99 protein-coding genes and 1 pseudogene (2 of these 100 running past the window's edge) are annotated in these 115343 nt (G+C 73.1%); 59 read left to right on the top strand and 41 right to left on the bottom strand.

Going from position 1 to position 115343, the window contains the following annotated elements; genetic code table 11:
- Together QP090_RS33480 and QP090_RS33475 are read right to left on the bottom strand one after the other, a co-directional pair.
- Positions 1–85: the start of a hypothetical protein gene (locus QP090_RS33480; protein ID WP_285943675.1), read on the bottom strand. It extends 848 nt beyond the left edge of the window; only the first 85 of its 933 coding nucleotides appear in the window; it begins with the start codon at positions 83–85; its stop codon lies beyond the left edge, outside the window.
- Positions 86–128: 43 nt separating this feature from the next.
- Positions 129–1541, bottom strand: a complete 1413-nt coding sequence (locus QP090_RS33475) for a phenylacetate--CoA ligase family protein (RefSeq protein ID WP_285943674.1) — start codon at positions 1539–1541, stop codon at positions 129–131.
- Positions 1542–1854: 313 nt separating this feature from the next.
- Between QP090_RS33475 and QP090_RS33470 the strand changes: the two genes are divergently transcribed.
- A complete protein-coding gene (locus QP090_RS33470) occupies positions 1855–3744 on the top strand; it encodes an AfsR/SARP family transcriptional regulator (RefSeq protein ID WP_285943673.1) in 1890 nt (629 codons plus the stop codon).
- Here QP090_RS33470 and QP090_RS33465 read toward each other — a convergent pair.
- From QP090_RS33465 to QP090_RS33440, 6 genes are all read right to left on the bottom strand, one after another.
- Complete coding sequence (locus QP090_RS33465) at positions 3741–5525, bottom strand: SDR family oxidoreductase (RefSeq protein WP_285943672.1); 1785 nt, start codon at positions 5523–5525, stop codon at positions 3741–3743. The two genes, QP090_RS33470 and QP090_RS33465, sit on opposite strands and share 4 nt — an antisense overlap.
- Positions 5522–6355 (bottom strand): M24 family metallopeptidase, encoded by an 834-nt coding sequence (locus tag QP090_RS33460; protein WP_285943848.1) that lies wholly within the window; start codon positions 6353–6355, stop codon positions 5522–5524. The genes QP090_RS33465 and QP090_RS33460 overlap by 4 nt, the downstream gene beginning before the upstream one ends.
- A 293-nt stretch (positions 6356–6648) precedes the next feature.
- Positions 6649–7584, bottom strand: a complete 936-nt coding sequence (locus QP090_RS33455; protein ID WP_285943671.1) for a metal-dependent hydrolase — start codon at positions 7582–7584, stop codon at positions 6649–6651.
- 155 nt (positions 7585–7739) lie between these two features.
- Entirely contained in the window at positions 7740–8552 is an 813-nt protein-coding gene (gene fdhD, locus QP090_RS33450) for a formate dehydrogenase accessory sulfurtransferase FdhD (RefSeq protein ID WP_285943670.1), read from the bottom strand.
- Positions 8553–8635: 83 nt separating this feature from the next.
- Positions 8636–9262 carry a trimeric intracellular cation channel family protein gene (locus tag QP090_RS33445; RefSeq protein WP_285943669.1) on the bottom strand — a complete coding sequence of 209 codons (627 nt, stop codon included), beginning with the start codon at positions 9260–9262 and terminating at the stop codon, positions 8636–8638.
- Between the two features lie 190 nt (positions 9263–9452).
- Entirely contained in the window at positions 9453–11303 is a 1851-nt protein-coding gene (locus QP090_RS33440) for an AMP-dependent synthetase/ligase (RefSeq protein WP_285943668.1), read from the bottom strand.
- Positions 11304–11509: 206 nt separating this feature from the next.
- Between QP090_RS33440 and selD the strand changes: the two genes are divergently transcribed.
- Together selD and QP090_RS33430 are read left to right on the top strand one after the other, a co-directional pair.
- Positions 11510–12511 (top strand): selenide, water dikinase SelD, encoded by a 1002-nt coding sequence (gene selD / locus QP090_RS33435; protein ID WP_285943667.1) that lies wholly within the window; start codon positions 11510–11512, stop codon positions 12509–12511.
- Positions 12512–12621: 110 nt separating this feature from the next.
- Entirely contained in the window at positions 12622–12891 is a 270-nt protein-coding gene (locus tag QP090_RS33430; RefSeq protein ID WP_285943666.1) for a GlsB/YeaQ/YmgE family stress response membrane protein, read from the top strand.
- 113 nt (positions 12892–13004) lie between these two features.
- On the opposite strand, the gene QP090_RS33425 is transcribed toward QP090_RS33430, so the two are convergent.
- Positions 13005–14891 carry a propionyl-CoA synthetase gene (locus tag QP090_RS33425; RefSeq protein WP_285943665.1) on the bottom strand — a complete coding sequence of 629 codons (1887 nt, stop codon included), beginning with the start codon at positions 14889–14891 and terminating at the stop codon, positions 13005–13007.
- 111 nt (positions 14892–15002) lie between these two features.
- On the bottom strand, positions 15003–16427 hold the full coding sequence (locus QP090_RS33420) for an MFS transporter (protein ID WP_285943664.1): 1425 nt from the start codon (positions 16425–16427) through the stop codon (positions 15003–15005).
- A gap of 106 nt (positions 16428–16533) precedes the next feature.
- Here QP090_RS33420 and QP090_RS33415 point away from each other — a divergent pair, with 106 nt between their 5' ends.
- From QP090_RS33415 to QP090_RS33400, 4 genes are all read left to right on the top strand, one after another.
- The gene (locus tag QP090_RS33415; RefSeq protein ID WP_285943663.1) at positions 16534–17193 is read left to right on the top strand and encodes a MarR family winged helix-turn-helix transcriptional regulator; all 660 of its coding nucleotides are present in this window, start codon (positions 16534–16536) and stop codon (positions 17191–17193) included.
- Between the two features lie 71 nt (positions 17194–17264).
- Positions 17265–18569, top strand: a complete 1305-nt coding sequence (gene selA, locus QP090_RS33410) for an L-seryl-tRNA(Sec) selenium transferase (RefSeq protein ID WP_285943662.1) — start codon at positions 17265–17267, stop codon at positions 18567–18569.
- Positions 18569–20335, top strand: a complete 1767-nt coding sequence (selB, locus tag QP090_RS33405; protein ID WP_285943661.1) for a selenocysteine-specific translation elongation factor — start codon at positions 18569–18571, stop codon at positions 20333–20335. The genes selA and selB overlap by 1 nt, the downstream gene beginning before the upstream one ends.
- Before the next feature lie 105 nt (positions 20336–20440).
- The gene (locus tag QP090_RS33400; protein WP_285943660.1) at positions 20441–21637 is read left to right on the top strand and encodes an RtcB family protein; all 1197 of its coding nucleotides are present in this window, start codon (positions 20441–20443) and stop codon (positions 21635–21637) included.
- A gap of 130 nt (positions 21638–21767) precedes the next feature.
- On the opposite strand, the gene QP090_RS33395 is transcribed toward QP090_RS33400, so the two are convergent.
- On the bottom strand, positions 21768–22574 hold the full coding sequence (locus QP090_RS33395; protein WP_285943659.1) for an alpha/beta hydrolase: 807 nt from the start codon (positions 22572–22574) through the stop codon (positions 21768–21770).
- Positions 22575–22746: 172 nt separating this feature from the next.
- Here QP090_RS33395 and moaA point away from each other — a divergent pair, with 172 nt between their 5' ends.
- Genes moaA through QP090_RS33380 form a run of 3 tightly spaced genes read left to right on the top strand, consistent with a single transcriptional unit; the run spans position 22747 to position 24617 of the window.
- A complete protein-coding gene (moaA, locus tag QP090_RS33390) occupies positions 22747–23736 on the top strand; it encodes a GTP 3',8-cyclase MoaA (protein ID WP_285943658.1) in 990 nt (329 codons plus the stop codon).
- A gap of 29 nt (positions 23737–23765) precedes the next feature.
- On the top strand, positions 23766–24332 hold the full coding sequence (gene mobA / locus QP090_RS33385) for a molybdenum cofactor guanylyltransferase (protein ID WP_285943657.1): 567 nt from the start codon (positions 23766–23768) through the stop codon (positions 24330–24332).
- 45 nt (positions 24333–24377) lie between these two features.
- On the top strand, positions 24378–24617 hold the full coding sequence (locus QP090_RS33380; RefSeq protein WP_285943656.1) for a DUF6457 domain-containing protein: 240 nt from the start codon (positions 24378–24380) through the stop codon (positions 24615–24617).
- A gap of 13 nt (positions 24618–24630) precedes the next feature.
- On the opposite strand, the gene QP090_RS33375 is transcribed toward QP090_RS33380, so the two are convergent.
- The gene (locus QP090_RS33375) at positions 24631–24891 is read right to left on the bottom strand and encodes a hypothetical protein (protein ID WP_329520470.1); all 261 of its coding nucleotides are present in this window, start codon (positions 24889–24891) and stop codon (positions 24631–24633) included.
- A gap of 121 nt (positions 24892–25012) precedes the next feature.
- On the opposite strand from QP090_RS33375, the gene QP090_RS33370 reads away from it, so the two are divergent.
- A complete protein-coding gene (locus QP090_RS33370; RefSeq protein WP_285943655.1) occupies positions 25013–26443 on the top strand; it encodes a DHA2 family efflux MFS transporter permease subunit in 1431 nt (476 codons plus the stop codon).
- Between the two features lie 165 nt (positions 26444–26608).
- Positions 26609–29053, top strand: coding sequence for an FdhF/YdeP family oxidoreductase (locus QP090_RS33365; RefSeq protein ID WP_285943654.1), 2445 nt, complete (start codon positions 26609–26611; stop codon positions 29051–29053).
- Between the two features lie 199 nt (positions 29054–29252).
- Here the strand turns inward: QP090_RS33365 and QP090_RS33360 are convergent.
- From QP090_RS33360 to QP090_RS33340, 5 genes and pseudogenes are all read right to left on the bottom strand, one after another.
- A pseudogene (locus QP090_RS33360) lies at positions 29253–30287 on the bottom strand (FAD-dependent oxidoreductase); the annotation flags it as partial.
- Positions 30277–31143: a tryptophan 2,3-dioxygenase gene (locus tag QP090_RS33355; protein ID WP_285943653.1), complete on the bottom strand. Its 867-nt coding sequence runs from the start codon at positions 31141–31143 to the stop codon at positions 30277–30279. The gene QP090_RS33355 and the pseudogene QP090_RS33360, both read right to left, overlap by 11 nt.
- 69 nt (positions 31144–31212) lie before the next feature.
- Positions 31213–31893, bottom strand: coding sequence for a TetR/AcrR family transcriptional regulator (locus QP090_RS33350; RefSeq protein WP_285943652.1), 681 nt, complete (start codon positions 31891–31893; stop codon positions 31213–31215).
- 14 nt (positions 31894–31907) lie between these two features.
- Positions 31908–33473, bottom strand: coding sequence for a class I adenylate-forming enzyme family protein (locus QP090_RS33345; RefSeq protein WP_285943651.1), 1566 nt, complete (start codon positions 33471–33473; stop codon positions 31908–31910).
- A gap of 4 nt (positions 33474–33477) precedes the next feature.
- A complete protein-coding gene (locus QP090_RS33340; protein WP_285943649.1) occupies positions 33478–34041 on the bottom strand; it encodes a VOC family protein in 564 nt (187 codons plus the stop codon).
- A 102-nt stretch (positions 34042–34143) separates the two neighbouring features.
- Between QP090_RS33340 and QP090_RS33335 the strand changes: the two genes are divergently transcribed.
- Positions 34144–35247: an alpha/beta hydrolase gene (locus tag QP090_RS33335; protein WP_285943648.1), complete on the top strand. Its 1104-nt coding sequence runs from the start codon at positions 34144–34146 to the stop codon at positions 35245–35247.
- 69 nt (positions 35248–35316) lie between these two features.
- On the opposite strand, the gene QP090_RS33330 is transcribed toward QP090_RS33335, so the two are convergent.
- Both QP090_RS33330 and QP090_RS33325 read right to left on the bottom strand, forming a co-directional pair.
- Positions 35317–36189, bottom strand: a complete 873-nt coding sequence (locus tag QP090_RS33330) for a GH25 family lysozyme (protein WP_285943646.1) — start codon at positions 36187–36189, stop codon at positions 35317–35319.
- Between the two features lie 243 nt (positions 36190–36432).
- Positions 36433–37011 (bottom strand): MarR family transcriptional regulator, encoded by a 579-nt coding sequence (locus QP090_RS33325; RefSeq protein WP_285943645.1) that lies wholly within the window; start codon positions 37009–37011, stop codon positions 36433–36435.
- A 54-nt stretch (positions 37012–37065) separates the two neighbouring features.
- Here QP090_RS33325 and icmF point away from each other — a divergent pair, with 54 nt between their 5' ends.
- Positions 37066–40302: a fused isobutyryl-CoA mutase/GTPase IcmF gene (gene icmF, locus QP090_RS33320; protein ID WP_285943644.1), complete on the top strand. Its 3237-nt coding sequence runs from the start codon at positions 37066–37068 to the stop codon at positions 40300–40302.
- Between the two features lie 10 nt (positions 40303–40312).
- Complete coding sequence (locus tag QP090_RS33315; RefSeq protein WP_285943643.1) at positions 40313–41086, top strand: helical backbone metal receptor; 774 nt, start codon at positions 40313–40315, stop codon at positions 41084–41086.
- A gap of 93 nt (positions 41087–41179) precedes the next feature.
- On the opposite strand, the gene QP090_RS33310 is transcribed toward QP090_RS33315, so the two are convergent.
- Together QP090_RS33310 and QP090_RS33305 are read right to left on the bottom strand one after the other, a co-directional pair.
- Positions 41180–42331 (bottom strand): acyl-CoA dehydrogenase family protein, encoded by a 1152-nt coding sequence (locus QP090_RS33310; RefSeq protein ID WP_285943642.1) that lies wholly within the window; start codon positions 42329–42331, stop codon positions 41180–41182.
- 533 nt (positions 42332–42864) lie between these two features.
- Positions 42865–43194 carry a DUF3099 domain-containing protein gene (locus QP090_RS33305; protein WP_285943641.1) on the bottom strand — a complete coding sequence of 110 codons (330 nt, stop codon included), beginning with the start codon at positions 43192–43194 and terminating at the stop codon, positions 42865–42867.
- Between the two features lie 69 nt (positions 43195–43263).
- On the opposite strand from QP090_RS33305, the gene QP090_RS33300 reads away from it, so the two are divergent.
- A complete protein-coding gene (locus QP090_RS33300) occupies positions 43264–43476 on the top strand; it encodes a dodecin (protein ID WP_285943640.1) in 213 nt (70 codons plus the stop codon).
- A 76-nt stretch (positions 43477–43552) separates the two neighbouring features.
- Here the strand turns inward: QP090_RS33300 and QP090_RS33295 are convergent, their stop codons facing one another.
- Together QP090_RS33295 and QP090_RS33290 are read right to left on the bottom strand one after the other, a co-directional pair.
- Positions 43553–44932 (bottom strand): metallopeptidase TldD-related protein, encoded by a 1380-nt coding sequence (locus QP090_RS33295; RefSeq protein ID WP_285943846.1) that lies wholly within the window; start codon positions 44930–44932, stop codon positions 43553–43555.
- A gap of 247 nt (positions 44933–45179) precedes the next feature.
- Positions 45180–46679, bottom strand: coding sequence for a TldD/PmbA family protein (locus tag QP090_RS33290; RefSeq protein WP_285943639.1), 1500 nt, complete (start codon positions 46677–46679; stop codon positions 45180–45182).
- Between the two features lie 188 nt (positions 46680–46867).
- On the opposite strand from QP090_RS33290, the gene QP090_RS33285 reads away from it, so the two are divergent.
- Both QP090_RS33285 and fabI read left to right on the top strand, forming a co-directional pair.
- Positions 46868–47572: a beta-ketoacyl-ACP reductase gene (locus QP090_RS33285; RefSeq protein WP_285943638.1), complete on the top strand. Its 705-nt coding sequence runs from the start codon at positions 46868–46870 to the stop codon at positions 47570–47572.
- Between the two features lie 5 nt (positions 47573–47577).
- Positions 47578–48378, top strand: a complete 801-nt coding sequence (fabI, locus tag QP090_RS33280; RefSeq protein ID WP_285943637.1) for an enoyl-ACP reductase FabI — start codon at positions 47578–47580, stop codon at positions 48376–48378.
- Positions 48379–48475: 97 nt separating this feature from the next.
- Here the strand turns inward: fabI and QP090_RS33275 are convergent, their stop codons facing one another.
- From QP090_RS33275 to QP090_RS33265, 3 genes are all read right to left on the bottom strand, one after another.
- Positions 48476–49135: a hypothetical protein gene (locus QP090_RS33275; protein ID WP_285943636.1), complete on the bottom strand. Its 660-nt coding sequence runs from the start codon at positions 49133–49135 to the stop codon at positions 48476–48478.
- Positions 49136–49274: 139 nt separating this feature from the next.
- Positions 49275–51218, bottom strand: a complete 1944-nt coding sequence (locus tag QP090_RS33270) for a helix-hairpin-helix domain-containing protein (protein WP_285943635.1) — start codon at positions 51216–51218, stop codon at positions 49275–49277.
- A gap of 72 nt (positions 51219–51290) precedes the next feature.
- Positions 51291–52244, bottom strand: coding sequence for an aldo/keto reductase (locus QP090_RS33265; RefSeq protein WP_285943634.1), 954 nt, complete (start codon positions 52242–52244; stop codon positions 51291–51293).
- Positions 52245–52522: 278 nt separating this feature from the next.
- On the opposite strand from QP090_RS33265, the gene QP090_RS33260 reads away from it, so the two are divergent.
- Together QP090_RS33260 and QP090_RS33255 are read left to right on the top strand one after the other, a co-directional pair.
- A complete protein-coding gene (locus tag QP090_RS33260) occupies positions 52523–53338 on the top strand; it encodes an undecaprenyl-diphosphate phosphatase (protein WP_285943633.1) in 816 nt (271 codons plus the stop codon).
- A 111-nt stretch (positions 53339–53449) separates the two neighbouring features.
- On the top strand, positions 53450–54070 hold the full coding sequence (locus QP090_RS33255; protein WP_285943632.1) for a hypothetical protein: 621 nt from the start codon (positions 53450–53452) through the stop codon (positions 54068–54070).
- Positions 54071–54089: 19 nt separating this feature from the next.
- Here QP090_RS33255 and QP090_RS33250 read toward each other — a convergent pair whose 3' ends face one another.
- Positions 54090–55076 carry a magnesium and cobalt transport protein CorA gene (locus QP090_RS33250; protein ID WP_285943631.1) on the bottom strand — a complete coding sequence of 329 codons (987 nt, stop codon included), beginning with the start codon at positions 55074–55076 and terminating at the stop codon, positions 54090–54092.
- A gap of 86 nt (positions 55077–55162) precedes the next feature.
- On the opposite strand from QP090_RS33250, the gene QP090_RS33245 reads away from it, so the two are divergent.
- The 10 genes from QP090_RS33245 to mshC all read left to right on the top strand — a co-directional run bounded on the left by QP090_RS33245 (position 55163) and on the right by mshC (position 65585).
- Entirely contained in the window at positions 55163–55864 is a 702-nt protein-coding gene (locus QP090_RS33245; protein ID WP_285943630.1) for a histidine phosphatase family protein, read from the top strand.
- A 9-nt stretch (positions 55865–55873) separates the two neighbouring features.
- The gene (locus tag QP090_RS33240) at positions 55874–56425 is read left to right on the top strand and encodes a DUF3090 domain-containing protein (protein WP_285943629.1); all 552 of its coding nucleotides are present in this window, start codon (positions 55874–55876) and stop codon (positions 56423–56425) included.
- A gap of 48 nt (positions 56426–56473) precedes the next feature.
- A complete protein-coding gene (locus QP090_RS33235) occupies positions 56474–57271 on the top strand; it encodes an SCO1664 family protein (RefSeq protein ID WP_285943628.1) in 798 nt (265 codons plus the stop codon).
- Between the two features lie 85 nt (positions 57272–57356).
- Complete coding sequence (locus QP090_RS33230; RefSeq protein WP_285943627.1) at positions 57357–58121, top strand: NRDE family protein; 765 nt, start codon at positions 57357–57359, stop codon at positions 58119–58121.
- Between the two features lie 172 nt (positions 58122–58293).
- Complete coding sequence (locus QP090_RS33225) at positions 58294–60072, top strand: ABC transporter substrate-binding protein (protein WP_285943626.1); 1779 nt, start codon at positions 58294–58296, stop codon at positions 60070–60072.
- 104 nt (positions 60073–60176) lie between these two features.
- Positions 60177–61310, top strand: coding sequence for an ABC transporter ATP-binding protein (locus QP090_RS33220; RefSeq protein WP_285943625.1), 1134 nt, complete (start codon positions 60177–60179; stop codon positions 61308–61310).
- A complete protein-coding gene (locus tag QP090_RS33215) occupies positions 61307–62383 on the top strand; it encodes an ABC transporter ATP-binding protein (protein ID WP_285943624.1) in 1077 nt (358 codons plus the stop codon). The genes QP090_RS33220 and QP090_RS33215 overlap by 4 nt, the downstream gene beginning before the upstream one ends.
- Positions 62380–63342: an ABC transporter permease gene (locus QP090_RS33210; RefSeq protein ID WP_285943623.1), complete on the top strand. Its 963-nt coding sequence runs from the start codon at positions 62380–62382 to the stop codon at positions 63340–63342. The genes QP090_RS33215 and QP090_RS33210 overlap by 4 nt, the downstream gene beginning before the upstream one ends.
- Before the next feature lie 6 nt (positions 63343–63348).
- Positions 63349–64293, top strand: a complete 945-nt coding sequence (locus QP090_RS33205) for an ABC transporter permease (RefSeq protein ID WP_285943622.1) — start codon at positions 63349–63351, stop codon at positions 64291–64293.
- Between the two features lie 47 nt (positions 64294–64340).
- Positions 64341–65585 carry a cysteine--1-D-myo-inosityl 2-amino-2-deoxy-alpha-D-glucopyranoside ligase gene (gene mshC / locus QP090_RS33200; RefSeq protein WP_285943621.1) on the top strand — a complete coding sequence of 415 codons (1245 nt, stop codon included), beginning with the start codon at positions 64341–64343 and terminating at the stop codon, positions 65583–65585.
- 25 nt (positions 65586–65610) lie between these two features.
- Here the strand turns inward: mshC and QP090_RS33195 are convergent, their stop codons facing one another.
- The 3 genes from QP090_RS33195 to QP090_RS33185 form a co-directional block, all read right to left on the bottom strand.
- Positions 65611–66432, bottom strand: a complete 822-nt coding sequence (locus tag QP090_RS33195) for an oxygenase MpaB family protein (RefSeq protein WP_285943620.1) — start codon at positions 66430–66432, stop codon at positions 65611–65613.
- A gap of 510 nt (positions 66433–66942) precedes the next feature.
- Complete coding sequence (locus QP090_RS33190; protein WP_285943619.1) at positions 66943–67785, bottom strand: PAC2 family protein; 843 nt, start codon at positions 67783–67785, stop codon at positions 66943–66945.
- 237 nt (positions 67786–68022) lie between these two features.
- Entirely contained in the window at positions 68023–68481 is a 459-nt protein-coding gene (locus QP090_RS33185) for a universal stress protein (RefSeq protein WP_285943618.1), read from the bottom strand.
- Positions 68482–68629: 148 nt separating this feature from the next.
- On the opposite strand from QP090_RS33185, the gene metH reads away from it, so the two are divergent.
- The 8 genes from metH (at position 68630) to QP090_RS33145 (ending at position 80103) form a co-directional block, all read left to right on the top strand.
- Entirely contained in the window at positions 68630–72103 is a 3474-nt protein-coding gene (metH, locus tag QP090_RS33180) for a methionine synthase (RefSeq protein ID WP_285943617.1), read from the top strand.
- A gap of 40 nt (positions 72104–72143) precedes the next feature.
- The gene (locus QP090_RS33175; protein ID WP_285943616.1) at positions 72144–72824 is read left to right on the top strand and encodes an HAD family hydrolase; all 681 of its coding nucleotides are present in this window, start codon (positions 72144–72146) and stop codon (positions 72822–72824) included.
- A 228-nt stretch (positions 72825–73052) separates the two neighbouring features.
- Positions 73053–73478 carry a hypothetical protein gene (locus QP090_RS33170; RefSeq protein ID WP_285943615.1) on the top strand — a complete coding sequence of 142 codons (426 nt, stop codon included), beginning with the start codon at positions 73053–73055 and terminating at the stop codon, positions 73476–73478.
- A gap of 452 nt (positions 73479–73930) precedes the next feature.
- The gene (locus QP090_RS33165; protein WP_285943614.1) at positions 73931–74935 is read left to right on the top strand and encodes an ABC transporter permease; all 1005 of its coding nucleotides are present in this window, start codon (positions 73931–73933) and stop codon (positions 74933–74935) included.
- Between the two features lie 37 nt (positions 74936–74972).
- Positions 74973–76727 (top strand): ABC transporter substrate-binding protein, encoded by a 1755-nt coding sequence (locus tag QP090_RS33160; protein WP_285943613.1) that lies wholly within the window; start codon positions 74973–74975, stop codon positions 76725–76727.
- 117 nt (positions 76728–76844) lie between these two features.
- On the top strand, positions 76845–77816 hold the full coding sequence (locus tag QP090_RS33155) for an ABC transporter permease (RefSeq protein WP_432763104.1): 972 nt from the start codon (positions 76845–76847) through the stop codon (positions 77814–77816).
- Complete coding sequence (locus QP090_RS33150) at positions 77816–78907, top strand: ABC transporter ATP-binding protein (protein ID WP_285943611.1); 1092 nt, start codon at positions 77816–77818, stop codon at positions 78905–78907. Before QP090_RS33155 ends, QP090_RS33150 begins: the two co-directional genes overlap by 1 nt.
- A gap of 98 nt (positions 78908–79005) precedes the next feature.
- Positions 79006–80103: an ABC transporter ATP-binding protein gene (locus QP090_RS33145; protein ID WP_285943845.1), complete on the top strand. Its 1098-nt coding sequence runs from the start codon at positions 79006–79008 to the stop codon at positions 80101–80103.
- Positions 80104–80269: 166 nt separating this feature from the next.
- On the opposite strand, the gene QP090_RS33140 is transcribed toward QP090_RS33145, so the two are convergent.
- A complete protein-coding gene (locus QP090_RS33140; RefSeq protein WP_285943610.1) occupies positions 80270–81256 on the bottom strand; it encodes a DUF5937 family protein in 987 nt (328 codons plus the stop codon).
- 67 nt (positions 81257–81323) lie between these two features.
- On the opposite strand from QP090_RS33140, the gene QP090_RS33135 reads away from it, so the two are divergent.
- Positions 81324–82589: an MFS transporter gene (locus tag QP090_RS33135; protein ID WP_285943609.1), complete on the top strand. Its 1266-nt coding sequence runs from the start codon at positions 81324–81326 to the stop codon at positions 82587–82589.
- Between the two features lie 111 nt (positions 82590–82700).
- Here the strand turns inward: QP090_RS33135 and QP090_RS33130 are convergent, their stop codons facing one another.
- The 5 genes from QP090_RS33130 to QP090_RS33110 all read right to left on the bottom strand — a co-directional run bounded on the left by QP090_RS33130 (position 82701) and on the right by QP090_RS33110 (position 89526).
- Entirely contained in the window at positions 82701–85199 is a 2499-nt protein-coding gene (locus QP090_RS33130) for an ABC transporter permease (RefSeq protein WP_285943608.1), read from the bottom strand.
- Complete coding sequence (locus QP090_RS33125) at positions 85199–85993, bottom strand: ABC transporter ATP-binding protein (RefSeq protein ID WP_285943607.1); 795 nt, start codon at positions 85991–85993, stop codon at positions 85199–85201. Before QP090_RS33125 ends, QP090_RS33130 begins: the two co-directional genes overlap by 1 nt.
- A gap of 514 nt (positions 85994–86507) precedes the next feature.
- Positions 86508–87188 carry a response regulator gene (locus QP090_RS33120; protein ID WP_285943605.1) on the bottom strand — a complete coding sequence of 227 codons (681 nt, stop codon included), beginning with the start codon at positions 87186–87188 and terminating at the stop codon, positions 86508–86510.
- A 101-nt stretch (positions 87189–87289) separates the two neighbouring features.
- Positions 87290–88510 carry a sensor histidine kinase gene (locus QP090_RS33115; RefSeq protein ID WP_285943603.1) on the bottom strand — a complete coding sequence of 407 codons (1221 nt, stop codon included), beginning with the start codon at positions 88508–88510 and terminating at the stop codon, positions 87290–87292.
- A gap of 98 nt (positions 88511–88608) precedes the next feature.
- Positions 88609–89526, bottom strand: coding sequence for a RecB family exonuclease (locus QP090_RS33110; RefSeq protein WP_285943602.1), 918 nt, complete (start codon positions 89524–89526; stop codon positions 88609–88611).
- 231 nt (positions 89527–89757) lie between these two features.
- On the opposite strand from QP090_RS33110, the gene QP090_RS33105 reads away from it, so the two are divergent.
- The 7 genes from QP090_RS33105 to QP090_RS33075 all read left to right on the top strand — a co-directional run bounded on the left by QP090_RS33105 (position 89758) and on the right by QP090_RS33075 (position 98077).
- Complete coding sequence (locus tag QP090_RS33105) at positions 89758–90963, top strand: site-2 protease family protein (protein ID WP_285943601.1); 1206 nt, start codon at positions 89758–89760, stop codon at positions 90961–90963.
- Between the two features lie 31 nt (positions 90964–90994).
- A complete protein-coding gene (locus QP090_RS33100) occupies positions 90995–91957 on the top strand; it encodes a tRNA (adenine-N1)-methyltransferase (protein WP_285943600.1) in 963 nt (320 codons plus the stop codon).
- Positions 91958–92281: 324 nt separating this feature from the next.
- On the top strand, positions 92282–94045 hold the full coding sequence (gene arc, locus QP090_RS33095) for a proteasome ATPase (protein WP_285943599.1): 1764 nt from the start codon (positions 92282–92284) through the stop codon (positions 94043–94045).
- A gap of 153 nt (positions 94046–94198) precedes the next feature.
- Complete coding sequence (locus QP090_RS33090; RefSeq protein WP_285943598.1) at positions 94199–95464, top strand: acyltransferase family protein; 1266 nt, start codon at positions 94199–94201, stop codon at positions 95462–95464.
- A complete protein-coding gene (gene dop, locus QP090_RS33085; protein ID WP_285943597.1) occupies positions 95461–96978 on the top strand; it encodes a depupylase/deamidase Dop in 1518 nt (505 codons plus the stop codon). Before QP090_RS33090 ends, dop begins: the two co-directional genes overlap by 4 nt.
- A 188-nt stretch (positions 96979–97166) precedes the next feature.
- Positions 97167–97376 carry a ubiquitin-like protein Pup gene (locus QP090_RS33080; RefSeq protein WP_285943596.1) on the top strand — a complete coding sequence of 70 codons (210 nt, stop codon included), beginning with the start codon at positions 97167–97169 and terminating at the stop codon, positions 97374–97376.
- A gap of 164 nt (positions 97377–97540) precedes the next feature.
- Positions 97541–98077, top strand: a complete 537-nt coding sequence (locus QP090_RS33075) for an endonuclease VII domain-containing protein (RefSeq protein ID WP_285943595.1) — start codon at positions 97541–97543, stop codon at positions 98075–98077.
- Here QP090_RS33075 and QP090_RS33070 read toward each other — a convergent pair.
- A complete protein-coding gene (locus QP090_RS33070; RefSeq protein WP_285943594.1) occupies positions 98031–98507 on the bottom strand; it encodes a hypothetical protein in 477 nt (158 codons plus the stop codon). The two genes, QP090_RS33075 and QP090_RS33070, sit on opposite strands and share 47 nt — an antisense overlap.
- A 158-nt stretch (positions 98508–98665) precedes the next feature.
- Between QP090_RS33070 and prcB the strand changes: the two genes are divergently transcribed.
- From prcB to QP090_RS33050, 4 genes are all read left to right on the top strand, one after another.
- Positions 98666–99511: a proteasome subunit beta gene (prcB, locus tag QP090_RS33065; RefSeq protein ID WP_285943593.1), complete on the top strand. Its 846-nt coding sequence runs from the start codon at positions 98666–98668 to the stop codon at positions 99509–99511.
- 21 nt (positions 99512–99532) lie between these two features.
- Complete coding sequence (gene prcA / locus QP090_RS33060; RefSeq protein ID WP_285943844.1) at positions 99533–100273, top strand: proteasome subunit alpha; 741 nt, start codon at positions 99533–99535, stop codon at positions 100271–100273.
- A gap of 258 nt (positions 100274–100531) precedes the next feature.
- Positions 100532–101890 carry a Pup--protein ligase gene (gene pafA, locus QP090_RS33055; protein ID WP_285943592.1) on the top strand — a complete coding sequence of 453 codons (1359 nt, stop codon included), beginning with the start codon at positions 100532–100534 and terminating at the stop codon, positions 101888–101890.
- Positions 101891–102087: 197 nt separating this feature from the next.
- Positions 102088–103062: an FKBP-type peptidyl-prolyl cis-trans isomerase gene (locus tag QP090_RS33050; protein WP_285943591.1), complete on the top strand. Its 975-nt coding sequence runs from the start codon at positions 102088–102090 to the stop codon at positions 103060–103062.
- Between the two features lie 48 nt (positions 103063–103110).
- Here the strand turns inward: QP090_RS33050 and QP090_RS33045 are convergent, their stop codons facing one another.
- On the bottom strand, positions 103111–104193 hold the full coding sequence (locus tag QP090_RS33045) for a DUF3866 family protein (RefSeq protein ID WP_285943590.1): 1083 nt from the start codon (positions 104191–104193) through the stop codon (positions 103111–103113).
- A 73-nt stretch (positions 104194–104266) separates the two neighbouring features.
- Here QP090_RS33045 and QP090_RS33040 point away from each other — a divergent pair, with 73 nt between their 5' ends.
- The 9 genes from QP090_RS33040 (at position 104267) to QP090_RS33000 (ending at position 112731) form a co-directional block, all read left to right on the top strand.
- Entirely contained in the window at positions 104267–105358 is a 1092-nt protein-coding gene (locus tag QP090_RS33040) for a helix-turn-helix transcriptional regulator (RefSeq protein ID WP_285943589.1), read from the top strand.
- Positions 105355–106341, top strand: coding sequence for a helix-turn-helix transcriptional regulator (locus QP090_RS33035; RefSeq protein ID WP_285943588.1), 987 nt, complete (start codon positions 105355–105357; stop codon positions 106339–106341). The genes QP090_RS33040 and QP090_RS33035 overlap by 4 nt, the downstream gene beginning before the upstream one ends.
- Positions 106342–106610: 269 nt before the next feature.
- Positions 106611–107000 (top strand): Sec-independent protein translocase subunit TatA, encoded by a 390-nt coding sequence (gene tatA, locus QP090_RS33030; RefSeq protein WP_285943587.1) that lies wholly within the window; start codon positions 106611–106613, stop codon positions 106998–107000.
- Between the two features lie 67 nt (positions 107001–107067).
- Positions 107068–107958 (top strand): twin-arginine translocase subunit TatC, encoded by an 891-nt coding sequence (gene tatC, locus QP090_RS33025; protein WP_285943586.1) that lies wholly within the window; start codon positions 107068–107070, stop codon positions 107956–107958.
- A gap of 85 nt (positions 107959–108043) precedes the next feature.
- The gene (locus QP090_RS33020) at positions 108044–110809 is read left to right on the top strand and encodes a DEAD/DEAH box helicase (protein ID WP_285943585.1); all 2766 of its coding nucleotides are present in this window, start codon (positions 108044–108046) and stop codon (positions 110807–110809) included.
- Between the two features lie 63 nt (positions 110810–110872).
- Positions 110873–111109, top strand: coding sequence for a gamma carbonic anhydrase family protein (locus QP090_RS33015; RefSeq protein WP_285943584.1), 237 nt, complete (start codon positions 110873–110875; stop codon positions 111107–111109).
- Between the two features lie 84 nt (positions 111110–111193).
- Positions 111194–111553: a thioredoxin family protein gene (locus QP090_RS33010; protein WP_285943583.1), complete on the top strand. Its 360-nt coding sequence runs from the start codon at positions 111194–111196 to the stop codon at positions 111551–111553.
- A gap of 64 nt (positions 111554–111617) precedes the next feature.
- A complete protein-coding gene (locus tag QP090_RS33005) occupies positions 111618–111929 on the top strand; it encodes a DUF2470 domain-containing protein (RefSeq protein ID WP_285943582.1) in 312 nt (103 codons plus the stop codon).
- Positions 111930–112071: 142 nt separating this feature from the next.
- A complete protein-coding gene (locus QP090_RS33000) occupies positions 112072–112731 on the top strand; it encodes a biliverdin-producing heme oxygenase (RefSeq protein WP_285943581.1) in 660 nt (219 codons plus the stop codon).
- A 36-nt stretch (positions 112732–112767) separates the two neighbouring features.
- On the opposite strand, the gene QP090_RS32995 is transcribed toward QP090_RS33000, so the two are convergent.
- From QP090_RS32995 to QP090_RS32985, 3 genes are all read right to left on the bottom strand, one after another.
- Entirely contained in the window at positions 112768–113523 is a 756-nt protein-coding gene (locus tag QP090_RS32995; RefSeq protein ID WP_285943580.1) for a Crp/Fnr family transcriptional regulator, read from the bottom strand.
- 212 nt (positions 113524–113735) lie between these two features.
- The gene (locus QP090_RS32990; RefSeq protein WP_285943579.1) at positions 113736–114656 is read right to left on the bottom strand and encodes a 5'-3' exonuclease; all 921 of its coding nucleotides are present in this window, start codon (positions 114654–114656) and stop codon (positions 113736–113738) included.
- Between the two features lie 98 nt (positions 114657–114754).
- Positions 114755–115343, bottom strand: the 3' end of a protein-coding gene (locus QP090_RS32985) for a SpoIIE family protein phosphatase (RefSeq protein ID WP_285943578.1). Its footprint extends 1901 nt past the window's final position; 589 of the gene's 2490 nt are visible here — the last part of the coding sequence; the start codon falls outside the window, past its right edge; it ends in the stop codon at positions 114755–114757.

The raw sequence follows: 115343 nt of genomic DNA, 5'->3' as shown, positions 1-115343 counted from the left end.
GGAAGTACAGCACCGCTCCGGCCGGGACGGCCAGCGCGTAGAACGAGGTGACGCCCACCTGGAACAGGTCCTGCCCGGCGCTCACGTCGCGTCCCCCGCTCGTCTCATCGGGCTCTCCGTCGCCGGCCTCATGCGGCACCTCTCACGAAAGTCTCCTCGCGCAGGTCGCAGCGCAGCGGGCAGAGCCGCCGCGCGTCCTGCTCGTCCAGGTCGGCGATCTCGGCGGTGGCGTCGATGCCGCGTCCGGCGAACCGCTCGACGACGTCGGTGGTCGACAGGCCCGGCGCGACGACGGTGACGTGCAGGCGGCCGGCGTCCACGCGGGCGCGGTGGCGCACGGGCCACTCCACGCCCGGCAGGCCGTCGAGCGCCTCCACGACGTCCCGCTGCGTGACGACGCCGTCGCCGGTGCGCAGCAGCCGGCTCTCCTTGCCGAGGATCTGCGATACGGCGGGCACGGCGGACAGCTCGCAGTCCAGGGGCTCGGGGAGCGCCCGCACGATGTCGCGGGTGTCGTAGCGCAGCACCGGCATGCAGTCGCGGTACGGGTAGTACGGCGTGACGGTGAGCGTGCCGAGCCCACCGGGTTCGGCGGGCTCGCCGGTCTCCAGGTCCAGCACCTCGGCGTACCCCATGTTCGGGTCGAGGTGCACGTGGCCGCCGTTGCAGGTCCGGCCGCCGACGGGCAGCAGCTCGGTCGCCCCGTAGGTGTCGTTGACCTGCTCGATGCCGAACGTGGCGCGGACCGCCTCGGCCAGGTGGGGGGAGAGGACCTCGCCGCCCACGTACAGGGCGCGCAGCCGGAAGTCGGCGGGCCCGAGGCCGCGGCGGCGGGCCGCCGTGACCAGCTGCCCGATGTAGCTGGGGTAGCCGTTGAGGATCGTCGGGGGCGTGACGCCGTCCAGCAGGTGGTCCAGGGACTCGTCCGGCGCCACCTGGCCGACGACGCGGCCGGCGGCGCCGGCGAGCCGCAGCATCGCCAGGTCCTCCTGCATCGCGGCGGTCGCGCGGGAGCTCAGGTTCATCTGCATGCAGTCGCCGGGCCGGATCTCGCCGCGCAGCAGCATCGACAGCGCGATCAGCGCGGGCCACAGCTCGATCTCGTACCGCGACAGCCACACCCGCACCGGGACGCCGGTCGTCCCGGTCGTCTGCGTGGCCAGGTACGGCCGTCCGCAGATGAAGTCCTTCCCGCGGTCCACCAGGTCGCGCTTGACGGTGACCGGGACCGAGCGCAGCGTCTCCAGCGTGAGGCCGCCCGGGTCGATCCCGGCGGCGTCGAGGCGCTCCCGGTAGAACCGGGAGGACCGGTGCAGCCGGCGCGCGGTCCGCTGGAGGGCGCGGGTCTGGAGGTCGCGCCGGTCGGCGGGGTCGGCGAACGGCCCGTCGATGAGCTGCTCGACGTCCTCGCCCGGCGAGCCGAACTCGTCCAGGGTCGCCAGCGCGTCCTCGACCAGCCGCTCGACCAGCCCGACGTTCAGCGGCCGGCCGAACACCATGGCCAGCGCGACCCGTACCTGCCGGACACCGGTCTCCAGCACTTCGCCTCCGTTGACGGCAAGCCCGGGGCGGGGCCCCGGGGCGCGGACGTGTGTGTGGGGAGGCCGCGGCCTCCCCACACGCTCATTCGGTCGTGATCAGGAAGCGTGGCAAAGGCTGAAGAACACCGCGGTCATGGCGCCCATGACGTAGCGGACCTGCTTGGTGCTGCTCTTGATGGCGACCATTGGAGGCCCCTTCCCTTGAAGAGTTGATGACCTCCTCATCATCGGCGGCGCCGTTGAGCGAGACGATAATGGCCCGATAAATGGATCTTGTACGTTCGGCTCGTCCACCCAGGTCGGAGGTGCCGCCGTGTTGGTCTACAGGATTCTCGGTCCGGTCGAGGTGAGTGACGACGGGGTTCCCGTCGCGGTGGACGGCGCCCTGCGCCGGGCCGTGCTCGGCGCGCTGCTGCTGGAGGCCGGCCAGGTGGTGTCCGACCAGGCGCTGGTCTCGGCGCTGTGGGCGGTGCCGCCCGCCACCGCGCTCGTGCAGCTCCGCCAGCACGTGTCGGCGCTGCGCAGGGTGCTCGGGGCGCCGACGATCCTGCGCCGCGGCTCGGGCTACGCGATCCACGTGGAGCCGGGCGGGTTCGACCTGGAGGTGTTCATGGGCCTGGCCGCCCGCGGCCGGGCCGCGATGGCGGGCGGGCGCCCGGAGGAGGCGGAGGCCCTCCTGCGGGAGGCGCTCGGGCTGTGGGGTGGGGCGCCGCTCGACGGCGCCGCCCACGACTTCGTCCGGCAGGCGCGGCCCGCCCTGGAGGAGCGGCGGCTGGCGGTGCTGGAGGACTGGCTCGACGTCGGGCTCGCGCTGTCCCGCCATCCGGAGCTGGTGGGGGAGATCCTCGGGCAGCTGACCCGCAACCCGCTCCGCGAGCGGCTGCGCGGCCAGCTCATGCTCGCGCTGTACCGGTGCGGGCGGCAGTCCGAGGCGCTGCGGGTCTTCCGGGACGGCCGCGCGCTGCTCGGCGAGGAGCTCGGGCTGGAGCCCGGCGCGGGGCTGCGCCGGCTGGAGCGGGCGATCCACGCGTGCGACCCGTCCCTCGATCCGGCCCCGGGCGTGGGGACGCGCCGGGAGCCGCCCCGGCGGCCTCCGCTCCCGGCGGACCTTCCCGACTTCACCGGCCGCGAGGAGCAGCTCGCGGAGGTGTCCCGGCTGCTGGAGACCGCGTCCGGCCGGTCCGCCCCCACGATCTGCGTGATCAGCGGCGGACCGGGGACCGGCAAGTCCGCGCTGGCGCTGCACCTCGCGCACTTATGGGAGGCGGTCTTCCCGGACGGGCGGTTCCACGTGGACCTGCGCCGGGACGGGGGCGACCCGATGCCGGCGCTGGCCCGGCTGCTCAGCCTGCTCGGGGTGGACGGCGCGGACGTCCCCGCGTCCGCCGCGGAGCGCGCCGAGCTGTACCGCTACCGGATGGCGGGCCTCCGGGCGCTGGTCGTGCTGGACGGCGCCACCGGGGAGCACCAGGTGCGGCCCCTGCTCACCGGCGCCCCTGGATGCCCGGTGCTCATCACCTGCCGGGGCCGCCTGCCGGGGATCGGCTTCGCGGACCGGGTCGACCTGGGCGCCTTCGCCCCCGAGGACTCGGTGGAGCTGCTGACCCGGGTGGGCGGCGCCGCGCGGGTCTCCGCCGAGCCGGCCGCCGCCGCCCTGGTCGCCGAGCTGTGCGGGCATCTCCCGCTGGCGCTGCGGATCGCCGGGGGCCGGCTGGCGGCGACGCCCCATTCGAGCGTCGGCCGGCTGGCGGCCCGGCTGGGCGACGAGGACCGGCGGCTGGACGAGCTGCGCGCCGGTGATCTGGAGCTGCGGCCCGTCCTCGCCCGCGCCTGCGCCGGGCTGGCCCCGCCCGCCCGGCGGGCCCTCCGCCTGCTCGGCCGCCGGGGCGCCGGGCGGTTCTGCGCGACCGAGGCCGCGGCGGCCCTGGCGGAGAGCCTGGACGAGGCCGAGGACCTGATCGGCGCGCTCATGAACGCCGGGCTGGTCGAGTACTCCGGAACCGATGACGGCGGGCACGACACCTACCGCCTCCCGACACTGCTGGGGCTGTACGCGCGGGACCTCCCCGACGTCCCTGACGGTCCTGATGTCCCGGGCGGCCCCGGCCTCCCGGGCGGCCCTGACCGCCCGGCGGCCCCGGCCGACCCCGAGGGCATGGCCGAGACCGCCGTCTGCGCCGACCCCGGCGGCCCTCGCCGCTAGCCGGCGTCGACGCGGGCCAGGAGGCGCATGAGGCGCGGTGACAGCCGCGAACCGAGGTGGGCGAGCCGCGCCTCCACCGTGACCGGGACGACCGCGCGGTCGTCCCGGACGGCGGCGACGATCTGCTCGGCGACGCCCTCAGGGCCGAAGCCGCGCAGCGCGTACGCCCGCGCCGCCCGCTCCCGGCTCCGCTCCTGCCCGGCCTCGCCGTGCCCGACGAACCGCGAGGTCCGGGTGATGCCGGTGTCGACGATCCCCGGGCAGATCGCGCTGACCCCGATGCCCTTGCCGCGCAGCTCGGCCCGCAGGCACTGCGACAGCATCAGCACCGCCGCCTTGCTGGTCGCGTACGCGGGCAGGGAGCGCGAGGGCGTGTACGCCGCCGCCGAGGCGGTGTTGACGATGTGCCCGCCCTCCCCCCGCTCGGCCATCTGCGCCGCGAACAGTCGGGAGCCGTGCACGACGCCCCACAGGTTGACGCCGAGGACCTGCTCCCAGTCCCGCGCCGTGTGCTCCAGGAACGGCCCGGCCATGCCGATCCCGGCGTTGTTGACCACCACGTCCGGGACGCCGTGGCCGTGCAGGACCGACTTGGCGAAGTCCTCCATCGCGGCCTGGTCGGACACGTCCACCTGGAACGCGTGCGCGGCCGGGCCGAGCAGCCCGGCCAGCTCGGCGGTGCGCTGCGCGGTGGCCGGGTCCAGGTCGGCCGCGATCACCTCGGCGCCCCGTTCGGCGAAGGCGAGCGCGGTGGCCCGCCCGATGCCGCTGCCGGCGCCGGTGACCACGACCAGCGACCCCTCGAAGGGGCGCCGGCCCGGGACGGCCCGCGCGCGGCGCAGCCCCCGGGACTCGGCGGCGGTGAGCGGCCCGCCGGTGACGCCGGTGATGTGCTCGGCGACCCAACGGGCGACGACGGCCGGATGGCTGCGCGGCACCCAGTGCCCGGCGGCGATCGGACGCAGCGACAGGTTCGGCACCCGTCCGGCGAGCCCGTCCACCAGGTGCGGGGACACGAACAGGTCCCGGGTCGGGACGATCACCTGGGTGGGCACGTCGGTGCGCCGGTCGCGCGGGCCGCGCAGCCGCTCGAGCATGTTGGCGCGGTAGAGCCCGACCCCCGCGGCGCCGTCGCGCGGCAGCGTCCGCGCCGGGTGGCCCGCGCGCGGGGCGACGCCCTCGCCGATCTCCAGCGCCTTGGCGAACGGCCTGGCCATCCCGCTCCGCCAGACCAGCTCGGGCAGCACCGGGGTCTGGAAGAAGTAGATGTACCAGGACCGCAGGACCTGGCCGGCGCCACGCCGGAGGTTGCCCGGGGTCGGCCGGGCGATCATGCGGCGGGTCCAGAGGCCGACGTGGTCGAGGCACGGCCCGGAGATGGAGGTGAAGGAGGCGAACCGGTCCCGCATCGTGCAGACCGCCTCCCATGCCTGGATGGAGCCCCAGTCGTGCCCGACGAGGTGGACCTCGCGGCCGGGCGCGGCGGCGTCCAGCACCGCGCGCAGGTCGGCCATCAGATGGTCGAGGGCGTAGGGCTCGCGCCCGAACGGGCGGGACGAGGCGCCCGAGCCGCGCACGTCGTACCGGACGACGTGGAAGCGGCCCGCCAGGAGCGCGGCGGCCTCGTCCCAGACCGCGTGGGTGTCGGGGTAGCCGTGCATGAGCAGCACGGTCGGGCGGGACGGGTCGCCCTGCTCGTAGACGGCCAGGTCGACGCCGTCGCCGCGGACCCGGCGGGCCGTCGTCGCCGGGGCGGGGCCGCCGCCGGTCGCGGCGGTCACGCCGCCGCCTCGCGCCGCGCCCAGCGGTGCACGTGCGGCAGGTCGTCGTCGAGCCAGAACGCGTCGTCCTCGGTCACCACGAGGATCTCCTCGAACTTCACGCCCACGCCGCGGAACCCGATGTGCGGCTCCACCGCCCACAGGCCGGGCGTCGGCGGATGCTGGGACTGCGCGGCGCCGTTCCAGAGCGGGGAGCGCCCCTCCAGCCGCTCCTTGACCAGCTCGCGGCCGATGGTCTGGAGGAACCGGACCCCGAACGGGAACCCGACCCCCTTGGGCAGGACGCCGCCGATGACGCCGACCTGGTGGCCGATGACGCGGCCGGGGTACTTGGCGTGCCGGTTCTGGTAGCCCTGCCGCTCGATGAGGGCGTCGACCTCGGCGTAGACGTCGGCGAACGTGCGCCGCTCCCGGACGAGCGCGAGGATCAGCGTCCGGTAGGCGGCGAGGTCGGCGTCGACCCGCTCCCAGATCCGGTTCTCGCCGAGCACGCCGCCGTAGCCGATGTCGGCGGAGTAGCCCTTCTTCACCGGCGCCATGTCGAGGATGTAGGGCATGCCCTCCTCCAGGCGCGTCCCGCCGGGGAGGAACTGCGTGGGGACCTTGAAGCCGCGGAAGGCGGAGCGGTCGCCGAACCAGGCGAACGGGGTGTGCAGCCAGTCGTCCACGCCGTGGGCGCGGAGCCACCGGCGCATCCGGCGGCAGGCGTCGCGTTCGGTCACGCCCGGTTCGAGCGTGGCGGCCACCTCGTCGGCGCACTGGTAGCACAGGCGCTGGATCTCCCGGAATCGCTCGAGCTCCGCGGCGTTGTCGGTGCGGGCGAGCCCCATTTTATTGGACACGATGTTAATTAACCGCGCGGGCCGAACCCCGGTCAAGGGCCCCCGCAGTGACGCTCGCCACCCGCACGCGTACACGGGCGGCCCACAGGCCCCCTTCAGAACCGGCCGATGGGTCCAGAGCCCGCCCAAGGCCCTCGGCCGTCACGCGAGGGCGCTACCTGGCCGGTGGGGCGATGCCGGAGGCGAGCCCCACCGGCCAGATCGCGAAGCGATGTCGCGCTCGCCCAAGCACGGTCGGCGCCCCGAGCCGCCAGGCGAGGAAGCCGGGCCGAGCTTGAGAACTAATAAGGGTCGTACCCCGCGGCCTGCGCGGCCGGGGAGGTCTTCAGGTACTCCAGCGCCCGCGGGGTGGAGCAGATCTCGGAGGGGTGGTGGGAGGGCTTGAGGTAGACCGGCGCCTCACCCAGCAGCAGCCGGAAGATGCCCGGCACCGTGCCCTTCCGGACCGACCTGCGGTACGAGCGGTAGGCGCGCGGCAGCGTCACCCGCCCCTTGACCGTCGGGTCCTGCTTCAGCAGGTAGAGCGTGCCGCCGATCAGCGCCCAGTAGAGGAAGAACAGCGACACCGTCCAGGCCAGGACGCGGGTGGGGTACCGGCCGCCCATCGCCCGGTAGACGTCGAAGACCACCGAGCGGTGCTCGACCTCCTCGGCGCCGTGCCAGCGCAGCAGGTCCAGCATCATCGGGTCCACCCCGGCCGCGTCGAGGCGCTCGTTGTCCATGATCCACTGGCCGAGCACCGCGGTGTAGTGCTCGATCGAGGCGACCGCGGCCAGCTCGAACCGCAGCCTGCGCCGCCACGACCGCGGCGACTTCTCCTTCAGGGCCGCCATCCGGGCCGGCCGGTCGGCGTTGCCCTGCCCGGCCGGTCCCGTGATCCTGGACACCTCGATCCCGTTGGCCTCCAGGATCTGGTCGAGAACGCCCTGATGGGAGCGGGCGTGCACCATCTCCTGCCCGATGAAGCCCTTGATCTCCTCCAGCAGCCGCGGGTCCCTGATGTGCGGGCGGGCGTCCTTCACGCACTGGATGAACCACTTCTCACCCTCGGGCAGGACGAGGTGGAAAGAGTTGATCATGTGGGTGGCGACGGGGTCGCCGGGGACCCAGTGCAGCGGCGTTTTCGACCAGTCGAAGGAGATCCGGCGCGCCTTGATCGGCGGGTGCCGCTCGTCGATCGCGGGCGCAGGTGCGCCGTCCGTCAGGGGCCTGGTCATACCCTCTCCCTCAATCCGCGCGCCCGAAGCCGGACGCGCGGAGCCGGCGCGCGTCCTGTGCCGGAGTAGTCAACTCCGGGGGCGGGCGGGTTTCTTGGGGCGTGGCCCACAAGTCGGCGGCGGAATTCCATCGCCCGGTGACAATCGGCCTGGCCTCAGCAGGGGATACGGTCGGCGCCGGTATAGACGTTCATCGTCTCGCCGCGCAGGAATCCGACCAGCGTCATCCCGGCGTCCTCGGCCAGCTCCACCGCCAGCGACGAGGGCGCCGACACCGCGGCCAGCACCGGGATCCCGGCCTGTGCCGCCTTCTGGGTCAGCTCGAACGAGGCGCGCCCGCTGACCATCAGGATCCGCCCGGTGAGCGGCAGCAGGTCCTGGCGCAGCGCCCACCCGACGACCTTGTCGACCGCGTTGTGCCGGCCGACGTCCTCCCGCACCACCAGCAGCCCGCCGTCCGCGTCGAACAGCCCGGCCGCGTGCAGCCCGCCGGTGCGGTCGAAGACCCGCTGCGACTCCCGCAGCCGGTCCGGAAGCGCCGCCAGGACGGCGGTGGTCAGCGCGACGGTGTCGGCGGCCACGTCGTAGGGGCGGTCGGTCCGCAGCGCCTCGATGCTCGATTTGCCGCACACCCCGCAGGCGCTGGTGGTGGTGAACGCGCGGGTCAGCAGCGCGTCCGGCGGCCGGACCCCGGGGGCCAGCACGACGTCGAGGGTGTTCTGCTCGGCGGTGTCGGCGCAGTAGCGCATCGCGGCCAGATCGCCGGCCGCGCCGATGATGCCCTCGGCGGCCAGGAACCCGGCGGCCAGGTCGAAGTCGGCGCCGGGGGTGCGCATCGTGATCGTCAGCGGCCGCCCGTCGATCCGGATCTCCAGCGGCTCCTCCACCGCCAGGGTGTCGGGCCGCCGCCCCCGCGTCCCGGTGGTGCTCAGCCGCAGCACCGGCCTGCGCACCGTGATCCGCCCCATACGCGTGACCGTACTCCCCCTGGCGGGACGGCGCGAAAGCAGGGACGCGCGTCCGCCCCATCTCCGGCCCTCGCCCGCGGCCGTCAGTCGGCGACGCCGCGGGCGCGCGGCGCACGCCAGCCGTACCGCATCGCCAGCACGCGGAGGCCGAACGCCAGGACGGCGGAGCCCGCGGTGACGGCGGCGCCGTGCAGGCCGGCCGTGTACGCGGCCGCGATCACCGAGGCGCCGAGCAGCGCCGGCAGCGCATAGAGCTGCCGGTCGTAGAGCACCGCGGGGATCTGCCCGCTCAGCATGTCGCGCAGGACGCCGCCGCCGACCGCGGTGACGACCCCGAGCAGCACCGAGTGCAGGGGCGACAGGCCGTGGCCGAGGGCCTTCACCGTCCCGGTCACGCAGAACAGCCCGAGCCCGGCCGCGTCGGAGAACATCACCGCGGGCAGCAGCCGGGCGACCTGCGGATGCCAGAAGAACACCAGCGCCGTGGCGGCCAGCGGGACCAGCACGTAGCCGACGCTGGTGAACGCGGCCGGCGGCACCGCGCCGATGATCAGGTCGCGCATGATCCCGCCGCCGAGCGCGGTGATCTCGGCCAGCACCACCATGCCGACCACGTCCAGCCGCTGGCGCACCGCGGCCAGTGCCCCCGACAGCGCGAACACGAAGATGCCCGCCAGGTCCAGCACCTCGGCCGCGTCCGGCCCCGTCATCGAACGTCCTTCCGCCCGGGCGGGTCGGGCCCGCCTGCCGACCCCTCGGTCGGCCGCGACGGCGGCGGGCGGCGGGATGACCGTCGCCGCGATCGACGGCGCGACCGCGCCATGATCTCACCGTACGTTCGGGCCGGCCGCGGGGCCGCGGGCGGGGGAGGGGCCGCGGCGCGGCGGGAGGGCCCGCGGATCAGGCGTCGTACAGGGCGTCCAGGACGTCGGTGTACTTGCCGTGCACGACCCGCCGCTTCAGCTTGAGGGTGGGGGTGAGCTCCTCGCTCTCGGCGGTCCACTCGGCGGGCAGCAGCCGCCACTTCTTGACCTGCTGGACGCGGGCCAGCCGGGCGTTGGCGTCCCCGACGGCCCTGCCGATCTCCTCCAGCACCAGCGGGTGCCCGGCGAGCGCGGCCACGTCCGCGCCCTCCAGCCCGTGCGCGGCGGCCCACACCGGCGCGACCTCGCCGTCCAGGGTGATCAGCGCGACCACGTACGGGCGGCGGTCCCCGAACGCCAGGGCCTGCCCGACCAGCGGGTGCTCCTTGAGGTGGTTCTCGATCAGCGAGGGGGCGACGTTCTCGCCCCCGGCGGTGATGATGATCTCCTTCTTGCGGTCCACCACCCGTAGGAACCCGTCCTCGTCCAGGACGCCGACGTCCCCGGTGTGCACCCACCCGTCGGCGTCGAGGAGCCCGGCGGTCGCCTCGGGCCGGTTCAGGTAGCCGGGCGTGCAGGTCGCGCCGCGCACCAGGATCTCCCCGTCCCCGGCGAGCCGCAGCTCCACCCCGGGGAACGGCCGGCCGACGGTGCCGAGCTTGAACGAGTCCTGGAGGTTGGCGGTCACGGCCCCGGTCGTCTCGGTCATCCCGTACGCGTCGAAGATCTTCAGGCCGAGGCCGGCGAAGAACCGGGCGACCTCCACCGGCAGCGGCGCGGCGGCGCTGGACGCCTGGACGACCCGGTCGAGCCCGAGCAGCGCCCGCATCGGCGCCAGCACGGCGGCGTCGGCGCGCTCGAACACGGCGCGCTCCTCCGGGGTGAGGGCGTTCCCGTGCTCCTGGCCGGCGACGTGGGCGCGCCCCGCCTCCAGCGCCTGCGCGACCGCGGCCTTCCTCTCCTCGTCCGGCTCGGCGGCCAGCACCGCCTGGATGCCCGCCATGATCTTCTCCCAGACCCGCGGGACGCCGAAGAACGAGTGCGGCCTGACCTCCCGCAGCACCGTGGTGAGCTGGGCGGGGTCGGGGCAGAAGTGCACGTGCGCGGCCAGCCCGACCGGCAGGTAGTAGCTCAGCACCCGGTCGGCGATGTGCGCGAACGGCAGGTAGGAGATGCCGGACGGGTGGCCGGGCAGCACCGAGGCGCCCTCCACCATCGCCGCCTCGTGCAGCACCATCGAGTGGGTGATCAGCACGCCCTTGGGGTTCCCGGTGGTCCCGGAGGTGTACAGAAGGGTGGCGGCGTCCTCGGGCCGGACGGCCTTCCAGCGGGCGTCGATCGCAGCGGGGTCGGCGGCCAGCCGCTCCCGGCCGAGCGCGGTCAGGGCGTCCCAGGTCAGGAACCGGTCCCCGGCCGGGCAGGCGGCGGCGTCGATCACGATCACCTTGCGCAGCGCGGGCAGCCGGTCGAGCACCGGCAGCCAGCGGTCGAGCTGGTCCCGCCCGTCCAGTACCGCGTACCGGGCCGAGCAGTCCGCGGCGACGAAGGCCACCTGGTCGGGGGCGAGGGTGGCGTACACCGTCGTCGGGACGCCGCCCGCGTGCAGCGCGCCGAGGTCGGCCAGCACGTGCTCGGACCGGTTGGGCATCATCAGCGCCACCACGTCGCCGGCCGTCAGGCCGAGCGCGGCCAGCCCCGCGGCGGTCTCCAGCGCCCGCCGGCGGGTGTCCTCCCAGGTCAGCGTCCGCCACTTGCCGTCGACGCGGTCGGAGTAGGCGGGCCGGGCGCCGTCCCGCCGGGCGGTGTCGGCCAGCCGGGTGCAGATCGTCCGCCCTCCGGCCGTCCGCTCCAGTTCCGCCCGCGCGTCCCGAACCCCGGCTTCGACCATCTCGCGCCCCTTCCGGCAGTGCACCGATGTCAGTGTTCACTTGCAGAGGGGAATCGCACCATGCCGAACCATGTTCGGGCAAGGGCGCCCCGGGGGCCGTCTCCTGGTCGGGGGGCGCTGGCGGGGGTGGGGCGACCCCTGGGTGACTGGACCCGTACCGCCCGTTTGTTGATCATTTATGGGGATCTGTGGGATAAATTCCCGCTGTGACCCTCCCCGTCGGAAAGCCGCGTCTCACCCAGTACGCCCATGGCGGGGGCTGCGCCTGCAAGATCCCGCCCGGCGAGCTCGAGCGGGTCGTGGCCGGGCTGACCGGCCCGGCGGGCGCCGACGGATCCCTGCTCCTCGGCGGACAGGACGGGGACGACGCGGCCGTCCTGCGGATCGACGGCGGCCGGGCGATCGTGTCCACCGCCGACTTCTTCACCCCCGTGGTCGACGACCCCTACGACTGGGGCCGCATCGCCGCCGCCAACGCCCTCTCCGACGTCTACGCGGTCGGCGGCGAGCCGGTCATGGCGCTCAACCTGCTCGGCTGGCCGCTCGACGCGCTCGCGCCGGAGCTGGCCCGCGAGGTGCTGCGCGGCGGGCGCGACACCGCCTCCGACGCCGGCTGCCCGATCGCCGGCGGGCACAGCATCGACGACCCCGAGCCCAAGTACGGCCTGGCGGTGACCGGCATCGCCGATCCCGCCCGGCTGCTCCGGCTGGACGCCGGGCGGGCCGGGCTGCCGCTCTCGCTCACCAAGCCCCTCGGCACCGGCGTGCTCAACGCCCGGCACAGGGCCACCGGCGAGGTGTTCGCGCACGCCGTCGACACGATGGCGGCCCTCAACGCGACCGCGGGCCGGCAGGCGTTGGAACGCGGCATCTCCTGCGCCACCGACGTGACCGGTTTCGGCCTGCTCGGCCACCTCTACAAGCTGGCGCGGGCGAGCGGCGTCACCGCCGTCGTGGACGCGGCGGCCGTCCCCTACCTGGACGGGGCGCGCGACTCGGCCCGCGACGGCTTCGTCCCCGGCGGCAGCCGCCGCAACCTCGCCTGGGTGTCGCCGGCGGCCGACTTCGGCCGGATCGCCGAGCAGGAGCGGCTGCTGCTCGCCGACGCCCAGACCTCCGGCGGCCTGCTGGTGGCCGGCGAGATCCCCGGTGCCCCCGTCATCGGCGAGCTGGTCGAGCGCGGCCGGCACGTCCTGGTGGTCCGCTGACCGGACACCGAGCGTGATCGTCGGCTCGTGTCCGTGATCGCGGAGTGGGTACATCCCGGGTGACCGGGTCCGCGGACGGCGCGGGGCCGCTCATGATCCAGGGAGCGGGCATGACCATCGGGGGCATCTTCACCGCCATCGTCTTCGGCGGGATCATCGGGGCGCTCGCCCGGCTCGTCGTGCCGGGCAAGCAGGACATGTCCATCTGGCTCACCGTGCTGGTCGGCATCGTGGCGGCGTTCGCGGGCACCGGGCTGAGCCACCTGTTCGGCCTGCGGACCCACGGCTGGAACTTCTGGGAGACCATCTTCCAGGTGGCCTTCGCGGTGATCGGGGTGTACCTGGTGGCCGCCTTCTGGCCGAAGAAGCGGACCCACTGACCCGACCCCGCAGGGAGGGCAGGGCGAGGGTCGCAGAGCCCGCCACAGGGCCGCTGGGCCCCGCCCGCGGCCCACCTCCGAGCAGGGGCGTCCCCCGGGGCAGGGCCGCGCGGTCAGTCGGCCGCGGGGCGCAGCACGGGGCGGAGGCGGTCCAGCACCTCGGGGTCCTCGATGGTGGACGGCACCGTCACCTCGCGGCCGTCGGCGATGCCGCGCATCGTGCCGCGGAGGATCTTGCCCGACCGGGTCTTGGGCAGCGCCGGCACCACCGCGACCTCCTTCAGCGCGGCGACCGGGCCGACCTGCTCGCGCACCATGGCGACCAGTTCGGCGGCCAGCTCGCCGGGCTCGGCGAGGACACCGTTCTTGAGCACCACCAGGCCGCGCGGCACCTGGCCCTTGACCGCGTCGTGCACGCCGATGACGGCGCACTCGGCGACCGCCGGGTGCGCGGCGATGACGTCCTCCATCGTCCCGGTGGACAGCCGGTGCCCGGCCACGTTGATCACGTCGTCGGTGCGGCCCATCACCCACAGGTAGCCGTCGGGGTCGCGGTGACCGCCGTCGCCGGTGAGGTAGTGGCCGGGGTACCTGGTCAGGTAGGACTCGACGAACCGCTCGTCGTCGTGCCAGAGGGTGGGCAGGGAGCCGGGCGGCAGCGGCAGCCGCAGCACGATGTCGCCGTCGGTCCCGTCCTCCACGGGGGCCCCGTCCGGGCCGAGCACCCGCACGTCGAAGCCGGGCACCGGGACCGAGGGCGAGCCCGCCTTGACCGGCATCGGCTCGAGCCCGCGCGGGTTCGCCGCGATCGGCCAGCCGGTCTCGGTCTGCCACCAGTGGTCGATGACGGGCCGGTCCAGCACCCGGGACGCCCAGTGGTAGGTGTCGGGGTCGAGCCGCTCGCCGGCCAGGAACAGGGTGTCGAGCGCCGACAGGTCGTACTGCGCGAGCAGCTCCCCGCCGGGGTCCTCCCTCTTGATCGCCCGGATCGCGGTCGGCGCCGTGAACAGCGCCTTGACCCGGTGCTCGGCCGCGACCCGCCAGAACGCCCCCGCGTCGGGCGTGCCGACCGGCTTGCCCTCGTACAGCACGGTGGTGCAGCCGGTCAGCAGCGGCGCGTACACGATGTAGGAGTGCCCGACGACCCAGCCGACGTCGGACGCGGCCCAGAACACGTCCCCGGGGCCGACGCCGTAGATGTTCTCCATCGACCAGCGCAGCGCGACCGCGTGCCCGCCGTTGTCGCGGACGACGCCCTTGGGGCGGCCGGTGGTGCCCGAGGTGTACAGGATGTAGAGGGGGTCGGTGGCCGCCACCGGCACGCAGCCGGCCGGTTCGGCGCGAGCGACGGCCTCGTCCCACTCCACGTCGCGCGGGCGCACGAGGTCGGCGTGCAGCTGCGAGCGCTGCCGGACGACGCAGTGGTCCACCTTGTGCGAGGCCAGCTCCAGCGCCTCGTCCAGCAGCGGCTTGTAGGCGACGACGCGGCCCGCCTCGATGCCGCAGGACGCCGACACGACCGCCTTGGGCCGCGCGTCGTCGATGCGCGCCGCGAGCTCGCGCGCCGCGAACCCGCCGAAGACCACCGAGTGGACCGCGCCGAGCCGGGCGCAGGCCAGCATCGCCACGATCGCCTCCGGCACCATCGGCAGGTAGACGACCACCCGGTCGCCGCGGTCGACGCCGAGGTCGCGCAGCGCTCCCGCGAACCGCGCCACCAGGTCGGTCAGCTCGGCGTAGGTGTAGGTGCGCACGGTGCCGGTGACCGGGCTGTCGTAGATCAGCGCGGCCTGGTCGCCGCGGCCCTCCTCGACGTGCCGGTCCAGGGCGTTGTCGCAGGTGTTCAGCTCGCCGCCGGTGAACCAGCGGTGGAACGGCGGCGCCCCGTCGTCGAGCACCCGGTCCGGGGGCACGAGCCAGCGGACGTCCCGCGCGGCCAGCCCCCAGAACCGGGTCGGGTCGGCGATGCTGCGCTCGTACGCGGCCTCGTAGGCGCCCATGGTCCTCGTCCTCCGGTGCGGTCCCCTGCCCCGGCCGCCTTGCCGGGGCGCACCCCTATAGGGCCTGCCCAGGGGCTGGTTCGTCAAGTGCCCGCGCCGGGCCGCGTCCGCTCAGCGGTGCCGCAGGCCGTTCCCGAGCGCGACGAGGGAGGCCAGGCCCGCGCCGGCCGCCACGATCCAGAAGCACAGCTCGTAGGCGTCGAGGGACGGGACCGACGTCCCGGCGATGACCCGCCCGGCGAGGATGGAGGCGGTGACCGCGCCCGCGACGCTGCCCCCGGCGGTGCGGACCAGCGAGTTGATGCCGCTGGCGATGCCGCTCTGGTCCATCGGGACGTGCTGCACGGCGAGCGTGCCGAGCGCCGCGTAGGCGATGCCGAACCCGACGCCCTGGATCGTGCTGAACGCGAGCATGTCGTACCCGTGCTCGTTGGAGACCGCGAGCCACACGTAGCTCAGCCCCGCGAACAGCGACCCGATGGCCAGCGTGTGCGCGGCCCCGATCCGGCCCGCGATCCGCCCGGCGAGCGCGGAGAACAGCAGCATGGTGACCGTGCTCGGCAGCATGTAGAGGCCGACGTCCAGGACCGAGCCGCTCAGCCCGTACCCGATCTTGTCCGCGGGCGACTGGACGAAGCTGGAGATCAGCGTGAACGCGGCGAACATCGAGAAGCCGAGCAGCGCCGAGGCGAGGTTGGCCGACAGCGACTTGGCGCCGACCAGCAGGCCGAGCCGCACCAGCGGCTCGCGCACCCGCGTCTCGATCAGCACCCAGGCGGCGCAGAGCACCGCGGCGCCGCCGAACAGCCCGAGCACGCCGCCCGACGTCCAGCCCCACTGGTTGCCCTCGCTGATGGCCAGCAGCAGGCAGACCAGCCATCCGGCCAGCACCGCGGCGCCGAGCAGGTCGGGCCGCCCGCCGGTCCGGACACCCACGTCGGGCGCGCTGACCGCGATGAGCACCAGTCCCGCGGCGGCCAGGCCGGCCGCGATCCAGAACATCGGGTGGTGGCTCTCGGTGCGGTCGGCGATCAGGCCGGTGACGATCATGCCGATGGTGCCGCCGACGCCCATGGTGGCGCTGACGATGCCGATCGCGGTGGTGACCCGCTCGCGTGGGAAGGTGTCCCGGATCATCCCGATGGCCAGCGGGATCAGCGCCGAGGAGGTGCCCTGGAGGGTACGGCCGGCGATCAGCACGCCGAGCGACCCCGAGAGCGCGCAGATCACCGAGCCGAGCACCAGCAGGCCCATGGCCAGCAGGATCATCTTCTTCTTGCCGTACATGTCGCCAAAGCGCGACAGCAGCGGGGTGGCGACCGCGCCGGCCAGCAGCGAGGCGGTGAAGACCCAGGTGACCGAGGTGACCGAGGCGTCGAAGCGCTCCATCAGCCGGGGCAGCAGCGGGATCACCAGGGTCTGCTGCACCGAGACGACCATCCCGGCGGTGGCGAGCGCCAGCAGCGTGAGACCGGTGTGCACGGCCGGCCCGGACGGACCGGGTCTTTCGGGCGTCACGGTGGGTGCGCCGGACATGTGACCTCCAGTGGGGGCCGGGCGGGGCGCCGGCGGGGGGAGTGCCTTCGTGACGGGGGAGATTCTACTTACTTAACTTAAGTAATCAGGCTGTAAGGTGGGTCACATGCCGTCACCGCACCGCCCGGCGGGCACCCCCCGCGACGCCGACGTGCCGCGCGACATCGTGGAGATCGAGCGGGCGATCGCCCGGATCTCGCACATGCTCACCCGGAACAAGCAGCACGACCGGACGGTCGCCGCCGCCGGCGTCCCGGTCGACCGGGCGGCGGTGCCGCTGCTGCGGGCGCTGGCCGACAACGGCGCGCCGATGCGCCCGAGCGAGCTGGCCGTCCGGCTGGCGGTCGAGGCGCCGCACGTCACCCGCTTGGTCCAGCGCCTGGAGAAGATCGGCTACGTCGAGCGCGTGCCCGATCCGCTCGACGGCCGGGCCCAGGGGGTGCGGCTCTGCGACGCCGGCCGCGAGGCGCTGGAGTGCGTCCGCGCGGTCGGGCGGCAGTGGATGGACGAGGCCCTCGCCGGCTGGTCGCCCGAGGAGCGCGGCCTGCTCGCCGGCCTCGTCCACCGGATGGTCGACGACTTTGTCGCGCACTCCGAGTCGCTCGGCGGCGGGTGCGCGGCCCTCCCGGGTCCCGGCGCCGGCACGGGTTCGGGCGCCGGCACGGGTTCGGGCGCCGGCACGGGTTCGGGCGCTGGGACGGGGCCGGGGACGGCCGGATGGGCCGCTGACGGTCCGGACCGCCCGCGGGCCCGCCCGCGGATGTGAGATAGGCGATCTCGGAGTGTGGACCCGTTCGGCTTTCGCGACGGGCCCTGCGCTCCCTAGGCTTACCTGCCGTGGACCTTCGTCTGCGCGACCCCCGGAGAGACGTGCCCCGTACCGATGCCGTCCTCGGCGACCCCCGGCTGGCGGACGCGTCCCGCCGGCTCGGCCGCGAGATCGTCAAGTCCGCGGTCGCGGCGGCCCAGCGCCGCGCCCGCGCGGGCGAGATCCCGCCCGGCGACGTCGCCTCGGCCGCGCTCGCCGCGCTGCCCGAGCACGCCGCGTCGCTGCGGCCGGTGGTGAACGCCACCGGCGTGCTGCTGCACACCAACCTCGGCCGGGCGCCGCTGTCGACCGCCGCCCGCGCCGCGGTCGCGGCGGCCTCCGGCTGCTCCGACGTCGAGTACGACCTGCCCTCCGGCCGCCGCGGCCCGCGCGGCCGGGGCGCGCTCGCCGCCCTGCGTGCGGCCTGCCCGGCGGCCGGCGACGCGCAGGTCGTCAACAACAACGCCGCCGCGCTGGTGCTGGCCGCGACCGCCCTCGCCGCCGGCCGCGAGATCGTCATCGGCCGCGGCGAGCTGGTCGAGATCGGCGACGGATTCCGGCTCCCCGACCTGCTGGCGGCCACCGGCGCGCGGCTCCGCGAGGTCGGCACCACCAACCGCACCACCGCCGCCGACTACGCCGCCGCGGTCGGCCCCGGCACCGGGTTCATCCTGAAGGTCCACCCGTCCAACTTCCGGATCGAGGGCTTCACCGCCGAGGCCGCCGTGCGGGACCTCGCGCCGCTCGGCGTCCCGGTCGTCGCCGACATCGGCTCCGGGCTGCTGGCGCCCGACCCGGCGCTGCCCGGCGAGCCCGACGCCGCGTCCGCGCTCGCGGCCGGCGCCGCGCTGGTCACCGCCAGCGGCGACAAGCTCCTCGGCGGGCCGCAGGCGGGCCTGCTGCTCGGCGACCGCGACATCGTCGCGCGGCTGCGCCGCCACCCCCTGTACCGGGCGCTGCGCGTCGACAAGATGACCCTCGCGGCGCTGGAGGCGACCCTGCGCGGCCCCGAGCCCCCGGTGGCCGCGATGCTGCACGCCGCGGCCCCCGGGCTGCGCGCCCGCGCCGAGGACCTCGCCCGCGCGCTGTCGGCCGCCGGCGCCGACGCCCGCGCGGTCGGCAGCACGGCGGTCGTCGGCGGGGGCGGTGCCCCCGGCGTCGAGCTGCCGAGCGCGGCGGTGTCGCTGCCGGACGGCTGCGCGGCCCCGCTGCGCGCCCGCCAGGTGATCGGCCGGGTCGAGGACGGGCGGCTGCTGCTCGACCTGCGCTCGGTGGACCCGGCCGACGACTCCCGGATCCGCGCCGCGGTCCTCGCCTCCCTGGAAGGGAACTGATGCAGGTCGTCGTCACCGCGGGGCACGTCGACCACGGCAAGTCCGCGCTCGTCCGCGCCCTCACCGGCATGGAGCCCGACCGGCTCGCCGAGGAGCGCCGCCGGGGCCTGACCCTCGACCTCGGATTCGCCTGGACCGACCTGCCGTCGGGGGAGCGGCTCGCCTTCGTGGACGTCCCCGGGCACGAGCGGTTCGTCACCACCATGCTCGCCGGCGCCGGGCCCGTCCCGGCGGTGCTGCTCGCGGTCGCCGCCGACGAGGGCTGGATGCCGCAGTCGGAGGAGCACCTGGCGGCCCTGGACGCCCTCGGCGTCCGGCACGGGGTCCTGGTGGTGACCCGGTCCGACCTCGCCGACCCGAGGCTCGCGCTCCGCCAGGCCCGCGACCGGCTCGCCACGACCGGGCTGAGCGGGGTCGAGGCCGTCGCCGTCAGCACCGTCACCGGCGCCGGGATGGACGAGCTCACCGCCGCCCTCGACCGGCTCGCCGCGCGGCTGCCCGTCCCGGGCCCGGACGGTCCCGTCCGGCTCTGGGTCGACCGCGCGTTCACCGTCGCCGGCAGCGGCACCGTGGTCACCGGCACGCTCGCCGCCGGCACCGTCCGCACGGGCGACGAGCTGGTCCTGCTGCCCGCGGGCGAGCGGGTCACGGTCCGCGCCGTCGAGTCGGCCAGGGAGTCCCGCGACTCGGTGCGCGGGGTGGCGCGGGTCGCGCTCAACCTGCGCGGGGCCCGCCGCGACGACGTCGCGCGCGGCATGGCGCTGGTCACCCCCGACAGCTGGACCCACACCACCAGCGTCGACGTGCGGACCCGGTTCGGCGAGGCGTCCGGGCGGCTGGCCCGCCAGATGATCCTGCACATCGGCTCGGCCGCCGTGCCGGTGCGGCTCCGCCCGCTCGGCCCCGACACCGCCCGCCTCACGCTGAACGCGCGGCTGCCCCTCCATGTCGGCGACACCGCGCTGCTGCGCGACCCGGGGCGGCGTGCCGTCGCGGGGGTGAGCGTCCTTGACGTGCGGCCCCCGACGCTGGTGCGCCGTGGCGCCGGCGCCGCCCGCGCCCGCGAGCTGGCCTCCTGGCCGGACCGTCCGGACGGCTCGGTGGTGCTCCGCCGGCACGGCGTGCTGCGCCGCTCCGACCTCGCCGTGATGGGCTGCGCCCCGCCATCCGGCGCCGTCGCCCTCGGCGACGAGTGGTTCGCCGACCCCGCGCACTGGGAGGCGCTGCACGGCCGCCTCACCGAGGAGACCCGCCGGCACGCCGCCGACCGCCCGCTGGCCCCCGGCGTCCCGCTGGAGGCCGCCCGGCTGCGCCTCGGGCTGCCAGCCCGGCGGTTGGTCACCGCGCTCGTCCGGCCGCCCCTCCGGCTGGAGGCGGGCCGGGTGTACGGGCCCGCGCCCGCGCTGCCCCCGGAGCTGAGCGGCGCGCTCGACCGGCTCCGCGCCGACCTGGCGGCGGCGCCGTTCGGCGCGCCCACGGCCGAGCGCCTCACCGAGCTGGGACTCACCGGCCACGGCCTGGCCGCCGCGGGACGGGCCGGTGCGCTGCTCCGGCTCGGCGACGGCGTCGTCCTGCTGCCCGGCGCCGACCGCGAGGCGCTGCGCGTCCTGTCGGAGCTGCCGCAGCCGTTCACGCCGGGCCAGGCCCGCGCCGCCCTCGGCACCAGCCGCCGCGTCGTGATCGCCCTGCTGGAGCACCTGGACGGCCTGGGCCTGACCGAGCGGGTCGGCGCGGGCCGCAAGGTCCCGGGCGACGCCCCGTCCTGACCGCCCCGTCCCGGCCGGGAGCGGAAAACCGGTTGAACGGGGTAGGGGTCTTCTGGCGTTATAGATCATGGTTCGGGTCCCCCATATCGACGGAGAGAAACAGCTATGCCGCACCAGACGCTCAAGGGCGGTCGCGTTCCGATCCGGATGTGGACCGACCCCGCCGAGGTCGAGGACCTCGCGCTCGACCAGCTCAGGAACGTGTCGGCCCTGCCCTGGATCGAGGGCCTGGCCGTGATGCCCGACGTGCACTACGGCAAGGGCGCGACGGTCGGCTCGGTGATCGCGATGCGCGACGCGGTGTCCCCGGCCGCCGTCGGCGTCGACATCGGCTGCGGGATGACCGCGGCGAAGTCGGCGCTCACGGTCGAGGACCTGCCCGACGACCTCGCGCCGCTGCGCTCCCGCCTGGAGAAGGCGATCCCGGTCGGCCGCGGCTCGCACAAGAACGCGGTCGACCCGTCCGGGCTCCCGGGCCTGAAGGAGCGCGGCTGGTACGACTTCTGGAAGGAGTTCGACGACCTCCACCCCGCCGTGCGGGGGCGGCTCGGCCGCGCCCGCGGCCAGATGGGGACGCTCGGCGGCGGCAACCACTTCCTGGAGGTCTGCGCCGACGGCGAGGGCGCGATCTGGCTGGTGCTGCACTCGGGGTCGCGCAACATCGGCAACGAGCTCGCCTCGCACCACATCGAGGCCGCGCAGAAGCTACCGCACAACCAGGACCTGCCCGACAAGGACCTGGCGGTCTTCCTGGCCGGCACCGCCAAGATGGACGACTACCGCCGCGACCTGTTCTGGGCGCAGGAGTACGCGCGCCGCAACCGCGCCGTCATGATGGCGCTCGCGCAGGGCGTGCTGACCCGGCAGTTCGGCGAGAAGCGCTGCGGCTGGGGCCAGATCATCTCCTGCCACCACAACTACGTGGCCGAGGAGGTCTACGGGGGCGTCGAGCTGCTGGTCACCCGCAAGGGCGCGATCCGCGCGGGCGGCGGCGAGCTCGGCATCATCCCGGGCTCGATGGCGACCGGCACCTACATCGTGCGCGGGCTCGGCAACGAGGAGTCCTACAACTCGGCCTCGCACGGCGCGGGCCGCCGGATGAGCCGCAACAAGGCCCGCAAGTCGTTCACCGTCGACGACCTGATCGCGCAGACAGAGGGCGTGGAGTGCCGCAAGGACGGGGGCGTGCTCGACGAGATCCCCGGCGCCTACAAGGACCTGGAGTCGGTAATGGCGGCGCAGTCCGACCTGGTCGAGGTCGTCGCGCACCTGCGCCAGCTCGTCTGCGTAAAGGGCGGTTGAGGGAGATGGGCAAAGAGCAGCGGCCCGCGACCGCGCGGGCCGCTGCCGACGGCCTGAAGCTGCACCGCCGGACGGTACGGCTGAACGGCCGCGAGCACACCGTCATCGGGCTGCGGCCCGTCACCGCCCGTCAGGCGAGGGCGCGGTCGATGAACGCGGTGACGTCGGCGAGGACCTCGTCGCGGTTGGTCTCGTTGAAGATCTCGTGCCGTGCACCCGGGTAGACCCGCTCGGTGAGGTCGCCGCCGCGCACCGCCTCGATGCCGGTGCGGCTGCCTTCGATGGGGACCACGCCGTCGTCGGAGCCGTGCGCCCACAGGGTGGGCAGCGTGCCGAGCGAGCCGTGCTCGTTGACCCGGGTGATGCACGCGTCCAGCGCCCGGACGGTGGCGCGTTTGAACGGGCCGTGCCAGATGAGCGGGTCCGCGGCGTAGGCGCGGCCGACCGCGGGGTCGCGGGACAGGGCGGCCGGGTCGATCGGCACGTCGGGCATCTCCTCCAGCGCGAGGAGCGTGGTCAGCACGTCCCACCGGCCGATGACCGGGCCCGACAGCACCAGCGCCGCGAGCCCGGCGCCGTGCAGCTGCGCGTAGCGGGCGGCGACCAGCCCGCCCATCGAGTGGCCGATCAGCACCACCGGCAGCTCGGGGTGGTCGGACCGGGCCGCCCCGGCGACCGCGTGCACGTCGGCGACCAGGTCCTCGACGTCGTCGATCAGGACGCGTTCGCCCGCGGAGCGGCCGTGCCCGGCGTGGTCGGGGCCGCAGACGGCGGCGCCGTGCCGCACCAGCGCGTCGGCCACATGCTGGTAGCGGCCGAGGTGCTCACCGTAGCCGTGCACCAGGAGCGCGGTGTAGCGGGGGCTTCCGCCGGTCCAGGCGCGGGCCGTGACGGCTCCCCGTGCTCCCGCGAACTCCCATTCACGTGGCGTGGTCACCCGTACCTCCCGTGTGGCGGGAGGGCCGCCGTCCGGGAGCCCTCCGTGAATCCGCCGATGATCAGGCCGCTACCGTCCCCCGCGCGGGAGCGGATCGTCAACCGCCGCATAGGCTGGGACCTTCCGCGTCAACCGGGCGGGGTCGCCGCCCACCGGTAGGAAAGGGGCGCCCGTGCTGGTCGACACCTTCGGTCGTACCGCCACCGACCTGCGGGTCTCCCTCACCGACCGGTGCAACCTCCGGTGCGCCTACTGCATGCCGCCAGAGGGGCTCGACTGGCTGCCCAAGCCCGAGCTTCTCACCGATGACGAGCTGGTGCGGCTGGTCGCGATCGGCGTCGAGGAGCTCGGCGTCACCGAGGTCCGCTTCACCGGTGGCGAGCCGCTGCTCCGGCGCGGCGTCACCGGCATCGTGGCGCGCACCGCCGCGCTCCGCCCGCGCCCCCGGATCTCGCTGACCACCAACGGCATCGGGCTCGCGCGCCTGGCCGGGCCGCTCGCGGACGCGGGGCTCGACCGGGTGAACGTCTCGCTCGACACCCTCGACCGCGAGGTCTTCAAGCGGCTCGCGCACCGCGACCGGCTGGACGACGTCCTCGAGGGGCTCGCCGCGGCGCGGGACGCCGGGCTGCGGCCCGTCAAGGTCAACGCGGTGCTGATGCGCGGCGTCAACGACCGCGAGGCGGTCCCGCTGCTGCGCTACTGCCTCGACCACGGCTACCTGCTGCGGTTCATCGAGCAGATGCCGCTGGACGCCCAGCACGGCTGGACCCGCGACGGCATGATCACCGCGGACGAGATCCTGGAGCTGCTCGGCGCGGCCTTCGCGCTGACGCCGGACGAGGCCGGCGCGCGCGGCAGCGCCCCGGCCGAGGACTTCCTGATCGGCGCCGGACCCGGCCGGGTCGGCGTGATCGGATCGGTGACCCGCCCGTTCTGCGGCGCGTGCGACCGGGTCCGGCTCACCGCCGACGGGCAGATCCGCAACTGCCTGTTCGCGACCGAGGAGTCCAACCTGCGCGACGCGCTGCGCGGCGGTGCGTCCGACGCCGACCTCGCCGGGCGGTGGCGCGCCGCGGTGCGCGCCAAGCGCGCCGGGCACGGCATCGACGACCCCGCCTTCCTCCAGCCCGCCCGGCCCATGTCGGCGATCGGGGGCTGACCATCACCGCCGGCCCGTTCGACGCCGTCGTGCTCGCGGGCGGGCGCGCCCGGCGGCTCGGCGGCGCCGACAAGCCCGCTGCCCCGGTCGGCGGCCGGCCGCTGATCGCCTGGGTGGCCGGCGCCGCCGCCGGGGCCGCCCGGCTGGTGGTGGTGGGGCCGCCGCGCCCCGGGCTGCCCGGCGTGGTCGTCGTGCGCGAGGACCCGCCCGGCGCGGGTCCCGTCCCGGCCCTGCGCGCCGGGCTGGCCGAGGTGCGGGCGCCCTGGGCGGCGCTGCTCGCCGCCGACCTCCCGTTCCTGCGCCCCCCGCACCTGGCGGCCCTGCTGGCCGAGGCGCACCGCGCGGACGCCCCCGGCGCCGTGCTCGTCGACGACGGCGGCCGTGAGCAGTGGCTGGCCGGATGCTGGCGCACCGCGCCGCTGCGCGCGGCGCTGGACGTCTACGAGGGCGGCTCGCTGCGCGGGTTGCTCGCGCCGCTGGAACCCGTGCGGGTCGCGCTGGAGTGCCGGGACCGTCCGCCCTGGTACGACTGCGACACGCCCGAGGCGCTCGACCACGCCGAGCGTGTGGCGGGGTCCGGCGGGGAACCGGCCTGATCGTGCGAGAGTGACCCGGCGACCACCGCCGGGACGAAGGGGAGGATGCCGGTGCTGGAGGAATGGATCGAGGCGGCCTGCCTCGAACTCGGGCTCGGCCGCGGCGAGGTCGACCGCGATCTGGTGCTCGACCTGGCCCGTGACGTCGCGCACGGGGTGGCCCGGCCGGGCGCGCCGCTGACCGCGTTCCTGCTGGGGCTCGCGGTCGGGCGCGGCGCCGACGCCCGGGAGGCCGCCGCGCGCCTCACCGCGATGGCGGAGGGCTGGGCCGGCACGGACGGCTGATCGCGCGCCGGGGTCAGGCCGGGTCCGAGGCTCCCTGCGAGGCCGCCGGGAGGTCGCGATCGGCGACGGGCACCACGTCGCGCAGGAAGCCGCGGCGGTCGAGGAAGGCCGACAGGCTCGCCCGGTGCCCGCCGCAGGCGAGCCAGACCTTCCGCCGCTCCGGGGTGTGGATCTTGGGATTGTTCCAGCGCAGGGCCCACACGGCGTCGGCGCGGCAGTCCTTGGCGGAGCACTGGAGCTCGTCGGCGCCGGGCTCCGGCGGGATGGCGGTCACCGGCCCACGATGGCACACCGGCGGCGCACCGGGAAATCCGGCCGCCGCCGGGCCGGGCCCGCGGCCCCGGGTTTCCCGATCAGGGCGTTTGACCAGGAAGATTCCCGGACAAGACCAGCTCGTGCGTACCGAGGCCAGCCGTGCGCCCGGCCCGGCGGACGGGAACGCCCGCCGCTGGCAGGCGCTCTCGGTCTGCTTGGTGGCGGCCTTCATGACGCTGCTGGACGTGAGCATCGTCAACGTCGCGCTGCCCTCGATCCGCGACGGGCTGCACGCCTCCGAGGCCGGCCTCCAGTGGATCCTGTCGGGGTACGCGCTGACGTTCGGGCTGGTGCTGGTGCCGTCCGGGCGGCTCGGCGACGCCCGCAGCCGCCGCGCGGTGTTCATGGGCGGGCTGGCGCTGTTCACGGTCTCCAGCGCGTGCGCGGGGATCGCCCCCTCCATGCCGCTGCTGATCCTCGCGCGGCTGGTCCAGGGGGTGGCGGGCGGCGTGCTCAATCCCCAGGTGGCGGGCTTCATCCAGCAGCTCTTCCAGGGCGCCGACCGGGGGAAGGCGTTCGGGGCGCTCGGCGCGACCATCGGCATCGCCACCGCGGTCGGACCGCTGACCGGCGGCGCGCTGATCGCCGTCGCGGGGGTCGACGAGGGCTGGCGGTGGGTGTTCTACGTCAACGTCCCCGTCGGCGCCGTGGCGCTGGTGCTGGCGTGGCGGCTGCTGCCGTCGCCCGTCTACGGCGAGCGGCGCGGCCTGGACCCGCTCGGGCTGGTGCTGCTCGGCGCCGGGGTGCTCGCGCTGATGCTGCCGCTCGCCCAGGAGCAGGAGTGGCACGGCCCCCGCAAGTGGCTGCTGGTCCCGGTCGGGGGCGTGCTGCTGGCCGCGTTCGTGCTCTGGGAGCGGCGGGCCCGGACGCCGATGGTCGATCTGGGCCTGTTCCGGCTGCGCTCGTACGCGCTCGGTGTGGCGATCGCGCTGCTGTACTTCGCCGGCTTCACCGCGATCTTCTTCATCCTCACCCTCTACCTCCAGAACGGGCTGGGCTACAGCGCGCTCGGCGCGGGCCTGGCGATCACGCCGTTCGCGCTCGGGTCGGGCGCCGCCGCCGCGGTCGGCGGACGGCTGGTGTCCCGCTACGGGCGCCCGCTGGTCGCGCTCGGCCTGGTGCTGGTCACGCTGGGGCTGATCGGGGCGTGGGTCGCGGTGGAGCTCAAGCCGGGGCGGGGGGTGGCGTGGGCGACCGCGCTGCCGCTGCTGGCCGCCGGGATCGGCAGCGGCCTGGTCATCTCGCCCAATCAGACCATCACCCTGTCGGAGGTGCCCTTCACCGAGGGCGGCAGCGCGGCCGGGGTGCTCCAGACCGGGCAGCGGCTGGGGACGGCCACCGGCATCGCGGCGGTCGGGGCGGTGTTCTTCGCCTCCGTCGGGACGCGCGGAGACTGGGCGGCGGCGTTCCGGTACGGCCTCATCGTCATCCTGGGGTTCGTCCTCGCCGCCCTCGCCGCCGCGATCGCCGACCTGGCCGCCACCCGCCGCCTCGCGCGCCGCGCCCGCTGACCGCCGCCACGGCGGCCACCCGTACCGCGCCCGCCGAGGGGCGCCACGGCGGACGGCCGGCGCCGTGCCCGCCGGGTTTGCCCAGAGCAGGACGGCGGGTGGGCGTAGCCGGAGCGGCGCCGGGTTAGGCACCGGCAGAGGAACGGGACCGACGAGGGGGAGCCGATGGCCGCCGACGAGCGGGGATCCGACGACATGCTGAGCCGGGGCGCGCCGGGGACGCCCGCGACCGGCCGCGGGCCGGGCACCGGCGGGCCGCCCTCCCACCGGCCCTACGAGCACCCCTCGGCGGGCTGGGGCGCCGCGCGCAGCGTGGGGAGGGTGCTGGCCCGCACCGGGGAGCCGGTGGACGGCCCGCGCGCGATCTTCAAGATGAACCATGAGGACGGCGGGTTCGACTGCCCCGGCTGCGCCTGGCCCGACGACCGCAAGGGCCTGCACCTGGACATCTGCGAGAACGGCATCAAGCACGTCGCCTGGGAGATGACGCCCAAGCGCGTCGGCGCGGAGTTCTTCGCCGCGCACACCGTCGCCGAGCTGTCGGAGTGGACCGACTTCGCGCTGGAGGACCAGGGGCGGCTCACCGAGCCGATGGTGTACGACGCCGAGTCCGACCGGTACGTCCCGATCACCTGGCACGACGCGTTCGAGCTGGTCGGCGGGGAGTTGCGCGGGCTGAACCACCCCGACCGGGCGGCGTTCTACACCTCCGGCCGGCTGAGCAACGAGGCGTCCTTCCTCTACCAGTTGTGGGTGCGCGAGTTCGGCACCAACAACCTGCCGGACTGCTCGAACATGTGCCACGAGGCCAGCGGCCTGGCACTCGCCGCGTCCCTCGGCACCACCAAGGGCACCGTGGACCTGGCCGACTGGGAGAAGGCCGACGCGATCTTCGTGATGGGCATCAACGCGGCCTCAAACGCGCCCCGGATGCTGACCTCGCTGGCGCACGCCCGCCGGCGCGGCGCGCAGATCGTGCACGTCAACCCGATGGCGGAGGCGGCGTCGGGCCGGACGATCGTCCCGCACGAGCCGCTGAACATGGCCACCTTCCACGCCACCCGCACCGGCACGCTCGGCGTGCAGCCGCGGATCGGCGGGGACATGGCGCTGATCCGCGGCGTCGCCAAGGCGGTGCTGGAGGCCGCGGAGAAGGACCGCACGGCGATCGACCGGGAGTTCATCGACCGCTACACCCACGGCTTCGAGGGCTACCGGCGGGCGTGCGAGGAGACGCCGTGGGAGCGGCTGGTGGAGCAGTCGGGCGTCCCGGAGGCCACGATCCGCAAGGTCGCCGCCGTCTACCGGCGGTCCCGGCGGACGATCATCTCCTGGTGCCTCGGCGTCACCCAGCAGGAGCACGGCGTGGACACCGTCCGCGAGATCATCGGCCTGCTGCTGCTGCGCGGCAACATCGGCCGCGAGGGCGCCGGTCCGTGCCCCATCCGCGGCCACAGCAACGTCCAGGGCAACCGGACCTGCGGCATCACCCACCGGCCGCCCGAACAGCTCCTGGACCGGCTGGCCGAGGTGTGCGGCATCGACCCGCCCTCCGCGCCGGGGCTCGACACCGTCCAGACCGCCGAGGCGATGCACCGCGGCGAGGTGCGGGTGTTCGTCGGGATGGGCGGCAACTTCGCGCTCGCCGCGCCCGACACCGCCCGCACCTTCGAGGCGCTGCGCAACTGCGAGCTGACCGTGCACGTCAGCACCAAGCTGAACCGCAGCCACCTGGTGCACGGCGCGAAGGCGCTGATCCTGCCCTGCCTGGCCCGCAGCGAGAGGGACGAGCGGCGCGGCGGCGCCGCGCAGGGCGTCACGGTCGAGGACTCGATGAGCATGGTGCACCTGTCGTACGGGATGAAGCGCCCGGCCTCGCCGCACCTGCGGTCCGAGCCCGCCATCGTCTGCGGGCTGGCGCGCGCGACGCTGCCGGGCGGTCGGACCCCGTGGGAGGAGTACGCCGGCGACTACGACCGGGTCCGGGACACGATGGCCCAGGTGCTGGACGGCTTCGAGGACTTCAACCGCAAGGTCCGGCTGCCGCTCGGCTTCCGGCTCCCGCAGCCCGCCCGCGAGCTGGTGTTCCTGACCGCGTCGGGACGCGCCGAGTTCTCCGCCGCGCCCCTCCCGCAGGTGCTGCCCGCCAAGGGGCGGCTGATCCTGGCGACCGTCCGGTCGCACGACCAGTGGAACACCACGATCTACTCCGACGACGACCGCTACCGGGGGCTGAAGAACCTGCGGACGGTGGTGTTCATGCACCCCGCCGACATGCTGGAACGCGGCCTCTCCCAGTTCCAGCACGTCGACGTCACCAGCATCGCCAAGGACGGGAGCCGCCGCACCGTGCACGGCTACCGCGCGGTCTCCTACGACGTGGCGCGCGGCTGCGCGGTCGGGTACATGCCCGAGCTGAACGCGCTGTGCCCGATGGGCGACGTCAGCCCGCAGAGCGGCCAGCCGCTGGCCAAGCACCTCACCGTCGAGGTCGTCCCCGTCGTCCGGACCGGGGCCGCCCGGCCGCCCGGCCGAGCATTCGCAGGATCAGCGCCAGCAGCAGCGCCCCGCCGGACGCCGCGCCCGCCAGCACCAGATTCTGCCTCCTGATCCGGGCGGGGATCCGCGCGTAGGGGACGGTGGAGAACGACACCAGCTCGTACCGGGAGACGTAGCGCCCCGCCAGCCGCCGCTCCAGGGCGTGCTGCACGGCCCGCGTCATCCGGTAGACGGGCGAGGACACCCTGTCGCGCATCTCGACGAAGTTGTCCAGGGCCATCTCGGCGATGGCGTCGGTGTTGGCCTTGCGCCGCTCCTGGTAGAGCGCCAGCGCGGGCCCCCACCGGCCGCCGGTCTCGTCCAGGCACCGGTCGATCTCGAGGCAGTCCTCGAACGCGCAGTTGGCGCCCTGCCCGAAGAACGGCACGATGGCGTGCGCCGCGTCCCCGAGGAGGGCGATCAGCGCGCCCTCGCCGTCCCGCACCCAGGGCCAGCAGCGGACCGTGACCAGCGACCCGACCGGGTTGCGGGCGAAGTCGGCGGCGAGGGCGGGCATCAGGTCCGCGACGTCGGGATAGTGCGCCGCGAAGAACGCGGTGACGCGCTCGGGCGTGTCCAGCGCCGCGAAGTCGCCCTTCGGCCAGAACAGCGTGCAGGTGAACGACCGGTCCAGGTTCGGCAGCGCGATCATCATCGCGGTGCCGCGCGGCCAGATGTGCAGCGCGTCGGGGTCGAGGGCGAACTCCCCGCCGCGCGGCGGGATCGTCAGCTCCTTGTAGCCGTGCTCCAGGAAGTCGGCGTCGCCGTCGAACCGCAGCGACCGCCGGACGGCGCTGAAGGCCCCGTCCCCGGCGAGCACGACGTCGGCGGGCTCGGTGCTCACCCGCCCGTCCGCGTCCTCCAGCAGCAGCCCGCCCGCGGTCGCGTCCACACCGGTGACGCGCTGCGAGAAGCGGAGCAGCACCCCGGGCGTCGCCTCGGCGGTGTCGAGCAGCGAGCTGTTCAGCTCGGCGCGGCCGATGGAGTTGATGGCGCGCTCGCCGTCCGCGCTGTACCGCTGGAAGTTCTGCGCGCCGCCGAGCGGGTGCACCATCCGCCCGTGCATCGGCAGCGCCCGTTCCAGCGCCTGGTCCTTCAGCCCGACCTGCTCGAGCGCGGCCAGCCCGCGCGCCGAGATCGCCAGGTTGATGGACCGGCCCCGCTCGGCGCCCGCGGCCCGCGGGTCGGGCCGCCGCTCGTACACCGTCACCGGGACGCCGCGGCGGCCGAGCAGCACGGCCAGCAGGCAGCCCGCCAGCCCCGCGCCGACGATCGCGACCCGCTCCCCGCCGTGTTCAGCCGCCATGGGCGCCGGCCTCCTCCCCGGTCCGCGTCGCCTTCGCGGCCTCGTCGCCCGCCGCCGTCTCCTCGGTCTGCGAGCGGACCTCCCACAGGTCGGGGAAGGCCGGGGTGAACAGGGTCGAGCGCAGGTAGTCGGCACCCGCCGAGCCGCCGGTGCCGAGTTTGGCGCCGATGGTGCGCTCGACCATCTTGACGTGCCGGTAGCGCCACTCCTGGATGCCCTCGTCGACGTCGACGAGGGCCTCGCACACTTCGGCGGCGGGCCCGTTCTCGTCGGCGTAGACCTTCAGCAGCACCCGCTGCACGGACGGGTCGGGCCGGTAGGCGGTGCCGGGGTCCCGCTCGAGCGCGGCGGCGGGCACGGCGAAGCCGCGGTCGGCGAGGTAGCGCAGCAGCGAGTCGTACACCGACCGGCGGTCGACCGCGGCGCGCAGCCGCTCGTCGTCGCGCAGGTCCGAGACCGGGAACGAGCGCCGCCCGAGGACGGCCTCGACCTCCCGGAACTGCTCCGACTGGAAGCCGCTGGAGGTGCCGAGCGCGTCGCGGAACGAGGCGAACTGGCGGGGCGTCATGGTCTCCAGGACGTCGAGCTGGCCCACCACGGTCTTGAGGATCTTGGCGATCCGGCGCGCGGTGTGCAGCGCCCCGGCGCTGTTGCCCCCCTCCAGTCGCTCCTGGAGCAGGGCGGTCTCGTGCAGGATCTGCTTGAACCACAGTTCGTAGACCTGGTGGATGACCACGAACAGCATCTCGTCGTGCGCGCCGGTCTGTGGACGCTGGCAGGACAGCAGGTCGTCCAGCCGCAGGTAGCCGCCGTAGGTCAGGGCCGGCCCGACCGGTGTCTCGGGTGAATCCGCCATGACCGCCTCCTTGCGATACAACGGATGTGACTCGCAGCATATTGGATCGTTCCGCCCCGGGGCGGCCCGCTACCCGGGCGCGGCGGCCTCATCGCGCCAGTAGATCGACTTGACCCAGATCGTGGCCAGGGTGTCGACGGCCCGCTCGTCGTCGAACTCGGCCTCGGTGCGCTCGCCGCCCTGCGCCTGCCAGATGTAGGCGAAGTGCTCCAGCATCGCCGACAGCGCCGACGCGGTCAGCACCGGGTCGATGCCCGGGCAGTAGCCCGCCCGCTGGGCGCGCCGGACCTCGCCGGCGATCCGCTCGATCGCACCCGCGCGGATCGTCAGCCACCGGTCGCGGAACTCCTCCTCGAGCATCGACGCCTGGAAGACCCCGATCAGCTCGCCGCGCCGCCGCGAGTAGGTGGTCCAGAACGCCGCCACCGACTCGCGCAGCGCGGCCTCGGGCGACAGGCCGCGCCGGAACGGCAGCACCGCCAGCGCGGTCGCCTCCTCGTCGAACTCCTCGGCCAGGGCGATCAGCAGATCGGCCTTGGTCTCGTAGTAGTTGTAGAAGGAGGCGACCGACTTGCCCGCCTCGGCCGCGATGTCGCTGATCTTGGCGTTGAAGTAGCCCTCGCGGGCGAACACCGCGCGGGCCGCGTCGCGGAAGGCCCGGTCGGTCTCCCGGCCCTTGCGGGTCGCCTTGGCCGGGCGGTCGGCGGCGGCCGGGCTCGGGCCGGACTTGACGATCGTGTGCTTCTTCATGGCGGGGCACAAGGCTACGACACCCGGCGCTCCCGTCCGGCCCAGTGCCGCTCCCGGAGCACCGATTTCACGACCTTGCCGGTGGCGTTGCGCGGCAGCTCCGGCGCGAAGGTCAGCGCGGTCGGGCACTTGAACCCGGCCAGCCGCTCGCGCGCCCACGCGGTCAGCTCGGCCGCGTCCAGCCCGTCCTCGCCCGCCACGACGGCGTGCACGGTCTCGCCCCACCGCTCGTGCGGGACGCCGAACACCGCCGCCTCCCGCACCCCGGGGTGCGCGGCCAGCACCGCCTCCACCTCCGCCGGGTACACGTTCTCCCCACCGGTCACGATCATGTCCTTGAGCCGGTCCACGATGGTCAGGTAGCCGTCGGCGTCGATCGCGCCGATGTCGCCGGTGCGGTGGAAGCCGTCGCCGGTCGTCACCGCGGCGGTGGCGTCCGGGTCGTTCCAGTAGCCGGGGAACGGCGCCGCGCCCCGCACCTGGACCTCGCCGTGCTCGCCGAGCCGCACCTCCCAGCCGAGCGACGGCCGGCCGGCGGACGCGAGCCGGCCGGCCGCCGGGTCGTGGTCGGCGGGCGGGAGCGTGGTGATCGGAAGCGGCCCGGTCTCGGTCGCCGCGTAGTTCTGCCGGAACCGGCAGCCGAGCGTCCGCACCGCGCGCCCGAGCAGCCCGGGGTCGATCGGCGAGGCCCCGTAGACGACCTCCACCAGGTCGGACAGGTCGGGCGGCGCGGCGCGGCGCCCGACCTCCTCGGTCACCGCCCGGATCAGCGTCGGCACGAGCTGGGTGAGCTGGATCCGGCGCGCGGCCAGGTCGTCGACGAACGCGGCCGGGTCGAACCCGTCCAGGACGTGCAGGTGCCCGCCGGTGAACAGGGTGTACACCAGGTTGGCCAGCCCGGCGGTGTGGAACAGCGGCAGCGCGCTGAGATGCCGCGCGCCGGGCACCGCCTCGGGCACCTCCAGCTTCATGAACGTGACCGCGCCGATGAGCTGCTGGTGCGTGACCGGAACCAGCTTGGGCAGCCCGGTGGTTCCGCTGGTGTGCAGCAGGACGCAGGGTTCGGGGCCGCGCAGCCGCTCGGCCGGGCGTTCGGGCATCGGCCCCTCGGGGAGGGGGTCCTCCAGCCGCAGGACGGGCACGCGGGCGCCCGCCCCGCCGGTGGGCGCCGTGCCCGCAGGCCTCGTGCCCGCCGACTCCGTGCCCGCCGGCTCCGTGCCCGCCAGTGCCTCGCCGACCAGCGCCGCGCACGCCTCGTCGGTGACGATCGCGGTGGGCCCGATCAGCTCCAGCAGCCCGCGCAGCTCGGGCGCCGCGAGCCGCCAGTTGACGGCGGCCGGCAGCGCGCCCGCCCGGACCAGCCCGAGGAACGCCACCGCCCACCCGGCCCGGTTGCGTGCGATCACCGGGACGACGTCGCCGGGGCGCACCCCGGCCGCCGCGTACCCGGCGGCGGCGCGGTCCGCCGCACCGGCCAGCGCGCCGAAGGTCAGCCCGGCGCCGCCGCGCCCGTCGGTGAGCGCCGTCCGGTCGCGGGAGACGGCGGCCCGCCACTCCAGGACGTGGATGAGGGAGAGCACCGCCTCACGCCTTCGCCACGCGGTCGGCGGCGGTCTTGGGCTCGCGCCCGAGGTCGCCCGGCCGGGCCAGCTCGCGCCGCCAGCACGCGAACTCCAGCAGGATGCCGTCAGGGTCCTGGAAGTAGAAGGACCGGATGTAGACCTCGTCGTGGAACTCGGGCGTGAACCCCTGGGGGCTGTCGTCGTGGTCGATGACCGGGGCGACCTTGACCCCCTTGGCCTTGAGCTTGGCCCGGTACTCCAGGAACCGCTCCTCCGGGACGCTGATCGCCACGTGGTTCATCGTCCCGACCGCGGTGGCGAAGTCGCCGATGCCGGGGGAGGTCTCGGCGGTGGTGACGCCGGGGATCGGGTCGGGGGCGCCGGGGAACCAGAAGAACGCCAGCAGGTTGCCGCCGCCCATGTCGAGGAAGAAGTGCTGGCCCCCGTCCGGCAGGTCGATGGTCTTGACCAGGCGCATACCGAGGACGCCGGTGTAGAACTCCACGGTGCGCTTCATGTCCGAGCAGACCAGGGCCAGGTGGTTGACCCCGCCGAGGGCGAACTCGGGATTACTCCATGCCGCCATGCCGGTTCCTCCGATCCGAGAGTGCTGGAAGTGAATCTAAACTCAGATTCTGATCTGCGCTAGCCTTCGGGGCGAATCGGGTCCAGCGCACAGGAGGTCGCGATGACCGAGATCGTCAGGGAGTTCGTGGGGCTGCCGTCGCCCCTGGTCGGCCGTGCCGGCGCCGGCGGGCACCCCTGCCAGGGCGTCTACCACCGCCCGGCCGGGACGCCGCCGAAGACGGCGTTCATCGCCACCCATTACAACATCGACTTCGCCGAGCACTACCTGGCCGAGCACCTGGCCGAGCGCGGCTTCGGCTTCCTCGGCTGGAACACCCGCTTCCGCGGCGGCGAGGCGTACTTCCTGCTCGACCACGCCCTCGCCGAGATCGGCGTCGGCGTCCGCTGGCTGAAGGAGCGGGCGGGCGTCGAGCGCGTCGTCCTGCTCGGCAACTCCGGCGGCGGCTCGCTCATGGCCGCCTACCAGTCGCAGGCCGTCGAGTCCAACGTCACACCGGTCGCCGGGATGCGCCCCGTGGACGCCATCGCGGACCTGCCCGCCGCCGACCTGTTCGTCGCGCTCGCCGCGCACTCGGGCCGTCCCGAGGTGCTCACCGCGTGGATGGACGCCTCGGTGACCGACGAGGCCGACGCGCTCTCGGTGGACCCCGCGCTCGACCCGTTCAACCCTGAGAACGGCCCGCCTTACAGCGCCGAGTTCCAGGCCCGCTACCGCGCCGCGCAGCGGGCCCGCAACGAGCGCATCACCGACTGGGCGCTCGCCAAGCTGGACGACCTCAAGGGCACCCGCGCCCGCGACGCGCTGTTCAACCTGCACCGCACCTGGGCCGACCTGCGGATGGTCGATCCGTCGATCGAGCCGTCCGACCGGCGGCCCAACTGGTGCTACCAGGGCGACCCGGCCAGGGCCAACTACGGCGTGTTCGGCCTCGGCTCGCTGTGCACGCTGCGCACCTGGCTGTCGATGTGGAGCCTGCGCACCTCGCAGTGCGTGGCGGCGCCGCACCTGGCCCGGATCACCGTCCCGTCCCTGGTCGTGCACGCCACCGCCGACGAGTGCGTGTACGACAGCGACGCCCAGGCCGTCTTCGGCGCCCTGGCCGCCGAGGACAAGCGGCTGGAGTTCATCAAGGACGGGCACTACATCCCCGAGTCCCGTCCCCAGGCCGCCGACCTCATCGCCGCCTGGGTCCGCGACCGCTGACGGCCGCGCCGGTCCGCCGCCCTTCCGGACCGGAAGGGCGGCCCGCCGGGTGGAGCCCGGAGATCGTGCTCAGCGGTCGGACGCGCGGGGCGCGCCCGTCTTCTTGGTGAAGGCGACCAGGTCCTTCCAGGTGCCCCGGAAGCCGTTCTGGTCGCCGGGGAAGCGGCCGGCGTCGTCGTACTGCCAGACGGCGGCCTTCTTCCAGCCGCCGGGCAGGGGAGCGGGACTCTTGGACCGCCAGCGGGCCATCCAGAGCGGGTTCGCGGCGAGGGACCGGTCGTTCCCGGTGCAGTCCCGCCACCAGTAGGCGTTGGTGTAGATCAGCGGACGCCGGCCGGTGCGGTCGCGGTAGCGGGCGGTGAAGGCGCCGATCCACGCGACCATGGCCTTTTTGGAGAGCCCGTAACAGGCGTCGCGGCCGTACGGGTTGTTCTCGATGTCGAGGGCTCCGGGCAGGGTGCGGCCATTGGTCGACCATCTGCCGCCGTGGGCGAGGAAGTAGTCGGCCTGCGCCCTTCCACCGGACGCCGCTGGAAGGGCGAAATGGTAGGCGCCATGAACCATTCCGGCCTTATATGAGCCGTCGTACTGTTGCTGGAAATATGGGTTTTTGTACCCTTTTCCCTCGGTCGCCTTGGCGATGGCGAACCGGGCGCCGAGCGCGCGGGCGGCCTTCCAGCCGACCTTGCCCTGCCAGCTACTGATGTCCATCCCGCCCAGATGGCCTGCGGGGACCTTGGCGGTCCCGGCGAGCCGGGACCGCTGGGAGCGGGGGGAGCGGGACTGCCCGACCCCGGCGTAGGCCTGGCCGGGACGCAGGTCCCCGCGCGGGCTCGTGCCGGACCCGGGGGCGGCCTCGGCGCCGGGGACGAGGGCCGTCGCGGCGGTCATCACCGTGACGCCGGACAGGGCGAGCGCGACATTTCTCGATCGGATCAACATACCTCCCTGGGTGGCGGAATAGGGATGATCCTTTATCTCTGTATTGTCGTTTTGCGTCCGGCCACACGGTATTTCGCGGAAAAAGTATGGTAAAGAAATCCTGAATCGCCTGCGAGTCGTCGGGGTCTGTGAATGGCGGAACGCCCGTGCCGCGTGCAGGCGGACGGGCGCTCAGCCGGGCAGGGGGTCAGGCGGACGGAAGTGCGTGTGGGGCGCCGGGTGCGCCGCCGGTGACCGGCCGGCTCAGGGGGCGACCTCGCCGACCGAGACGCGGACCGCGTGCAGCGCGGCGGTGATCTCGGCCGCCTGTGCGGCGGTGAGGTCGGGCAGGCCGAACTCGGTTCCGTGCAGCGCCGCGGTCGCCTGCTCGGCCAGCTCGCGTCCCGCCGGGGTGAGGGTGGCGAGGACGACGCGGCGGTCGTCCGGCGAGGGGCGGCGGCCGACCAGCCCGCGCCGCTCCAGCCGGCCGATCACATTGGTCACCGACGCCGGATGGACCATCAGGCGGACGCCCATCTTGCCCATCGGCAGCGTGCCGGTGCGGGCGAAGGCGAGCAGCCGGAGCGCCTCGTAGGCGGCGAAGGTCAGCCCGTACGGCTTGAGCACGGCCTCGATCCGGCTCAGCAGGAGCTGCTGCGCGCGCATCACCGAGGTGACGGCCGCCATGTGGTCGGCGTGCTCGGGCCACCGGGCGCTCCACTGTCGCCGCGCCTCGGCGATCGGGTCGAGGGCGTCGGGGGGCTCGGGGGGCTCGGAGGGGGCGGGGGAGGAGGGGCCGGGCACCGCCCCACCGTACTGGTGGCCCTTGACCGGGTCGCGCATGGGAAAGTATTTTAGCTTCCAAATATTGGAAGTCCAAGAATCTGGAGGTGGCCAGTGACGCGCCAGGACGAGGGGACGCTGCACGCGCCGGTGCACCCGGTCCGGTTCGTGACGGCGGCGGCCCTGTTCGACGGGCATGACGCGGCCATCAACATCATGCGGCGGATCCTCCAGTCGCAGGGCGCCGAGGTGGTCCACCTCGGGCACGACCGCTCCGTCCGCCAGGTCGTCGACGCGGTGCTGGAGGAGGACGCCCAGGGCGTGGCGGTCAGCTCCTACCAGGGCGGGCACGTGGAGTACTTCGAGTACCTCGCGCGCGCCCTCGAGGAGGCCGGGGCCGGGCACGTGCGGGTCTTCGGCGGCGGCGGCGGCGTGATCGTCGACGCGGAGATCGAGCGGCTCGCGGCGGCCGGCGTGCGGATCTTCTCGCCCGAGGACGGCCAGCGGCTCGGCCTGCCCGGCATGATCAACGAGCTGGTCCGCGACTGCGACGTGGACCTGGCCGCCGAGCCCGCCCCGGCCGACGCGGTCGTGGCGGGGGAGCGGCCCGCGCTGGCCCGCGCGATCACCGCGCTCCAGGCCGGCCGGCTGCCGGCCGCCGACCGCCGGGTGCTGGCGCGGGCCGCCGCCGGACGCCGCGTCCCGGTGCTCGGCATCACCGGCACCGGCGGGTCGGGCAAGTCCTCGCTCACCGACGAGCTGGTCCGGCGGCTGCGGGCCGACCAGCAGGACAAGCTGCGCGTCGCGATCCTGGCGGTCGACCCGACCCGGCGGCGCGGCGGCGGCGCCCTGCTCGGCGACCGGATCCGGATGAACGCGCTGGACGGCGACCACGGATTCTTCCGGTCGCTGGCCACCCGGGGCGCCCGCGAGCTGCCCGAGGGCATCGAGGACATCGTGACGGCCTGCAAGGCCGCCGGCTACGACCTGGTGATCCTGGAGACGCCCGGCATCGGGCAGGGCGACGCGGCGATCGTGCCCCTGGTCGACGTCTCGCTGTACGTGATGACGCCCGAGTTCGGCGCCGCGTCGCAGCTGGAGAAGATCGACATGCTGGACTTCGCCGACGTGGTCGCGATCAACAAGTTCGAGCGGCGCGGCGCCGCCGACGCGCTGCGCGACGTGTCCCGGCAGCTCGTCCGCAACCGGGAGGCGTTCGGCTCGGGGCCCGGCGACATGCCCGTCTTCGGCACCAGCGCCGCCACGTTCAACGACGACGGCGTCACCGCGCTCTACCAGCACCTCACCGGCCTGCTCGCCGGGCACGGCCTGCCGCTGGAGCCGGGGACGCTGCCCGAGGCCGGCACCAAGACCTCCACGAGCGTGGCGCAGATCGTCCCGCTCGCCCGGGCCCGGTACCTGTCCGACATCGCCGAGACGGTGCGCGGCTACCACGCCGAGACCGCCGCGCAGGCCGAGGCCGTACGGCGCGTGCAGCGCCTGGACGCGGTGCGCGCCGAGCTGTCGGAGGCGGGCGCCGAGGAGGTCGCGGGACTCCTGGAGAAGGCCCGCCGCGAGGTCGGGCGGGAGAACGCGGCCCTGATCGAGGGCTGGCCCGCCGTCGCCGAGTCGTACTCCGGCGACGAGCAGGTGGTGCGCGTCCGCGACAAGGAGCTGCACACCACGCTCGCGCGCGAGTCGCTGTCGGGGAGCCGCATCCCGCGCGTCGCCCTGCCCCGCTACACCGACCACGGCGAGCTCCTGCGGTTCCTGCGCGCGGAGAACCTGCCCGGACGCTTCCCGTTCACCGGCGGGGTGTTCGCGTTCAAGCGCGACAACGAGGACCCCGCGCGGATGTTCGCCGGGGAGGGCGACCCGTTCCGCACCAACCGGCGCTTCAAGCTCCTGGCGGAGGGCCAGCCCGCGACCCGGCTGTCCACCGCGTTCGACTCGGTCACCCTGTACGGCCGCGACCCGGACGAGCGTCCCGACGTGTACGGCAAGGTCGGCACGTCCGGCGTCTCGATCGCGACGCTCGGCGACATGAAGGCGCTGTACGACGGGTTCGACCTCGCCTCGCCCACCACCTCGGTGTCGATGACGATCAACGGGCCGGCCCCGACGATCCTGGCGTTCTACCTGAACACCGCGATCGACCAGGGCCTGGACGCCTTCCGGGCCGAGCACGGCCGCGAGCCGGACGGCGCGGAGGCCGCCGCCGTCCGGGAACGGGCGCTCACCACGGTGCGCGGCACCGTGCAGGCCGACATCCTCAAGGAGGACCAGGGCCAGAACACCTGCATCTTCTCGACCGAGTTCTCGCTGCGGATGATGGGCGACATCCAGGAGTGGTTCATCGCCGAGGGCGTCCGCAACTTCTACTCGGTGTCGATCTCCGGCTACCACATCGCCGAGGCCGGGGCCAACCCGATCAGCCAGCTCGCCTTCACGCTGGCCAACGGGTTCACCTACGTCGAGTCGTACCTGGCGCGCGGCATGGACGTCGACGACTTCGCGCCCAACCTGTCGTTCTTCTTCTCCAACGGGATGGACCCCGAGTACAACGTGCTCGGCCGCGTCGCCCGCCGCGTCTGGGCGGTGGCGATGCGCGACCGGTACGGCGCCAACGAGCGCAGCCAGAAGCTGAAGTACCACGTGCAGACCTCGGGCCGCTCGCTGCACGCCCAGGAGATGCACTTCAACGACATCCGCACCACGCTCCAGGCGCTCACCGCGATCTACGACAACTGCAACAGCCTGCACACCAACGCCTACGACGAGGCCGTCACCACCCCCTCGGCCGAGTCGGTCCGGCGTGCGCTGGCGATCCAGATGATCATCAACCGGGAGTGGGGCCTGGCGATGAACGAGAACCCGCTCCAGGGCTCGTTCGTCATCGACGAGCTCACCGATCTGGTCGAGGAGGCCGTGCTCGCCGAGTTCGACCGGATCAGCGAGCGCGGCGGGGTGCTCGGCGCGATGGAGACCGGCTACCAGCGCGGCCGGATCCAGGACGAGTCGATGCTGTACGAGCGGCGCAAGCACGACGGGTCGCTGCCGCTCATCGGGGTCAACACCTTCCGCGACCCGGCCGCCGGCCACGGCGAGGCCAAGACCGTCGAGCTCGCCCGCGCCACCGAGGTCGAGAAGCGCTCCCAGCTCGACCGGGTCCGCGCCTTCCAGCAGGAGCACCGCGAGGAGGCCGAGGCCGCGCTCGGGGCGCTCAAGGAGGCGGCCAGGTCCGGCGGGAACGTGTTCGCCGTGCTGATGGACGCCGCGCGGGTGTGCAGCCTCCAGCAGGTCACCGAGGCGTTCTTCGAGGTCGGCGGCCAGTACCGGCGCAACGTGTGAGGGAGCGGGGATGACGGCCGACGACACCGGCGCCCCGGTCCCCGTCCGCGGCCGGGTGCGCCGGGTCGTGTCGCTCGTCCCCTCGCTCACCGAGGCCGTCGCCGTGACCGCGCCGGGCCTGCTCGCCGGGGCGACCGACTGGTGCACCCACCCCGCGGGACTGGACGTCGCCCGGGTCCGCGGCACCAAGAACCCCGACCTCGGCCGCGTCGCCGCCCTCGAACCCGACCTCGTGATCGGCAACACCGAGGAGAACCGCGCGCCCGACATCGAGGCGCTGCGCGCCGCCGGGATCCCGGTGTGGATGACCGAGATCCGCACCGTCGAGGAGGCGCTGGCGTCCCTGCGCCGGATGCTCGTCGAGGGCTGCCGCGTCCCCGCCCCGGCCTGGCTCGCCGACGCCGCCCGCGCCTGGCGGGAGACCGAGCCCTCCGCGCACCGCGCCGCCGTCGTCCCGATCTGGCGGCGCCCCTGGATGGTCGTCGGCCACGGCACCTTCACCGGCGACGTCCTGGCGCGCCTCGGCGTCGGCAACCTCTACGGCGGGCACGCCGAGCGGTACCCCAAGATCCCGCTGGACGAGCTGACGGCGGCGGGCGCCGACCTGGTCGTCCTGCCCGACGAGCCGTACCGCTTCACCGCCGACGACGGCCCCGAGGCGTTCCCCAGCACCGACGCGGCGCTGGTCAGCGGCCGGTACCTCACCTGGTACGGACCGTCCCTGGTGGAGGCGCCCCGCGTGCTCGCCGAGCAGCTCGCCGCCGCCGCACCGCACCGGCCATGACACCGCGGACGGCGCACCAGCCGTGACCCCCGGACCCCGGCGACGACCACCGCGGACGGCAGCGCGGCGCCGCTGAGCGCGCCGCGCCGGGGCTCAGACGCCGAGCTGCTTGGCGATGATGGTCTTGAGGACCTCGCTGGTGCCGCCGTAGATCCGGGTGACGCGGGCGTCGGTGTACAGGCGGGCGATCGGGTACTCCAGGATGTAGCCGTAGCCGCCGTGGAGCTGGAGGCACTTGTCGACGACGCGGGCCTGCACCTCGGTGCAGAACAGCTTGGTCTTGGCCGCGTCGGCGGGCGTCAGCTCGCCGAGGTCGTGCGCCTCCATCGCGCGGTCGGCCATCGAGCGGGCGGCCTCCACCTCGGTGTCGCACTCGGCGAGCACGAACTTGGTGTTCTGGAACGAGGCGACGCTCTTGCCGAAGACCGTGCGGTCCTTGACGTAGGCGGTGGCGAACTCCACCGCGGCGGCGGCCGAGGCGTAGGACTGGACGGCGATCGCGAGCCGCTCCTCGGCCAGGTTGTGCGCCAGGTACTCGAACCCGCGGCCCTCCTCGCCGAGCAGGTCCTCCACCGGCACCCGCACGTCGGTGAACGACAGCTCGGCGGTGTCGGAGGTGCGCAGCCCGATCTTCTGGAGCTTGCGGCCGACCTGGTAGCCCTCGCTCTTGGTGTCGACGCAGAGGATCGACAGCCCGGCACGGCGGTTCTCCGGCGTCGCGGGGGACGTGCGGGCGACCACCAGCACCATGTCGGCGAGCACGCCGCCGGTGATGAAGGTCTTGGCCCCGTTCAGGACGTAGTGGTCGCCGTCCAGCTTCGCGGTGGTCTGCATCCCGGCGAGGTCGGAGCCGGTGCCGGGCTCGGTCATCGCGATCGCGGTCATCATGTCGCCGGACATGAAGGGCGGCAGCCACCGCTTCTTCTGCTCCTCGCTGCCGTACTGGAGCAGGTAGGGCAGGACGAGGTTCACGTGCACGGTGGTGGAGCCGAAGTTCACCGCGGCGCGGGCGGTCTCCTCGGAGATCACCGCGGCGTACTTGAAGCTGTCCTCGCCCGCCCCGCCGTACTCCTCGGGCACGGTGATGCCGAAGACGCCCAGCTCGCCGAGCTTGTTGTAGAAGTCCCGGGGCGGGTGGCCGGCCTCCTCCCAGTCGGGGAAGACGGGCACGACCTCGGCCGCGATGAAGTCGCGGATCGTCGCTCGGAACGCCTCATGGTCCTCGTTGAACACGGTACGGCGCACGGCCTGCCCCTCTCCCACACGATCAGCCGGACGGCTGACGGAACGTCACAGCATCTTCGAATCTGATTCTAGAACCATCGGCGGGCCGGGCGGTGCGGAGGGAGATCGGTGGCGGGGGAGCGGGCCGCCCGCCTGGGCCCACGCGTTCCTCATACCCGAACATGATGATCTGCACCGGGCGGTTCGGGGCGCCCCCCTGCGCGGCGGGTCCGGTTCCCGGCCGGGCCGGGCCTCGCCCGACGGCGGCGACGGCCGTTTTGGTGCCTGGCCGGAGCAGGCCAGAGTTGGGCCTTGCGTTCTATGCCCGGTACGACGATCCGTGCCGCGCGCTTTCAAAAGGGGGCAACGGGGAGTTCGCCGGAAGATCCCGGACATGAAAAGCGGCGCCGGGTGGATACGGGGGCAATCCACCCGGCGCCGCATCATCGGTGTTCCGACGGGGGCCCGGAACACCGGCACGGGCGCTCCGACGGGGGATCAGAGCGCCGGTACAAATCGTACACCGAAACCCCCCGCTGTTAGTCAAGAGAATGTCACGACCCGATTTCCGGCCGCTGTCCGGAAACGGGCTTGTGTTGCGGCCCGCCGGCGTCCTGGAAGCGCGCCCGCGCCTGCGGTTCGCGCCCCCCGTTCGCCACGACCACGGCGATGTAGGGCAGGAACAGCGCGCCCAGCACCAGGACTCCGACCGCCCAGAACGGGGCGCCCGCCATGCCGCTCACAACCGCGCCGACGAAACAGCCCGTGCGGATGGCCATGGACATCAGATAGCGCCGCTGCCGGTGCCCGATGTCCTCGGAGATCGGGCGGGGCGCGTCGGTGACCGTGTAGACCTCGGGCCCCCGATGTGGATTGACCTTCACGTTTCCACGGTAAGCCCATGGAGTCCGGCACGCGACACCAGGTTGGGCAACGACTGGGGAAGGAGTGACATGACCGATCGCACGTACCGGGTGACCGAGATCGTGGGGACCTCTCCCGACTCGATGGAGGAGGCCGTCCGCAACGGGGTCCGGCGCGCCTCGCGCACCCTCAGGCACCTGGACTGGTTCGAGATCACCCAGGTCCGCGGCCAGATCGCCGACGGGGAGGTGGCGCACTTCCAGGTGGGGATGAAGGTCGGCTTCCGCCTGGAGGACGACTGAGCGCCCCGCGGAGCCCAGGACGCGGGCCCGGGGACCCGCGGGCCGCCCGAGGGCGGTCCCGCGGCCCCGGCCCGCCTCAGGACGCCTTCGAGACCGTCGACATGTTGAAGTCGGCCACCCGCAGCGCCGGCATCGCCGCCCGGGTGAAGTAGTCCGACCACTCGCGCGGCAGGGTCGGCCCGGTCGCGCCGACCTCGGTGAGCCGCGACAGCAGGTCCACCGGGCTCTCGTTGAACCGGAAGTTGTTGACCGCCCCCACCACCTCGCCGTCCTCGACGAGGTAGACCCCGTCGCGGGTGAGGCCGGTGAGCAGCAGCCGCTGCGAGTCGACCTCCCGGATGTACCACAGGCAGGTCAGCAGCAGCCCGCGCCCGGTGCGCGCGACCATGTCGTCCAGCGTGGCGCCGCCTCCCGGCCCGGTCATCGAGAGGTTGTCGACCGCCGGGGTGAGCGGCAGCCCGGTGCGCCCCGCCGAATGCCGCGTCTGGGCGAGCGAGGTGAGGGTGCCGCCGGAGATCCAGTCGGTGGCGCCCAGGCCGACGCCGTTGTCGAACACCGACGACTCGCGGCTGGACGAGTGCGCCACCACAAACGGCGCGCACTCCAGCCCCGCCGCGCGCGGGTCGCTGGTCAGCGACACCGGCAGGCTCGCCAGCTTCTCCCCGACCCGGGTGCCGCCGCCCGGCGCGCTGAACACCGTCCGGCCGTCCTGGGCGTCCTGCGCCCCCGCCGACCAGTACAGGTAGATCATCAGGTCGGCGACCGCGCTCGGCGGCAGCAGCGTCTCGTACCGCCCGGCGGGCAGGTCGATCCGGCGCTCGCCCCAGTCGAGCCGCCGCGCCAGGCCCGCGGTGAGCCCCGGCACGTCCACGTCGGTGAAGTCGCGGGTGCCGACCCCCGTCCACGCCGACCCGCCCGACCCCTTGGCGTTCAGCTCCAGCAGCCCGGTCGGCTGGTCGTGGCGCAGCCGCAGCCCCGCCGAGTTGCCCATGAACGTCGAGGTCAGCGTGTGGTTGGCGAACCCGTACAGCCGGTCGCCGCGCGCCTCGGCCGCGCCGAACGCCGCGCCGAGCGCCGGCGCGAGCTCGCCGAACACCCCGATGCCCGTCTCGCCCGGCGGATCGTCCCACCCCCGCTCCCCCGACCCGTCGCCCGCGACCAGCGGCGCCGCGTCCTCGGACGCCCCGTTGCCCGCCGCGTCGGCCTCGGCGGCCCGGACCAGCTCCTCGATCCCGTCCGCGCCCACGGCCGCCCGCGACACCACCCCCGCCGCGACGCCCCCGCCGGTCTCCCGCAGCGCGATCACGGTCAGCCGGTTCGACCGCGTGACCCCGTTGGTGGTCAGCGTGTTCCCTGCCCACCGCAGATTGGCGCCCCCCGACTCCTCGGCGATGACGATGCAGTCGTCCGCCCGCGACAGCCCCAGCGCCCGCTCCACCGCCTCCTGCGGCTTGATCACGCTCACAGTGCTCCCCGCTCACCTGCGGCGCGCTTTTCCGCACGCGCTTCCCTCGTCACGTGCTCGCTCCTTCGTCGCTGCGCGCGTTCGTCGGTCCAGCGCGCGCGGCGCGCCTCAGGCTCGCTCTGTGCTCTCCGCTCACCTGCGGCGCGCTGGTTCGCACGCGCTTCCCTCGTCACGTGCTCGCTCCTTCGTCGCTGCGCGCGTTCCTCGGTCCAGCGCGCGCGGCGCGCCTTGGCCACGCTCACTGGCCGGCCTCCTTCAGGGCGTTGAGGATGTTGACCCCGCGGAACAGCGCGGAGGGGCAGCCGTGGCTGACCGGGGCGACCTGGCCCGGCTGGCCCTTGCCGCAGTTGAACGCGCCGCCCAGGACGTAGGTCTGCGGGCCGCCGACCGCCTCCATGGAGTTCCAGAAGTCGGTGGTGGTCGCCTGGTAGGCGACGTCGCGGAGCTGGCCGGCCAGGCGGCCGTTCTCGATCCGGTAGAAGCGCTGCCCGGTGAACTGGAAGTTGTACCGCTGCATGTCGATCGACCAGCTCTTGTCGCCCACGACGTAGATGCCGCGGTCGATCCCGGCGATCAGCTCATCGGTGCCCGGCCCGTCCGGGTCGGGCCGGAGCGACACGTTCGCCATCCGCTGGATCGGCATGCTCGCCGACGAGTCGGCGAACGCGCAGCCGTTGGAGCGCTCGGCGCCGGTGAGGCGGGCGATGCGGCGGTCGGTCTGGTAGCCGGTGAACAGGCCGCCCGAGACGATGTCGAACGACTGGGCCCGCACGCCCTCGTCGTCGTAGCCGATGGTGGCCAGCCCGTGCTCGGCGGTGCGGTCGCCGGTGATGTTCATGACCGGCGACCCGTACCGGAGGTTCCCGAGCTTGTCGGGGGTGGCGAACGAGGTGCCCGCGTAGGCGGCCTCGTACCCGAGCGCCCGGTCGAGCTCGGTGGCGTGCCCGATCGACTCGTGGATGGTCAGCCACAGGTTGGACGGGTCGACGACCAGGTCGTACACGCCGGCGTCGACCGACGGCGCGGCCAGCTTCTCGGCGAGCAGGCCGGGGATGCGGGCGAGCTCGCCGTCCCAGTCCCAGTGCGCGCCGGTCAGCCACTCGAAGCCCCGCCCGGCCGGCGGGGCGAGGGTCCGCATGGTGTCGACGACGCCGTCGCCGATGCCGACGGCGTTGACCACCGGATGCAGGCGGACCCGCTGCTGGGTGGTGACGTTGCCGGCCAGGTCGGCGAAGAACTTGTTCTCCTTGACCTGGAGCAGGGTGGCGTCGACGTGGTCGACATGGGCGTCGCCGAGCAGCCGGCGGCTCCAGTCGGCCAGCAGCGCGACCTTGTCGGTCGTCGGCACCTCGAACGGGTCGGTCTCGTACGACGAGACCCAGGTCCGCTCGCCGTGCACGGGTTCCGGGGCCAGCTGAATGGGCTCGCGGTTGACGGGGGAGGCGACCGCGGCGACCTCGACGGCCTGCGCGGCCACCCGGGCGGCGCCGTCCGGGGTGAGGTCGATGCCGGCGGCGAAGCCCCAGGTGCCGTCCTTGACGACCCGGACCGACAGGCCCAAGTCGTCGGCGTCCAGGGCGGTCTCCAGGGCGGCGTCCTGTAGTCGGAGGGTCTGGCTCCGGATGCGCTCCAGGCGGAAGTCGGCGTGCTCGGCGCCCAGCTCCCGGGCCCGGCTCAGCGCCGCGTCGGCCAGCGCGCGCAGCGGCAGCGCGGTGAAGGCGGGATCGATGTCATGCACTCTCCGCAACCTACTCCGTCCGCCCCGGAGGCGCTCCGAACAAAGCGAGGAGAGGGGATCTTGTCGGTTCGGTACATCTCCATACCGCCGGGGGACCGATAATCTCGGTCGCTGTTGTGATGGAACGACACACCGCAGCTCAGCTGGGGGAACCCCCGGCGGACACAGCTAATGGAGGGGTACGACACATGAGTCGCTCTGTCCTCGTGACCGGCGGTAACCGGGGCATCGGTCTGGCCATCGCCCGCGAGCTGGCCGCCGCCGGCGACGCGGTGGCCGTGACCTACCGCTCCGGCGAGCCCCCCGCGGGCCTGTTCGGGGTGCGCTGCGACGTGACCAGCATGGAGGACGTCGACGCGGCGTTCGCCAAGGTCGAGGCGGAGCAGGGCCCCGTCGAGGTCGTGGTGGCCAACGCCGGGATCACCAAGGACACGCTCCTGGCGATCATGAGCGAGGACACCTTCACCTCCGTGCTCGACACCAACCTGACCGGCGCGTTCCGCGTCGCCAAGCGCGGCGTGAAGGGCATGATGCGCAAGCGCAGCGGACGCATCGTGCTGGTCTCGTCGGTGGTCGGGCTGCTCGGCTCGCCGGGCCAGGCGAACTACGCCGCGTCCAAGGCGGGCATGGTCGGCCTGGCCCGGTCGCTGGCCCGCGAGCTCGGGTCGCGCAACATCACCGTCAACGTGGTCGCTCCCGGGTTCGTCGACACCGACATGACCCAGGCGCTGACCGAGGAGCAGCAGAAGGGGATCACCGCCGCGATCCCGCTCGGCCGGATGGCGCAGCCGGAGGAGGTCGCCAAGGCGGTGGCCTTCGTGGCGGGAGTGGACGCGGGCTACATTACCGGGGCCGTGATCCCCGTCGACGGCGGACTCGGAATGGGGCACTGAACGACATGGGAATCCTCGAAGGCAAGCGCATCCTGGTCACCGGTGTCCTCACCGACGCCTCCATCGGCTTCCACGTCGCGCGGGTCGCGCAGGAGCAGGGCGCCGAGGTGGTCCTCACCGCGTTCCCGCGGCCGACGCTGACGCAGCGGACCGCCAAGCGGCTGCCGTCCGGCCCCGACTCCCCGCCCCCGGTCGTCGAGCTGGACGTGACCGACGCCGAGCAGCTCGCCGGGCTGGAGGGCGCGCTGCGCGGGCACGGCATCGACCGGCTCGACGGCGTCATGCACGCCATCGCGTTCGCGCCGCAGACCGCGCTCGGCGGCAACTTCCTGGAGACCGAGTGGGAGGACGTGGCGACCGCCGTGCACGCCTCGGCGTTCTCGCTCAAGTCGCTGACCATGGCCTGCCTGCCGCTGATGACGGAGGGCGGGTCGGTGGTCGGGCTCGACTTCGACGCGTCCAAGGCGTGGCCGGTGTACGACTGGATGGGCGTGGCCAAGGCCGGCCTGGAGTCGTGCTCGCGCTACCTGGCCAAGTACCTCGGCCCGAAGGGCATCCGGGTCAACCTGGTCGCCGCGGGCCCGCTCGCCACGATGGCCGCCAAGAGCATCCCCGGGTTCGAGGGGATGACCGAGCTGTGGCCGCAGGTGGCCCCGCTCGGCTGGGACATCAAGGACAGCGAGCCGACCGCGCGGGCGTGCGCGGCGCTGCTGTCGGACTGGTTCCCCGCGACGACGGGCGAGATCGTCCACGTGGACGGCGGGCTGCACGCCGTCGGCGCCGGGTCCGCCGAGACGGCCGGGTAGCGGACGCCAGGCAGGCAGGCGGGCAGCGCGCGGCGCGGCTCACGGCGAGGCCCCTCCCCACAGCTTCCGGGGGAGGGGCCTCGCCGTTGCCGTGCGGTCAGAACACGCGGCGCCGGCGGCGTCCGATCACGCTGAGGTTGAGCGCGCCCACGGCGCCCGCCGCGCCCGCGGCGGCGGCGACCCACACCGTACGGTCGTCGTCGCGCGGGGAGGCCGCCACGGCCGAGATGAGGCGCGCCTGCGGCGCGGTGCCGCCGGCGCCCGTCCCGGCCGGGGGCGGGTAGCCGCGCGGGGCGGCCGCGACCTCGGGCGTCGGCAGGACGCCGGGCAGCCCGGAGCCGGCCTCGGGGGCCGTGCCGGGGGAGTAGGGCCGCAGCCCGCTCGGGGCGCTCTGCGCGCTGGCCCCGCCGCCGGACGGCACGCCCCCGGACGGCGTGGACGGGCGGGACGGCGTGCGCGCCGGGGTGCGCTTCTTGACCTTCTTGCCCACCGAGGTGCTCTTCGGCTTCCCGGCGGGCGACTTCTGTGGGGACTTCTGCGGGGGCTTCGGGGTGAGGCTCTCGCGCATGTTGCCGAGCTGGCACTTCCAGTTCTCGATCGTGCTGGCGGGGTCGGTGCCCTTCTTGCACGGCTTCTGCCCGCTCGTGCCCGCCGTACCCGCGGACGCCGCCGGAGCGCCGAGGAACAGCAGCACCAGGGCGCCCGCCGAGACCGTCGTCGCCGAGCCGAGCCGCCTGAAGCGTCGTCGCTGGGGCATGTCACTCCTCAAATGCCGGATGCAGTTGTCGACATGCCGTCCAGCGATCTTGGGACGGCATGGTCACGGTCACGCTCGCGCCCTCGGCATCGATCGTGCCTCACGCGGCGTCACGGGTAAACATCGGCACCGGGATTTCTCACGGCACCACCAGCCTCGCCAGCCTGGTGCGGCGCGCGGGGGCGCCCGTCTCCCGCACGGCGCGGGCGAGCGCGGGACCGGCCGCCTGCACCACCGACAGGTGCCGGCGCGCCATCCCGAACGCGGCCGAGACGGCCGGCCGCGACAGCGCGGCGCCCGCGCCGTCCTCGGACATGACCGCCACCACCGCGGCCGGCCGGGTGCCCCGCCCCAGCCACACCGGGACGGCCCAGCCGTGCCGCAGCCCGGACGCGTCGGAGGCCGCCACGGTGACCGGCCCGCCGGCGAACTCGATCTCCAGGCCGTCCGGGCCCGCGCCGGTGACGACGCCGATCTCGCCCGCCGCGGCCTGCCGGAGCGGCGCGGCGACGACCACCCGGTCGCCCGGGTCCAGCCCGCCGTACGCGCCGGGGCCCGGGTTCAGCCGCGCCTTGAGCGCGGCGTTGAGCGCCGTGGCGCCCGCCTCGCCGCCGGCCGCCGGGGCCACCACCTGGATCTCCTCCAGGGGGACGCCGAGGGCCCGGGGGATCGAGTCGGTCACCAGCTGCACGGCCCGGTGCACCGCCTCCCCGGCGCTCGCGGCGGGGACGATCACGACCTCCTTGCCCGGAGCCTCGACGGCGACGAGGTCGCCCGCGCGCACCGCGGCCGTCAGTGTGCCGAGGGGGCCGCCGGACGGCGCGGCGTCCAGCTCGATGACCGGGACCGTCTCGGAGTCCTCCAGGTCGCCGAGGGGGCGGCCGGGACCGGCGGGCGGCAGCGCGCCGGGCTCGCCGCCCAGCATCAGGTGGGTGCCGTCGGCGCAGGCCTCCACCAGCACCGCGCACAGCTCCACGTCGAGCCCGGCGGCGTCCGGAAGCACCACCAGGTCGAGCTCGAACGGACGCTGCTCGCCCCGCCCGAACACGATCGTGCCCGGCGCCGCCGAGGGATCGTCCTGCGGCTCCAGCAGCCGGTGCAGCGAGGTCACCACGACGCCCGCGTCCGCGCCCGCGGTGCCTCGGTCCGCTGCGCCCTCATCCGTTGCGCTCGCGTCCGTTGCGCTCGCGTCCGTTGCGCTCGCGTCCGGGGCGCCGTCGCCGTCCCCGCCGCGCCCCGCCGCGCTCACCTGGGCGGCGAGGACGGCGGCGGCACGCTCGGTCGGGGCGACGACGGCGGCGCGGAGCCCCGCGCCGGCCGCGGCCTCCGCGATGTACACGGCGGTGCGCTCCACGTCGCCGGGCGCGCCGCGCAGGACGCTCACCCCGGTGCGCAGCGCGGCCGTCAGGGCCAGCGAGCGGTCCTCGGACAGCCCGGCCCGCAGCTCCTTGACCGCCGCGTCGTCCAGCAGCGGCGCCGCGGTGAACGTCAGCCGCTGGAACCCCTCGGCCGCGGCCTCCTCGGCCAGCGCCCACCGGGCCAGGCCGAGCGTCTCCTCGGGCTCGGGCGGCTCGGCGTCCTCGTCCTCGTCCTCGTCGAAGCCGGCCTCGTCAAAGGAGGGCTCCTCGGTGAGCGCCAGCGCCTCGCCCTCGTTCAGCGCGTCCTCGACGGCCCGGCGCGGGTCGGCCGCCCGGATGCGCTCGAGCGCGGCCACCACGTCGGCGGCCGGCGTCACGGTGTGCCCGTCGCGGGCGGCGCCGGTCAGGACGTGCAGCGCGAGCGCCCTGCCCCGGCGCGGGTCGTCCGGGCGGGCGTCCTCCCCCAGCAGCCGGCGGGCGAAGTGGTCGGCCTGCCGGGGCTGCACCCCGGGCACCTTCAGCAGCCGCCAGGGATCGGCGCGCAGCCGTCCGGCCGCGTCCGGGCCGAGCCGTGCCGCGGTGCGGGCGGTGAAGGACGCGGGCACGCCGGCCGAGGCGAGCAGCTCGCCGAGCCGGGCGGTCGCCGCCCCGGCTCGGGGGGCCGGCGGCGCGGGGGCGTCGGGCGCGTCGGTGGGGTCGGTCTGGGCGTCGTTTGAGTCGGTCACGTGCTTCCCGTACGGCTTGGTCAGGTCTGGCGGTGCGGACCGTCCTGAGCGTGCCATGGACGGCCGGGACGGTCACGGATGGGCGGAGGACATGTCGGAGACGTCGTCGAGCGCGGCCCTGATCTCGTTCGGCAGGGTGAGATCCTCGCTCTCCAGGGCCTGGACGAGCTGCGCCGCCGTCCGCGCGCCGACGATCGGCGCGGCGACGCCGGGACGGTCGCGGACCCAGCCGAGCGCCACGCTGAGCGGGGACACCCCGAGGCCCTCGGCGGCGGTCACCACCGACTCCACGATGCGCCCGCACTCCTCGTCGAGGTAGGGCTGGACGAACTCGGCGAAGTGCGGCGCGGCGGCGCGCGAACCGGCCGGGATGCCGGTGCGGTACTTGCCGGTGAGCACCCCGCGGCCGAGCGGCGACCACGGCAGCAGCCCGGCCCCGGCGTCCAGCACGGCCGGGACCACCTCGCGCTCGATGTCGCGGCGCAGCAGCGAGTACTCCAGCTGCGCGGACACCACCGGTGCGCGGCCCGGCCAGGCACGCTGCCAGGCCGCGGCCTTGGCGACCTGCCAGCCCGCGTAGTTGGACACCCCCACGTACCGGGTCCGGCCGGAGGCGATCGCCTCGTCCAGCGCCGACAGGGTCTCCTCCAGCGGCGTCGCCGGGTCGTAGACGTGGAGCTGCCACAGGTCGACGTGCTCCAGGCCCAGCCGGTCGAGCGAGGCGTCCAGCGCGCCGAGCAGGTGCCGCCGGGAGGCGTCGTAGCGGCCGTTGGGACGGATCGCGGCCTTGGTCGCGACGACGAGGTCGTCCCGGTCCACCAGCTCGCGCAGCAGCGCGCCGAGGATCCGCTCGCTGTCGCCGTCGCTGTAGACGTCGGCGGTGTCGACCAGGGTGCCCCCGGCGTCCACGAACGCGGTCAGCTGCGCGGCGGCCTCGGCGGGCTCGGTGTCCTGTCCCCAGGTCATGGTGCCGAGGCCCAGCCGGGACACCATGAGCCCGCTCCGCCCGAGGTGACGCTCCTTCATGAGGGCTCACAGTAGCGTTCCGCGAGAGCGGACCCACCCGGCCCTCACGCCCCGCCCGCGTCCGAGGGCCGGACGCGGGCTCCGAAGGTGGCCGGGGGGTGAGCGACGGATGACGGTCGGCCGACACCCTCATGGAGCCCCGTGACGTCGCCGCAGGTCAAAGGGGTGCGCCTGCGGCCTCACCGGCACGCGGCCCGGACCGGAGCGTCCCGCCGGAGTTACTCTTCGTAGATCGCCGTGCGACGCCGCCCGGCCCGTCCGTGAGGGGACCTCCGCCTGTGAACGTCGTGGAAGCGGCCGTGCTCGGGGCCGTCCAGGGGCTCACCGAGTTCCTGCCCATCTCCAGCTCGGGCCACCTGCTCTTCGTGCCCAGGCTCCTCGGCTGGGACGACCCGGGGGCGCCGTTCAGCGCGGTCATCCAGCTCGGCACGATCGCGGCGGTGCTGCTCTACTTCTGGAGCGACCTGGTCCGGATCCTCACCACCTGGACCCGGAGCCTCTGGACCCCCGGGCTGCGGAGTCATCAGGACGCCCGGATGGGCTGGTACATCGGGCTCGGTACCGTCCCGGTCGCCGTCGTCGGGCTGGCCTCCAAGTCGTTCATCGAGGGCGCGGCCCGCAACCTGTGGCTCAACGCCACCACGCTGATCGTGATGGGCCTGCTGCTCATGGTCGCCGAGTGGGCCGGACGGAGGCAGCGCGGCGTCGCCGACCTGAACCTGCGGGACGGCCTGATCATCGGCGGGTTCCAGACGCTGGCGCTGATCCCCGGCTCCTCCCGGTCGGGTTCCACTCTGACCGGGGCGCTGTTCCTCGGCTACACGCGCGAGGCCGCGGCCCGCTACTCCTTCCTGCTCTCGGTCCCCGCCGTGGTGCTGTCGGGTGGGTTCGAGATGCGGCACGCGGCGGGCGGTGGGCTCCAGATCCTCCCCGCGGCGATCGCGACCCTGGTCTCGTTCGTCGTCGGGTACGCCTGCATCGCGTGGCTGCTCAGGTTCCTGACCAAGCACTCGACGATGGTCTTCGTCTACTACCGGGTGGCCCTCGGCGGCGTCCTGCTCGGCCTGCTCGCGGCCGGGGCGATCACCGCCTAGCCGCGGTGAATCAGGCTCCCGTGACAAGCGGTTCGATGTGAATCGCCCGGCGGGCGGGTTCGCCCTCACCTTCTATTGCGGGGGGTGGCCTGCGGGTTAGAGTTCGCAACCATGGCGCCAGAGAACTCTTCGATGCACCCGCCGAAGCCCACTGATGGCGACGGGCAGGGCGGGGAGCCGGTGCTCGGCGCGGCGAGCGCGAACGATCCCGGCTACCGGGCCTCCCTGACGTCGGGGACGGTCCTCGGCCAGATGCGCTCCATGGTGCTGGTGCTCGTGGTGGCGCCGGTGCTGATCCTGGCGATATCGCCGCTCATCGTGCGCGACAGCGGTGACCGGTTCGCCGCCGGGCCCCTGTGGGCCTACCTCCTGCTGCCCGTGGTCGCGGTGGCGACCACGCTGATCGCGATCCGGGTCCCGGGCCCGCTGCGGCCGGGTCCCGGGACGCCCGCCCCCGAGGTGGCGCGCGCGGCCCTGATGCAGTTCCGCCAGTCGTTGCTGCTGCGCTTCGCGCTGAGCGAGGCGGTCATCCTGGTCGGGTTGCTGCTGGCCCTGATCGAGCAGGACGAGCCGCTGTTCGTCCTCGGGTTCGTGCTCGGCTACCCGGCGCTGATCCGGCTGACGCTGCCCACGCGGGGAAACGTGGAGCGCATCCGGCGCCGGCTGGAGGCCAAGGGCGCCGAGTCCCACCTGTGGGCCGCACTGCTCGCCCCGGGCCCGCCGAAGAGATGAACGCCCCGTCCAGGGCCGCTCAGAGCCAGCCGCTCGCGCGGAGGCGGCGGAACAGGGCGGCGCAGACGATCGCGATGACGACCAGGACCAGCGGGTACCCGAGCGTCCAGTCCAGCTCGGGCATGTGCTTGAAGTTCATCCCGTAGATCCCGGCGAACGCGGTCGGCACCGCGATGATCGCCGCCCACGCCGAGATCTTCCGCATGTCCTCGTTCTGCTGCTTGCCCATGAGCGCCAGATGCGCGGTCAGGACGCTGTTGAGTAGCTCGTTGTGCGCGTCGACCTGCCCGTCGACGCGGAGCAGGTGGTCGAGCACGTCGCGGAAGTAGTCGCGGGTGTCGCCGCACTCGCCGACCCGTCCCCGGACGATCTCCTGGAGCACCGGGACCAGGGGGTCCTGCGCGGTGCGGAACTCCAGCACCTCGCGCTTGAGGGAGTAGATGCTCTCGGTGACGTCGGTCCCGCCCGGCCGGAACACGGCCCGCTCCAGCTCGATGATGTCGATCTCGACCTCGCGGGTCACCACGCCGTAGTGGTCGACGACCTCGTCGCAGACCGCGTACAGCACCGAGGCGGGCCCGTACCGGAGCATGCCGGGGTCGTGCTCGAGCCGCGCGCGGACCGGGCCGAGCGGGTTGCCCGCGCCGTGCCGGACGGTCACCACGAAGTCGCCGCCGAGGAAGACCATGATCTCGCCGACCTCGATGTCGGACGTCTCGTCGTGGTAGTCCAGGGTCTTGAGCACGAAGAACAGGGTGTCGTCGTAGCGCTCGAGCTTGGGCCGCTGGTGCGCGGACACCGCGTCCTCGGCGGCGAGCGGGTGCAGGTCGAGCTCGTCGCGGACGAGCTCGAACTCCTCCTCGGTGGGCTCGTGCAGGCCGATCCACACGAAGCACTCGTCCTGGCTCCGGGCGGCCTCGGCGCGGGCGGCGTCGAAGGCGTCGCTGATGTCCCCGTCGATGGTGCGGCGGAGGCCCTTGGAGTAAATGGCCTTGTCGACGATCACAAGACATCATCCTGACGCATCCGGGGAGCATAGAGGACGATCCGCCGCCGTGCCCGCCGCCCGCCCGGTCTCGTAGAGTGCCTGCTGTGACGACGCTTCTGCTGGTTCGGCATGGATTGACCGCGATGACCGGGCCGATGCTGGCCGGGTGGACGCCCCGGCTGGGCCTGGACGAGCGCGGCCGGGCCCAGGTGCGCGCCCTGGCGGACCGGCTGGCCCCGCTGCCGCTGGCCGCCGTGGTGTCCAGCCCGCTGGACCGCTGCCTGGAGACCGCCGAGGCGGTCGCCGCCGGACACGCCGGGCCCGTCGGCGAGATCGAGGTGGACGACCGGTTCGGCGAGGTCCACTACGGCGACTGGACCGGCCGCCCGCTGAAGGAGCTGGCCGAGGAGCCGCTGTGGCGGGTCGTCCAGGCCCATCCGAGCGCCGCCCGCTTCCCCGGCGAGGACGGCGAGTCGCTGGCCGGCGCGCAGCACCGCGCCGTCACCGCGGTCCGTGAGTGGAACGCGCGGATCGCGGCCGAGCACGGCCCGGACGCCGCCTACCTGGTGTGCAGCCACGGCGACATCATCAAGGCCGTCGTCGCCGACGCGCTCGGGCTGCACCTGGACCAGTTCCAGCGCATCCAGGCCGAGCCCGCCTCGCTCACCGTCGTCCGCTACACCGAGCTGCGCCCGTTCGTGGTCCGGCTGAACGACACCGGCGGCGACGTCGCGGGGCTGCTGCCCGCGCCCGGGGCCGACCGTGCCGGGGGAGACGATGACGCGGCCGTCGGCGGCGGCGCGTAGGGTCGGGGCATGCCCGTCATCTCCCATGAACAGCCGGACCGGTTCGTCGCCGGCGTGGTCGGGCGGCCCGGCGACCGCGCCTTCTACCTCCAGGCCCGGTCGGGGCGCCGCATCACCAGCGTCGGCCTCGAGAAGTTCCAGGTCACCCTGCTCGCCGAGCGCCTCGAGGAACTGCTCGACGAGGTGCTGCGCCGCAGCGGCGGCAGCGCCCCGGTGCCCGCGGTCACCCCGTCGGAGCTGAAGGACGAGGGCCCGCTCGACCAGCCGGTCGAGGAGGAGTTCAAGGTCGGCACGATGGCGCTGGCCTGGGACCCCGACGACGAGCACGTGGTGATCGAGGCGCAGGAGGCCGCCGAGGGCGAGTCCGGCGACGCCGAGGTCGGCGACGACGACCCGGCGATCGCGGTGCTGCGGGTGCGGGTCACGGCCGCGCAGGCCCGCGCGTTCGCCGAGCGCGCCCTCCAGGTGGTGGCGGCCGGCCGGCCGCCGTGCCCGCTGTGCGGCCTCCCGCTCGACGCCGTGGGGCATGTGTGCCCGCGCCAGAACGGTTACCTGGGCTGAGATGGCGGTGCGCTGGATCATGGGCCGGGCGGCCGGGAGAATGAGCTCATGACGCAGTCCTCCCGGGATCGCCCCACCGCCGCCGACGTTCCCCCCGAGGCTGCCGCCCCGCCGGCCGGGACCGCCTCGCCGTACGACGTCGAGGCCGCCGAGCGGCTGCTGCTCGGCGGCCGGCTGGAGGTTGAGGGGCGGCTCGTCCAGGCGTCCAACGCCACGCTCTACTGCGCCATCGAGCACGAGGGCGTGCGCGCCGCGTGCGTGTACAAGCCGGTGGCGGGCGAGCGCCCGCTGTGGGACTTCCCCGACGGCACCCTCGCCGAGCGCGAGGTCGCCGCGTACGCGGTGTCGGACGTGATGGGCTGGCGCGTGGTCCCCCCGACGGTGCACCGCGACGGCCCGTACGGCCCCGGCATGGTCCAGCTCTGGGTGGAGCCCGACACGGGCGTCGACCTGGTCGGGCTGTCCCGCTCCGACGACGAGGCCATCCGCCGGATGGCGGTGTTCGACGCGGTGGTCAACAACGCCGACCGCAAGATCGGGCACCTGCTTCCGCCCGGCGACGGGCACGTGTACGGCTGCGACCACGGGGTGTGCTTCTCCGTCGACTACAAGCTGCGCACGGTGCTGTGGCAGTGGCGCGGCAAGCCGCTGAGCGCCGAGGCGCTCGAGGCGCTCGGCCGGGTCGACGCGGGCCTGCGCGGCGGGCCGCTGGCGGAGCGGCTGGCCGGGCTGCTCACCGCCGAGGAGGTCGAGGCCACCCGCCGCAGGGTCGAGCTGATGCTCAAGCATCGCGTCCACCCCTACCCCCCGGAGGACTGGCCGGCCATTCCCTGGCCGCCCCTGTGACCGTCCGGCCGCCCGGCCGCGCCGCCTGACGACCGGAGCACCCCCGCCGCCGCGCGATGCTCGGCGAGATGTTCCAATATGTGCCATGTGTACGGCGATTGTCAGCGTCGACCCGTCAGCCCCGGTTCCCGTCCTGCTCGCGGGCGTGCGGGACGAGTTCATCGCCCGCCCCTGGGAGCCGCCCGGCCGGCACTGGCCGGACCGCCCCGGCCTGGTCGGGGGCCGGGACCTGCGCGCCGGGGGCACCTGGCTCGCGGTCGATCCGGACGCGCCCCGCGCGTCCACCGTGCTCAACGGGCACGGCCGCCTGGCGCCGGAGGCCGGGCGCCGCTCCCGCGGCGGGCTGCCGCTCCGGGTGGCCGCCGAGGGCAAGCTCGGAGAGCTGGAGCTGCCGCGCTTCGACCCGTTCCACCTGATCGGCGCCGAGCCCGACCACGTGCGGTTGTGGAGCTGGGACGGCGAGGAACTGGCCGAGCGGGAGCTCGGCCCCGGGCTGCACATCGTGGTCAACAGCGGTCTGGAGGGCGAGCACCGGGATCCGGCCGCCCCCGAGGACGAGCACATCGCGGCCCGCCTGGAGCACTTCCGTCCTCGCTTCGAGGCCGCCGCGCGCCCCGACCCCGGCCGCGGGGACTCCCCGGCGCGGGCGTGGGACGGCTGGCTCGACCTGCTCGGCGGCGGCGGCGTGCCGCGCGCCGACCGGCGGTCGCTGCTGCCGGTCCTGGACCTCGGCGGCGGCCGGGTCTGGGGCACCACCTCGATCGGCCTCGTCGCGCTGTCGGCGGACGGCGTGCGCTACGACTTCTCCGCCGCCCCCGGGAACCCGGCCGCCTGGACCGTGATCCTCTAAACACGTCCGCCGGAGCGCGACGGGCGATGACCGCCCCGCGCGTCGGAGCCTGCCACCACCTTCTCTTGACTGTCAGTGCTAATTTGACTACCTAGGGCGATATTCGTGTGGGCCGAGACGGCCGCCACGGACGGCGCGCGGATTCGGTCATCAGGCAGACGGGGGAACGCAGATGACAGCAGGAAGACGGGGGGCGGCGGTCGGCGCGGGCTTCGGCGTGGTCGTCCTCGGGCTCGCCGCCTGCGGTGGCGGTGGCGGAGGCGGCGGGAACGGGAACGGCAACGGAGGCGGCGGCACGCTCAAGGTCGTCGGGTCGGCCGACGTCGACCACCTCGACACGTCCAGCGGCTACACCACGGTCAGCAGCGTGCTGACCCGCAACTACGCGCGGACGCTGTTCAGCTTCAAGGGGTCCGACAACTTCGACGAGTCCATCAAGGTGCGGCCGGACGTCGCGAGCGAGATCCCGTCGACCGGCAACGGCGGGCTCAGCGCGGACGGCAAGACCTACACCATCAAGCTGCGCAACGGCGTGCAGTGGAACACGAACCCGGCGCGCGAGGTGATGGCGGCCGACTTCGTCCGCGGGATCAAGCGGGTCTGCAACCCGGCCAAGCCGTCGGGCGGCAAGGCGTACTACAGCGAGACCATCGTCGGGATGGCCGCCTTCTGCAAGGGCTACGCGAAGGTGGACGCCAAGAGCGCCTCCGCACTGGCTGCGTACCAGAACGACACCGCGGTGGCCGGGCTCCAGGCCAAGGACGACAAGACCCTGATCATCAGGCTCAACCGGCCCGCCACCGACCTGACCAACATCCTCGGCATGCAGTTCGCCGCCGCGGCGCCGGCCGAGTACGACAAGTACATTCCCGACAGCCCCGACTTCCGCAAGCACACGATCTCCGACGGGCCGTACCAGATCACCTCGTACACGCCCAACAAGGAGTACATCCTCGACAAGAACCCCACCTGGCGGCAGGACACCGACGACCTGCGGGCGCAGAACCCGAACCGGATCCAGATCACCATGGGGCAGGACTCGCCGGACGTCGTCCAGCAGCAGATGGAGCAGGGCACGGCCGACCTGTCGTGGGACCAGACGGTGCCGACCTCGCGGATCCCGACCCTGAAGTCCAACTCCAACTTCAAGATCATGGACGGGTCGACCAACAACCCGTACCTGGTCTTCAACACCCTCAGCCCCAACAACGGCGGGGCGCTCGGCAAGCCCGCGGTGCGGCAGGCGATCGAGTACGCGATCGACAAGACCGCGCTGATCCAGATCTACGGCGGCCCGGACGTGAGCGAGCCGCTGAACCAGGTCATCCCGCCCCGCAGCGTCGGCCACGAGAAGTTCGACCTCTACCCGACCAGCGGCAACGGCGGCGACCCCGCCAAGTGCAAGCAGCTGCTCACCGCAGCGGGGTACGGCGGCGGGCTGACGCTGAAGTTCCCGTACCGCACCAACAGCAACCACTCGAAGATCGCGCAGTCGGTGCAGGCCAACCTGAAGTCCTGCGGCATCACCGCCAACCCGACGCCCGACACCAACGGGACCTTCTACAACACCACGCTGGTCACGCCGGCCGACGCCAAGGCCGGCAAGTGGGACATCGCCGCGCCCGGCTGGATCCCCGACTGGTACGGCAACAACGGCCGCACCAACATCGTGCCCCTGTTCGACGGACGCCAGTACGGGCCCAACTCCACCGACTACGGCGGCTACGACGATCCCCAGGTCAACGCGCTGATCGACCAGGCGCTGGCGGCCAAGGACGTGGCCGCGGCAGCCCCGCTGTGGGCCCGCGCGGACCGGCGGATCATGCAGGACGCCGCGGTGGTGCCCTTCATGAACCAGAAGTACCCGATCTTCCACTCGTCCCGGGTGAAGAACGCGCTGTACCTGCCGTCCTACCAGGCCTACGACCTCAGCCAGGTCAAGCTCTCCTAGTCGGTCGCGGCCGGCTCGGGCCGGGCGGGCTCGCGCGGCCCGCCCGGCCGGCCCGCCCATCCGGCGGCCGCCGCGGTTCCGGATCCTGACGCGAAGGGGCGTCGATGAGTCTTCTCGAGGTGACCGGCCTCCAGGTCTCCTTCAACACCGCCGACGGCGTGGTGCGCGCGGTGCGCGGCGTCTCGTTCGCCGTGGACCGGGGCCGCACCCTCGGCATCGTCGGCGAGTCCGGCTCGGGCAAGAGCGTCACCGCCCAGACCCTGATGCGGCTGACCCCGGACGCCACGATCCGCGGCACCGCGCTGTTCGAGGGGGCCGACCTGCTCACCGCGGACGGCCGGGCGATGCGCGCGATCCGCGGCGCGGAGATCGCGATGATCTTCCAGGACCCGCTGTCCAGCCTGCACCCGCTGTACAAGGTGGGCTGGCAGATCGAGGAGATGATCAGGGCGCACGAGCCGGCCGCCGGCCGGGCGCAGGCCCGCAAGCGCGCGATCGAGATGCTCGGCCTGGTCGGCATCCCGCAGCCGGCCAGCCGCGTCGACGACTACCCGCACCAGTTCTCCGGCGGGATGCGGCAGCGCGCGATGATCGCGATGGCGCTCGCGCTGAACCCCAAACTGATCATCGCGGACGAGCCGACGACCGCGCTCGACGCGACCGTCCAGGCGCAGATCCTGGACCTGATGCGGCGGCTCCAGGGCGAGTTCGACACCGCGCTCATCATGATCACCCACGATCTGGGGGTGATCGCCGACATGGCCGACGAGGTTCTGGTCATGTACGGCGGCAAGCCCGCCGAGCGGGCCGGGCGCCGCACCCTCTACTACCGCCACCACCACCCCTACACCAAGGGGCTGCTGGAGTCGGTGCCGTCCGCGGCGGGCGAGGGGGGCCGGTTGAAGCCGATCCCGGGCCAGCCGCCCAGCCTGATCAACCTGCCGACCGGGTGCGTGTTCCACCCCCGCTGCCCGTACGTGATGGACCGGTGCCGCACCGACGAGCCGCCCCTGGACCCGGTGGCCGGCGACGACCCCGCGCACCTCTCGGCCTGCTGGCTGCCGCGCACGGCCGCCGGGCGCGGCGAGGAGGCCGAGCGGATCCGCGCCGCGGCCGTCGCGGAGGGCAGGTTCGGGGCACAAGGCGCGGCCGGTGCGGAGGGCGCGGCCGGGGACGGACGGGACGGCGGCCCGCCGGGCCGCGCCGGCGGGGCGAGCGGGGACGGGGGCGGCCGGTGAGCGGGAGGGACGAGGTCCTGGTCTCGGTGGAGGGGGTCTTCAAGCACTTCCCCATCAAGCAGGGGATCGTGTTCAAGAGGGAGATCGCCCGGGTGCACGCCGTCGACGGCGTCGACCTGCGGGTGCACCGGGGCGAGACCCTCGGGATCGTGGGGGAGTCGGGCTGCGGCAAGTCCACGCTCGCCCGCTGCGTCACCGGCCTGCACCCGGTGAGCGCGGGCCGGATCCTGTTCGAGGGCACCGACATCACCCGGCTTTCCAGGGCGGGCCTCAAGGCGTTCCGCCGGGACGTCCAGATGATCTTCCAGGACCCGTACGGGTCGCTGAACCCGCGCCGCCGGGTCGGCTCGATCATCGGCGACCCGTTCGCCGTCCACGGGATCGCGAGCGGCGCCGACCGCAAGAAGCGGGTGCAGGAGCTGATGGAGCTGGTCGGGCTCAACCCCGAGCACTACAACCGGTTCCCGGCCGAGTTCTCGGGCGGGCAGCGGCAGCGCATCGGCGTCGCCCGCGCGCTGGCGCTGCGGCCGAAGCTGATCGTCTGCGACGAGCCGGTGTCGGCGCTGGACGTGTCGATCCAGGCGCAGGTGATCAACCTGCTGAACGACCTCCAGGACGAGCTCGGGCTGACCTACCTGTTCATCGCGCACGACCTGTCGGTGGTGCGGCACGTCAGCGACCGGGTGGCGGTCATGTACCTGGGCCGCGTCGCCGAGTCCGCGGACGGCGAGGACCTCTACGCCGGGCCCCGGCACCCCTACGCCGCCGCGCTGCTGTCGGCCGCGTCGGTCGCCGACCCCGACGAGGCCGAGCGCACCGAGCGGATCGTGCTGATCGGCGACGTGCCGTCCCCGATCGACCCGCCGTCCGGCTGCCGATTCCATCCGCGCTGCCCGAAGGCCGCCCCCCGGTGCGTGCGGGAGGACCCGGAGCTGGTGTCGCGGCCGGGTGACCGGGCGGACCATCTGACCGCCTGCCACTTCCCGGTGGAGCCGGGCGAGCGGCTGGCCGAGCTGCAGGCCGCCATCGCCCAGGTCTCCACCGAGCCGGACCTCCCGGAGGTCGAACAGTGAGCTACTCCGAACTGGAGGCCGAAGCCCTCCCGGTGGACACCGGGCAGGCCGGGGTCCAGGGCCGCAGCCCCTTCCAGCTGGCCTGGCGCCGCTTCCGGCGGGACCGGCTGGCGGTCGCCTCGATCGTCGTGCTGCTGCTGATCGTGCTCTTCGCGGTGCTGGCGCCGGTGTGGGAGTCCTGGACCGGCCACCCCTACGACGCCACCTTCCCCAAGACGGGCCTGAACCCCGACGGGCTGCCGGCGGGGCCCGGCGGCGACTTCTGGCTGGGCGCCGACCAACTCGGCCGGGACGTGCTGGTCCGCGCCGCCTACGGGGCGCGGATCTCGCTGGTGGTCGGGATCGGCGCGGCGGTGCTGGCCTCGCTGCTCGGCGTGGCGGTCGGCACGCTCGCCGGGTTCGTCGGCGGGGTGCTGGACACCCTGCTCGCCCGGCTGATGGACATCACGCTGGCGCTGCCGTACCTGCTGGTGGCGATCATGCTGGCCACCACCTTCCAGATCTCCTCGGTCGGCGCCAGCCTCACCATGACGATCCTGGTGATCGCGTTCTTCTCGTTCGCGGCGTTCGGCCGGATCATCCGCGGCCAGGTGATGTCGCTGAAGGAGAAGGAGTTCATCGAGGCGGCCCGCTCGCTCGGCGCGAGCCGGGTCCGGATCATGTTCGTGGACGTGCTGCCGAACCTGGTCGCCCAGGTCACGGTGCTGACCTCGCTGCTGATCCCGACCTCGATCGTGTTCGAGGCCACGCTGTCGTTCCTCGGCGTCGGGGTGCGGCTGCCGATGCCGAGCTGGGGCAGCATGCTCGGCGAGGGCAGCGACGTGTTCCAGACCGCCTGGTGGCTGCTGGCGGTGCCCGGCGTGCTCCTGCTGCTGACCACGCTGTCGTTCAACCTGCTCGGCGACGGGATCCGGGACGCCCTGGACCCCCGCAGCGACCGTGTCGTCAGGGGGAAGTGAGCCGCCATGTTGCGCTTTGTCATCCGCAGGCTGCTGTACGCGATCGTGGTGCTGTGGCTCGTGTCGACCCTGGTCTTCGTCTTCCTGAACGTCTCGCCGGTCCCGGTCGAGCGGGTCATCGGCGGGCCGCGCGCCACCACCGACACCTTGCGGCAGATCCGGCAGAACCTCGGCCTCGACCAGCCGGTGCTGCTCCAGTACTGGGACTTCATCAAGCGGCTCCTCCAGGGGAACCTCGGCGAGTCCTACATCAACGGCACCCCGGTGACCAGCCTGATCGCCGACCGGCTGCCCACCACGATGTGGCTGGTCTTCGGCGCGGGCGTCATCTGGTTCGTCGGCGGCGTCGCGACCGGCGTGCTCAGTGCGACCCGGGTGCGCAGCGTCTGGGACCGGAGCTCGACGCTGTTCGTGCTGATCGGGCTGTCCACGCCGCCGTTCGTGATGGCGCTGGTGCTGCTGTTCCTGTTCGCCACCAAGCTCAGCGAGGCGGGCGTGCACTTCTTCGAGGCCGGTCCGCCGCTCCAGGAGCACTTCTTCCGGCGGATGATCCTGCCGTGGATCGCGCTGGCGTTCCTGATGGTCGCCACCTACACCCGGCTGACCCGCGGGGCGATGCTGGACGTGCTCGGCGAGGACTACATCCGCACCGCCCGCGCCAAGGGCGTCTCCGAGCGCCGGGTCGTCTACCGGCACGGGCTCCGCTCCGCGCTGACGCCGGTGGTCACCCAGTTCGGCATCGACCTCGGGGCGCTGATCGGGTCGACCATCGTCACCGAGAAGGTCTTCGGCCTCCAGGGCGTCGGGCAGCTGGTCTACCAGTCCATCGCGCTCGGCGACACCCCGGTGATCATCGGAGTGACCCTGATGGTGACGATGTTCGTGGTGGTCGCGAACCTGATCGTGGACGTCGGCTACTCCTTCCTGGACCCCCGGGTCCGCCTTTCGTGAGGATCTGCGCGTAATGCCATGAGTAGGGCATGGATAAGCTCTTCGGTATGCGATCGTGGTCCGCTCCCGAAGTGCCCAGCCTCCCCGACACCGGCCTGCCCCGCGCGGCGGATCCGCTGCGCCTGCACGACACCGGGACGGGCGGGGTACGGCCCACCGAGCCGGGTGCGACGGCCCGGATGTACGTCTGCGGGATCACCCCCTACGACGCCACCCATCTTGGCCACGCCAACACCTATCTGGCGTTCGACCTGGTCAACCGGGTGTGGCGGGACCTCGGCCACCGGGTGCACTACGTGCAGAACGCCACCGACGTCGACGACCCCCTCTTGGAACGTGCCGAGCAGATCGGGGAGGACTGGCGCGCCCTGGCCGAGCGCGAGATCCAGCTCTTCCGCGACGACATGACCGCGCTGCGGATCCTGCCGCCCGACCAGTACGTCGGCGCGGTCGAGGCGATCCCGATGATCGTGCAGATGGTGGAGAAGCTGCGCGCCAAGGACGCCACCTACGAGGTGGACGGCGACGTCTACTTCCCGGTCGCCGCCGACCCCGGCTTCGGCGAGGTGAGCGGCCTGGACCGCGCCGCCATGGCGCCGCTGTTCGCCGAGCGCGGCGGCGACCCCGGCCGGCCCGGCAAGCGCGACCCGCTCGACGCGCTGCTCTGGATGGCGCGGCGGCCCGGCGAGCCGGGCTGGGACTCGCCGTTCGGCGTGGGCCGTCCCGGCTGGCACGTGGAGTGCTCGGCGATCTCGGTGGAGTACCTCGGGATGGCCTTCGACGTGGAGGGCGGCGGCTCGGACCTGGCCTTCCCGCACCACGAGATGGGCGCCGCGCACGCCCAGGTGGCGACGGGCGAGCGCCCGCACGCCAAGGCGTACGTGCACGCGGGCATGGTCGGGCTGGACGGCGAGAAGATGTCCAAGTCGCGGGGCAACCTGGTCTTCGTCTCCCGGCTCCGTGAGGAGGGCACCGACCCGATGGCGATCCGGCTCGCGCTGCTCGCGCGGCACTACCGGGCCGACTGGGAGTGGACCCCGGCACAGCTGGAGGCCGCCGAGGCCAGGCTGGCGCGCTGGCGGGCCGCCGCCGCGCTGCCCTCGGGCCCGCCGGCCGAGCCGGTGGCGGGCGACGTCCGGAGCGCCCTGGCGGCCGACCTGGACGCGCCGGCGGCGCTGGCGGCGGTGGACTCCTGGGCCGAGCGCGCGCTGGCCGAGGGCGGGGGGCCGGACGCGGAGGCGCCCGCCCGGATCCGCGCCGCCGCCGACGCCCTCCTCGGCGTCGCCCTCTGAGCCGCGGCTGTCCGGAGCGGGGCGGTCAGGCGGTGGCGGACCGCGCGGCGAACCTGCGCCCGCGGCGCTCGATCCGGCGGCGGGACGTCCACAGCATGAGGGGGACGCCCGCCCGCCGGAGCCGCCCGGGGACCAGGCGGTAGCCGAACGCGCCCGTCCTGAGCAGTGACCACAGGACGCGGTCCCGGCGCGGGCTCCACGGCAGGCCGTACTGCTCCCGGATCGGCTCGGGGAGCAGGCCGGTGGTGATGAAGCGGTTGAGCCACAGGGCGGGCCACAGCCAGCGCAGCTTGCGCGACCACAGCACGGCGCGGGCGACCTCGCGGCCCTCGTCGGTCACCTCCAGCGAGGCGATCATCCCGTCGGTGTAGCGGCGGAACGCGGCGATGTCGGGGGGTTGGGCGCCGGGCGGGCAGCCGAGCACGTCGGCGACGTAGCGGGCCTGGTCGATGTAGTCGGCGGCGAGGTCGCCGCTGGGGGAGCGGAGGATCCGCTCGTAGACGTACAGCGCCGCGTCGATCAGGGTGGCGTTCACCCAGACCTGGAGGTCGGGGTCGTTGCCCGAGTAGCCGGGGCCGGTGATCCGCTCGTGCATGCGCCGGATCGCGCGGCCCATCCGCTCGGCCTCCTCCTCGGTGCCGAACGCGACGATGGTGAGGAAGTCCAGGGTGCCGAACAGCCGGTCCAGGGGGCGCTTGCGCAGGTCGCTGTGGTCGGCGACGCCCTGGGCGACCTTGGGGTGGGCGACCTGGAGCAGCAGGGCCCGCCCGGCGGCCAGCATGACGGCGGGCTCGGCCGCCAGGAGCCGCAGGACGGTGCGGTCGGGGCCCGGTGCGGGTGCGGTCACGGCGGCTCCTTCGGACGGGACGGGACGGGACGAGGCGGCGGAGTAAGTGAATACTTGCTCATCGTGCCGCCCCGTACAAGCCACGCCGGCGCCACGCCGACGGGCGCCCGCGCCGGCCGCCCGCCTCCCTCTACCCCATCACACGGCATTCCCAGGTACGGCCCGACACCTGCTCGGGCGCCAAGAACGGGCGGCCTGCCGGGACGGACCCGGTCGGGAAAAGATCATATGTACCGCGGCGCACACGGGCCGTCGAGGAGCTCCAAGGAGACTCCTCGACAAAGATCACCGCAGGTCACGGCGGGTTCGCGCGGCCGTGGAAGCGGATTGGGCGCCGACGCGGGCGGGTAGGCCGTGACCATGAGCCACGAACCGGCCGCCGTGACGCCGCCGCACGCACCGCCGCCCCGCGCGCCGGTGCCCGTGCGCCCGCACGCGTCCGGCTCCGAGGACCGGCGCGGCCGTTCAGCGGCCCCGCGCCGCCGGTAGCGGCGGCGGTACCCGGTGGGGTCAGCCGGCGTCGCGGCGCCGCAGGTAGCGTTCGAACTCGCGGGCGATCGCGTCGCCGCTCGCCTCGGGCAGCTCGGTGGCGTCCTTCTGCTCCTCCAGCGTGCGCACGTAGTCGGCGACCTCGGAGTCCTCCTCGGCCAGCTCGTTCACGCCGTTCTCCCAGGCCCGCGCCTCCTCGGGCAGCTCGCCGAGCGGGATCGTCACGTCGAGGATGTCCTCCACCCGGCGCAGCAGCGCCAGCGTGGCCTTGGGCGAGGGCGGCTGCGCCACGTAGTGCGGCACCGCGGCCCACAGCGACACCGTGCTGAGGTCGGCCTGGGCGCAGGCGTCCTGGAGCACCCCGAGGATGCCCGTCGGGCCCTCGTAGCGGGTCGGCTCCAGGTGCAGGGTGTTGACCAGCCCCACTTCGGACGCGGCACCGGTGACCGGTACCGGCCGGGTGTGCGGCGCGTCGGCCAGCAGCGCCCCGAGGAGCACCACCTTGCGGACGCCCAGCTCCAGCGTCAGCCCGATCAGCTCGCGGCAGAACGACCGCCAGCGCATGTTGGGCTCGATGCCGTGCAGCAGTACCACGTCGCGGCCGTTGGGGAGGCGGGCCCAGGACACCCGGGTCGTCGGCCAGGTGATCCCGCGGCTCTCGCCGTCGATCATCTCGACGATCGGGCGGGTGACCTGGAAGTCGTAGTAGTCGTCCGGGTCGAGTTCGGCGATGGGCACCGACTCCCAGGTCGACTCCAGATGCTGGATCACCCCGCTGGCGGCCTCTCCCGCGTCGTTCCACCCCTCAAAGGCGGCCACGAGCACCGGATCGACGAGTTCCGGCACGCTCTCGAGCTCGACCACGCGCTGCCTCCTTCCGACGTCGGGTACAGCGTCACCGCGGGGGCCGTCATTCCCGGGGGTCGGGGACCCCGGCTCATGATCGGTGGCTGCCAGCCTACGTCCTGAGAGGGACCTACCCCGCCGTTCCGCCGCCGAGACCTCCGGGCCCCGGGCGGCGGGGGGCGCGGGACCACCGCGTCCGCCCGTCCCAGGGGCCCGGGTCACGATCGCGTCACCGGCGGCGCGGGGCCGCCCGCGTCACTTGCGGCCGGTCGTGTGGACGATGAGGACGTCGCACGGCGAGCGGTGCGACAGGTTGGCCGGGACCGAGCCGAGGAGCCGGCCCGCCAGGCTGTTGAGCCCGCGGTTGCCCACCACCACCAGCTCGGCGTCGCGCTCCTTGGCCAGCTTGGCGATCACGTCGACGGCGTCGCCCTCGACGGCGACCTCCTCGACGTCCTTGGCCCCGGCCGCGACCGCGCGCTCGCGGGCCGCGCGCAGGGCGTCGTCGGCGGGGGTGGACCCCTGGACCTTGTAGGCCAGGTCGCCGAGGCGGTCGGCGGCGCTCTGCCGTTCCCGCTGGGGCATCGGGCTGTAGGCGGAGGCGAGCAGCAGCGTGGCGCCGGTGGCGGCGGCAAGCTGGGCGGCCCTGTCGACCGCGCGGAACGAGGTGTCCGAGCCGTCGGTGCCGACGAGGATGGTGCGGTATGCGCTCATGCCGCTCCTTACCGGGGAGTAGGTATCGGCGGCACGCTACCGTTCCGGCGCCCCATCCGTCACTGGCCGCACAGGGCCCCGCCGGCAGCGCTCCCAGCATGCGGACCGCTCCGGAGGCACCGGCCCCGGGCGGATAAGGTGGTGCCCCATGAGCACTCCCACTCCGCAGTCCTTGCGTCAGGCCCTGAAAGACCGTGTCGTCGTGGCCGACGGGGGCATGGGGACGATGCTCCAGGACGCCGGCCCGACCATGGACGACTTCGAGGGGCTCGAGGGCTGCAACGAGGTCCTGAACGCCACCCGGCCCGACATCGTCCGATCGGTGCACGAGGCCTATCTCGACGCGGGCGTCGACTGCGTCGAGTCCAACACCTTCGGCGCGAACCTGGCCAACCTCGGCGAGTACGACATCACCGGGCGGATCCACGAGCTGTCCGAGGCGGGCGCCCGGATCGCCCGCGAGGCCGCCGACGCCTACTCCACCCCGGACCGCCCGCGCTGGGTGATCGGCTCGGTCGGCCCCGGCACCAAGCTCCCCACCCTCGGCCACGTCACCTTCGCCGAGCTGCGCGACGCCTACCAGCGCAACGCCGAGGGGCTGATCGCCGGCGGGGTCCAGGCGATTCTGGTGGAGACCTGCCAGGACCTGCTCCAGGCCAAGGCCGCGCTGATCGGCGCCAAGCGCGCGATCAGCGCCGCGGGCAGCGGGACGGTGCTGATCGGCCAGGTCACCATCGAGCAGAACGGCGCGATGCTGATGGGCTCGGAGATCGGCGCCGCGCTCACCGCGCTGGAGCCGCTCGAGCTGGACGTGATCGGCCTCAACTGCGCCACCGGGCCCGCCGAGATGAGCGAGCACCTGCGCTACCTGGCCCGGCACGCCCGGATCGGGCTGTCCTGCATGCCCAACGCCGGCCTGCCCGAGCTGAGCTCCGACGGCGCCCGCTACCCGCTGACGCCCGGCCAGCTCGCCGACGCGCACGACACCTTCACCCGCGACTTCGGGCTCTCGCTGGTCGGCGGCTGCTGCGGCACCACCCCCGAGCACCTGCGCCAGGTGGTCGAGCGGGTCCGCGGCCGTGAGGTCGCCGAGCGCCGCCCCCGCCCCGAGGCCGGGGCCGCGTCGCTGTACCAGCACGTCCCGTTCCGGCAGGACACCTCCTACCTGGCCATCGGCGAGCGCACCAACGCCAACGGCTCCAAGGCGTTCCGCGAGGCGATGCTGGAGCGGCGCTGGGACGACTGCGTGAAGATCGCCCGGGACCAGGCCCGCGACGGCGCGCACATGCTCGACGTGTGCATCGACTACGTCGGCCGCGACGGCGTCGCCGACATGAAGGAGGTGGCGTTCCGGCTCGCGACGGCCGCCACCCTGCCGATCGTGCTCGACTCCACCGAGACGCCGGTGATCCAGGCCGGGCTGGAGATGCTCGGCGGGCGCGCGGTGGTCAACTCGGTCAGCTTCGAGGACGGCGACGGGCCGGACTCCAAGCTCCACCGGCTGATGCCGATCGTCAAGGAGCACGGCGCCGCGATCGTGGTGATGTGCATCGACGAGACCGGCCAGGCCCGCACCGCGGCCACCAAGGTCGACATCGCGGTCCGGACGATCGAGGAGCTGACCGGCACCTGGGGGATGCGGGTCCAGGACATCATCGTCGACTGCCTTACGTTCACCATCGGCACCGGCCAGGAGGAGTCCCGCCGCGACGCCCTGGAGACGGTCGAGGCGATCCGCGGGCTCAAGCGCCGCCACCCCGAGGTGCAGACCACCCTCGGCCTGTCCAACGTGTCGTTCGGGCTCAACCCGGCGGCGCGGATCGTGCTGAACTCGGTGTTCCTCAACGAGTGCGCGGACGCCGGGCTCGACTCGGCGATCGTGCACGCCTCCAAGATCCTGCCGATGGCGCGGATCCCCGAGGAGCAGCGCAAGGTCGCGCTCGACATGATCTACGACCGGCGGGACGGCGACTACGACCCGCTGCTCACCTTCATGGAGCTGTTCGAGGGCGTCGACACAGCGGCGATGAAGGCCGACCGGGCCGCCGAGCTGCTGGGGCTGCCGCTGTGGGAGCGGCTCAAGCGCCGCATCGTCGACGGCGAGCTGGACGGCCTAAACGCCGACCTCGACGAGGCCATCGCCCAGCGTCCCGCGCTGGAGATCGTCAACGACGTGCTGCTGGACGGCATGAAGACCGTCGGCGAGCTGTTCGGGTCGGGGCAGATGCAGCTCCCGTTCGTGCTCCAGTCCGCCGAGGTGATGAAGACCGCGGTCGCCTACCTCGAGCCGCACATGGAGAAGGCCGAGGACGGCGGCAAGGGCCGCATCGTGCTGGCCACCGTCCGCGGCGACGTGCACGACATCGGCAAGAACCTGGTCGACATCATCCTGTCCAACAACGGCTACGAGGTCGTCAACATCGGGATCAAGCAGCCGATGTCGGCGATCCTGGAGGCCGCCGGCGAGCAGCGCGCCGATGTGATCGGGATGTCCGGGCTGCTGGTGAAGTCCACGGTGATCATGAAGGAGAACCTGGAGGAGCTCAACTCCCGCGGCCTGGCCGGCGAGTGGCCGGTGCTGCTGGGCGGCGCCGCGCTCACCCGCGCCTACGTGGAGCAGGACCTCGCCGAGCTGTTCGACGGCGAGGTCCGCTACGCCCGCGACGCCTTCGAGGGGCTGCGGCTGATGGACGCGTTCATGGCCGTCAAGCGCGGCGAGGCGGGCGCGCAGCTCCCGCCGCTGCGCGAGCGGCGGGTGAAGAAGGGCGCCACCCTCAAGGTCACCGAGCCCGAGGAGATGCCCGCCCGCTCCGACGTCGCCGTCGACAACAAGCTGCCCGCGCCGCCGTTCTTCGGCGACCGCGTCGTCAAGGGCCTGACGCTGAAGGACTACGCCTCGTTCCTGGACGAGCGGGCCACCTTCATGGGGCAGTGGGGCCTCAAGCCCGCCCGCGGAGACGGCCCCTCCTACGAGGAGCTGGTCGAGACCGAGGGGCGGCCCCGGCTGCGGATGTGGCTCGACCGTATCCAGACCGACGGCCTGATCGAGGCCGGAGTCGTCTACGGTTACTACCCGGCCGTCAGCGAGGGCGACGACCTGGTCGTGCTCAACGAGGACGGGTCCGACCGGGAGCGGTTCACCTTCCCGCGCCAGCGCCGCGACCGGCACCTGTGCCTGGCCGACTTCTTCCGCCCGCGCGACTCGGGCGAGACCGACGTGATCGCCTTCCAGCTCGTCACCGTCGGGTCCCGCATCGCCGAGGCCACCGGCGAGCTGTTCGCCAAGAACGCCTACCGCGACTACCTGGAGCTGCACGGCCTGTCGGTGCAGCTCACCGAGGCGCTGATGGAGTACTGGCACACCCGGATCCGGTCCGAGATCGGCTTCGGCGCCGAGGACTCCGAGAGCGTGGAGGACTTCTTCAAGCTCGGCTACCGCGGCGCCCGCTACTCGTTCGGCTACGCCGCCTGCCCGGACCTGGAGGACCGCACCAAGCTCGTCCGGCTCCTCAAGCCCGAGCGGATCGGGGTCACCCTGTCGGAGGAGCTGCAACTGGCCCCCGAGCAGTCGGCCGACGCGCTGGTCGTGCACCACCCGGAGGCCAAGTACTTCAACACGTGACGTAGTGTCGGGCCTTTTCGGGTTCGGGAGGATGTGGATCGTGCACGAGGAGACCGGTGGCGCGGCGGCCGGCGTGGGCCTGGCGGCCGTCCTGTTCGACATGGACGGCCTGCTGATCGATTCCGAGCGGCTGTGGCTTGAGGTCGAGACCGGCGTCATGGACTGGCTGGGCGGCTCCTGGGGCCCCGAGCAGCAGGAGCAGATGGTCGGCGGGTCCCTGGACGTGGCGGTGCGGCTGATGCTGGAGCACACCGGCGCGGACGCGGCGCCCGAGGAGGTCGCGCGGCGGATGGTGGACGGCATGGTCGAGCGGCTGTCGGCGTCGGTGCCGATGATGCCGGGCGCCAAGGAGCTGCTGGCCGAGGTGCAGGCGGCGGGCGTCCCGGCGGCGCTGGTGTCCTCCAGCTACCGGCGGCTCCTGGAGCCGGTACTGGACGCGCTCGGCCGCGAGCACTTCGTGCTGACCGTGGCGGGCGACGAGGTGGCGCGGCCCAAGCCCGACCCCGAGCCGTACCTGAAGGCGACGGCGGCGCTCGGGGTGCCGCCGGGCCGGTGCGTGGTGCTGGAGGACTCTCCGAACGGCCTGGCCGCCGCGGAGGCGGCGGGCTGCCGCACGGTCGCGGTCCCCGGGCTGCTGCCGATAAGGGAGGCGCCGGGACGCGTGGTGGTGGCGTCCCTGTGCGAGATCGACCTGGCCGGGCTGTCGGCCATGGTCGGCTGACCGCTCAAGATCATCACGCTACCCCATCGTCCCCGAACCGTTGCGCGACGTTGACCTGTGACGGGATGGTCCCGGATGCGGCCGATACCTCCGGGGTGGTCCTCAGGGGGTGGATCACGCCAGAGGAGGAGGCCCGATGCCCGACAAACCGTCCGCCGGGAGGAGCGTCAGAGGCCGCGCGGCGTGTGACGATGGAGAGAGCAGCACTGTTCGGATTGAGGGGCGGGCATGAGCGACGCAGTCATTTTCGCGATCAGCCTGGGGGTCACCCTGGTCGGCCTGGTCGCCAGCTATGGAGCCTATCGCGCCAGGGGCGCGGGGGCGGGGCTGCGCGGCGCCGCCTGGTCGTTGGTGCCGGTCGCGGCGGCGATGACCGGGGTGACCGAGTTCTTCGTCGACCTGGCGTTCAGTCCGGTCAAGTGGGCCGGCGTGGCCGTCACGGGCCTGGCCGTGCTGCTCTACCTGACCTCCGGCGCGATGCTGAGCCGCCGGAAGGCGGCGGTCGCGGAGGGCGGGGCGGCGAAGGCGCCCAAGGCCGCCCGGCGGTCGGGCGGCGGGTCCAGGGGCGAGGTCGAGCGGGCGGCGCCGAAGCCGGCCGGCGACCCGGAGCTCGCCGAGATCGAGAAGATCCTGCGCGACCGCGGGATCCAGTAGCCGGTTCGCGCCGGGGCACTCCCCGGTGAGAACGATCACTTTCGGCCGGGCCGCGGGCCGGGGCGTCCCCAGCAGCGCTGGGGGCCTCCCGGCCCGTTCTATCTGTGTCCGGCGGCGCTGACCTGCGGACGATCGATCTCAGATCGGACTCGGTACGGTAAAGCTTGCCGGTCTAGACCGGGTTTCGGTTGCCGAGCAGGGTGCCACAGTACGTACTATTCGGACGATTTGTCCGAGGTGTTGCCGAGGTCACGTGTGCCCGAGATGACGACGAGATCACAAGTCAGAAACGGGTACTGGCGAAGGTCGCTTCACGGATGGACAGTCGTGTCCGAAGTACTAGGTTTCCCTCCAGCAAACGCGGCGTAACGGGCACGGGGCAGCGGACGATCTTCGCAGCCGCCTGACGTTGTGCCGGCGGCAGCGTGGCCGAAGGGTAGGAGGTACGGAGCGTGACCGCACCGATCGAGGTGTCCGGTTCGGAGGCACAGGCTCAGCCGGATGCCGTCCTTGAGGGCGTCGGCCGCAAGGCGATCGAGGGCAGGTCCCTCGGGCAGATCGCGTGGCTGCGGCTCAGGCGGGACAAGGTGGCGATCGGCGGCGCGGTGTTCGTGCTGCTCCTGATCATCATCTCGCTGCCGGGCGTCACCGAGCTGATCGCCCGGTGGCTCGGCAACCCGCCCAACCAGTTCCACCAGAACCTGGTCGACCCGACGCTGGGCAGCCCGCTCAAGTCGTTCGGCGGAATGAGCGCCGACCACCTGTTCGGCATCGAGCCCATCAACGGCCGCGACCTGTTCAGCCGCATCCTGTACGGCGCGCGGATCTCGATCCTGATCGGCGTCCTGGCCACCCTGGTGTCGGTGGTGATCGGCACCGTGATGGGGATCGTGGCCGGCTTCTTCGGCGGCTGGGTCGACACCCTGATCGCCCGCGCCATGGACGTCTTCCTGGCCTTCCCGCTGGTGCTGTTCGCGATCTCGCTGGTCGGCGTGATCCCCAACAGCCTGCTCGGGCTCGAGGGCAACAACCTGCGGATCGCGATCCTGGTGTTCATCATCGGGTTCTTCAACTGGCCCTACATCGGCCGGATCATCCGCGGCCAGACGATGTCGCTGCGGGAGCGGGAGTTCGTCGACGCGGCCCAGAGCATGGGCGCGCGCAACTCCTACATCCTGTTCAAGGAGATCCTGCCCAACCTGATCGCACCGATCCTGGTGTACTCCACCCTGCTCATCCCGACCAACATCCTGTTCGAGGCCGCGCTGTCGTTCCTCGGCGTCGGCATCAACCCGCCCGACCCCTCGTGGGGCGGAATGCTGTCGCAGGCCACCGAGCTGTACTCGGTCGCTCCGCACTTCGTGATCGTCCCCGGTCTCGCGATCTTCGTCACCGTCCTGGCCTTCAACCTCCTCGGTGACGGACTGCGCGACGCCCTGGACCCACGGGCCCGATGACCCCCGGCGAACGTCCGGTATTAGCGAAAGGGAACTGATGAGATCTCCCAAGGTGGTGACAGGCGCGGCGGCGGGCTTCGTCGCCCTGAGCCTGGGACTGTCCGCCTGTGGCGGCGGCGACGACGAAGGCGAAAAGGGCGGTACCGGCAAGTTCGACGCCGCGTCGACGGCGGTGGTCAACCCGTCCGACCACAAGGGCGGCGTGCTGAAGATGGCCCAGCCCGACGACTTCGAGTCGTTGGACCCGGCCGACATCTACTACGCCTACGGCCTGAACTTCGTCCGGTTGTTCTCCCGCAACCTGATGACCTACGCCGCCAAGCCGGGCATCGCCGGCGCCGAGATGGTCCCCGACCTGGCCGAGGCCAAGGGCGTGGCGACCGACGGCGGCAAGACCTGGACCTACAAGCTCAAGCGTGGCGTCAAGTACGAGGACGGCACCGAGATCAAGGCCAAGGACATCAAGTACGCGGTCGGGCGGACGTTCGACCGTGCGGTCCTGCACAACGGCCCGTCCTACTTCCCGCAGCTGCTGGACGCGGAGGGCTACAAGGGCGCGTTCAAGGACAAGAACCTTGACAACTTCAAGGGCGTCGAGGTCCCCGACGACTACACCGTCGTCTTCAAGCTGAAGGCCCCCTTCTCCGAGTTCGACCAGGTCGTCGGCTTCAGCGGGCAGACCGCGCCGGTCCCGGCCGACAAGGACAAGGGCATCCGCTACGGCATGCACCCGGTGTCGTCCGGCCCGTACAAGCTGGAGGGCGACTACCAGCCGAAGAAGGGCGGCACGCTGGTCCGCAACCCCAACTGGGACCCGGCGACCGACCCCAACCGCAAGCAGCTCCCGGACAAGATCGAGGTCCAGTCGGGCCTGAAGGCCGAGGAGATCGACAGCCGGGTGATCGCCGGCACGGTGCACGTCGACCTGCCGGGCACCGGCGTCCAGGCCGCGGCCCGTCAGGAGATCCTGACCAAGCCGAAGCTCAAGGGCAACGCCGACAACCCGCTGGCGGGCTTCCACTGGTTCATCCCGATCAACACCAAGAACATCCCGAACATCGAGTGCCGTAAGGCGATCATCTACGGCGCCGACCGCTCGGCGATGTTCCGGGCCTACGGCGGCGACGTGGGCGGCGAGATGTCGACCTCGATCCAGCCGCCGAACATCCCGGGCCGGGAGAAGGGCACCGACTTCTACACGAAGGCGGACAAGACTTACACCGGTGACCCGGCGCAGGCCAAGGCCTCCCTCGCCAAGTGCGGCAAGCCGGACGGCTTCTCCACCACGATGATCTACCGCAGTGACCGGCCGAAGGAGAAGGCCACCGCGGAGGCGCTCAAGCAGGGCCTGGACAAGATCGGCATCAAGCTGGAGCTCAAGGGCTACCCGTCGGGTACCTACACCAACGAGCAGCTCGGCGCGCCGAAGTTCATGGACAAGGAGAAGATCGGCCTCGGCACCTACGGCTGGGCCCCGGACTGGAACACCGGCTACGGCTACCTCCAGCCGCTCACCGACGAGAAGGCGATCACCCCCACGGGCAACGTCAACGTCGAGGACCTGCGCGACCCGGAGATCAACAAGAAGTGGAACGACGTCGCTGGCATCACCGATGCGGCGCAGCGGGCCAAGATCTACAACGAGATCGACCAGAGCGCCCGTGAGCAGGCGACCATCCTGCCGAACGTGTACGCCAAGTCGCTGCTGTTCCGCCCGTCGAACCTGACCAACGTCTACTTCCACGCGGGCTACGGCATGTACGACTACGCCAGCCTCGGCGTCACCGGCTGAGCACGGTTCCGCACTACCTGAGAGAAGGCAGGTGAAGGCATAGGGCGGCCGCCGGGGCTGATCCCCCGGCGGCCGCCCGCGCCGGAGACTGTGGTCGCATTCATTGTTCGCCGTCTGCTGGGCGCGGTGGGTCTGCTGCTCATCATCAGCGCGGTGACGTTCTCCATCTTCTTCCTGGTGCCGAGGGCGGCGGGGGTCAGCAGCGACGACCTCGCCGGCCGCTTCGCGGGCAAACAGCCCGACGCGGTCACCCTGGCCGCCATCAAGGACCGGTTCGGGTTCGACGACCCCATTCCGGTCCAGTACGGGAAGTACATCAAGGCCATCGTCGTGGGCGACACCTACGACACCGGCACCGAGAAGATCGACTGCCCGGCGCCGTGCATGGGCTACTCCTTCCGCACCAACCAGCCGGTGTTCGACCAGATCGTGGACCGTACGCCGATCACCTTGATGATCGCGCTCGGCGCCGCGGTGATGTGGGTGCTGGCGGGCGTGTCGATCGGCGTGCTGTCCGCGCTGCGCAGAGGGACGATCTTCGACCGGATGGCGATGGCGGTGGCCCTGGCGGGCGTGTCGCTGCCGGTGTTCTTCACCGGTCTGCTGTCGCTGGCCTTCGTCGTGCACAAATGGGAGTTGCTGCCAGAGGTCAACTACGGAGGGCTGGGCGACAACCCGTTCAACCTGCTCCTGCCGTGGATCTGCCTGGCGTTCCTCTACGCCGCCCTGTACGCCCGGCTCACCCGGGCGGGCATGCTGGAGACGATGAACGAGGACTACATCCGCACCGCGCGGGCCAAGGGCCTCTCGGAGAAGACCGTGGTGGTCAAGCACGGCCTGCGCGCCTCGCTGACCCCGATCATGACCGTGTTCGGACTCGACCTGGGGCTGCTGCTCGGTGGCGCGATCATCACCGAGAAGACCTTCTCCATCCCCGGTCTCGGTCAGCTCGCGCTGGACGGGGTCAACCAGAGCGACCTGCCGGTCGTCCTGGGGGCGACCATGGTCGCCGCGCTCTTCATCGTCCTGGCCAACCTGGTCGTGGACATCCTGTACGGCGTCGTCGACCCGAGGGTGAGGCACAGCTGATGGCGGACAAACGACCGGCCGAGCTGATCGACGGACCGGGCGAACAGAAGGACGGGGCCGCCGCCGGCGCACCCTCGGCCTTCCTGGAGGTCCGCGATCTGAAGATCCATTTCCCGACCGACGACGGGCTGGTCAAGTCCGTCGACGGGCTGTCGTTCCAGCTGGAGCGGGGCCGCACCCTCGGGATCGTGGGCGAGTCGGGCTCGGGCAAGAGCGTGACCAGCCTCGGCATCCTCGGCCTGCACAACCGGCGCAACGCCCGGGTGTCGGGGCAGATCTGGCTGGACGGCGCCGAGCTCGTCGGGGCCTCGGCCGACGACGTGCGCCGGCTGCGCGGCCGCAAGATGGCGATGATCTTCCAGGACCCGCTGTCGGCGATGCACCCGTTCTACACGGTGGGCCATCAGATCATCGAGGCCTACCGGGTGCACAACGACGTGTCCAAGCAGGTGGCGCGCAAGCACGCCATCGACATGCTCGGCAAGGTCGGCATCCCCAAGCCGCAGCAGCGGGTGGACGACTTCCCGCACCAGTTCTCCGGCGGGATGCGGCAGCGCGCGATGATCGCGATGGCGCTGTCGTGCGACCCCGAGCTGCTGATCGCCGACGAGCCGACCACGGCGCTGGACGTCACCGTGCAGGCGCAGATCCTGGACCTGATCCGGGACCTCCAGCAGGAGTTCAACTCCGCGATCATCATGATCACGCACGACCTGGGCGTGGTCGCCGAGTTGTCGGACGACATCCTGGTGATGTACGCGGGCCGGTGCGCGGAGTACGCGGCGGTGGAGGACGCCTTCCACCGTCCGCTGCACCCCTACACCTGGGGCCTGCTCGGCTCGATGCCGCGGCTGGACCGGGAGCGGTCCGAGCGGCTGATGCCGATCAAGGGGACGCCGCCCAGCCTGATCAACGTCCCGGACGGCTGCGCGTTCAACCCGCGGTGCGCCTACAAGGACCTCACCGACGGCAAGAGCATCGCCGAGCGGCCGGAGCTGCGCGAGCTCGAACCGGGGCACCGGGCGGCGTGCCACATCCCGCTGGAGAAGCGGCGGGAGATCTGGAACGACGAGATCGCGCCGAAGCTGTGACGGGCACTGGTGGCAACGACGGTGGGAACGGCATTGTGAGCACATCGAAGAACGCGGCCGGCGCGGATGAGCCCGGCACCGTGACCGGGGGCGCGCCCGTGGTCACCACGGTCAAGGAGCCGCGCCCGGCGCGGGACGGGGAGCCGCTGCTGGAGGTGGAGAACCTCGGCAAGCACTTCCCGGTGACCGCCGGGCTGCTGCGCCGCCAGGTGGCGGCGGTGAAGGCCGTCGACGGGGTGTCGTTCTCGGTCCGCAAGGGCGAGACGCTCGGGCTGGTGGGCGAGTCGGGCTGCGGCAAGTCCACCACCGGCCGGATGATCATGCGGCTGCTCGACCCGAGCTTCGGGAAGATCAAGTTCGAGGGCCAGGACATCACCGGGCTGTCGCAGGGGCGGCTTCGCCCGCTCCGCCGCGACTTCCAGATGATCTTCCAGGACCCGTACTCGTCGCTGAACCCGCGCAAGACGGTCGGGTCGATCGTCGGCGCGCCGTTCCGGCTCCAGAGCATCGAGACCGAGCAGGGCGTCAAGAAGGCCGTGCAGGAGCTGCTCGAGCTCGTCGGCCTCAACCCCGAGCACTACAACCGCTACCCGCACGAGTTCTCCGGCGGGCAGCGGCAGCGCATCGGGATCGCCCGCACGCTGGCGCTGCGGCCGAAGCTGATCGTGGCCGACGAGCCGGTGTCGGCGCTGGACGTGTCGGTGCAGGCGCAGGTGGTCAACCTGATGGAGGACCTCCAGGACGAGCTCGACCTCACCTACGTGGTGATCGCGCACGACCTGTCGGTGGTGCGGCACATCTCCGACCGCGTCGCGGTCATGTACCTCGGCAAGATCGTCGAGATCGCCGACCGGGCGGACCTGTACGAGCGGCCGATGCACCCCTACACCAACGCGCTGCTGTCGGCCGTGCCGGTGCCCGACCCCAGCCTGCGCGGCGACCGGACCCGGATCCGGCTCCAGGGGGACGTGCCGAGCCCGCTCGACCCGCCGCCCGCCTGCCGGTTCCACACCCGGTGCTGGAAGGCGCAGGACATCTGCAAGCAGGTCGAGCCGCCGCTGGTGGAGCTCAGCCCGGGGCACCAGGCCGCGTGCCACTTCCCGGAGAACGCCTCCGTCAGCGCGACCGACGAGGTCGCCAAGGCCGCGGTGGCACCGGCCGCGGCGTCCGCCGAGGACGGCACGCCCGGAGGCTGATCGCCTGGCACCTCGCCTCCCGGCGACGCGGGCCCGGCCGGTGCGGAACGCTCCGCACCGGCCGGGCCCGCCGCCGTCCGGGCATCCGGGGCCGGGCTGCCGGGCGTCACGCGTCCGGGTCCGGACGACCGGGTGCCCGGGGCCGGGCGCGACCCCGGGGCGGCGTTCAGTCGTCCGGTGCGCGTGCCAGGGCGTCCCCGAGCGGGGTGCGGTGGTAGAGGACCTCGCGTCCCGCGCGCGCCCTCTCCAGCAGCCCGGCGCGCCGCAGGACGGTGAGGTGGTCGCCGACCGAGCCCGTCGCGACGCCCAGGGCACGGGCGAGGCCGCTGGTGCCCGCGGGCTCGTCCAGCGCGAGCAGGATCCGCGCCCGGGTCCGTCCGACCAGGTCGGCGAGGGCGCCGGGCGGCGCCGCCGGCGGCCTCTCCCACAGGGCCGCGATGCCCCGCGCGGGGTAGATGAGGGTGTGCGGCCAGGGGGCTTCGGTGTGCGCGGCGACGGCCGGCCAGACGAACACCGACGGGATGAGCAGGAGCCCGCGCCCGCTGGGAGAGGCGGTCACGCGGCTGCGGGTGCGCAGCAGTTCGATGCCGCCGTCCCGCCACCGGACCCTCGGGTGCAGGTCGCGCAGCGCCGCCTCCCAGCCGCCGTGGCTGAGCCGTCCCGCCCGGTGCAGGACGTCCCGTTCGCAGATCGCGCGCAGCCTGGGCCAGTCGGGGGCGAGCAGTGCGTGCCAGGCCGCCTCCAGCGCCGCGGCCACCCGTTCGACGGCACCGGGCCCGTGCAGGAGATTCAGCACCCGCTCATCGGACGCCGGCCGGGCCTCCAGGCACAGCGCGATCTCCCGGCGCGCCACGGCCGGCGGGGTGGCCCGGGCCATCGCCAGGTCGTCCTCCAGGGTCTGCGCGAGCCCCAGCGGCGGCGGCGCGGTGAAGCCGGTGCCGCGCGAGGGGGCCTGGAGGGCCAGCACCGCGTCGAGGTCGGTCGTGGAGCGCAGCCGCCGGAACTCCGGGACGAGCCGCGCGGCCCATCCGCCGGGCAGGTGGCGGCCGCTCAGGCCCGACAGGGTGCGCAGCAGCCCGTCCAGCTCGAACAGCGGCGACAGCGCGAACCGGCTGTGCAGGAGGTCCTCGGTGCCCACCTCGAATCGGATCACGGGCATGACCTTACGTCCTGTGGCGTAATGGTGGCGGCCCGTTTACCGGCGCGTCCAGGGTGGGCGCATGACGATGACCGGGGCCGCGCGGCGGCCCGCCTATCGCGACGCGCTCGGTGAGCCGCGGTTCCGGGTCCTGTTCGCCACCCGGACCGTGGCCATCATGGCGGACACGCTACGGATGCTTGCCCTGTCGGTGCTGGTGTACGGCCGGACCGGGTCGCCGCTGCTGGCCTCCGCCGCGTTCGCCGCCGGGTTCCTGCCGCAGGTCGCGGGCGGGACGCTGGCCGGCGCGCTCGCCGATCGGCTGCGCCCCCGGCCGCTGATCGCCGGCGCGTACGCGCTGGAGGCGGTGGCCGCGCTCGCGCTGGCGCTGCTGGACCTTCCGATCGCCGCCGCGCTCGCGCTGGTCGCCCTGATCGCCTGTGCCACCCCGGTGTTCGCGGGCGCGACGAACCGCCTGGTGGCCGAGGTCCTCACCGGCGACGCCTACGTGCTGGGCCGGTCGCTGATGACGATCTCGGCGGCGATCGCGCAGCTCCTCGGGCTGGCCTGCGGGGGGATCGCGGTCGCCGTCCTCGGGGTCCGCGGGGCGCTGCTCGCGGCGACCGCCGCGTACCTGGCCGCCGCGCTGCTCGTCCGCCTCCTCCTGCCCGACCTGCCGCCCGCGCCGCCACCCGCTTCGGACGGGGGAGCGGCCGACGGGACGGACGGGGCGGACGGCGGGAGGCGGCGGTCGCTGGTGAAGGAGAGCTGGGCCGGGACGGTGCGGCTGCTCACCGACCCGGTCGTCCGACCGCTGCTCCTCGCGCAGTGGCTGCCGAGCGCGTTCTGCGCGGGGGCGGAGAGCCTGCTGGTGCCGTACGCGGCGGTCCGGGGGTTCGGCAGCGGTACCGCGGCGCTGCTGCTCGGCTGCACGGTGGGCGGGATGCTGCTCGGCAACCTCGCCGCCGGCCGGCTGCTGTCCCCGCCGGCGCGGGAACGCCTGCTGGTCCCGCTGATGGCGCTGACGGGGCTGCCGCTGGTGCCGCTGGCGTTCGGCGTTCCCGCGCCCGCCGCCGCGGCGCTGCTGCTGCTCGCGGGGACGGGGCTCGCCTACGAGCTCGGGATCCAGCGGCCGTTCGTCGACGCGCTGCCCGAGGACGGCAGGGGGCACGCGTTCGGGCTGCTGTCGACGGGCCTGATGACGTTGCAGGGGATCGGCCCGCTGGCCGTCGGCGCCCTCGCCGAGTTCGTCACGGTCGGCCCGGCCCTCGCCGCCGCGGGCGTGCTGATCCTCACGGTCACCGCGCTGCTGCGGCCCGCGCTCCGCCGCTCGGTCCCCGCGTCCTGAACGCGCCGACCCGCCGCCTCCCCGGCACGGAGGCGGGGAGACGGCGGGTCGGCGGCCCCGGGCGGGGACCTGGCGGCCCGCTCGGCGGGCCCACGGGCGGGGCCCGGTCCGTCACTCGGTGGAGATGGCCTTCAGGACGTCCATCCGGCCGGCCCGCCATGCGGGCCACAGCGCGGCCAGCACGCCGATCACGGCCGCCACCACCAGGTAGGCGGCCAGTGTCCCGACCGGGATCGCCAGCTCGCTCAGCCCGTCGTCCTTGAGCGCCTGCTGGAGCGCGGCGCCGAACGCCACCCCGAGGCCAATGCCGAGCAGTGCGCCGAAGATCGCGATCACGATCGACTCGGCCCGGATCATCCGGCGGAGCTGGCGGCGGCTGATCCCGATCGCGCGCAGCAGCCCGATCTCCCGGGTCCGCTCGATCACCGACAGCGCCAGGGTGTTGACCACCCCGACCGCCGCGATGATCACCGACATCACCAGCAGGATGGTCAGGAAGGTGACGAACCCGTCGACCTGCTTGCGCGCGTCCTTCTTGAGCGCGTCCTGATCGGTGACCTTCAGGTTCGGATAGTCCTTGAGGGTGCCCTCCAGCGCGGTCCTGGTCGCGGTGTCGGCGCTGCGGGTGTCGACGATCACGCTGGCGATCGCCGGTTTCGCGGTGTGCGCCAGGTACGCCGTCTGGGAGATCACCTTCGGGCCGAGAGTGTCGTTCTTGGCGTAGATCCCCGCGATCCGCAGCGGCTGCGTCCGGCCGTCGGTGAACTGCACCGGCACCGTGCCGCCGAGCGTCCACTTCTGGCTCTCGGCGGTCTCCTCGTCGACCATCATCCCGTCGCGGCCGAGGGCCGTCCCGCCGGACACCATCTTCAGCCTGGTGCCCTGCGCCAGCGCCGCGGGGTCGCCCGACACGTACGCGGCGCGCTTGCCGTCGATCTTGGCGTTGGCGGTGTAGTACGGCGAGGCCTTCTCCACCCCGGGGGCGGCGGCGATCTTGGCGACGACCTCGGGGCCGACGCCGCCGGCGCCGGTCGGCTCGATCAGGTAGTCGGCGCCGAACTGCTGGTCGACCTGCGCATCGACCGAGGCCCGCATGGACGCGCCCATCACGTTCACCGCGGTGATCAGCGCGAGGCCGATCATCAGCGCGGCGGCGGTCGCCGCGGTGCGGCGCGGGTTGCGCAGCGCGTTCTGCCGCGCCATCCGGCCCGGCGCGCCCATCAGCCCGGCGGCCGGCGCGCCCAGCACCTTCACCACCGGGACGCTGATCACCGGGGCGAGCATGGTGATGCCGATGAACACCAGGAACGCGCCGATCCCGACCGGGACCGCGGGGTTGCCGCCGCCGCCCCCGAGGCCGAGCCCGATCAGGCCCGCGCCGACCAGGGTGAGGAGCGTCCCGAGCGCGATCCGGATCCGCAGCGACCGCTGCGGCATCGCCACGTCGTCGCGCATCGCCGCGATCGGCGGGATCTTGGCGGCGCGGCGGGCCGGGAAGTAGGCCGACACCACGGTCACGATGATGCCGACCGCGTACGACCAGATCACCGGCCTCGCGGTGAACACCAGCCCGCTCGAGCCGGCGTCGCCCATCTGGGTCTGGAGGAGCGCGGCCAGCCCGGCGCCGGCGGCCAGGCCGACGGTGGACCCGACCACGCCGACCGCGACCGCCTCGCCGATCACCGCCCGGGTCACCTGCGGCCGGCCGGCCCCGATCGCGCGCAGCAGCGCCAGCTCACGGGTGCGCTGGGCGACCAGCATCGAGAAGGTGTTGAAGATGATGAACGCCCCGACGAAGATCGAGATCAGCGCGAACACCAGCAGGAAGGTACGGAAGAACCCCATGATCGCGGCGACGTCGCTCTTGGTGTCCGCGCGCATCTCGGCCCCGGTGACGGCCTCCATGTTGGGCGGCAGCACCCGGGCGACGCGGTCGCGCAGCTCGGCCTCGCCGATGCCGTCGGCGCCCATCTCGATGTCGGAGTAGTAGCCCGGCTTGAGCAGCAGCCGCTGCGCGGTCGGGGTGTCGAACGCGGTGATGGTGGTGCCCATCATGTTGCCGGTGTCGACCAGCCCGACGATCTTCATCGGCCGCGGCGGGCCGGTGGTGATCACCTTGACGGTGTCGCCGATCCCGTAGCGGCCCTTCTTGGCGGTCTCGGCGTCCACGACGACCTCGGCGGGCCCCTTCGGGGCGCGGCCGGACGCCAGGTCGAAGTCGCCGGCGGTGTTCCAGCTGGTGCCGAGCTGCGGCGGGCCCTGCTGCTCGGTGCCGATGATCTTGCCGTCGCGGCCGACCACGGCCGCGTAGCCGTTCACGTTGCCGACCGGGTCGCGGACCCCGTCGATCCCGCGCACCGCCTGGAGCACCGAGGCGGGCACCGGCTCGGCCGCGGCGCCGTCGTCGTCGACGTCCACGACCTTCTTGGCCCGCACGTCCACCGCGATGTTCTTGCCGATCTTGCCGAACACGTCGTCGAACTGCTTGTTCATCGTGTCGGTGAAGATCAGCGTGCCGGCCACGAAGGCGACCCCGAGGATCACCGCCACCGCGGTCAGCACCAGCCTGATCTTGTGCGCCGCCAGGTTGCGGAGCGTGACCTTGGCCATCATCGGGCCGCTACCCCCGGCAGCTCGAAGCCCTTCATCCGCTCGAGCACGCGCTCGGCGGTCGGCCCGGCCATGGTGTCGACGATCTGCCCGTCGGTCAGGAACAGCACCTGGTCGGCGTAGGCCGCGGCGGTCGGGTCGTGGGTGACCATCACGATGGTCTGGCCCATCCGGGCGACCGAGTCGGCGAGGAAGCCCAGCACCTCGGCGCCCGACCGGGAGTCCAGGTTGCCGGTCGGCTCGTCCGCGAAGATGATCTCGGGCCGGGAGGCGAGGGCGCGCGCGCACGCCACCCGCTGCTGCTGGCCGCCCGACAGCTCCGACGGCCGGTGCTTGAGCCGCGGCCGCAGGCCGACGGTGTCGATCACCTGGTCGAGCCACTCCCGGTCGGGCCTGCGCCCGGCGATGTCCATCGGCAGCGTGATGTTCTCCAGCGCGGTCAGCGTCGGCACCAGGTTGAACGCCTGGAAGATGAAGCCGATCTTGTCGCGGCGGAGCCGGGTGAGCTGCTTGTCCTTCAGCCCGGTGACCTGGGTGTCGCCGATGAAGACCTGGCCGGAGTCGATCGAGTCCAGCCCCGCCATGCAGTGCATCAGGGTCGACTTGCCCGAGCCGGAGGGGCCCATCACCGCGGTGAACCGGCCGCGGGGGATGCCCACGGTCACCCCGTCGAGGGCCACCACCTCGGCGTCGCCGCGGCCGTAGCGCTTGGCGACCTGCTGGGCCCGTGCGGCGAAATCGCCCGCCCCGGGCGCGAGGTGCGCGTCGGAGCCGGATGGGGCGGCGTTCGTCACGTGAACTCCCCTGTCTGCAATTGCGGTGGAGGGTGGAGGGTGGAGGGAAACGGGGATCGCGATTCCCCGGCGATCCCCGTGCAACAAAACAGTAGAAGTCCGGCACCCCGGAGGGATGGACCCAGGGAACGGACTTCCTGCTCCACCCTCCGCATGAGGAAGCCCCCCGGCGGTCGTCCTGCGGGAGTAGAGGACCCCGTCCAGAGCGGGGGGTCCCTCAGGGGCCGCCCCTGAGGGAGCCGCGAGAATCCGCCCGCGCCCAAGCCTCCACCCCAAGCCCCCGGCCCTGTGCTCCCGGCCTGTGCTCCCGGCTTGGGCTCCCGACCTTGGGCGCCTCCGGACGGCACGGGGGAGCGGGGGATCACGCGGGCGCCGGTCAGGCGCGCCGGCGCCAGGGGGCAGGGTCGGGGCGTGCCGGGGTCAGGGGTGCCGCGGCCAGCCGCACCAGGGTCAGCGCGCGAGCGCAGGAGGGCCGAGGACAGGAGACCGGACGGAGGGAGCGCCGGGCGGACGGTCAGGTCTGGCCGGGACGGCTCAGGCCCGTCTCGTACGCGTAGACGACCGCCTGGACCCGGTCGCGCAGTCCCAGCTTGGCCAGCACGTTCCCGACATGCGTCTTCACCGTCGTCTCGCTCACCACCAGCGCCGCCGCGATCTCGGCGTTGGACTGGCCGCGCGCCACATGCGACAGCACCTCGCGCTCCCGCTCGGTCAGCGTGTTCAGCCCCGGCGGCGGCGACGCGTCGCGCACCGCGGGCAGCCGGGTCGCGAACTTGTCGAGCAGCCGGCGCGTCACGCTCGGCGCCACGATCGCGTCACCGGCCGCCACGATCCGGATCGCCGTCACCAGGTCCTCGGGCGGCGAGTCCTTCAGCAGGAACCCGCTGGCCCCGGCCCGCACCGCCTCGATCACGTACTCGTCCAGGTCGAACGTGGTCAGGATCAGCACCCGGGGATCATGAGAGGCCGCCTCCTCCCGGATGATCCGGCGGGTCGCCTCGATCCCGTCGACCCCCGGCATCCGGATGTCCATCAGCACCACGTCCGGCAGCAGCGACCGGGTCAACTCGACCGCCGCCGCGCCGTCACCGGCCTCGCCGACCACCGCGATGTCGGCCTCGGCCTCCAGGATCAGCCGGAACCCCGTCCGCAGCAGCGGCTGATCGTCCACGAGCAGCACCCGTACGGTCGTCATCGAGTCGCTCCGCCCCGGCCGGCCGGCCGGTCCCCGCTCGTGTCCATCGTCCCGCTCCTCGTTCCGCGCCGCTCGTGCTCGAATGTATGTCCCTACGGAGGCTATGCCTCCAGCGGGAACCGCGCCCGCACCCCGAACCCGCCGCCGACCCGGGGGCCGATGCGCAACTCGCCGCCGTACAGCGCGACCCGCTCGTACATTCCGACCAGGCCGTGCCCCGGATTGTCCTCATTGTCGGCGATGATGGTCGCGGTGCCGCGCCCGTCGTCCTCAATCTCCACCGTCAGATCGGCGTCGGTGTAGTACAGCCGGACCCAGGCCCGCGCCTGCGACCCGGCGTGCTTGAGGGTATTGGTCAGCGCCTCCTGGATCAGCCGGAACGCCGCCACGTCCACCCCCGGCGACGGCGTCCGCGCCTCGCCCTCGATCCACAGCTGCACCGCCAGCCCCGTCTCCCGGACGTGGTCGAGCAGTTCCCCGAGATCCCCCAGCCCCGGCTGCGGCGCCAACTCCCGGCCCGCCGCTTCGGTGTCCCGGTCGGTCCGCAGCACCCCCACGATCCGCCGCATCTCGCTCAGCGCCGTCCGCCCGACCTCCTCGATCGTCGACATCGCCTCCCGGGCACTGCCCGGATCCCGGTCGATGATCCGCCGCGCCGCGCCCGCCTGCACCGTCATCACGCTCACATGGTGCGCGACCACGTCGTGCAGCTCACGCGCGATCCGCGACCGCTCCTCGATCCGTGCCGCCCGCGCGTCCGAGCCCCGCGCCCGCTCCAGCCGCGCCGCCCGGTGCTCCAGCTCGGCGAAGTAGGTCCGCCGCAGCCGCAGATTGCGGCCCAGCGCCCACACCCCCGCCACCAGCGCGCAGTCGGTCGCCAGCACCAGCACCGACATGCCCACCGGCAGCAGCAGCAGCGACGCGACGAAGTACACGAACGCCAGCAGCCCACCGAGCGCGCTGTGCGCCAGCCCCCGGTGCACCGCCACGCTGTACACCGCGACCAGGAACGCCACCACGCCGGGGATCGACGGCGGATAGTCGCGGGCGGTGACGAGGAGCTCGCCCACGATGACGAACAGCAGCACCGACATCGGGAACCGCTGCCGGAACACCAGCGCCCCGGTCACCAGGACGATCAGCACCCCGTTGAGCAGATCGGGGGAGTGGAACCGCGCCAGCGGCTCCGCGCCCACCTCCTGCAAATAGTGCTGCGGCAGCCCCACCAGCAGCAATCCCAGCGCCAGCAGGGCGTCGGCGGCCTGCGGACGCGCCTGAAGCCAGGCGCGGAAATTCTGGAGACCACGGATGCGGGGTGACACGATTCTCACCCTAGGAGGTCGTGCCAGGTCGCGAGCCCTCCTGAACGCCGATCCGGCGTCATCCCCAAGGAGGACCCGCGACGCCCCTCCGGACCGCCCTACAGATCATCGCGCTCGCGCGCCGCCGTCTCCAGGTCGGCGGGCGACGGCCGGTCGACCGGCGACGACGGCAGCGGCGGAAGGGTGCCGCCGAACTCGGGACACCGCTCCTTGTGGTCGCACCAGTCGCACAGCCGGCTGGTGCGGGGCCGCCACTCGCCGGTGTCCATCGCCCGCCGGATCGCCTGCCACAGCGCCTCGACCTTGCGCTCGGTCGCCCGCAGATCGGCCTCGTCAGGCTCGTACCGGAGGATCTCCCCGTTGCCGAGGTACATCAGCTGGAGCAGCCGCGGCACCCGGCCCTGCGACCGCCACAGCACCAGCGCGTAGAACTTCATCTGGAACAGCGCCCGCGCCTCGAAGTCGGCCCGCGGCGCCCTGCCCGTCTTGTAGTCGACGATCCGCACGTCACCGCTCGGCGCGACGTCCACCCGGTCGATGTAGCCGCGCAGCCGCAGCCCCGACTCCAGCACCGTCTCCACGAACAGCTCGCGCTCGGCGGGCTCCAGCCGGGTCGGGTCCTCCAGCGTGAAGTAGCGCTCCACCATCTGCCGCGCCTCGTCCAGCCAGCCGTCGCGCTCGGCCCGGCCAGCTTCGCCGTCCTCGAACAGCGCCGCCAGCCCGGGCTCGGCCGCCAGCAGCCGCTCCCACTGAGGGCCGAGCAGCTCCAGCGCCGCCGGGACCGTCCGCCCGCCCGTCGGCAGGTCGTACAGCCGCTCCAGCACCGCGTGCACCAGCGTGCCGCGCGCCGCCGCCGGGCTCGGCCGCTCGGGGATCTTGTCGATCACCCGGAACCGGTAGAGCAGCGGACACGTCATGAAGTCGCCCGCGCGGGAGGGGGACAGGGAGCCGGCCGCCGCCGGCCGCCCACCGCTGGTCCGCGTGACCGCTTCGCCGTCGGCCTCGGTGGTCGTCATGGCCAGCAGCGTAGGCGACACCCCCGACGAAAACCCGCACCCCGCCGTCCGCCGAGCCCAGCGCCCCGCCGGGCCCCGCTCCGCCCCGCGGGCCCCCGTGCCCGCCGTCCGCCCCAAGATCACGTCAGCGGGCCCGTCAGGCCCTCCCGGCCCCCCTCCCGGGCCACTTCGGAAACCGTCCGGACGCCGCGGCCAGCCGATCCGCCGCCACGGGGCCGTAGCATCGGGGACGTGACAGACAGCGCACCCCCGCCCCAGGGCGAGACGCCCGCCGGCGACCCCGGAACCTCCGGCGGCCCTCCCGGCCGCCCCCGCCGCGGCGGACGCCCCGGGCTCTACATGGGCCGCCCGTTCGGCGTCCCGGTGTTCGTCTCGCCGAGCTGGTTCGTGGTCGCCGTCCTCGTCACCATCATGTTCGAAGGCCAGGTCAACGGCGTCATCTCCCGCCCCGCGAGCTACCTGGTCGCCTTCGCCTACGCCGTCCTGCTCTACGGATCGGTGTTCGTCCACGAGCTCAGCCACGCCGTCACCGCCCGCGTCCTCGGCCTGCCCGTACGGTCGGTGACCCTGCACATCCTCGGCGGCGAGACCTCCATCGAACGCGAGGCCCCCACCCCCGGCCGCGAATTCCTCATCGCCTTCGCCGGCCCCCTGGTGAACCTCGTCCTCGCGGGATTCGGCCTGCTGGCGCACATGATCGTCCCGATGCCCGACGTCGCGCTCCTGCTCGTCGACGCCCTCACCTTCGCCAACCTCCTGGTCGGCGTCTTCAACCTGCTGCCCGGCCTCCCCCTCGACGGCGGACGCCTCGTCCGGGCCGCGGTCTGGAAGGCCACCGGCCACAGCCGCAACGGCGCCATCTTCGCCGGCTGGGTCGGCCGCGGCGTCGCCGTCCTGTGCCTGGTCGCCGGCGCGTTCCTGGCCACCGACCGCACCGAGGACGGCACCGGCGGCGGCATCGGCTGGCTCGCGCTGCTGTGGTCCGCGCTCGTCGCCTCCTTCATCTGGGTGGGCGCCACCCAGGCCATCCGCGCCGAGCGGGTCCGCGACCGCATCCCCCTCCTCCAGGCCCGCCGCCTCGCCCGCCGCGCCGCCCAGGTCACCGCCGACGTCCCCCTCGCCGAGGCGCTGCGCCGCACCCACGAGCAGCACGCCGGCGCCATCGTCATCATCGACCACGACGGCCGCCCCCTCGGCCTGGTCAGCGAGAAGTCCGTCACCTCCACCCCCGAGCACCGCCGCCCCTGGATCCCGGTCGGCGACCTGTCCCGCGGCCTCGAGACCACCCTCACCCTGCCCGCCGACCTGGCCGGCGAGGAACTGATCGACGCGCTCCGCCGCGCCCCCGCCTCGGAGTACCTCCTGGTCGAACCCGACGGCCGCGTCTACGGCGTCCTCGCCGCCGGCGACGTCGACCGGGCCTTCGCCGGGGTCTGAACGCCCCAAACCCCCGCTAGCCTTGACCGTCATGAGCGAACCCACGCCGACCGGCCCCGCGCGGCCCGAGCCCGCACCCTCCACCGGCCGCATCCCGCACGGCCCGTTCCGGCCCGGAGACCAGGTTCAGCTCACCGACCCCAAGGGCCGGATCAACACCGTCACCCTCCAGCCCGGCAAGGACTACCACTCCCACAAGGGCTCCATCCCGCACGACGAGATCATCGGCAGCCCCGAGGGCTCGGTGTTCCGCTCCAGCGGCGGCACCGACTACCTCGCCTTCCGCCCCCTCCTCGCCGACTTCGCCGTCCGGATGCCGCGCGGCGCCGCGGTCGTCTACCCCAAGGACGCCGCCCAGATCGTCGCGATGGCCGACATCTTCCCGGGCGCCCGCGTGATCGAGGCCGGCGCCGGCTCCGGCGCGCTGAGCTGCTTCCTGCTCCGCGCCGTCGGCGAACGCGGCGTCCTGTCCTCCTACGAGCGCCGCCCCGAGTTCGCCGAGGTCGCCCGCGCCAACGTCGAGCGCTTCTTCGGCGGCCCGCACCCCTCCTGGCGCCTCACCGTCGGCGCCCTGGAGGACTCCCTCGCCGAGACCGAGGTCGACCGGGTCGTCCTCGACATGCTCGCCCCCTGGGAGTGCGTCGACGCCGTCGCCAAGGCCGTCATCCCCGGCGGCATGGTCTGCGCCTACGTCGCCACCACCACCCAGATGTCCCGTGTGGTCGAGGAGCTGCGCGCCCACGGCGCGTTCGCCGAGCCGTACGCCTTCGAGACGATGCTGCGGTCCTGGCACGTCGAGGGCCTGGCGGTCCGGCCCGACCACCGGATGGTGGGGCACACCGGGTTCCTGGTCACCGCCAGGCGGCTCGCCGACGGCGTCACCCCGCCCGTGCGCCGCCGCCGTCCGGCCAAGGCCGCCGCCGAGGCCGAGGCCGCGGCCGCGGCCGCCGGGACCGCTCCGGCGGACGGCGACACCGCCGCCGCTGAGTCCTAGATCACGTTTGCGGAGGGCCGGCGGCAGGCATCCGTCACCGCCGGTCATCCCGTAACACGGAATTCACAGGACGCCTGCTGGTGCTCCCGCACCCCGGTCCTCGCGCGGGAATCGGCGGGCCGTCGCCGGACCACCCCCGAATCCGGTTTTTTCGCCGCCTTCCGGAACCGCATCGGTGCCCGCCACACCCCCGGACCGGGCCGTCCGGGGTCCCGGCGGGCCCTCCGCCACGACACGAGTACCGATTGGGCAGGTTACGGAAGCCCTCCAGATAGGTAGGGTCTCAGTAGGTCGTCGGCTCTCTTCGTGAGGAGGTGACGGGGCGTGGCCGCTCGTGACGATGCTGGGGCGCGCAGGGTGCAGCACGACAAGGAGGTCAGTGACCTTCAAACGCAGATGTCCTTCTTGGAGGAGGAGATCTCCGTGTTGCGCCGGAAGCTCGCGGAATCCCCGCGCCAAGCACGTGTTCTGGAAGAACGTCTCCATGAGGTACAGGCCAACCTGGCCGCGGTAACGGGTCAGAACGAGCGTCTCGTAGCGACCCTCAAAGAGGCTCGTGAACAGATCGTGGCGCTCAAAGAGGAGGTCGACAGGCTGGCGCAACCACCGTCCGGGTTCGGGGTCTTCCTGGAGACCACCGGCGATGGGACGGTCGACATCTTCACCGGTGGCCGCAAGCTGCGGGTGAACGTCAGCCCAGCCGTCGACGTGGACGAACTACAGCGTGGCCAAGAGGTCATGCTCAACGAGGCACTGAACGTCGTCGAGGCCCTGGAGTTCGAGGAGCAGGGCGAGGTCGTCATGCTCAAGGAGCTCTTCGACGACGGTGAGCGGGCCTTGGTGATCGCGCACGCCGACGAGGAACGCGTGATCAAGCTGGCCGAGCCGCTGCGCGGCGTCCCCCTCCGGGCGGGCGACTCGCTGATGCTCGAACCGAGGTCCGGATACGCGTACGAGAAGATCCACAAGGCCGAGGTCGAAGAGCTCGTCCTCGAAGAGGTCCCGGACATCTCCTACAACGAGATCGGCGGGCTGGGATCGCAGATCGAGATGATCCGCGACGCCGTCGAACTGCCCTACCTGCACGCGGACCTGTTCCGCGAGCACCAGCTCCGTCCCCCCAAGGGGGTGCTGCTGTACGGGCCGCCCGGCTGCGGCAAGACGCTCATCGCCAAGGCCGTCGCCAACTCGCTGGCCAAGAAGGTCGCCGAGCAGACCGGCACCGAGGGCAAGAGCTTCTTCCTCAACATCAAGGGCCCCGAGCTCCTCAACAAGTACGTCGGCGAGACCGAGCGGCACATCCGCCTGGTCTTCCAGCGGGCCCGGGAGAAGGCCTCGGCCGGCACCCCGGTGATCGTGTTCTTCGACGAGATGGACTCCATCTTCCGCACCCGCGGATCGGGAGTCTCCTCCGACGTGGAGAACACGATCGTGCCGCAGCTGCTGAGCGAGATCGACGGTGTCGAGGGGCTGGAGAACGTCATCGTCATCGGCGCCTCCAACCGCGAGGACATGATCGACCCGGCGATCCTGCGCCCCGGCCGGCTGGACGTGAAGATCAAGATCGAGCGTCCCGACGCCGAGGCCGCCAAGGACATCTTCTCCAAGTACATCCTCACCGGCCTCCCGCTGCACCCCGACGACCTCAAGGAGCACGGCAGCTCCGATGAGGCCACCGTCGACGCGATGATCCAGCGGGTCGTCGAGCGGATGTACACCGAGACCGAGGAGAACCGCTTCCTGGAGGTCACCTACGCCAACGGTGACAAGGAGGTCCTGTACTTCAAGGACTTCAACTCCGGGGCGATGATCCAGAACATCGTCGACCGGGCCAAGAAGATGGCCATCAAGCAGTTCCTCGACACCGGCCAGAAGGGCCTGCGGGTCACCCACCTGCTGGCCGCCTGCGTCGACGAGTTCAGCGAGAACGAAGACCTGCCCAACACCACCAACCCCGACGACTGGGCCCGCATCTCCGGCAAGAAGGGCGAGCGGATCGTCTACATTCGCACGCTCGTCTCGGGCAAGCAGGGCACCGAGGCCGGCCGCTCCATCGACACCGTCGCCAACACCGGCCAGTACCTGTAACCCGCCTGATACCGTCGGTAACGGCGCGGCGGCTGCCCCCCGGTGGCCGCCGCGCCGCACCGCCCATCACGTGCGGCACCAGCTCCGGCAAAGATCATTCCTCTTGAGCGAATGGGTCAGAGACGGTCATTACGTCCTCTAGCATCGATGCCGATGCCTCCCGAAACCCCCACCGCACTCCCTCCGGCGCCACGGGTCCGCCTGAGGGAAGTCGACCTGCTGCGCTTCCTCGCCGCCCTTGCCGTGCTGATGTACCACTACACCGGCTCCCTCGGCGGCCCCTGGAAGGGCGAGAAGGCCCGTGAGCTGTTCGACCCCGTCTCCACCCTGACCCAGTTCGGCTACCTCGGCGTCGAACTGTTCTTCCTCATCAGCGGCTTCGTCATCCTGATGAGCACGTGGGGACGGACGATGGCCGACTTCACCGTCTCCCGGATCATCCGGCTCTACCCCGCCTACTGGTTCAGCGTCCTGCTCATTGGAGCGATCTACCTCACCACCGGCCTCGGCCGGGGCCGTCCCGAGGCGCTGATCCCCAACCTCACCATGTTCCAGCAGGGCATGGGCATCCAGAACGTCAGCGGCGTCTACTGGACGCTCTGGACCGAGATGCACTTCTACGCCCTCATCGCCGTCCTGGTGCTCACCGGCGTCACCTACAGCCGGTGCATCACCTTCATGTCCACCTGGACCGTGCTCGCCGTCTTCGCCAAGGAGACCGGCAACGGCGTCCTGGAGGGCCTGCTCATCCCCGAGTTCGCCCCCTACTTCATCGCGGGCATGGCGTTCTACCTGATCCACCGCTTCGGCTCGAGCTGGCTCCTCTGGGGCTTCGCCGCCTTCTCCTGGGCCACCTCGATGCGCTACGCCCTGCCGGCCGCCACCGGCGAGCCCTACAGCCTCGCGCCCTCCGACGCCTGGCCCGCCATCGCCGTCATCACCACCGCGCTCTTCGGGCTGATGGCCCTGGTCGCCACCGGCAAGCTCAGCAAGCTGCGTTGGAAGCACTTCGCCACCCTCGGCGCGCTCACCTACCCGACCTACCTCATTCACTACGAGCTCGGCCCGGCCCTCGCCCGCCTCCTGCACCCCGCGCTGCCCTACTGGGCCGCCCTCGCCGCCATCACCGCGATCGTTCTGGTGGCCGCCTACCTCATCAACAAGCTCGTCGAGGACCCCCTCGTCAAACTGCTCAAACCGCGCCTCAAGGACTCCTTCCAGCGCCTCAGCGCGGCCGACACCGGCCGCCACCGCGGCAAACGCGCGCGTACCCCGGACGTCCCGGCGGACGAACCGGCGGCCCCCGCGCCGCACGCGAACGACACGCGGGCGATCGCCCCCGCCGGGCCGACACCCCCGCACCACGAAGAGGAGGCCCATGGCTCCACCCCCTCGGCCCCGATAGGCTCGTCGATATGAGTGTTCGGCGGGTGATGGGCATCGAGACCGAGTACGGCATCTCCGTACCCGGTCAGCCAGGGGCCAACGCGATGATGACCTCCTCACAGGTCGTCAACGCCTACCTCGCGGCGTCGGCGGCACGGGCGAGACGAGCCCGCTGGGACTTCGAGGAGGAGAACCCGCTCCGGGACGCCCGCGGGTTCGACCTCGCCCGCGAGGTCGCCGACCCGACCCAGCTCACCGACGAGGACCTCGGCCTCGCCAACGTCATCCTCACCAACGGCGCGCGCCTGTACGTCGACCACGCCCACCCCGAGTACTCCGCGCCCGAGTGCACCAACCCCCGCGACGCGGTGGTCTGGGACAAGGCCGGCGAGCGCGTCATGGCCGACGCCGCCCGCCGCGCCGCGATGGTGCCCGGCACCCACCCCATCCAGCTCTACAAGAACAACACCGACAACAAGGGCGCCTCGTACGGCTGCCATGAGAACTACCTCATGAAGCGCGAGACGCCCTTCGCCGACATCGTCCGGCACCTCACCCCGTTCTTCGTCTCCCGCCAGGTCGTCTGCGGGGCGGGCCGGGTCGGGATCGGCGTCGACGGCCGCGGCGACGGCTTCCAGATCAGCCAGCGCGCCGACTTCTTCGAGGTCGAGGTCGGCCTGGAGACCACGCTCAAGCGCCCCATCATCAACACCCGCGACGAGCCGCACGCCGACCCCGAGAAGTACCGGCGGCTGCACGTCATCATCGGCGACGCCAACATGAGCGAGGTCTCCACCTACCTCAAGCTCGGCACCACCGCGCTCGTCCTGGCCATGATCGAGGACGGCTTCCTCACCGTCGACCTGTCGGTCGACATGCCCGTCGCGGCCCTGCGCGCGGTCTCGCACGACCCGTCCTGCAAGCACCTGCTCACCCTGCGCGACGGCCGCAAGATGACCGCCGTCCAGCTCCAGATGGAGTACCTCGAGCAGTGCCGCAAGTACGTCGAGGACCGGTACGGCGCCGGCGTCGACGAGATGACCAAGGACGTCCTGGACCGCTGGGAGTCGGTGCTGCACCGCCTCGGCGACGACCCCATGCAGCTCTCCCGCGAGCTCGACTGGGCCGCCAAGCTGTCCCTGCTCGAGGGCTACCGCGACCGCGACGGCCTCGACTGGTCCCATCCCCGGCTCCAGTTGGTCGACCTCCAGTACACCGACATCCGCCCCGACAAGGGCCTGTACAACCGCCTCGTCGCCCGCGGCCGGATCGACCGCGTCGTCACCGAGGCCGAGGTCGGCGCCGCCGTCGAGGACCCGCCCGAGGACACCCGCGCCTACTTCCGCGGACGCTGCCTCAGCCAGTACGCCGATTCGGTCGCCGCCGCATCTTGGGACTCGGTCATCTTCGACGTCCCCGGTCGCGAGTCCCTCCAGCGCGTCCCCACCCTGGAGCCCCTGCGGGGTACCAGGGAGCACGTGGGCGCCCTCCTGGACCGCTGCCGCACCGCCGCCGACCTCGTCACCACCCTCACCGGCCAGAGCTGACCCGGGCGCGCCCCGCGCCCCTGCGCCCGCCGCTCATTCGTGACCGCTATGCCCGTTTCAGGGGTTCACGGACGGGCGATAAACCCACCAGGCCCCCCGTGCCCGCCCAGGTGAAACGGATCGCGAAGTCCGCTGACCGCCGGTGATCGGGGATAGGGTTGGGGGCACCGGCAGAGTGGAGGAACGGGATGGCCACGAAGGACACGGGCGGCCAAAAGCAGAACACCCGCCGCACCGAGGAGGTCGAGGAGACCGAGACCTCGACCGCCGACGAGACCCAAGAGCGCAACGAGAAACTGACCGACGACGTCGACGCCATTCTCGACGAAATCGACGAAGTCCTCGAGGAGAACGCCGAGGAGTTCGTGAGATCATATGTCCAAAAAGGTGGACAATGATCTGGAATGTCCAGTTCGGTCAATGGTCCCGGCAAAAGGTGCCCGGACTGCGGTGAACTGAAGACGCCCACTGAATTCGGGCGTAACAGGAGCAGGCCGGATGGCCTGGCCTTTATTGCAAGATCTGTTTTAGGTGTCGGGGCAGCCAGGGTCATCGCGACCGGATGGCGCGCGAGGGGCGCGTAGTGCGGGAGCGGGCGGAGGTGCCGGAGGGCTGCAAGTGGTGCCCCGGCTGCGAGGTCGTCAAGCCCTTCGGTGAATGGAGCGCGAACCGCTCCGCGAGAGACGGGCTCAATTCCTACTGCAAGGCGTGCAAGGCCCTCCGGAACGCCGATCACCATCTCAAGAAGACCCACGGCCTCACTCGCGGCGAACTCGACGGGATGCTGGCCGCCCAGGGCGGGTTGTGCCGCATCCGCCGCAGGTCCGCCGCGGTTCATGTGGACCACGATCACAAAACGGGCGAGGTGCGCGGGGTCCTGTGCTTCAAGTGCAATGTCGCCCTCGGACAACTGGACGATGACCCGGAGCGGATGAGCCGGGCGATCGAGTACGTGAGCCCTCAGGAGGACGCGGCCGTCCGGAGGTCCCCGCATATGGAAGTGGTACCCGGCGTCTATCAGCGGACACTGTGCGTCGTGGGGGCGGAGGTGGTCAGGCGGTGGACGCCTGTGCCTTTGAGCATGGTCGCGATCCGGTAGGCGCACAGGGCCGACCGGGTCCGGGGTCGTTGACCACGTCGGTGAGCAGGGTGCGGAGCTCGGGGTCGAGCCAGGCGGCGACCGGGGGTTCGAGGTCGGGGCGGTGGGCGGCCATGCCGGCGGTGAGCAGGGCGGTGGCGGCGTGCCGGGGTTCGGCGCCGGAACCGTCCGGGACGAGCGCGTCGGCGAGGTCGTAGAAGGCGAACTGGAGGCGTTCGCCGGGTGCGGAGTCGGAGAAGAGCGCGGCGCCGAGGTGCGCGGGGCAGCGTGCCCGCCATTCGCGTTCGACGCCCTGGTCGCCGTGGGGCGGCGCCTGCGTGGCCTCGGTGAGGGTGGAGCGGAGGCGGTAGCGGACGGCGGCGCCGACGGGGTGTCCGACGGTGGCGGCGGGGTGGAGCGGCGTCGCGGTCGGCCGGGGTCCCATCACCACGGGCTCGTGGTAGTCGGGGCGCGGAGGGTTCGCCGTGGGCGGACTGCGGTAGGGATCTCGCGGCATGCGCTGGATGCCCGTTGAACAGTAGGGTCTAGTTCGTCCGCGCCGGTGTGCTCGCAGGGGAGGCCGGCGCAATGGTGGAGGGAAGGAGTCGCGTGGCGTCCCACGATTCGCACACCGGACGTCTGCCGGGGTTGTTCGGGAGCCCGGATACGTCCTCGTTCACGGAGTTCCTGGGGGGTTACTCTCCGGAGCTGCTGCCCGGCCGGCGGACGCCGCCGGCGTCCGCGGTGGGGGACGAGATCCCGCATGGCACGACGATCGTCGCGGTGACCTTCCCGGGTGGGGTGGTGATGGCGGGCGACCGGCGGGCGACCGCCGGCAACGTGATCGCGCAGCGCGACATCGAGAAGGTGTTCCGGGCCGACGAGTTCTCCGCGATCGCGGTCGCGGGGACGGCGGGGCTCGGCATCGAGATGGTGCGGCTGTACCAGGTGGAGCTGGAGCACTACGAGAAGCGCGAGGGCCGGACGCTGTCGGTGGAGGGCAAGGCGAACCGGCTGGCGTCGATGGTCAGGGGGAACCTGGCCATGGCGATGCAGGGCCTGGCGGTGGTGCCGTTGTTCGCCGGATACGACGAGGAGCGGGACGGGGGGAGGATCTTCTCCTACGATCCGGCGGGCGGCCGGTACGAGGAGCGCGACTTCTACTCGATCGGCTCGGGGTCGGTGTTCGCGCGGGGCTCCCTGAAGAAGCTGTTCCGGGCGGACCTGTCGGCGGAGCACGCGGCGCTGGCGTGCGTGCAGGCGCTGTACGACGCGGCCGACGACGACTCGGCGACCGGCGGCCCGGACATGACGCGCCGGATCTTCCCGGTGGTGGCGGCGGTGACCTCGGAGGGGTATCGCCGGCTGGGCGAGGACGAGGTGGGCGCGCTGGCGCAGACCGTCGTCGACGGACGTTACGACTCGCCGGGCGGGCCGACCGCCCCGCTGCGATAGAAGGGATCCAGACCGGTGTCCATGCCGTTCTACGTGTCGCCCGAACAGCAGATGAAGGACAAGGCCGACTACGCGCGCAAAGGCATCGCGCGGGGCCGCAGCGTGGTCGTGCTCCAGTACGACGGCGGGATCCTGTTCGTGGCGGACAATCCGTCGCGGGCGCTGCACAAGATCAGTGAGATCTACGACCGGATCGCGTTCGCGGCGGTCGGCAAGTACAACGAGTTCGAGAACCTGCGCCTGGGCGGGGTGCGGTACGCCGACATCAACGGGTACCAGTACGACCGCCGCGACGTGACGGCGCGGGGGCTGGCGAACGTGTACGCGCAGTCGCTGGGGACGATCTTCACCGAGACCAACAAGCCCTACGAGGTGGAGCTGGTGGTCGCGGAGGTGGGGGAGGAGCCGGCGGCCGACCAGATCTACCGGTTGACGTTCGACGGCTCGGTGGCCGATGAGCACGGCTATGTGGCGATGGGCGGGCAGGCGGACGCGGTGGCGCAGTCGCTGAAGGACCGCTACCGCGAGGGCATGTCGCTGACCGAGGCGCTGCGGGCGGCGGTGGAGTCGCTGGAGGCGCAGGACTCGGAGCGGCGGCTGGAGGCGAAGGCGCTGGAGGTCGCGGTGCTGGACCGCGACCGCGAGCACCGGCTGTTCAAGCGGCTGCCGGCGGCGCGGATCGAGGAGTTGTTGCGCGAGTCGGCGGAGGCGGGCGGGGACGGTCCGGCCGCCGGTGCCGAGGAGGAGTCCTCGGGCGACTGATCCTGCCGGTCCGGGCCGGTGGTGGGGATCCGCTCGCGCGGGTCCGGTGGCGGTGGCCCGGTGAGGAGTGGACGGGGACCCGTCGTGGACGTTCGGCTTCGGCCGTCCGGTCGCGGCGGGTTCTTTCCGTTCCGGGTGCTGATCTACAACGTAAAGGCACCGGGTCGGGCGGTGGTGCGGCCGGCGGCCCGGGCGTCCCTGGGAAACCCAGGGCACCAGAGACTGCCAAGTCGGGGTCCGGACGCATAGGGTCGGGGTGTGGACAGGCGCATCTTCGGGCTTGAGAACGAGTACGGGGTCACCTGCACCTTCCGCGGCCAGCGGCGGCTGTCACCTGATGAGGTGGCCCGCTATCTGTTCCGCAGGGTGGTGTCGTGGGGCCGCAGCAGCAACGTGTTCCTCCGCAACGGCGCGCGGCTCTACCTGGACGTGGGCAGCCACCCCGAGTACGCCACGCCGGAGTGCGACAGCGTCGTCGACCTGGTGACGCACGACAAGGCCGGCGAGCGGATCCTGGAGGGGCTGCTGGTCGACGCCGAGCGGCGGCTTCGCGAGGAGGGCATCGCCGGCGACATCTACCTGTTCAAGAACAACACCGACTCGGCCGGGAACTCCTACGGCTGTCACGAGAACTATCTGGTGGGGCGGCACGGCGAGTTCGGCCGGCTGGCCGACGTGCTGATCCCGTACCTGGTGACCCGCCAGATCATCTGCGGTGCGGGCAAGGTGCTCCAGACGCCGCGGGGCGCGGTCTACTGCGTGTCGCAGCGGGCCGAGCACATCTGGGAGGGCGTGTCGTCGGCGACGACGCGGTCCCGGCCGATCATCAACACGCGGGACGAGCCGCACGCCGACGCCGAGCGGTTCCGCAGGCTGCACGTCATCGTGGGCGACTCCAACATGAGCGAGGCCACGATGCTGCTGAAGGTCGGCGCGACTGACCTGGTGCTGCGGATGATCGAGGCCGGCGTGGTGATGCGGGACCTGACGCTGGAGAACCCGATCCGGGCGATCCGGGAGGTCAGCCACGACATGACGGGCCGCCGGAAGGTGCGGCTGGCCAACGGCCGCGAGGCGAGCTCGCTGGAGATCCAGCGGGAGTACTTCGGCAAGGCCAAGGACTTCGTGGACACCCACGGCGGCGACGAGACCGCCAAGCGGGTGCTCGACCTGTGGGAGCGGACGCTGCGGGCGGTGGAGACCGGTGACCTCGGCCTGGTGGCGCGGGAGATCGACTGGGTGACCAAGTACCAGCTCATCGAGCGGTACCGGCGCAAGTACGATCTGCCGCTGTCGTCGCCGCGGGTGGCCCAGCTCGATCTGGCCTACCACGACGTGCATCGCGACCGCGGGCTGTACTACCTGCTCGAGAAGCGGGGGTCGGTGGAGCGGGTGGCGCGCGATCTGGACATCTTCGAGGCCAAGTCGGTGCCGCCGCAGACCACCCGGGCGCGGCTGCGCGGCGAGTTCATCAGGAAGGCGCAGGAGAAGCGCCGCGACTTCACCGTCGACTGGGTGCACCTGAAGCTGAACGACCAGGCGCAGCGCACGGTGCTGTGCAAGGACCCGTTCCGTTCGGTGGACGAGCGGGTCGACAAGCTCATCGCCGGCATGTAGCCGGTGCCGCGGGCCCGCCTCCGGTTCGTCCGGCGGCGGGCCCGCGCGTCCGGGCTCACACGCGTCCGGCGGGCCAGGCGTGTCGGGGGCGGGCCGCGGGCGTCCGGCGTGGCCTGCGGACGGTCCCGTGTCGGGCGGTCGGCTGGGGGTAGGGTGAGCGGCCAGTAACGGCCCCACGAGCCCCAGAAGGACCCCGCATGCGCCGTCGTCTCACCGCCTTGCCCGCGGCAGCCGTCCTGGCCGCGCCGCTTCTGCTGACCGCGTGTTCCGGCGCCGGGGACGTCATGGTGAAGGTGAAGGGGGACTACGGGCAGCGTCCGGAGGTGTCCTTCCCCAAGGGCGACCCGGCCGAGGGGCTGGCGGTGCGGACCCTGGAGGACGGCCAGGGGGCCGAGGCGCGCAAGGGCGACCTCGTCGTGGCCGACTACGTCGGCTACCGGTGGAGCAAGGACGGCAGGAAGCTGCTGGCCAGCAGCTTCGCCGGGGGGCGGCCCGGGGCGTTCCCGACGGGCCTGCTGGTGCCGGGGCTGGACCGGGCGCTGACCGGGGCGCGGCCGGGCTCGCGGGTGGTGGCCAAGATTCCGCCCGAGGACGGCTACGGCGACAAGGGCGACTCGGTGCACCAGGTGGGCGCCGACGACACGCTGGTGTACGTGCTCGACGTGCGGGCGGTCTATCCGCGGACGGCGGCGGCGAAGGGCGCGATGCGGGCGCCGTCCGGCGCGGGGCTGCCGCGGGTGGCGCCGGCGGCGGCGGGCGGGGCTCCGGCGATCACCGTGCCGCGGGCGGCGGCGCCGAAGGCCCTGCGGGCCTGCACCCTGATCGAGGGCGGCGGGCCGCGGGTCGGCAAGGGGCAGCTCCTGGCGCTGCAGTACGAGGGCGTGTTCTGGCGGGACGGGAAGGTGTTCGACTCGTCCTGGGCGGACGGGCGCGCGTCGGCCGCCACGATCGGCACCGGCCAGGTGATGAAGGGCTGGGACCAGGCGCTGATCGGGCAGAAGGTCGGCAGCCGGGTGCTGGTGGTGGTGCCGCCGGCGCTCGGGTACGGGGCCAAGGGGCTCGCGCAGGCCGGGATCAAGGGGAGCGACACGCTGGTGTTCGTGGTCGACGTCCTCGGCGCGCACGGGAAGTCCTCGGGCGACGCCGCGCCGGTCGAGGCCGGCTGCTCCTAGCGCCCCTACCGGCCGAACCCTCCGGTGCGTCCGGCCGGCGGGGGAAGGTCAGGGGAGCAGGGCGGCGGCGTGGCGTCCGGCGGCGGCGGCGGTGAGGAAGTAGGCCAGGTCCTGGTCCAGGCGGCGGCCCATCGTGGACAGCCGCACCCCCCAGTCCTGCTCGGCGGAGCGCAGGACGTCGTGCAGGCCGTCGACCGGGACCGGCACCAGGTCGTGCCGGTCGCCGAGCGGGGCGGCCTCGGCGGCGACCCGGGCGCCGAACGGGCCGCCGAGCTCGGGCACGGGGATCTCGGCGCGGGCCAGGGCGACGCGCCCGTAGGCGGTGAGGCTGTGGTGCGAGACGCCGAGGTGCCGCTCGCGGGCGTCGCCCTCGCTGACCCGCAGCGATCCGACCGGGCGGCCCGACAGCACCGACGCCGCGTTGACGGCCTCGCCCGCCGAGACCCCGGAGAACCCCCAGCGGGTGCCGGTGCCGAGGTTGCCGGGGCCCTGCGCCAGGACGATCACCTCGGCGTCCAGGACGAGCCGGGCGGCCAGCAGCCCGGTGTGGACGGTGACGGCCTCCAGGTCGCCGCCGAACGCCTGCCCGGTGGTGACGGTGGCGGCCAGCGCGCCCGCGTCCCTGAGCCGGGCGATCGACATGGAGAACCAGGCGGGCAGCGCGCCGCCGTCCGGCATCACGTACACCGCCCGGGTGCCGGGCCGGGCGGCCAGCAGCCCGGCCAGGATCGGCGGCAGCGCCGAGTGCAGGTCGGCGACGATCACCGGCGTCCCGTCCAGGGAGTCGGCTTCGCGCAGCAGCGCGTGGTGGGGGGAGTCCTGCTCGTCGGCGCCGAGGACGGTGGCCTGGAGCGGGGTGTAGCGGGCCTTGACCAGGTGGCCGGGGCCGGACGGGTCGGGGGGCAGCCGGTCGGGGATCGCGACGACCATCGCGTAGCCGCCGGTCCCCAGCCCCATCGCCAAGGCCGTAGTGTTGAGCAGGACGGTGTCGCCCGGCTCGGGCCGCCCCACCAACTCGGGGTAGGCCAGTGCGCGGTGCGTGCCGTCGTCCCCGATCGAGACGTTCAGCTCGACCGCTCCGGGCCATTCCCGGCGGATGCCTTCAACCGTGCCTTTACGCCATCGGATCACACGGGAAACGGTAGCGTCCTCAACGGGAGTACCGGGGAAGATCAGGCTCACCCGACGAAGAGGTGGTGGCGAAGTGTCGCGGCGCAAGACCGAGCGCCTGCTCAATCTGGTGGTCTGCCTGCTCGCCACCCGGCGTTATCTGACCGCCGAGCAGATCCGCCGGGCCGTGCCCGGCTATCCCGAGTCCGACGATGCGTTCAAGCGGATGTTCGAACGCGACAAGGAGGAGCTGCGCGAGCTGGGTGTCCCGCTGGAGGTCGGCAGCGACCAGGACGGCGGGGGCGGCGACGAGATCGGCTACCGGATCCCGCCGCAGGCCTACGAGCTCCCCGACATCCATCTGAGCCCCGACGAGGCCGCCGTGCTGGGGCTGGCCGCGCGGGTCTGGCAGCGCGCCACCATGGCCGAGGCCGCATCGGGGGCGCTGCTGAAGCTGCGCGCCGCCGGGGTGGAGACCGACGCGACGACCACGCTCGGCATCGAGCCGCGGGTCAACACCGCCGATCCCTCGTTCCCGGCGCTGTGGGAGGCGGTCCGCGACGGCCGTCCGGTCGCGTTCGACTACCAGGGCATCGGCCGGACGTCGGTCTCGCGCCGCCATCTCGAGCCGTGGGGCGTGGTCAGCCGCCGGGGCCGCTGGTACGTGGTCGGCCACGACCGCGACCGCGACGAGACGCGGGTGTTCAGGCTCAGCCGCATCACCGGCGCGGTCGCGGTGGACGGCCGTCCCGGCACGGTGACCGTGCCCGACGGTGTCGACGTGCGCCGGATCGCCTTCGACCGGGGCGACCGGGTCGCCGAGCCGCGTCCGGCGACGGTGCGGCTGCGCGCGGGCGCGGCGCAGGGCCCGCGCCGCTGGGCCAGGGACGTGCGCGACCTGGGCGGCGGCTGGGACGAGGCCACGCTGACGTTCCGCGACGTCGACCGGTTCGCGCCGTATTTGGCGCGGTTCGCCGACGACGTGGTGGTCCTTGATCCGCCCGACCTGCGCGAGGCGGTCATCCAGCAGCTCAAAGCGGTGCTGTCGGTGAGCGATGTCCCGGCGGACGCGGACGCGGATACGAATGCGGACACGGACAGGGACACGGACACGGTCCCGGCCGGGGCGGCCGGGGCGGCCGGGGCGGCCGGCACGGGCACGGGCATGGGGGCGGGTGGCCGATGAGCGGCGCGACGGGCGGCGGCAAGGCCGCCGCGACGACCTCCACCGGCCGGCTCGGCCGGCTGCTGGCCCTGGTGCCGTACGTGGTCAGCCGCGACTCGGTGGCGCTCGACCAGGCCGCGGCGGCGTTCGGGGTGAGCCAGAAGCAGCTCATCGACGATCTCAACCTGCTGTGGTGCGTCGAGCTGCGCGCGCCCGACCCGTACTGCCCGATCGACCTGTCCTACGAGGGCGGCGAGATCATCGTCACCGAGGCCGAGTCGATCGCCCGGCCGCTGCGGCTGAAGGTCGACGAGGCCAGCGCGCTGCTGGTGGCGCTGCGGATGCTCGCGGGCATCCCCGGCCTCCAGGACCGCGACGCGCTCAGCCGGGTGATCGCCAAGCTGGAGACGGCGGCCGGCGCCGCCGCCGAGGTCAGCAGCAAGGTGGCGGTGGAGGTCGACGCCGGCGGCGAGACCCTGGGCCGGCTGCGGCACGCGATCGGCGCGGGCCGCCGCGTCCACCTGGCGTACTACGTGCCGGCCCGTGACGAGAACACCGAGCGCGACGTCGACCCGATGCGGCTGCTGATGGTCGAGGGCAACGGGTACCTGGAGGGCTGGTGCCGCCGAGCCGAGGCGGTGCGGCTGTTCCGCCTCGACCGGATCACCGCGCTGGCCGTGCTGGACGTGCCCGCCGAGGTGCCCGACGGGGCCGAGCCGATCGACGTGGACGCGGGGCTGTTCCGGCCGTCCCCGGGCGACGAGAAGGTCACCTTCGAGCTGACCCCGCGCGGCCGGTGGGTGGCCGACTACTACCCGTGCGAGAGCGTCGAGGAGGTCGGCGAGGGGCGGTTGCGCGTGGTGCTGCGCACGCCCGACACCCGGTGGGTGCGGGGACTGGCGCTGCGGCTGGGCGATCAGGGACGGGTGGTCGCGCCCGCGTGGCTGGCCGCCGGGGTCCGCGACGACGCCGTCCGGGCGCTCGCCCGGTACGGCATGGCGTGACCGGGTCCGCTACGGTGGCGGACGTGGCGTGGGTTCCGGTGTCGGTGGTCTTGGGGTTCGTCGGTCTGGCCGTGCTCGGGTACTGCTCGTTCAGGGTCTACCTGGCGGTGCGGGGCCTCGGGCGTGAATTGGAGCGGACCAGGGCGCGGCTGGCCCCGAAACAGTCGGCTCTGCGCGATGAACTCCGGGATCTCGAGGACGCGCGCACGCCATACGGCTCCGGTGACGGCGTACGATCGTCATGAGAACCACTGCTGAAGAGGATGGACATGGGTAACTTTGGGACAGGCGAAATCCTGATCATTCTGGCCGTCGTCCTCTTGCTGTTCGGCTCGACCAAGCTTCCTCAGCTGGCGCGGTCGCTGGGCAAGTCGGCGCGGATCCTCAAGGCCGAGACCAAGGGCCTGCGCGACGACGACGAGGGCGAGACCGCCGCCAAGCCCGCCGCCGCGCCGGAGCCGGCCGCCGCGGCGCAGCCCGTCCCGCAGCAGGAGGCCGACGCGCGCGAGCGCGCCGCCCGGCTGCGCGAGGAGGCGGCCCGGCTCGAGCGCGAGGCCGCGGTGGCCGAGCAGGGGCCGCGCCGGCAGGGCGCGCTCGCCTCCGGCGAGCCGATCCAGGGCGTGCCGGTCTCGGACCCGAGCCAGGTCCGCAAGCCCTGAGCCTCCCCTCGCCCGAGCCGATCTGTGCCCGCATGCCAGCGCGGCACCCTAGCCCGAATGCGGCACGATGACGCTGTTGAGATCGAAGGCCGTCGACCCCGAGGGCCGGATGCCCCTCATGGACCACCTCCGTGAGCTGCGCAACCGGCTGGTCAAGGCCATCCTCGCCCTGCTCGTCGGGATGGTCATCGGCTGGATCTTCTTCCAGCCGATCTGGGACTTCCTCAAGGAGCCCTACTGCTCCCTGCCGCAGTCGCACCAGCTTGACCCGAACAAGTGCACGCTGGTCGTCAACACGATCTTCCAGCAGTTCTTCCTCAAGCTGAAGATCTCCGCGATCGTCGGCCTGGTCGTGTCGTCGCCGGTGTGGCTCTACCAGCTCTGGGCCTTCGTCGCGCCGGGGCTGTACCGGCGCGAGCGGCGCTGGAGCTACGTGTTCATCGGCGCGGCCGTGCCGCTGTTCCTGGTCGGTACGGCGCTGGCCTACCTGACCGTCGACAAGGGCCTCAAGCTGTTCCTCGGCGGCTTCGCGATCAAGGACGTCACCGCGCTGATCGCGGTCGACCACTACCTCGGCTACGTGCTCGCCATGCTGCTGGTGTTCGGCATGACGTTCGAGCTGCCGCTGTTCGTGGTGGTGCTGAACCTGGCCGGCGTGCTGAGCTTCCAGATGATCAAGAAGTCGCAGCGGCTCGCGGTCTTCGGGATCTTCCTGTTCGCCGCGGTGGCGACGCCGAGCGGCGATCCGTTCACCATGCTCGCCCTGGCGCTGCCGACCCTGGTGCTGTTCGAGGTGGCGGCGGTGCTGGCCTTCTTCACCGACCGGCGCAGGGCGCTGCGCGGCGACGCCGACGACGGGCTGTCCGACGACGAGGCGTCGCCGCTCGACCTGGAGAAGATCGACGCCGAGCTGGCCAAGGGCGACGCCGAGCTGGAGAAGGGCGACCGGCATGGGTGATCACCGAACGTCGTTCGGTGGATTTGTCCGGTGAACCCGGTCCCGAATTGGGAATCGGGCCGGTCCGAACCGTAGGCTCGAACCTATGACCACCCCCGACGCGTTGTCGGCCGAAGACTCCCCGGCGCAGCGGTACTCCGCGTACCGCAGGCGCACCGCCGGGTCCGGCCCCGCCCTGCTCGACTTCAAGACCCTGTACGACTTCGATCTGGACGCCTTCCAGATCGAGGCGTGCCAGGCCTTGGAGGACGGCAGCGGCGTGCTGGTCGCGGCGCCCACCGGGTCCGGCAAGACCGTGGTGGGCGAGTTCGCCGTCCACCTGGCGCTGACCGGCGGCGGCAAGTGCTTCTACACCACGCCGATCAAGGCGCTGTCCAACCAGAAGTACGCCGACCTGGTGCGCCGCTACGGGCCCGAGAAGGTCGGCCTGCTCACCGGCGACAACAGCGTCAACGGGGAGGCCCCGATCGTCGTGATGACGACCGAGGTGCTCCGCAACATGCTCTACGCCGGGTCCCAGACCCTCACCGGGCTCGCCTTCGTGGTGATGGACGAGGTGCACTACCTCGCCGACCGGTTCCGCGGCGCGGTCTGGGAGGAGGTCATCATCCACGTGCCGGACTCGGTCCGGATCGTGGCGCTGTCGGCGACCGTCAGCAACGCCGAGGAGTTCGGCGAGTGGCTGCACGAGGTGCGCGGCGACACCGCGGTGATCGTCGACGAGCACCGGCCGGTGCCGCTGTTCCAGCACATGCTGGTCGGCTCCCGGATGTACGACCTGTTCGTCGACACCGGCAAGGGCCGCGACCGGCAGGCCCGGCTGAACCCGCAGCTCACCCGGATGGCGGTGGACGAGGTCCGCCGCGCCAAGGTCAACCAGGGCCGCCGCACCGGCCACCGCCGCGCGGCCCGCCCGGAGCGGTACCGCCCGCCGGCCCGCCCGGACGTGATCGAGCGCCTCGACCGCGCCGGGCTGCTGCCCGCGATCACCTTCATCTTCAGCCGGGCCGGCTGCGACGCCGCCGTCCTCCAGTGCCTGCACGCCGGCACCCGGCTGACCTCCAAGGAGGAGGCCGAGGAGATCCGCGCGCACGCCGACCTGCGCACTGCCGACATCTCCCGCGAGGACCTGCGGATCCTCGGCTACACCGACTTCGTGTCGGCGCTGGAGCGCGGCGTGGCCGCGCACCACGCCGGGATGCTGCCCACCTTCAAGGAGATCGTCGAGGAGCTGTTCACCCGCGGGATGATCAAGGCGGTGTTCGCCACCGAGACCCTCGCCCTCGGCATCAACATGCCCGCCCGCACCGTGGTGATCGAGAAGCTCGACAAGTGGAACGGCGAGGCCCACGTCGCGCTCACCCCCGGCGAGTACACCCAGCTCACCGGGCGGGCCGGGCGCCGCGGCATCGACGTCGAGGGACACGCGGTGGTGGTGTGGGGCCCCAAGGTCGACCCCGGCTCGGTCGGCGGCCTGGCCAGCACCCGCACCTACCCGCTCAACTCCAGCTTCCAGCCGTCCTACAACATGGCGGTCAACCTGGTCGGCGCGGTCGGCGCCGACCGCGCCCGCACCCTGCTGGAGGAGTCGTTCGCGCAGTTCCAGGCCGACCGGGCCGTGGTCGGGCTGGCCCGGCAGGTCCACAAGAACGAGGAGGCCCTCGCCGGGTACGCCGAGGCCGCCGAGTGCCATCTGGGCGACTTCATGGAGTACGCGGCGCTGCGCCGCAGGCTGTCGGACCGCGAGGCCGAGATGTCCCGCGAGCGGTCCTCGGCCCGCCGCGCCGAGGCGGCCAGGTCGCTGGAGCACCTGCGGCCCGGGGACGTCATCCTGGTCCCGTCCGGGCGCCGTTCCGGCCTCGCGGTGGTGCTGGACCCGGGGGTCGGCCGCCGGTCCGACGGGCCCGCCCCGCTCGTGCTGACGGTGAGCCGGTCGGTGCAGCGGCTGTCGATCCTGGACTTCCCGCGCGCGGTCGAGCCGGTCGAGCGGATCCGCATCCCCAAGTCGTTCAGCCCCCGCAACCCGCAGGACCGCCGCGACCTGGCCTCGACCCTGCGCAACAAGGTCCCGCACGACCCCAAGGAGGGGCGCCGCGGCCGGGACGTCCCGGCCGCCGACGACCGCGAGATCGCCGACCTGCGCGCCGGACTGCGCCGCCACCCGGTGCACGGCTGCGACAAGCGGGAGGACCACGCGCGCTGGGCCGAGCGGTACTTCCGCCTCGAGCGCGAGACCGAGCAGCTCCGCCGCCGCGTCGAGGGCCGCTCCCAGGTGATCGCCCGCACCTTCGACCGGGTCTGCGCCGTCCTGGAGCAGCTCGGCTACCTGTCCGGCGGCGAGGTCACGGCCGAGGGCCGCCGGCTCGGCCGCATCTACAACGAGCTCGACCTGCTCACCGCCGAGAGCCTGCGCGACGGGCTGTGGGAGCGGCTCGACCACGCCGAGCTCGCCGCGTGCGTGTCGGCGCTGGTGTACGAGTCGCGGCAGTCCGACGAGGCCGCGCCGCCGCGCACCCCGACCGGGAACGTGCAGGACGCGCTGGCGGCGATGGTGCGGCTCTGGGGCGAGCTCGACGCGGTCGAGCGCGACAACCGGGTGTCGTTCCTGCGCGAGCCCGATCTCGGGTTCGCCTGGACCGCCTACCGGTGGGCCAAGGGCGATGACCTCGACGAGGTGCTGCTGGAGAACGACATGACCGCGGGCGACTTCGTCCGCGCCGTCAAGCAGCTCCTCGACCTGCTCGGCCAGGTCGCCGACGCCGCCCCGCCCAACAGCCACATCCGCAAGACCGCCCGCCGGGCGATGGACGCCATGCGCCGCGGCGTCGTCGCCTATTCCTCGGTCGCCTGAGAGGGGTCCGCCGGCGGACCCCGGCGGCCGGGGCGGGAGCCCGGGCGTGGTAGGCAGGTGATCATGGCCGTCTACGCGCTCGGGGACCAGGTCCCCGACCTCCACCCCTCCGCCTACGTCCACCCGCAGGCGACCGTCATCGGCTCGGTCGTCCTCGGGGCCGGCGCGTCCGTCTGGCCCGGCGCCGTGCTGCGCGGCGACTACGGCACCATCACCGTCGGCGCCCGCACCTCCGTCCAGGACGGCACCGTCGTGCACACCCGCCGCTACGCCACCGGCCTCACCCTCCTGCGGTCCTGACCGCCCCCCGCTCCGGGCGGGCGGGAAATCTCCCGGCCGTTCCTCTTGTTCTCCTAGCCATAGGGCCAATGAAGGGGAAGTGACATGGCAACCGTCAACCTGACCAGGGACACCTTCGACGACACGGTCGGGGGGAACGGCTTCGTGCTGATCGATTTCTGGGCGGCCTGGTGCGGACCGTGCCGGTCGTTCGCGCCGGTGTACGAGCGGGTGTCCGAGCGCCACCCCGACATCGTGTTCACCAAGGTCGACACCGAGGCCGAGCCGGAGCTGGCCGCCGCGTTCGAGATCGGCTCGATCCCGACGCTGGCCATCGTCCGCGACAAGGTGGTGCTGTACAGCGAGCCCGGCGCGCTGCCGGAGGCGACGCTGGAGGACCTGATCACCCAGGCCCGCGGGGTCGACATGGACGAGGTGCGCCGGGAGGCCACCGCGACGGGCTGACATCCCGCACGTCCGGGCGGCCTCTAGGGTTGCGGGACCGGCACCAGTGCGAAAGGACGGTTCCATGACCGAGGCGGAGCCCTTCACCGAGGACGTCGTACGCCAGATCGCGCGGCACATGAACCAGGACCACGCCGCCGACTGCCTGCTGATCTGCCGCGCGCTCGGCGGGCGGCCCGAGGCGACCGCCGCGCGGATGACGGGTATGGACGCCGACGGGCTCGACCTCGCCGCCGCGGTGGAGGGCGGCGAGGCGGTGGTGCGGGTCCCGTGGAGCGGGCGGCTCACCGAACGCGCCCAGGTCCGCCGCGAGGTGGTGCGGATGTACGGCGAGGCCAGGGAGCTCCTCGGGTCGGCTCCGCCGGAGGCGCACTGACCCTCCCACTGGTCGTCCCGACGTGGCGTAGGTAAAGTAGCCGACGTCACGTCGGAAACCTCGCCGCGAGGCCTTCCGTTCGAATTTAGGCAAGGCTAGCCTAACTCGAAGACCGGGATCCGGCGGGAGAGGGAGGATGGACATGGCGGAGCCGGACGAGGCGTTCTCGGCCCAGCTGCGGGCGGCCACCTGGAGCGACCACGGCGACAACGAGGGCTCCTCCTACATGAGCGCGCTGGTCGGCGGGCGGCTCGGGCGCGAGGAGTACGCCGTGCTGGTCGCGCAGCTTCACCCCGTCTACGACACGCTGGAGCGCGCCGCCGCCGAGCGGATGGCCGCCGACCCGGTGGCCGGCCCGTTCGCCTTCGCCGACCTGTGCCGCCGCGATGCGCTGGAGGCCGACCTGGCCTTCTACTACGGGCCGGGCTGGCGCGAGCGGCTCGCGCCGAGCGAGGCCACCCGCCGCTACTGCGACCGGCTCCGCGAGATCTGCTTCGACTGGCCCGGCGGCTTCGTCGCCCACCACTACACCCGCTACCTCGGCGACCTGTCCGGCGGCCAGTACATCGGCAAGCAGGTGCAGCTCCGCCTCGGCCTCGGCGCGGACGGCGACGGCGTGCGCTTCTACCGGTTCCCGGGCAAGCCGAAGGGCTACAAGGACCGCTATCGCGCGCTCCTGGACGCCGCGCCCTGGGACGCCGCCGAGCGCGAGCGGATCATCGCCGAGGTCAAGACCGCCTACCGGCTGAACGCCTCGGTCACCGAGGCCCTCGGTCGCGAACTCAAGATCCCCGCCGCCTGACGAAACGGATCTACAACGTAAAGGCAGTGGGCCGGGTCACCGCTCGCCGCGGCCCTGCGCGAACGCGCGGAGCCCGTGCAGGTCCACCACGGTGATCCGGCGCCAGCCGGTGCGCACCAGCCCGCGCCGGCGCAGGTTGTTGAGCGCCCGCGCCACGGTCTCGCGGGAGGCGTCCATCCAGCTCCCGAGCTCTTCCTGGGACAGCGGCGGCGCGATGTCGATCCCGCCGTCCGGGCCGGGCGGGCAGTGCCGGGCCGACAGCTCGGCCAGGTCGGCCAGCAGCAGCGCCAGGCGCTGCGCGCCCTTCGCCGACACGTGCGCCTGGAGCCGCCGGGTGGCATCGTCGAGCCGCCGTACGAAGTTGCTGCTGACCAGCAGCCACACCCGCGGATGCGCGTCCAGGAACCCGGTGAAGCGGGCGGCGGGCACCACCAGCGCGCGGACCGGGCTGAGCGCCGTCACGCTCGCCGAGCGGAGCCGGCTGCCGAGCACCGCGCTCTCGCAGACCAGGTCGCCGGGCCCCCGCACGGCCAGCACCACGTCGTGGCCGTTCTCGGTGGAGGAGGTCACTTTGGCCCAGCCGGCCTCGATGATGATGATGTGGTCCGACTCGTCCCCCTCGTAGCAGAGCGGGACCTTCGGGGCGAAGCCGCGCGGGCGGGACACCGCCCGCAGGGCGACGCGCTCGGGTCCGTCGAGCGCGTCCCAGAAGCCGTCCCCCCGCCCGGGGGAGGAGACCTCGGGCACGGCCGCGGCCGGAGCGTCGAGCGGTGCAGAAGCCCTTTCGATCACTGGGGGTCCGTTTTCTGAGTCCTCCGCGGGCGGAGGCTCGCGGTTCGGGGCGTGGTCATCTCCAGCGGACCCGCGGCTCCCGCGGCGTTCCCGGCGTCCCGCCCTGCCGGCGTCCACTGCCTGCCTGTCCAGGAAAGCCCCCCATTGATCGCGATGCTGCTACCGCGGACACGGGTTGTCTGCGTCTTCTGACACACTGACCGGATCTCCGGTCAGGACGGCAGTGCGTTGAGGAGGCGGTTGACCGGGCCGTCCAGGTTCCACCGCTCGGCGAGCTCGACCAGCGCCGCGGGATCGCGCGGCGCGGCCGGCAGCCGGTCGTCCAGCCCGCGCAGCTCGGGCGCGCCGATGTCGGTGACGACCCGCACCACCGTCTCGGCGGACGCCAGGTAGTCGCGCGCCGCCTCCATCTTGCGCCGCGCCCCCGCCGGGAAGCCCGTGTCGGACCCGGTGTCCAGCGCGGCCAGGATGGCCTCGACCGACCCGAACCGGGTGACCAGCGCCGCCGCCGTCTTGTCGCCGACGCCCGGCACGCCCGGCAGCCCGTCGCTCGGGTCGCCGCGCAGCGTGGCGTACTCGGCGTAGCCGCGCCCCGGGATGCCGTACTTGGCCGCGACCTCCTTCTCGCCCATCACCTGGAGGTTCCTGATCCCGCGCGCGGTGTAGAGCACCAGCACCGGGCCCCGCTCGTCGACGAGCTGGAACAGGTCGCGGTCGCCGGTCACGATGTCGACGGGCCCGTCCGCGGCGCCCCGCACGGCGAGCGTGCCGATCACGTCGTCGGCCTCGTAGCCCGGCACGCCCGTCCTGGCGAGGCCGAACGCGTCGAGCACCGCGTCGATGACCGGCAGCTGCGCCGACAGCGCGTCGGGCGTCTGGTCGCCGCCGTCGTCGGCGACCCGGTGCGCCTTGTACGAGGCCAGCGCCGCGACGCGGAACGCGGGCCGCCAGTCGGCGTCCATGCAGCACACGACGCGTTCGGGGGACCGGTCCCGAACCAGCCTCGCGATCATGTCGAGCAGCCCGCGGACCGCGTTCACCGGCGTCCCGTCCGGCGCGGTCACCGATTCGGGCACCCCGTAGAAGGCGCGGAAGTACAACGACGGCGTGTCCAGCAGCATGAGCCCGCTCATGGCCCACATCGTCGCACGCCACCGTCCGGGTCGGGACGCGACGCGGCGGGCCCGGGCGGCGGCCCGCCGGCGGGCACCGCGCGCCCGGCGCCGCCCGGTCAGGTGAGCTTGACGGCCAGCAGGCAGGTGTCGTCGTCGGGGTTGGCCGCGCCGAGCGCCCGCAGGACGTGGTCGATGACGCCGTCGGGGCCCGCCATGGGACGCTCCTCCACGGCGGCGCGCAGCAGCGCGAACCCGTCGCTGAGGTCGCGGTCGCGCCGCTCGACGAGCCCGTCGGTGTAGAACAGCAGCAGGTCGCCGCCCTCGAGCCGCGTGGTGGCCAGCTCCAGGCGCGGATGGTCGAGCACGCCGAGCAGGACGCCGTCGGGGGCCTCGAGCAGCCGCGCGGTGCCGTGGCGGAGCAGCACCGGCGGCGGATGCCCGGCCTGCGCCCACGTCAGCGTGCGCGGGCCGGGCCGGTAGACGGCGGCGATCGCGCTCGCGGTGAGCGACCCGTGCCGGTCCATCAGCAGCCGGTTGAGCCAGCCCAGCAGCCGGTCGGGCGGCTCGCCGGTGCAGGTCAGGCCGCTGAGCGCGTTGCGCATGCGGGCCATCGCGGCGGCGGCGGCCAGGCCGTGCCCGGACACGTCGCCGATGGCGAGGAAGACCTCCTCGTCCGACAGCGCCGCCGCGTCGTACCAGTCGCCG

Origin of the sequence: Actinomadura xylanilytica, from assembly GCF_030283145.1 — a bacterium.
Lineage (GTDB): Bacteria > Actinomycetota > Actinomycetes > Streptosporangiales > Streptosporangiaceae > Spirillospora > Spirillospora xylanilytica.
This window is presented reverse-complemented; position numbering and strand designations above follow the sequence as displayed.

What these genes read in the sequence shown, in the direction of transcription:
- QP090_RS33460 (WP_285943848.1), bottom strand. Translation starts at nt 6,355, where the DNA reads ATGGGGCTCGCCCGCACCGACAACGCCGCGGAGCTCGAGCGATTCCGG.
- QP090_RS33455 (WP_285943671.1), bottom strand. Translation starts at nt 7,584, where the DNA reads ATGACCAGGCCCCTGACGGACGGCGCACCTGCGCCCGCGATCGACGAG.
- fdhD (WP_285943670.1), bottom strand. Translation starts at nt 8,552, where the DNA reads ATGGGGCGGATCACGGTGCGCAGGCCGGTGCTGCGGCTGAGCACCACC.
- QP090_RS33445 (WP_285943669.1), bottom strand. Translation starts at nt 9,262, where the DNA reads ATGACGGGGCCGGACGCGGCCGAGGTGCTGGACCTGGCGGGCATCTTC.
- QP090_RS33440 (WP_285943668.1), bottom strand. Translation starts at nt 11,303, where the DNA reads ATGGTCGAAGCCGGGGTTCGGGACGCGCGGGCGGAACTGGAGCGGACG.
- QP090_RS33430 (WP_285943666.1), top strand. Translation starts at nt 12,622, where the DNA reads ATGACCATCGGGGGCATCTTCACCGCCATCGTCTTCGGCGGGATCATC.
- QP090_RS33425 (WP_285943665.1), bottom strand. Translation starts at nt 14,891, where the DNA reads ATGGGCGCCTACGAGGCCGCGTACGAGCGCAGCATCGCCGACCCGACC.
- QP090_RS33420 (WP_285943664.1), bottom strand. Translation starts at nt 16,427, where the DNA reads ATGTCCGGCGCACCCACCGTGACGCCCGAAAGACCCGGTCCGTCCGGG.
- QP090_RS33415 (WP_285943663.1), top strand. Translation starts at nt 16,534, where the DNA reads ATGCCGTCACCGCACCGCCCGGCGGGCACCCCCCGCGACGCCGACGTG.
- selB (WP_285943661.1), top strand. Translation starts at nt 18,569, where the DNA reads ATGCAGGTCGTCGTCACCGCGGGGCACGTCGACCACGGCAAGTCCGCG.
- QP090_RS33400 (WP_285943660.1), top strand. Translation starts at nt 20,441, where the DNA reads ATGCCGCACCAGACGCTCAAGGGCGGTCGCGTTCCGATCCGGATGTGG.
- QP090_RS33380 (WP_285943656.1), top strand. Translation starts at nt 24,378, where the DNA reads ATGCCGGTGCTGGAGGAATGGATCGAGGCGGCCTGCCTCGAACTCGGG.
- QP090_RS33365 (WP_285943654.1), top strand. Translation starts at nt 26,609, where the DNA reads ATGGCCGCCGACGAGCGGGGATCCGACGACATGCTGAGCCGGGGCGCG.
- QP090_RS33355 (WP_285943653.1), bottom strand. Translation starts at nt 31,143, where the DNA reads ATGGCGGATTCACCCGAGACACCGGTCGGGCCGGCCCTGACCTACGGC.
- QP090_RS33350 (WP_285943652.1), bottom strand. Translation starts at nt 31,893, where the DNA reads ATGAAGAAGCACACGATCGTCAAGTCCGGCCCGAGCCCGGCCGCCGCC.
- QP090_RS33340 (WP_285943649.1), bottom strand. Translation starts at nt 34,041, where the DNA reads ATGGCGGCATGGAGTAATCCCGAGTTCGCCCTCGGCGGGGTCAACCAC.
- QP090_RS33335 (WP_285943648.1), top strand. Translation starts at nt 34,144, where the DNA reads ATGACCGAGATCGTCAGGGAGTTCGTGGGGCTGCCGTCGCCCCTGGTC.
- QP090_RS33330 (WP_285943646.1), bottom strand. Translation starts at nt 36,189, where the DNA reads ATGTTGATCCGATCGAGAAATGTCGCGCTCGCCCTGTCCGGCGTCACG.
- QP090_RS33325 (WP_285943645.1), bottom strand. Translation starts at nt 37,011, where the DNA reads ATGCGCGACCCGGTCAAGGGCCACCAGTACGGTGGGGCGGTGCCCGGC.
- QP090_RS33315 (WP_285943643.1), top strand. Translation starts at nt 40,313, where the DNA reads ATGACGGCCGACGACACCGGCGCCCCGGTCCCCGTCCGCGGCCGGGTG.
- QP090_RS33300 (WP_285943640.1), top strand. Translation starts at nt 43,264, where the DNA reads ATGACCGATCGCACGTACCGGGTGACCGAGATCGTGGGGACCTCTCCC.
- QP090_RS33285 (WP_285943638.1), top strand. Translation starts at nt 46,868, where the DNA reads ATGAGTCGCTCTGTCCTCGTGACCGGCGGTAACCGGGGCATCGGTCTG.
- fabI (WP_285943637.1), top strand. Translation starts at nt 47,578, where the DNA reads ATGGGAATCCTCGAAGGCAAGCGCATCCTGGTCACCGGTGTCCTCACC.
- QP090_RS33275 (WP_285943636.1), bottom strand. Translation starts at nt 49,135, where the DNA reads ATGCCCCAGCGACGACGCTTCAGGCGGCTCGGCTCGGCGACGACGGTC.
- QP090_RS33265 (WP_285943634.1), bottom strand. Translation starts at nt 52,244, where the DNA reads ATGAAGGAGCGTCACCTCGGGCGGAGCGGGCTCATGGTGTCCCGGCTG.
- QP090_RS33255 (WP_285943632.1), top strand. Translation starts at nt 53,450, where the DNA reads ATGGCGCCAGAGAACTCTTCGATGCACCCGCCGAAGCCCACTGATGGC.
- QP090_RS33240 (WP_285943629.1), top strand. Translation starts at nt 55,874, where the DNA reads ATGCCCGTCATCTCCCATGAACAGCCGGACCGGTTCGTCGCCGGCGTG.
- QP090_RS33235 (WP_285943628.1), top strand. Translation starts at nt 56,474, where the DNA reads ATGACGCAGTCCTCCCGGGATCGCCCCACCGCCGCCGACGTTCCCCCC.
- QP090_RS33230 (WP_285943627.1), top strand. Translation starts at nt 57,357, where the DNA reads ATGTGTACGGCGATTGTCAGCGTCGACCCGTCAGCCCCGGTTCCCGTC.
- QP090_RS33225 (WP_285943626.1), top strand. Translation starts at nt 58,294, where the DNA reads ATGACAGCAGGAAGACGGGGGGCGGCGGTCGGCGCGGGCTTCGGCGTG.
- QP090_RS33220 (WP_285943625.1), top strand. Translation starts at nt 60,177, where the DNA reads ATGAGTCTTCTCGAGGTGACCGGCCTCCAGGTCTCCTTCAACACCGCC.
- QP090_RS33205 (WP_285943622.1), top strand. Translation starts at nt 63,349, where the DNA reads ATGTTGCGCTTTGTCATCCGCAGGCTGCTGTACGCGATCGTGGTGCTG.
- mshC (WP_285943621.1), top strand. Translation starts at nt 64,341, where the DNA reads ATGCGATCGTGGTCCGCTCCCGAAGTGCCCAGCCTCCCCGACACCGGC.
- QP090_RS33185 (WP_285943618.1), bottom strand. Translation starts at nt 68,481, where the DNA reads ATGAGCGCATACCGCACCATCCTCGTCGGCACCGACGGCTCGGACACC.
- metH (WP_285943617.1), top strand. Translation starts at nt 68,630, where the DNA reads ATGAGCACTCCCACTCCGCAGTCCTTGCGTCAGGCCCTGAAAGACCGT.
- QP090_RS33170 (WP_285943615.1), top strand. Translation starts at nt 73,053, where the DNA reads ATGAGCGACGCAGTCATTTTCGCGATCAGCCTGGGGGTCACCCTGGTC.
- QP090_RS33160 (WP_285943613.1), top strand. Translation starts at nt 74,973, where the DNA reads ATGAGATCTCCCAAGGTGGTGACAGGCGCGGCGGCGGGCTTCGTCGCC.
- QP090_RS33150 (WP_285943611.1), top strand. Translation starts at nt 77,816, where the DNA reads ATGGCGGACAAACGACCGGCCGAGCTGATCGACGGACCGGGCGAACAG.
- QP090_RS33135 (WP_285943609.1), top strand. Translation starts at nt 81,324, where the DNA reads ATGACGATGACCGGGGCCGCGCGGCGGCCCGCCTATCGCGACGCGCTC.
- QP090_RS33130 (WP_285943608.1), bottom strand. Translation starts at nt 85,199, where the DNA reads ATGGCCAAGGTCACGCTCCGCAACCTGGCGGCGCACAAGATCAGGCTG.
- QP090_RS33120 (WP_285943605.1), bottom strand. Translation starts at nt 87,188, where the DNA reads ATGACGACCGTACGGGTGCTGCTCGTGGACGATCAGCCGCTGCTGCGG.
- QP090_RS33110 (WP_285943602.1), bottom strand. Translation starts at nt 89,526, where the DNA reads ATGACGACCACCGAGGCCGACGGCGAAGCGGTCACGCGGACCAGCGGT.
- QP090_RS33100 (WP_285943600.1), top strand. Translation starts at nt 90,995, where the DNA reads ATGAGCGAACCCACGCCGACCGGCCCCGCGCGGCCCGAGCCCGCACCC.
- QP090_RS33090 (WP_285943598.1), top strand. Translation starts at nt 94,199, where the DNA reads ATGCCTCCCGAAACCCCCACCGCACTCCCTCCGGCGCCACGGGTCCGC.
- dop (WP_285943597.1), top strand. Translation starts at nt 95,461, where the DNA reads ATGAGTGTTCGGCGGGTGATGGGCATCGAGACCGAGTACGGCATCTCC.
- QP090_RS33080 (WP_285943596.1), top strand. Translation starts at nt 97,167, where the DNA reads ATGGCCACGAAGGACACGGGCGGCCAAAAGCAGAACACCCGCCGCACC.
- QP090_RS33075 (WP_285943595.1), top strand. Translation starts at nt 97,541, where the DNA reads ATGGCGCGCGAGGGGCGCGTAGTGCGGGAGCGGGCGGAGGTGCCGGAG.
- prcA (WP_285943844.1), top strand. Translation starts at nt 99,533, where the DNA reads ATGCCGTTCTACGTGTCGCCCGAACAGCAGATGAAGGACAAGGCCGAC.
- QP090_RS33050 (WP_285943591.1), top strand. Translation starts at nt 102,088, where the DNA reads ATGCGCCGTCGTCTCACCGCCTTGCCCGCGGCAGCCGTCCTGGCCGCG.
- QP090_RS33035 (WP_285943588.1), top strand. Translation starts at nt 105,355, where the DNA reads ATGAGCGGCGCGACGGGCGGCGGCAAGGCCGCCGCGACGACCTCCACC.
- tatA (WP_285943587.1), top strand. Translation starts at nt 106,611, where the DNA reads ATGGGTAACTTTGGGACAGGCGAAATCCTGATCATTCTGGCCGTCGTC.
- tatC (WP_285943586.1), top strand. Translation starts at nt 107,068, where the DNA reads ATGACGCTGTTGAGATCGAAGGCCGTCGACCCCGAGGGCCGGATGCCC.
- QP090_RS33020 (WP_285943585.1), top strand. Translation starts at nt 108,044, where the DNA reads ATGACCACCCCCGACGCGTTGTCGGCCGAAGACTCCCCGGCGCAGCGG.
- QP090_RS33015 (WP_285943584.1), top strand. Translation starts at nt 110,873, where the DNA reads ATGGCCGTCTACGCGCTCGGGGACCAGGTCCCCGACCTCCACCCCTCC.
- QP090_RS33010 (WP_285943583.1), top strand. Translation starts at nt 111,194, where the DNA reads ATGGCAACCGTCAACCTGACCAGGGACACCTTCGACGACACGGTCGGG.
- QP090_RS33005 (WP_285943582.1), top strand. Translation starts at nt 111,618, where the DNA reads ATGACCGAGGCGGAGCCCTTCACCGAGGACGTCGTACGCCAGATCGCG.
- QP090_RS33000 (WP_285943581.1), top strand. Translation starts at nt 112,072, where the DNA reads ATGGCGGAGCCGGACGAGGCGTTCTCGGCCCAGCTGCGGGCGGCCACC.
- QP090_RS32990 (WP_285943579.1), bottom strand. Translation starts at nt 114,656, where the DNA reads ATGAGCGGGCTCATGCTGCTGGACACGCCGTCGTTGTACTTCCGCGCC.